The following is a 115343-nucleotide window of genomic DNA, read 5'->3' as shown; positions in this document are numbered from 1 at the left end:
GCGTACCGCCTGCATCAATCGCATTTTCCACCAGCTCCTTCACGACGGAGGCTGGACGTTCCACGACCTCACCGGCTGCAATCTGGTTCGCAATATGTTCATCCAGTACCCGAATTTTAGACATCCTTTTAACCTCCTCCTGACTTCAAAGTGTGATGAAAAACAGGAATAAATGTCACTTATTTTAACTACAGGCCATTGGCCTTGTTTTTAAGATCATTTAATAGCTGCATTGCCTGTAAAGGAGTCATATTCATGACATCAGCATTTTTCACCTTGCGCAAAATTTGGCGCACAATCGGATTAGCCTCTACTGTCTCTGCATGGGGCTTGGAGGCGGCAAGCTCCTGCTCTCCGAAAATGGACAGCTGTACCACTTCGGTTGCTCCTTGCTCCAACCTGCTGGAATCCTCCACAGTCTGTAGAGTATCTTCTTTTACCAGGGTGGCTTGCTGTGATAAAGACTGAGTTGATGATGCAGTTTCTCCGCTTTCTCGCAATGCCTGGCCTGAATTATATTCGGTCAAAGAAGAAATACCTTCCGTCCCTGAAACTGTACGAAGATCAGTCCCTTCCTTCCCTCCTACTACTATCTCGGTACCTGCCGTTACTTGAGCTGCTGCCTGTTCAAAACCATTCAGCAGTCCATTCGCTCGCTCAATAATGTTATTGGGCAAGCCTGCAAGCCGAGCACAATAAATGCCATAGCTACTGCTAGCCGCTCCCGGTATGAGCTTGCGTAGGAAATTCACCTTGTCGCCGCTTTCCTGCACGGCCATAGAGTAATTTCGCAGCGAAGACAGGCCTTGCTCCAAATGCGCCAGCTCATGGAAATGCGTGGATACCAGCGCCTTACAGCCGATCGTGTCATGGACAAATTCGATGACTGCCTGTGCAATTGCCATCCCTTCACTAGTGGACGTACCTCGTCCCAGTTCATCAATAATGATCAAGCTTCGCGGAGTTGCCTTGTCCGTCATTACTTGGATATCTGCCATTTCGACCATAAACGTACTCTGCCCGCCGATGAGATCATCCGCCGCGCCGATCCGTGTAAAAATGCGATCCAGCATCGGCACCTTGGCACGTGCAGCTGGGACAAAGCAGCCAATTTGAGCCATAATTGCAATAAGCGCAACCTGACGCATATACGTACTTTTCCCAGCCATGTTCGGCCCGGTGATAAGTAGAATATGCGCATCGCCTTCCTCCAACACCGTGCTGTTGGCAATAAAACCGCCATCTTTCATTACGGCTTCCACCACGGGATGGCGCCCCTGCTCCACTACGAAATCATATCCTGTAGTCAGCTCAGGTTTCACGAATCCCCGTTCCGCACTAACCGATGCCAGCGACTGATACACGTCAATTTCAGCCACTTGCTCTGCCAGCTTTTGCAAACGGGGAATTTCAGCGTTTAGTTTACTGCGAAGCTCGGTAAAAAGCGTGTACTCCAGATCAACCATTTTATCCTCGGCTTCCAGAATTAGAGATTCCTTTTCCTTCAACTCCGGTGTGATATACCGTTCCGCATTCGCCAACGTCTGTTTGCGTTCATATCGACCTTCTGGTAATGAAGCCAAATTGGATTTGGTCACCTCGATATAATAACCAAATACTTTGTTGTATCCAATTTTAAGTGACCGAATGCCGGTTGCTGCACGTTCCTTGGCCTCTAGCTCAGCGATCCAACGTTTACCGTTCACACTCGCCTCACGCAGTTCGTCCAGACGCTGATGGTAGCCTTCCTTAATAAGACCTCCATCCCTTACGGAAATTGGCGGTTCATCCGCCACCGCTTCCTCAATCAACGCACACAGGTCTGTACAGCTATCCAGCGTTTGTGCAATCCGTCTCAGCGTCTTCGAAGGAGATTCAGCGCACAGCTCGCGTAAAGAAGGAATTTGGGCCAGCGACAGCTTGAGGGCGATCAGATCACGTGCATTAGCACTACCAAAGGCGATCCGCCCAACTAGACGCTCCAGATCGTAAATCTCTTTAAGCTGAGCACGTACATCCTCTCGGAAAATAAACTGGTGGTATAGCTTGTCCACCGCCTCCAAGCGTTCCTCAATAAGACTGCTGCTCAACAGTGGCTTGTCAATCCAACGACGCAACAGACGCGCTCCCATGGAAGTCTCTGTGCGGTCCAACAGCCACAGCAGCGAGCCTTTCTTGGAGCGTTCCCGTACCGTCTCCACCAATTCCAGATTCCTGCGGGTAAATGGATCCAGAATCATAAAATGGTTTGGCTCATATACCGAGATTTGGGTCAATTGGCCTAACGATCTTTTTTGTGTTTCATTCAAATAGGAAATCAAGCGCGATACGCACCGTCTGCGTTCCTCCGTAAGCCTTGCCCACGTGGCTTCACCAAATTGATCACGAACCAGATCATCCTTGGATTTGTCCCAGGCCGTATACACAACACGCCGTCCAACGGGGGACATACGGGATGTCACAAAATCGAGCAGATGACCATCTCCCAACATTTCGGAAGGCTCATAAATGTTAATTTCATCTAGTAGCCATTCTTTCGAATCAGGCACAGAGGTCACATACAATTCACCTGTTGACAAGTCACACGCCGCAAGCGCCAGCATCCCGTCCGTCTCTGTGACACATACCATGTAGTTGTTGGATTTGTCACCCAGCACCTTGCCTTCCATTACCGTTCCCGGGGTCACAACGCGGACAATATCCCGCCGCACCATCCCCTTCGTAGCTGAGGCTTCCTCCATTTGCTCACAGATGGCCACCTTATAACCCTTCTCAATGAGACGCTGTATGTAATTTTCAGCTGAATGATAAGGCACGCCGCACATCGGAATTTTTTCCGTGGCGCCACCCTCACGACCCGTAAGTGTAATTTCCAGCTCCTTGGATGCAAGAATTGCATCATCGAAAAACATCTCGTAAAAATCTCCCAGACGGAAAAACAAAAATGCATCTTTAGCCTGCTCTTTTATGGATAAATACTGCTCAATCATCGGTGTATATTTGGACATACCGTTCACTAACCCCCACACTTTGCTCCGTTTAAACTTATAATTATCTCTCATTATATCAAAAATGACAGTCGATAACATGAAACCGTTCCTGGTGTCGACACTTGATTTTACGTAAGCTTCCAATATGGGCGCAAATCCCGTGATTCATCCCACTGTTTCCCCTTGCGGAGGCTGTCCAGCAATGGCGCTACATAAGCTTCATATTGCGAGTATACTTCCAGTGAAACCATATCCAAAATAAGAGGTTCCATATACTCCTTAAGCACAGATTGATTTCCTTCATAAAAGGCTCTGTGAGCCTCCTCCTGACCCAGCGGCCTACGTTGCAAACGCGGATATTGAGAAGCAATGAGAAACGCCATTCCAATCACACCTTTCGCCAGCTGTGGCGAGATAAGAAAACTGGGCAGTGTACGATATTCAAAGCCTCCATACGACTGATGGCGAAAATCACCCAAATTGCCATAATACGGTCTGCGCCGGGCCGCACGCTTGTCTTCCAGTAGCGCCAAAGGCAGTGCCAAATAGTTATCCAGTGCCCGGAGCAAGGCACCGTTTAGCGAAACCCCGCTAAAATGCAGATGTCCGCCCAGCGGAAAACCCGGTTGCGGCATCCCCCCCGCCTGCCAGATGAGTGTGCGGTCAGCAATGCGCCGGGCTGCGGTTGCAAAAGCTTGACGCAGATGCTTCAGCAGACGGGCCGGATCTCCACTTGGCGCAGGACGAAGCTCAGCGACTGGATACAGTGTTCGTCCTCGACGAGTAACGGCATCGCAGCCGGCTATGCCGAGACGACCCAAATATCTTGAGGCCGGAACGACCCGTCCCTCTGGCATACGAACCAGCACAAATTCAGGGTCCATTCCGATGAGTAGTCGATCTCTCCCTCGTTCCGCTGAAAGATTCTCACCCTCAATATCCCCTTCGCGCGCAGCAATTTCATATAGCGTGGCCAAACGTCTATCATTCAGCCATGGCTGTGCCGAGACTTCGCGCACCTGACAGCTGCGCTCCCCCAGCGGCGTCAGTACCACCTCACCACTGTCCAAACCCAGTGTGTACAACGCACGTACAGCCAGCCGCTCCATCCGGACATAGAGCAGTGAACGTTGATCCAGCTCAGATAGATCGTGTGCGCGGACTTTGGAAGGTCCCTCGATGGCACGTCTACGAATTTCCAGCACTCGCAGTTGATGGATTTGCACCGCGTAGCCTATCGCAAAATCTGCAAGGCTGCTATCCATCCACTGCACCGCTATGCCTGAACGCTCCAGTCTACGCTTTTTTTCATCATTTGGCATCTGTCTGAAGCGTATGAGCGTCTGTCCCGGCTGCTGCATCGTATTCCCCCCTACGGACTACGTACGGATTTCACCCCAATTTCAACCCAAACAATAAAAAAGGAGGGCCTTTGCCCCCTGCGCAGAATCAGCCGGCGCAAAGAGTAAAGCGGCCCTCTTTTTGGTTACTTCTGTCAGAGCTCGTCGTCAATGAGGTCGGGGTCGAGCTCCTCATAGTCCCCCTCTTCCGCTCCAAAATCAAAGTCTTTTTCAAAATCATCGCTGCTACCATTCGGGAATACTTCTACAACAATCTTCGTTTCCGCCACCAGCTCCACCGCAAATTCCCGCTCGACCCGGATCATTACGCTGCCACCTCCAGAAGACACACTGGCCTCGACACAACTTGGCTCCTGTGTAGCTTCGGCGGATACTTCCACTGTAGACGCCCGGTGCTTCGGATCAAGATACGAGAGCGGCACATTTTCTACGTACGACACCGTTTCCTTGGCCACATCGGTCTGCGAGTTTTTATCGTATGAGTACCAAATATTGATATCATACGTCCCGACGACCTCAATGCCGTCCCCCGCCGCCACAGCTTCATACTGGTGGTTAATAATCCATGCCCCTAAAATGCTCGTTGGATTATTCGGCGGAGTTACGGTATGGGTTACGGTAGAGAATCTGCGACCTTTACCACAGATCGCTTTGGTAATAATCTCTCTACGATTTTTATGACTTAATGCCATTCTTGAACCTCCTCCATACAATCAATCATTCCATACATATGTATGCAGGTTGTGGGCGAATGTTGAGTGAATAGGCGAAAAGGAAAAAATATTATTTGTATAAGCATATGCCGCGATGGCTTGAACTCATGCACGCCAATGTGTTACATGCTGCTCAACGATCTGTAAAAATTCACTAAGAGCCGGAGATTTCCACTTTTTCGTGTGGTAAGCGACCTGAGTAGCCACCTGCTGTTCACTGTCATCCCAGGCTAAACGCGCCATTTTACCTTCTCGCAGCTCATTTTGTACCGTTACCAGCGGAAGCAGCGCTATACCCAATCCAGCCATGACACACTGCTTGATGGCTTCAATACTCCAAAATTCCAGGCTAGGGTCTGAAAAAATACCGTGTTTATTCAAATACTGCTCAAAAAGGATGCGGTACGTACATCCTGCCTCCGTATGCAAAATAGTTTCATCCTTCAAGTCGGCAGGCTCTACCCGGGTATAGGTAACCAGCGAATGCTTAAGTGGGGCAACCAAGGCCATCGGCTCATGAATAAGCGTGGTGACATTCAGTTCTCTATCCTCCGTCTCAGGCTGAAGCAAAAAAGCCAAATCAAGCTCACCGGAACGGATCAAATCGCGTAATTCCCAGCATTCGCCGGGTTTAAGGACAATTTTAACCTTCGGATACCGTTCTCTGTACTCACGGATCAGACTTGGTAGACGAAAAGCGGCCAGAGACTCTGGTGCTCCTATTTTCAGCGTGCCCGCCAATTCTGTTTCTGAACGAAGCGCATCCTTAGCCATAGCATGCATTTTGGAAATTTCCTGCGCATAGGGCAGCAGACGTCGTCCGGCATCCGTCAGCATGATTTTTTTGCCAATGCGATCAAAAAGCGGCGTACCCAACTCTGTCTCTAGCGCTTGAATTTGAGCAGTGATACTCGACTGTGCATAATCCAGTATACGCGCTGCTCGCGTAAAACTGCCTGCCTCAACTACATTTAAAAAGGTAAACAAATGCCGCGATTCCATAATCCGCTCCTTCAATCGGTTTTTCCGATGCAAGCAATCGTTATATTCCGTTTTTCCGATAGATTGATTATCTGATAAGCTGGAGAAAATAACAAGAGAAAGAAGGCTTTTCTGCATGACAAATGAAAGTAAACTTCAATCCACCATTGGTCTTCCACAGGCCATTGCTCTCTATATCGGAGCTGTACTGGGTTCGGGGATATTGATTGTGCCTGGTCTTGCTGCCCAAATGGCGGGGCCGGCATCGCTGCTGGCATGGGGTTTTATGACCCTGCTCATCCTGCCAATGGCACTTTCCATGGGTCTTCTATCCGCCAAATTCCCGAATGCGGGAGGGGTATCGCATTTTGTCACGTTGGCCTTTTCCCCACGTGCCGGTGCTTATATCGGGTGGTTTTTTCTCATGTCGGTTCCGATTGGGGCACCTGTTGCCGCACTCACCGGAGCCGGCTATATGACCGCAGCCATGGGCTGGGGAGAGGAAAGCCGCATAATGTTAGCCGCTGCTATGCTGGCGGTGGGCCTGATCATCAACTGGATCGGCATGAAGGTCGCGGGACGTATTCAGATCGCAGTCGTCATAGCTATCGTTGCCGTCCTTATATTCGCCATTGCCGCAGCACTTCCTCAGATGAAAACAGTCCACTTCACCCCGTTTGTTCCACATGGCTGGCTCTCCATCGGTCAAGCGGCTGCGATTCTGTTTTGGTGCTTTATCGGCTGGGAGGCCGTGTCCCATATGTCAGAGGAATTCACCAATCCCCAGCGGGCGGCCGTTAGAGGTGTGACCATTGCAGCCGTCATTGTCGGTTTGCTTTATTTCTTTACTGCGCTGGCTACTGTGGGCACACAAAGTTACCTTGCGGGGGATTCGGATGCTTCACTCGTATGGGTGATTAGTCGAGCTATCGGGCCGTGGGGCGCGATAATTGCTGGCTTGACGGGTATCTTTATTTGTACCGCTACTATTATTGCTTATGTTGGTGCCGCTTCACGTGTCGCTTATGCTTTATCCCGGCAAGGACAGGCCTTTCGCTGGATGGGCAGGTTATCGCAACGTTTCCATACCCCTATCGGAGGCATTGCTTTTCTTAGCGTGTGCTTTGTGATCATTATGGTGTTGTACGGTAGTGGCGCTGTTTCACTCACTAACCTGATTCAATTCCCGAACGCCACCTTTATTCTGACCTATCTCGGCGGTTGTGCAGCAGGAATTAAGCTTCTGCGTGGTAGTCGCTGGGGCGTAGCCATTAGCTGGATATCGTTCATCTCTACGGCGATCGTTTTCCCCTTTGTCGGATGGGCTATGCTGTACCCTTGCCTGATCACCGCTGTCTTATGGATCACAGACCGAATTCGGCACAAACGGACTTTGAATCTTCCGACTTCTACCATTACTGAACAAGAAAAGGCTACTGTCCGTCATGGATAGTAGCCGCTCAAGGCCTTTACTCTAATTTTTCACTGGAGTAGGGGCCTTGTCCTTTTTCGCAATTTTCAAATACTGATGAAGCTCATGTGTAAGCTGCAATAATGCCGAACGAATCTCAAATTCCTCCCGGGTTGCGGGAAGCTCCATTGCTTTAAATTCTTCACGAACCTGCTCCAGCAGCTTCTCGGTCTGTCCTGTATAATGTCCAGCCAAAACGTCATTGCTAAGCTGGTCGAATAGCTCGGCCAGAAGCTTGGCCTGCGGCATATGCTGATACATTTGTGCGATCAACTGCATCATGTTTTGGATCGAATCCAGCTGTTCTTTTCGCATATAAAAATACACATTCCAGCCCTCTTGGGGACGAAGCATCTGATTTTCCAAGGAACGCCCCGCCTCAGTAACCCCTTTGGCTATCACGCTGTTCGCTTCAATAACTTCCTTGCCATCCCATATGTATGCTGGACTACGCAGCGTATTGGCCATATTTCTGAATATAACAGAAAATGTCCGATCCACCTCCTGCCGAATTTGTTGCATTGTATTATCAGAACCCGGCATATAGGCTAAATTGACAATCATCGCGGAACCCAGTCCAATCACTAGCAGAGCTAGCTGGGTCATCAGTACCTCCATATCAATCACGCCGCCGCTGAATACGCGAAAAACTACAACCGAACCGGTGACGATCCCTTCTTTAAATCCCACCCGTACAATGACTGGAAACGCCGTTAAAATATATAATGCCAGTACCCAATCATGGAATCCGAATACCACAAACAAAACACAAGCAAAAAGAAGCCCCACGACGGATGCAAAAAATCTCGCCGAAATGGTACGGAGACTTCTCTTGCGTGTGACATCTACCCCCAAAATGGCTAAAAGCCCTGCTGAGGTGGCTCCATGAATGCCAAAACCCTCCGCAATAAGTACGGCCATTAATGCGGCAATAGCCGTTTTAATCGTACGAAAGCCCATGAAAAAATTCTGTCCTCTCTAGATGAAATCTGTTTCAGCATTTTGCATAATTCGAAATTTATGCATAATGCTCATTTTCATAAATTTTAAGTATTTTCATTTTTCATGGTACTTTATTTTCACGTTTTACACAAATGTTCAGAAATTTTATTATTAGCGATGAGGACGACCAGAAAGCAGACGATGCTCCACATACACGACCGCCTGATACATCAGTGTAGCTACGACAGCAATGATCAACAGACTGGACATAACCAGCGTGAAATTGAACACCTGAAAACCATAGATAATCAAATAGCCTAAGCCGTTTTTAGCCACCAGAAATTCACCAACAATCACACCAACCCATGCCATACCGACATTCACTTTCAGCGTAGAGACGATTGCAGGAAAGGATGCAGGTAAAATCACCTTTTGAAACGTATCACGGCGTGATCCGCCAAACGTGCGAACCACTTTGATCAGATTCGAATCGACTTCCTGAAAGCTGTTGTATACGACTAGTGTCGTAATGATGACCGTAATGGAGAGGGTTGTCATTAGGATAGCAGTAAATCCCGCCCCAAACATGACGATAAAAATTGGGCCTAGCGCCACCTTAGGCATACTGTTGAACACGACCATATAGGGATCAAGCACCCTCGACAAAAACGGTGACCACCAAATAAGTACAGCCAGCAACGTACCTAACAGTGTACCGAGTAAAAACCCCGCCATCGTCTCTCCCACGGTGACACCTACATGTCCCCATAATTCACCACTGACCGCATCCTTACCGATCTGGGTAAAAATTTTGCTCGGATAGCTGAACAGTAGTACATCAATCCACTTCAAACGGCCTGCAATTTCCCATAGCACAAACAAAAGCAGTAAAATAGCTGTCTGCACACCTGTCACTAACCATCGTTGCAAACGCCTGCTGCGTAAATACGCCTGATGTAGTCCTTGAATCCAACGTTGCTCAAGCTGATCCGCTTCGTCCTTCATACGTTAACTCACTCCTTTGCTCCCGAAGCCTCCAGTTCACCCCATATTTCATGAAAAAGCTCATTAAAACCCGGCTGCTCGCGTGCATAAAAAGGCTGAGCTTCTCGGATGCAATCCGGAATCTCGAAGGTACGTCGGATATGACCCGGATTTCGACCCATCACTATAATCCGGTCACTGACCGCAATGGCCTCGGCCAAATCATGTGTGACTAAAATAGCCGTCTTCCTCCGCTCGCGCAAGGTTTCCGCAATCAGATCTTCCAGCTGTAGCTTGGTTTGATAATCCAGCGCGGAGAACGGTTCATCCAGCAGCAGCAGTCCCGGATTGGTCGCCAGCGTCCGTACCAGCGCCACGCGCTGGCGCATTCCCCCAGACAACTGGGATGGATGCAGATGCTCCTTCCCTTCCAGACCCATGCCTTCCAGTAACAGCCGTGTCCGCTCACGCGCAGCTTCATCTACTCTGTTGCCTAGTTCCAGACCCAACAATGCGTTATCCATTATCGTCCGCCACGGGAACAGATAATCCTGCTGCAACATGTAACCGACCTCTGGACTCGGACCACTTACCAGCTGACCTTGCAACATAACTTGGCCTGCCGCTGGACGCAGTAGCCCCGCGATCATGGACAGGATCGTCGTTTTGCCGCAGCCGCTTGGACCAACCAAGCTGACAAACTCCCCTGTCTCTACGGAAAAATCAATATTCTCAACCGCCAGCGAAGCTTCACGATCCGTTACATAGACATGCGTCACTTGCTCCAGTCTCACCATCGGGATGGTCGCGTCCAAAGTTAGGCCACTCCGTTCCTCCATCATGACGAACCTCCGGCACCGACGCCTGCATGCGTAGATTCAGTTGTGCTCTTTTTCACAGGCGGTTCAGTATTCCCGGTAGAGCTTGACGAGATCGCTTGTTGTGCAAAGCTTGGGTTCACTAGCTTATCTAGTGCAACCGGACTTTTAAGCTCCCCTGCCGAGGTCATGACATCCTGTAAGTTCTTCCATTCCTTTTCCTCAATCATCGGGTTCAAAGCATAGGTACTCTGTTCCTTATATCGCTTGATACTACTCGTTAAAACAGCTAAATCTGTATCTTTAAAATAGGGCGTGATTGCTTCGGCAATCTGTTCAGGTGAATGCGTAGCAATCCACTGTTGTGCCCGATATACAGCATTTGTGAATTTCTGTGCAGCCTCGCTATTTGTGTTCAGGTAGCTTTGCTTAGCCATATATACTGTATACGGCAACTCGCCGCTCTCCACACCGATAGAGGCAACAACCCGCCCACGACCTTCCTTTTCAAAAATAGATGCCTGCGGTTCAAACAGCTGCACATAATCCCCTGTACCGGAGCCGAAAGCAGAGGCAACATTAGCAAAATCAATATTTTGAATCAGCTTCAGATCCTTTTGAGGATCAATGCCGTGTTTGCGAAGCGTAAATTCAAGTGACATTTGCGGCATTCCGCCCTTGCGTTGGCCTAAAAAATTTTGCCCTTTCAGCTTTTCCCATTCAAAGCTATCCTGCGTTTGACGGGCAAACAAAAAGGTTCCATCCGTCTGTGTCAGTTGGGCAAAATTAATGATAGGGTCCTCTGCTCCTTGCTGATACACATAAATAGATGTTTCCGCGCCGATGAGCGCGATATCCGCCTGATTGGACAACAACGCCGTCATTGCCTTGTCACCCCCGGGAATCGTTGCCAGCTGGACATCCAGTCCCTCCTGAGCAAACATACCCTGGCTCAAGGCTACATACTGCGGCGCATAAAAGACCGTACGGGCTACCTCGCCTAATCTGATCTCAATCGTCTGCTCCCCTCCTTTGGGGGTGCACCCACTGAGCAACAGTAATCCGAGTAGTGCCGCAGCCACCACAGCTTTGAAACGAGCGCCGTTTTTCATCCTTAGTCCCTCCCCACCTTTTTACATCGGTTGACTTCATATATTGTTATGCCGTTGTCGATATATTGGTTAATTGCAAAAAAAAACCCACGTTCGCCCGGGAACGCGGGGTAGATGCTATATGATTTACAGCTTGTATATGGAGGTATATTTCTCTTCCAGATAGTCGGCGAGATAATCCGGGTTCAGATCCTCACCTGTAATGGCTACAATCAACTCGGACGGCGTCCGACTCTTGCCGTAACGGTAAATACGTTCGGTCAGCCATTGCTTGATCGGCTCAAGCTCTCCAGCAGCAATTAATTCATCTAGATTTGGCAACTCTTTGCGTAATGTCGCCAAAATTTGCGCTGCATACATATTGCCAAGCGAGTAGGAAGCAAAATAACCAAAATCACCGCCGGACCAGTGAACGTCTTGAAGTACGCCCAGTCCGTCATTCGGTGGAACAAGTCCCAAGTATTCCTTATATTTCGCATTCCACACCTCGGGGAGACGCTTCACATCCAGCTTTTCATTAAACAGCATTTTTTCAATTTCATAACGGATAATGATATGTAAATTATATGTTAGCTCATCCGCTTCAATACGAATCAGTGAATTTTCCACACGGTTGACTGCCCGGTAGAATTGCTCTGCCGTAACCTTTGCCAAACGATCAGGAAAATGCTTTTGCAAATCATCGTAATACCGATCCCAGAAAGCACGACTGCGTCCGATTTTATTCTCCCACAAGCGGGACTGGGATTCATGAATCCCCATAGAGGTTCCTCCAGACAGTAGTGATCCTGCCAGCTCTGGAGCAATATTTTGTTCGTACAGCGCATGACCTCCTTCATGCAACGAACTGAAAATAGCACTGGCTACATCATCTTGCAGATAATGAGTTGTTATACGCACATCACCTGGATTTAATCCTGTTGCGAAAGGATGTACACTCTCATCCAAACGACCTGCGTCAAAGTCATACCCCATCTGTCCTAAAATGAATAGGCTGAACTTCTCCTGCTGCTTCACATCAAACACACCATCTAAAAAGCTCTTATCCGGCTGGTTCGATGAAGCCTGAATTTTAGACAATAGGGGTACAAGGCGCTTCTTGAGACGATCAAACACAGCATCCAGCTTTTCAACCGTCATCCCCGGCTCATATTGATCCAAAAGCGTGTCATACTCTGTATCCTTAACCCCCCAGTAGCCGATAAATTCACGCTTCATGTCTACGATTTTAGACAAGTACGGTTCAAATCCGGCAAAATCGCTATGTTCCTTTGCGTCCTCCCACTTGCTCTCTGCCTGCGCTGCAAGAATGCTATAATCCCGGTATCGGTCTGCCGGAACCGAACGATTCAGTTCATAATTTTTACGGCATTCCTCCACCAATCTGCGATCATTGTCCTCCAGTTGCTTCAGCTTGTCTTCTACGGCAAAAAATTGCAGCAATTGTCCCATTTCATCCGAGATCATCAGCTTGAACATTTCAGTGGACAGCATACCCAACGTCTCCGACCGAATATCAACGCCCTTGCGCGGAGCGCCAGTCCGTAAATCCCAGTGCAGCAGACCTACTGCTTCGCCATAACTACTAATTTTGTGTGCAAGCTCCTTTAAAGCCGTCAATTGATCCAACGTCTGTTGCGTCATATTTGAGGTCACCTCTTTAACTTAAAATGGTTAAAACTTTACAATACCTATACTTGATGATACTTATATTAAAAAGTATAATCAACACACAACATGTACGACCAGCTCCTAAGACCTAAAACAAACGTTGGACTGTACATATCAAACTTTTTTAGAATCTGGAGGGAACAATCGTGGATCACATCAAAGAAATTTTAGAGTACAATCGTGTTTTCGTAGAAAACAAAGAATACGAGGCCTATAGAACGGGCAAGTTCCCCAATAAAAAAATGGTCATTATCACCTGTATGGATACACGGCTAACGGAATTACTCCCAAAAGCTATGAACCTGCGCAACGGTGATGTGAAAATCATCAAAAATGCGGGTGCGATTATTTCACAGCCCTTTGGAAGCGTAATGCGCAGTGTGCTAGTCGCCCTGTATGAGCTGGGAGCAGACGAAGTCGTCGTCGTAGGCCATTATGAATGCGGCATGGCTGCATTAAATGCAGACCACATGGTCAATGAAATGCTCGATCGCGGAATTTCTCAGGAAGTGCTGAACACATTAGAAAATTCAGGCATTAAGCTAAATAAATGGTTAAAAGGTTTTGATAACATTGAAGAAGGGGTAAGAACTACCGTGAAGCTTATTAAGAATCACCCGCTTCTCCCCCCTAATGCCCCCGTTCACGGCATGGTTATTCATCCAGATACAGGAGCGTTAACGCTTGTCGTTGACGGGAATGAACAGTAAACAGGATACGCTTCGGCAGAAAGTTACCAGGGTAGTTTAAGCTCGTACATACGAGCCTAAACTACCCTTTTTTATGAAAAAAAGCGCATATACGTGGAGAATGACAAGAGCCAATTTTGGCTAACCTGTGAACGACCTGTCTGAAAGTTGTCAAACCATACAGTTTCAGTGTACACTTTTCATGAAGCAGCAGAATACCTGCCGCAGTGCTGTTACAACCGTTACTATGATGGATGAAGGAGATAAGATCTATGAATTTACTATCGTATGGTCTGTTGGGGCTTCTCGCAAGAGAGGAATCCTCCGGCTATGATCTGATGTTGCGTATTCAGCCTTTTTGGCAGGCTAAGCACAGTCAGATCTATCCGCTACTGGCCCGTATGGAGAGCAAGGAACTGCTAGCCTCTCGTTGGATTCAGCAGTCCGACAAGCCTGATAAGAAAATGTATACCATTACCGACAAGGGAATCCATATGCTTCAGCAATGGTCCCAGGAAGCGTTAGCTGCTCCGGTTACACGGGATGAATTAAGTCTTCGACTGTTCTGCCTTTGGTTGACGGACAAAAGTAGTGCCAATCGTATGCTGGAGGAACGCAAACGTCATTTTATTCAGAAAATCCAGCATCTTGAGGATATACTGAACGACATTCCCGCAGAGAATTTACATTTTGGCAGTAAGAACTTTGGTGACTATATTTTAGTACAAAAAGGACTTTTGAATGCTAAAGCAGGTCTGGAATGGTGCCAAATGGTTCTGCGTATGCTGCTTGCCGGTGATGTCAGTACGGATACTAATCCGTTTTTACTTAAGCCGCAAAGCTGAATGCTTTTACCAATCCATGCATAGGATTTATGGGACGTTATTATTTAATTTTTAAAAATTAAAATTCTTTGAAACCCTTTTCCATGCCATTCGTATTACTGGTTAGCGGTTGTTTGACCTATAAAAAAAATTTACTAAGGGGGATATATTTACATGAAAAAAACATTTACTTTGAAAAATATGATGATGCTAATGATGGCTTTTACCCTACTCATTGCTATGATCGCACCATCTACAGCTGATGCAAGGCGAGGCGGCGGGTTTAAATCCGGGCCTAAATCATACCAATCTACACCAAGCAAGGCAAATGACAGCAGTGGCGTCAATAAGTCAGATAGCGGAACCAAGTCAGGAGCAACTGCTGGGAATACAAACAGAACTGGTGGATTCCTTGGCGGTGGCGGCGGATTCCTGAAAGGTATGATGCTGGGCGGTTTGGCAGGTATGCTCTTCGGCGGATTGTTCGGCAACATGGGCGCATTGGGTAGCTTGCTTGGTCTGGCCGTTAACGTTCTCGCCATTTACGTCCTGATCATGGCCGGAGTAGGTATCTACCGTGCTATTAAAAATCGTCGGAGACCAGATGATTCCCGCGGAGGACGTTACTAAGCTATGATTTTGAGTATGGATGAGATTGTCAACGCTATTTGCTTGCATATGGCTGAACGCAAAGGTGTCCAGCCCACTGATGTAACAGTAGAATTAAGCTGGGAAGAGGATACAGGTTATTCCGCAGAAGTCCATGTACAGGGCCGCAGTCAATATCTGGTGGAAGCCAATATGATTGAAGCAATTCTGAGATACCTGTATTCCGAATACAATATTCGTGCCTATCGCGAACAAATCAGATTGGATCTAGATGAAGAAATTACTGCTATTGTCCAAACTTGATTATTTCGCATAAGAAGAACCGACCTTCGCTTGATGGCAAGGGTCGGTTTTTTTTGCTCGTTTTCCAATAGATTATTAGGGTTGCTATAGCATTACATTTAGACGCGGACGTACCTTGTTATATGGATTCATTTGCTCTATGAATAGCCTGTCTGCTAAATGATGGAGCCGGAGATAGCTGTAGCTGCGGCACCCTTTCGAGTAAGCCACTACCGTACATTTCCCGAAACGGCTGCTCCTCCATATGAATATAGCCGATATAGCAGCCGCATTCTTTCATCCGGCACGGACGTTTGCCACTCAGACCCTCAAGACCATCCCTGTATAAGTGTCCTAGCACCCGTCGATCCTGATAGCAGTGTTTTACTCTTCCGTCACCCTGGACATAAAATACATCTTCACCAGCGCGACATGCCCGCCCCTGACTGCTATAATCCTTTAAATTCCATTGAAAATAGGGGTCTATCGTAGTTAATTCAGCAACCTCAGCATCTGTATAATAATGTGGTCGATCCTTGTAGGCGTTGATCCACAAATAAACATCCCTTGGAAGTTGCGATCGCAAGGAACGAATAGCCGGAAATGCCTGTCTTAACCCGACGGTACCGACACTATAGGAAATGCCAAGTTCATATAGCTTCATAGCCTGCGATATAAAAACTTGCTCTTTCGTCTCTCCAGGGTGATATGTAGCCCACAGCGCAGCAGTCTCCGGGTTCAGTTCTTGCGTCCAATCCAGCTTAGTCGATAGATTCGTCTGTACCGCCACTTTTTCCACATGCGCCATGTGGGAAAACTCAATCATGGTCTTGCGATACCAGGAATGAATCAAGGCTTCTCCATACGGATTAAAAAAAATAGAGAGACGATGCCCCAGAGCGCCCTGTTCTCGAACCCAATCGGCAAAACGTTCCAACTGGGCCCGATCCTTGTTCAATGTTTCCCGACTATCAACGTTTTTACTGAACGGGCAATAAGGGCAAGCATAGTTGCACGAGGTCAACGAACCACGATAATATAAGGTCGCTCTCATGCGCCTACATATCCTTCCATGCGCTCACGTACTGACGTGGAGATCATCCAGTCCCCAATCGCATCGGAATAGGCCATTCCTTCCTCTGTAAGTCGCAGCCTACCCTCCTCGACGACAGCCATACCGGATTCCAGGAGCAATGACATTCCCGTAAAATCGTCCGACAGGGATACATCGAAGCGCTCTGCATAGGCCGATAGCTCCAAACCTTCCCGATGAAGAAGCGCCTTTAAGATAAAGCGTCGCTTACTCTCATCCACATTTAAAATAAAGCCGTAGTCAGCCAGATCATGACGTTCCGCAGCAACATAATCTGCGATAATACTACGCGTAGCTGCTGCACTAACACTGTACCGGCTGGCATAGTGAACATTACGTGTATAGGATCGCGCACCACACCCCAGACCAGCCATACCTTCCTCCTGACAACTGTAGGGCAAAAGCTCTTTGCTGGATAAACCATCATTTTTTGCAAAACGGCGCATGGAATATTGTACATATCCTGCCTGTTTGAGCCGTTCGCGCGCCACTTCATACAAGCTAAGACGAATATCATGATCCAGCCCGGTATAGCCTGGCTTTAAAATCGTATTTTCTCGAATATATAGCGGATAAAGAAAAATCTCTCCTGGCGAGTAAGACAGTGCTTCCTCTAAAGAATACAGCCAGGTTTCCACCGTTTGACCAGGCAGGCCATAGATCAGATCCACGTTCAGCAATGGAAAGTTGTATTCCACCAGCCGCTCAAGTGCTTCTCTAACAAGTTTGGGCTTCTGAGGTCGGTAAATGGCGGCACTTTCTGATTCCACAAAGCTCTGAATTCCCATGCTGACACGATCTGTCCCGCGGCGCTTGAGCACCTCCAACCTATCCTCAGTCACAGTATCGGGAGAGGTTTCCACCGAAATAGAAGCTCTTTTAGGGTCCAGTCCCATTATATTTTCCGCTATGTCAAACAAACGCTCCACCAAAGGAGCCTCCAGTAGGGTCGGTGTACCGCCGCCGATGGCAAAACGCGAAAAAGGCCGACGGCCCATAATGGGTGCCCATTGCTTGGCTTGTCTTTCTAGCGCATCCACATACTCCTTATGTACATCCAGACGCTTGTCCGGCAAAGTGAAGAGGTTACAAAATCCACAGCGAGCCGCGCAAAACGGAATATGCATATACAAAAAATAGCTTTCTAACTCCTCCTTCTCCCACAGCTCCTGCAATGAGAGCGGTGTATCAAACGAACGATAGGCCGTTTTATGCGGGTAAGAGTACAGATAGGAGCGGTAGGGAGCTTCACGGATCGTGCGTGCCCATTCAGCAGGAGTTTCAGGCCACTGAAACCTAGACGGTGCTAAGTTTGTGTCTATCTCCGGGGCTACCGCACCCGTTGGATGTGAGTGATTCAGATTCATGGCTTTCATTTCTGCTCCTTCCTCGCGCTGGATTGATTTCTTAATATTTTACTAGTGCAATCTATATTTCTATTTGCTTTATAATATAAATTCGCGGTAAGGCACATTCCAGACTACCTCATGCGCCAGACGATGTCCTTCATAGCCGTCTTCCCCATAAGCTGTACCATGATCGGAAAAAACCATGCAAAACGTCTTGCCCCGATTTCGTAAAGCATCAAACAAACGTCCAAGTTCACCATCCACATACCGCAAGGCTGCTCGTTGAGACTCCACTGAATCTTTAGCTGAGCCCTTCACAAAATAATGATTAGGCCCATGGATCGCTGATACATTCAGAAACAAAAACAAGCGCTGTGACGGGTCTGTATTCCCCAACAGTTTCAGAGCATGATTCACCTGATGCTCCGTCGAACGGGGGTTGGTAACGCCAAAGTTCATACGCCAGTAGCTTTCTTGGAAATACCCTGGCAGCACTTTGGCAAGCTTATTTTTCTTCGTGAAAAAAATAACGCCGCCGATACAGATGGTGCGATAACCTTCACCCTCTAGCCCGGACACAATATCCGGGGCATCGAACAGCCAGGTATGTGGATGCGTACGCAGTCCCGTATCCTTTGTGTGAAACAGACGGATATGTGAAGTCTTATCTGTATTCGCTGGAGTCGGCAAAAATCCGCCAAAAAAAGCATGATGTGCAGCATAGGTAAAGCTACCCGGTGTATGACGCTTTTCCCACGACCCGGAGCCGCACAAATTCGGACAGTTCTCTTCCTCCAGCTTTGCTACATCATAACGCAGAGTATCAAGCGTAATCATGACAATATCATGAGAGCCGACAATTTGGTTCATATCAATCATATCTGTCTTTCCTTTCCGTACCCACGCTCCTATTAGCGAGGTGCTGCATTTCCCATTCATACGGATTCCACCCCTGATGCTCAACCCGGTACAGCAAATCACCGAACGGATTAACATCCAATACATAGGGACGACCGCCATGAGCCGGAACCAGCACATCCAGTCCAGCAACCATGGAGGCTGGAAAAACACTCATAGCGGCTTTCGCCGTAAGCTGGATCGATTCCACCGTATTCTGTGGTAATCCGGCTTCCTTCAGCGAGAGCCGCTCATTACGCAAATGCAAATTCGTAATGGGGCTGTGGCTCAAACGTAAAACCGCATGGCAAGCTTCTGATCCGCACACGAGTTGGCGCACATCATAAACACGCCCGTTCAGGGTCGCTTTGGGAATCCAGCGCTCTACATGTACCCCTTCCAGGCATAGCCAGTTAAGGATAGCATGAATGTCCTGCTTGTCCGTATAACGACGCAATCGTCCGGCATTATAATACACGCGCTGTCCGCGTATGATTTCCGTTCCAATCGTGGTCACCGCCAGTTCCGCGTGTGTATGGGGATGTACCTGATAGGCCATGACACCAGAAGCACCAGACCCACAAAATATTTTCACAAATACGCGGTGAAACCCGCTCTCCTTTATTGCCGTGTGCAGATCGACAACATCATGAAATGCACCACCTGAAGATGCAAGCACTGGCGGGACTCTTATATCTGCCTTGCTTAAATCAGCGCTACAACGCCGTTTGTCGAACATCACGGCCACTTCCGCCGGATCGTTCATCCAGTATGACGAGGGCCAGAGCAGAGCCACTTCATCCCGCAGCCAGGCCAGCAGACGGCAATAGCCCCGGAACCATTGTGCCGGGTGCCAAATACGACCGTGCTGCTCCTGGAGACGTCGGGCTTCTGCCGCCGATATACTTGTGCCTTGTGTCCATTCGGGCCATGGCAACAGAGAATCGTCTCCCTCACCATCCGAGGCGCCCAGAGCAATCAACTCACGCTCTACCTCAAAGCTTTCGCCCGGTGCATCCAGACGAAGCATCGGACCACTGTTCATCTGCCCCGCCAGTAACTGATCAATGCTCTCTTGCACAAAGGAACTGCCATTCACGCTATCATGCGTAGCTCGCGCAGCTATTCGCGCCATCAGCTCGCTCAGACCTTGTTTCTGCCGAATAGCTTCCAGCACATTCTTATAGGAAACCTCCAGAGCGGGTAGAAGCATTAATCTGCTTCGCGCCTCCTGCAGCCCGGTAGTTCGACGATTCCCCGGATTACCGAACAAAATAAACGGCTCGCTGACATTACAGTCTGACATTCTAACCATAGAGCCGCCTCACTTTAGATCATATTAATTTTGAAAACAGTCCGTTTTAGAAATCCAGATGTACAAATTACTCAGTCAGTGATGGATAACGCCAATCATCTTCCTCATCCGCTTCTTGTTGATCTTCCACGTTCACAGATAGACCCGAGCTTTTCCAACGTTGCATCATTTCACTAGACATATAATGATAGCTCAAATCCAGATGCTTCAGCCCTTTTATACTTTCACTAGCCAGCAGCGCTTCTGCACCTTTATCAGACAATGTACCTTGTGAGAGATCCAGCACTTCCAGTTGTCCAATCACAAGGGCATTAGCTGCTGCAATTGCAATTTCATCCTGTATTTCACTATCTTTCAGTCCCAAGTATGTAAGTTTGGGGAAAGGATTGCTATTCAAAAACGGCAAAACATCTTTCAGGTTACCATCAAAACCATAGTTATCGACACCCAAATACAGTTCCAGCTTGCGCAGTTCAGGCAGTTCTGCATTGTGTATTTGCTGAAGAACGCTCACTGGCAGGCCGCCACAAATAATAACCAATTCCTGAAGGTTGTTATGACGAAGTGGTTCCAGACTCAGGTCCTGGCTTCCTTTGATATGAAAGGACTCCAACGCTGGAAACGCTTCTAATAACGGGGATAGATTCGTCTGGTTAATCCATGAAACCTCACACTCATCATATTCCATATCACCAATAAACAGCTTGCGTAACTTAGGGAAATGATCTTTAAGCTTCACTAACACTGGGATGAAATCATCTGGTGAGCTCTCATAGGCTCCACCCCAATCTCCAATGATCAGATCCGTAACTTCCGCGCTCTCCGGCTTGGCTGCCAGTTCCTCAAGCAATTTAGCCATCGTTTGGCCATTCTCATAAGCTTCAAAATCCACTACCAATTTTACTTCCATCTTACAATTCCTCCGATCATTTATCTGAGAATGTAATAAAGCTTGAAAACTATCTATTTCCAATTTAGTCTATCCTATTCTACCAATGTTCGTCAAAAATAGTCCTAAATCGACATCAGTCCTATGTAAAATGTGCTCAATGAAATCAAAACAAGACAGCCCACTAAGCAGGCTGTCTTGCGCATATGTCTATAATAAACTTCTACTATTATATAGTAGTAATTCTAGAACCAAATTATTGGCTAATTGTAATCGGTGAGTTATCGGACAGCAATGCCAGATTATTCACGATCACATTCTCCTCATTGCTCAAGCCACTGGTAACGAGTGTTTGTGAACCTGCCGTCTGAACAGTCTTCACTTCCTTACGTTTCGCATGGTCTCCGTTTACAACATATACATATTCTTTACCTTGATCCTTTTGAACTGCCGCAGTAGGAACCACAATGCCTTCTTGTGCATTGGCAGCGACAAAGCTGATATCAGCCAACATGCCGGATTTCAGTTTTGTGTCTGGATTCGCAACTGAGATTTTTACAGGATAGCCTTTTCCACTTGCATCCAACGGGCTTACATTTTTAACTGTACCTGTTGTTACAATGTTGGAAGCTGCAACACGAACCTGTACCTTGTCACCTACTTTTACATTGTTGATCTGTTCCGCTGGAACATAGATTAATGTATTGACCGTACTCAGATTCGCAATGACCAGCGCAGGAGATTGAGCGGATACCATTTCGCCCACTTCTGCATTTTTCGTACCCACAATACCATTAATCGGTGATGTAACAACGGTGTCATCCAATGCATCCTGAGCAATGTTTACATTCAGCTGAGCCTGCTTAAGAGATTGTTGGCTGGACTCGATGACCGCAGTATTTTGAGATACTTTGAGTTGGTTTTGTGCATTGCTGTATCCACTATTAGCATTACTGTAGCTATTTTTTGCTGAATCATAGCTGTTGCGAGCTGTAGTCAAGGCCTTCTGCGCAGCTACCAACTGATCTTGTGCATTAGCCTGCGCATTTTGTGCATTATTGTAAGCCGCTTCCGCATTCACAACTGCTGTTTTGGCTTGTTCTAATTGTGCTTGAGTGCTCGCACCTGCATCAAATAGACTTTGTGTACGTGTTACATTCTTCTGTGCATCTGCCAAAGCTTGCTGCGTTTGTTTCACCGTATTGGCTGCCGAGGAGACACCATGTGTTGCTTGTTCTACGGCTGTAGTAGCTTGATTAATAGCCCCCTGTGCCTGATTGATTGCACTTTGGGATTGAATCACGCCGCTCTTGGACTGCACTAAGCCCGAGTTTGCTTGAACCATCGTAGATTCGTGGGATGCTTGAGCGGTGCTTACTCCGGCTGCTGCCGCAGCTGCTGCGGCGCGAGCTTTCGCAACATTATTCCGCATGTCTTTATCATCAAGCTTGAACAGTACTTGACCCTTTTTAACCTCGGAGCCAATATCCACAGGCAGCTCAACCACTTTACCGCCCACTTTAGGCACAATGTTCACCGTCTCCGAAGGTGTTACCGTTCCTGTATAAATATTTCCCTGTCCGATGATGCCTTGCTGTGCTTGGCTGATTTTAACCGGAACGACCATGTCCTGAGCCGCCCCGCTATTACTGGAGCAGCCTGCCAGCACTGCGCCGCCGAGCACTAAAGCCGCTAATGTACTTTCTACTCTCAATATTTTCATGATAATTCCCTTTCTTTCTGTCCGTGGAAATAATGTAAGTCATCCAGTCGATATTTTGTACTTCTCTTATTAAGCTTCCGGCTGTGTCTTTGCTTTCTTCCTCTGAATAAACAAAAAGATGAGTGGAATTGTGCAAAACAGCGGTATGGATGAAATGAGGAACGTATCCCCAATTCCTCTTGATGTAGCATCCAGTGTGATTAAACTACTTATGGATGACATCCATGAGCTGCCCAATGTCGCTTGTAGCGTATGAGCCGAGTCTGGTGTAATGGACTCCGAAATTTGCTGGGCATGAGCAGCCGAACGGCTTTGCATAATGGCGGTTAGCACCGCAATCGCCATAGATGCAGCCACAGTACGTACCAGATTGGACGCTGTAGACGCATTGGCTACCTTGCTCGGATGAACGGCATTCATGCCGACCGTGGATAATGGCATCATGCAAATACCAATTCCCAGACCCCGTAATGCCATTACGGTTTCCAACCAGGCATGCGAAGTATCTGGCGTAAGCTGGTGAAGATGATAGGTCATAAAGCTGGTTAGCGTCAGGCCCACAAGTCCCAAAGGCACAATGCCGAACTTATCGAACAGCTTCCCGGCAATAGGCATCATAGCCGCCATGGCAATGGCCTGTGGAATGAGGATAATACCGGTATCAATCGGTGACACACGCTGGATATTTTGCAAAAACAACGGTGTTAGGAACGTTCCTCCGTACATCCCCATCATGACCAGACTAGAGGCAATTACACTAATCGTATACTTTGAATTCTTGAATAATGAGATTTCAATTACAGCATTATCCTTGCCGCTTTCTACATAGATCAGAAAAACAAGTGCCCAGAAAGCAATAAACAGCAGGGATACAATTCCAAAAGAAGTCCAGCCATCACGCTGGCCGTTTGTCAATGCGTACAAGAGTGTTCCGGCACAAGTTGCCGCCAGCAAAAAGCCCGGTAGATCAAACGGCTTCGGCTCTACTTTAGGCGGTTCTTTGATTAGAAGAATAACCATTAAAATTGCAAATAAAGCAACTGGCACACTGACAATAAACAAGAATCGCCAGTTAAACCACTCAATTAAATATCCGCTGAGCGTAGGCCCTACAGCCGGCGCTGCCATTGCGGCGATCCCCCATATACCAAGGGACATACCGATTTGTTCACGCGGCATAATTTTGTAAATAATCGTCATACTCAGCGGCATAATAACACCACCACCCAGACCAGCCAGCACCCGTGCTGCGATCAGGGAAGAATCACTCCATGCAAAAATACATATTCCCGTTCCCAGCGAAAATACGCTGAGCGCAAGAATCAAAAACTTTTTGTATCCGAGGCGCTGCTCCATATATCCGGTAATCGGTACGATTACACCAGATGCAAGCGTGTAACCTGTAATAACCCACTGAATACGTGTCGTCGTAGATCCTAAATCTGTCGTCAATCTAGGAATGGCGACATTGATCAGACTGTTGTTCAGAATGGCGACAAAGGCGCCTAAAACGATAGCGAAAAAGGCAAGCCAGCGTTCTTTGGAAGAATCTGTCGAAGGAGCAGCAGCAATATCATTGGCAGCCACATGGACCCCTCCTTTTTAAGGTGTATGAATTTTTACTTCCACGTTCGTTCCAGGAATAAGCTTCAGATCCTTCGGCTTGTTCACAGCAATCTCTACAGGCACACGCTGAGTCACCTTGTTAAAGTTACCACTTGTGTTCACTGCAGGAACGAGTGAGAACACGGCGTTGGAGGCTTCGCCCACTTTACGAACTTTACCCTGAATCACCTGGTCACCTGCTGCATCAAGCGTAATATCAACAAGCTGTCCTGGTTTAATACGGTTAATATCAGTTTCTTCAATATTCGTAGATACGTACAAGCTGTTCATATCCACCATAGTTGCAACAGCACTACCCGGCGATCCGATTTCATGCTCTTTCGAATAAATCTTAATGACGGTTCCGTTGATCGGCGCGCGCAGTACGGACTTGCTGATCATGCTCGCATCCAGCCCCGATACATCCTGCTCGGCAATCGGTTCATTACGCTGAACAACATCTCCTTCTTCCACATCAATGTGGCTAATTTCTCCAGAGATTTGCGGCATTACCTTATATTGATCAGCTTGAATGCGCGCATCGTCACTTTTAACAAAGTGTGTTGCTTGATACCAATAATAGTAGCCAATAGCTCCACCGCTCAGAATGAGCAGTACAATGAGGATTGGCAATACAGTTTTCTTACTCACTTCTTCCACCCCTGTTGTCCAAAAAATTTTTATTATTCAACGCTAATATTTTAAAATTGAAATATTAGGCCATTAAACCAAATAGAGAACGTAAATAAACACATGGCAACATTCCATGCAAAAGACAGGACTATCTTATGTACATAGGACAATCTGATCCATGGTCCACAAACCGCCTTTTATATTTAAATATTTTCATATAACTATTGTACATTGAAATATTATAGATATATTTATCTATTCAGGCAACATAAATTTTCAGTTTTTTCATAATTTTTTTTCATAAAAAAGAACCTTGTTTCCAAGGTTCTTTCACGAAAAGGGATAGTTTACAATTAAAGGGTTACACAGTAACGTTAAGAGAAAGGCGTAGGTACAGCTGACCGTTGTTTGCAGTTTTTCGCCTCCTGCCCTTCCTTCGTGTTCTTATTCATTCTGTTTCCCTGAGAAACTTGCTCCCCTATGCACCCCCCGCAACGGCAGCGTTCTGCCGTCCCATGTACATCCTCTTTGGAATCCCGTAATAGCCGTACGTAATCCAGAGATTGCTGTAAAGAAGCAGGTCCCGGAATGAAGCGAACCTTTTTGCCTTCCAGCAGACAGTATACCTCAATAAGCTGAGGAAGAGCTCCAAATGCATAATAACAAAATACATTTGTCATATGTTGGAATGTACTGACAACGTTAGGATTATAGTCAACGATGTACTTTTGAATGAGCAGGGAATCTGCTTCTGCTGATAGTTGCCAAGCAGCCTGAACAATAAGCGAAATATTGACCTCTAACTCAGGCACAGACGTACAAAATTGTTCATACAGCATCACAGGCACCATCAAGTCATTATTTAAGCCACAAATTTTTGACAACTCACCTGACACTTTATTTTTGACATCCCAATAATGGAACAAAGATTCAAAGTTGTCTGACTGCTTGGGCCACCATTTCTCCAGCACATACTGGACAGGGACTTCCCGCCGTACCTTTACTTCCATTCCAAAGTATTCGTTGAGCGCATGCCCTACTGCATATTGAACCCGTTGCCGCCAATTCCAGCCCTCACGCCCTCTTTTCCTCTGTGATTGACGGATTGGCTGTGGAGTTCTCCACATCTCCTCTAGCTGATAGTCGTGCAGAAGAGGAAAGCCGCTTAAGCTATCGCTATTGCGCATACCTATCCCTCACTCTCTTCTCAGGACACTTCAATACCAGCCTGTGCAAATTGTCTTCCGTAAGCTCGGCAATTCTCCTTGTCATCATCCAATGGATTGAATTCAATCTTCAGACTCTCTTGAATGACCGATGCGCCGCGTTCTTTGACTTTTTCCTCTACCAAGTCCACTGCGCCACAGAATTGCGTATAAGATGTATCTCCACTGCCAAATACTGCGGTCTTTTTACCAGACAAATCAAGTTCGTCTAGTTCCTCGTAAAAATCCAAAAATTCATCAGGAAGCTCACCATCTCCCCATGTATATACACCCAGTAGGAACCCGTCATATGCAAGCAGTTCTTGCGCGCTGCAATCATACGAAGCCTTCAACTCCGCCTCATGCCCTGCCTGACGAACACCCTCGGCGATCAATTCCGCAATTTCCTCTGTATTACCGGTCAAACTGGCATAAGCAATCATGATTTTACCCAAGTTCATCCCTCACCTTTATTTGAAATATGGGATGCTTTCACTCCCTGTTACTCAAATAATATTTGATAATGATTCTCATTGTCAAATATTAATTTCAAAAACTAGCTTTAATCTTGGGGAGATATACGCAAAACAGCCGCATTACATGCGACTGTTGGCTGATAAACTCTATGGATAAGCACATTAAATTAGAGCCTTGTTTAATTAAGGAGAATTTAAGCTGTGTTGATAAAAAATATTATGTACGTACAATTCAATCCATTTTTCATTATTATAATAAAAAAACGGATTGTTGTACGTACAAGTGGGATTGATTTCATTTTAATATGGAAGCGCTATAATTACAAGTACATCCGAGAAAAAATATTTTAGACCATTTGACTACTTACTTATTTATGTAATCATTCGATTGTTGCTGAGGTTTGTTGTACAATAGACTCCATATGGGGATTTCTGTGCAGCTTGCTGCCTGAATCCTGAATTGACTGCTGAAGGATGGATTGTACATGTATGTAGCACAAGAGTGGAAAGACTATGAAGTAATGGATACAGGCAGTGGTGAAAAACTGGAACGTTGGGGTGATATTGTCTTGCGTCGTCCCGATCCGCAAATCATATGGCCTTTGGCCCAGGAAACAGCCGAATGGCGTAATGTTCATGGGCATTATCACCGTAGTTCCTCCGGTGGCGGCAACTGGGATATGAAAAAACCTATCCCCGAGCGCTGGACAATTAGCTATGGACCGCTTAAATTCCACATTAAACCGACCAGCTTCAAGCATACCGGTCTTTTTCCGGAGCAAGCAGCGAACTGGAGCTGGATGATGGATAAAATCAAAGGCGCAGGCAGACCGATTTCCGTACTGAACCTGTTTGCATACACGGGAGGAGCCACTACTGCTGCTGCGTATGCTGGAGCCAGTGTAGTTCACGTGGATGCCGCCAAAGGCATGGTACAGTGGGCAAAGGAAAACGTTCAATTGTCTGGTCTGGCTGACCGTCCGGTACGCTTCATTACGGATGACGTATTCAAGTTCGTGCAACGGGAACAACGTCGGGGCAACCGTTATGATGCCATTATCATGGACCCCCCTTCTTACGGACGCGGACCGAACGGAGAAACTTGGAAGCTTGAAGAAAGCTTATACCCGTTTCTCGAATCCTGCATGAGCATCATTTCGGATCAACCGCTGTTCATGCTGATTAACTCCTATACTACAGGTATTTCGCCTACTGTATTGCGCAACATGCTGAGCATGACCATGCAACAAAAGTACGGCGGACAAATTAGCGCTGGTGAAATCGGATTGCCGATCACACGCTCGGGATTGAATTTGCCTTGTGGTATTCTCGGACGCTGGGAGGCTTAAATTCCTCTTATGACTCAAAATGAACTTACCCGGCATGAGCATGCACAGCCGAACATTCCTGTCCTATATGAGGACAATCATGTTTTGGCAGTTGTAAAGCCTGTCAATGTTCCAACACAAGAGGATGCCAGTGGTGATCCTGATCTGTTGTCTTTACTCAAGGAAGATCTAAAAATCAGACACAATAAGCCTGGTAACGTTTTTTTGGGCTTAGTTCACAGACTGGATCGGCCTGTAGGTGGGGCCATGATTTTTGCTAAGACGTCCAAAGCTGCTTCTCGCCTGTCAGAGTCGGTACGAAGTCGTCATTTTCACAAACTGTATACCGCAGTTCTGAATGGCGTTCCGACGGATCCACAGGGCCGTCTAACCCATTACTTGCTAAAGGATAGCCGAACCAACACGGTCCAAACGGTTCGGCCTGGCACAGCTGGTGCGAAAGAAGCCATTTTGGAATACTACGTGATCGGACAAGCAGATGGACTCAGTCTCGTACAGATTAAGTTGCACACCGGACGCTCACACCAAATTCGTGTGCAAATGCAGGCGATCGGCTGTCCCCTCTACGGTGACCAAAAATATGGCGGTCATCTGAGCCGACCCGGTCAACAGCTGGCGCTCTGGTCCTTACTCGCTGGAGCACCGCATCCGGTTAGCAAGGACGATATGATATTTCACTCGTTACCTCCTGTCCAATTTCCATGGAATGAATGGCCAAGGTCGCTTTATGAGAATATGATTACGTCTGAAATTTGAATCGGAAAGCCCTGCTCTATCTGAATATCGATCTTCGACCCCATTTGCACAAAGAACCTGCAACGCATGTGAACAAACATGCATTCCAGGTTCTTTTTTTGCAGAAAATTAAATTAATGCGTCATCTCATCCTTTTATGATGAGGAAGCCACGGACTGCCCTTTCTTGCTGTTTACCAGTTGTTGACGGGGTTGGGCGTTTTGTGCATTCGTATTTTTGATGAAAAATGCTAAAATCAGAGCGGCCACACTCAACGCTGTTGCAATAATAAAAGCCGAATTAATCCCATAAATCGTGGCTTGATTACCTGCAGCCAGCATCCCCGCTTTATCCGTCACGCTTAGTCCCTCAGACGTAACAATCGATGTCAAGCGGTTGCTGCTTTGTGTGGACATCACTGTCACCAGAATTGCTGTCCCAATCGAGCCGGAAATCATACGCAGCGTGTTACTCATTGCCGTACCATGTGCATTCAATCGTTGCGGAAGCTGATTCAACCCGGCCGTTTGGATCGGCATCATCAGCAACGACATCCCGAACATCCGCACCGTATAATTAATTAACAGTGTCATATAGGTGGTTGTTTCGGTCAACCTTGTAAATTCCCAAGTCGTTATAGCCATGATCAGCAAGCCAATTACAGACAACCAGCGAGCTCCGATTCGGTCAAAAATAGCTCCCGTTACAGGAGACATGAGCCCCATCAGAATCGCTCCCGGTAACATCAGCATACCGGACTGGAGCGGTGTAAAACCCCGAATATTTTGCAAATAAATCGGAAGTAATATCATACCGGCGTACAAAGCCATCGTCACAATCACATTAATGATTGTCGTCAAGCTGTACACATCGTATTTAAAGATACGGAACTCCAGCATAGGCTCATCTGCCTTCAGTTGGCGAACAATAAACAAAATAAGCGCAATTGTCCCAACGATAAGCGTAGACAGGACTGGAATACTTCCCCAACCTGATGTTCCTGCATCACTAAAGCCGTATAACAGTCCACCGAAACCGAGCGTAGACAAAATGATGCCGGGAATGTCCAGCTTTGGCTTGGACTGCTCCGTTACATTTTTCAGAAAAATAAATCCGATCACAATTGAAATTACTGATATCGGCAGGATGATCCAGAACAATACCCGCCAGTCATAATGCTGTACTATATAACCGGATAAGGTTGGCCCAATGGCTGGAGCAAAACCCATTGCAATCCCCAGGGTCCCCATCGCCCGGCCACGACGCTCTATTGGGTAGATGTTCAAGATAACGACCATCATTAAGGGCATCATGATACCTGCCCCCGCGGCCTGAATAAGCCGACCGATCAGCAATATGCTGAAGCTTGGCGCTATAGCACATAACAGCGTCCCGATTGAAAAAATAGTCATCGCGCTAATAAACAATTTACGAGTGGAGAAACGAGCAATCAAGAACGCGGTCACCGGGATCAATACCCCATTCACGAGCATAAAGCCCGTGCTGAGCCACTGAGCTATATTGGCATCTATATTCAGATCACTCATCATTTTCGGTAAAGCCACACTGATCAACGTCTGATTTAATATCGCTACAATCGCGCCAATCAACAGAGCGGCCACAATGGGTGCTCTGCGTACATTACCTGGTAGTGTCATTTGAGGACTGCTCAAGTTGATTCATTCCCTTCGGTGTTAATTTCATGATCATTTGTTTATGGATATCCAGGACCATCTCTAGCTGCTCCTTCGGGATGTCCAGAATGGGCAAGACGCGCTCCATCCACATGGTGTCTACTTTTTGCATGATATCTTTTCCTTCCGGCGTAAGCGTCAACACTAAGGATCTACGGTCATGCTCATGCCGTCCGCGAGCAATATATCCCGCCTTGGTCAAGCGGTCAACCACCCCACTCATAGAGCTGCTTCCCACATGCGCTATGTCTGCCAACTCGGATAACCCGATGTTGGGGCGTTTATTCAGAATTGCCAAAGCCATATGCTGAATGGCCGTCAGATCCAAATGCTGCTCCTCATTCCAGAAGGCATAAAATATCGTTTTGTTAACCTCCCTTACCGATTGAATAATCCGGTACACCTCAAGTCTGTCTTCCTCTCTGTCACTCACTGAAACCATCCTTCTTTCTAATACCCAATTCACAATCCATATACATAAACAAGCAACTATTTGTATACGAATTGTTATTTATTTATAACTATTATTTTATCATCTCTTATGTAAATGTCAACATTCACCCAAATATCACCTATACTTCAACACAAAAAAGCGCGGTATGAATACCACGATAGGTATTTACATCCGCGCACTCCTATTTGCCTTAAATTGATAATCTGCTGCGTACAGCTACTTTTCATGTAGCCACCATTCTAGTTATTCTGCTCGCTCTATTGGTTCCTTTACTCCCTCAGTCTCACTTGCCGATACTGAAGTCTTCGCCTTCGTTGTAATTTTCCCCAACAAATAAACCAGCAAATTTTGATTGTGCTGAGAAATTCGGTTTAGTGCAGAACCCAGAAAATCATCCCGTATTCGTAATCCACGCTCTACTTCTTCTCTCCCTTGATCCGAAATGACAATCCATACAATTCTACGGTCTTTTACGTCTCTGAAACGGGTGACCAATCGATTCCGTTCCATCCGATCCAGCAGCATCGTAACCGCGGCTGGTGTGGTGGCGAGATATGGGATTAGTTGAGACGGTTTCATACGGCCGTATTCGTTCAAAACCTCCAGCACCGTAAGTTGAGCTTCGGTTAGTGATGGAGCCAGTTGCTGCTCCATATGAACCTTATAATCCTTAGCCATTCTGGACCAGATTTTCGCAAATTCGGTCGTTTGCATTTTGCCTCACTCCTTTAGATAACAGGGTCAGTAAAAGCATCAAAGTTACCGTATGGGCCACCGTCCGGATTGTATTTCATCACATTAAATTTTCGCCATTCAGCCCCGGTTTCCTGCCGTTTTTGGAGCATCAAATGAAAAGGGGAAGGAAGTCTCACCTCGGTTTTGAAGGCTGGTCAGGGTTCGACAGCATGACGGCAAAAAGGTCCTCATTCGTGCCGGAATGGCACGAGAGGACCTCTCTTTTTCGAGCTAATAAGCGCTTGACTTTCCTATTATTCTATGGACTGAGAAGCTTGCGGCTCACTACGCAACAGCACATTCACAATTTCGTCCTTCTTCTCCACTGGAGCCAGCAGCTTGCCTGTATCCTTTCGGTCGGTCAAAGGAGCCTTTTCCGAAAGGAAGGACATCGTTTGTCCTTCTGCTGTGATTGCAAATAATTGAACAGCTTCACGGCAATAGAAGGCAGCCACGATTCGAGTTCCATTCGAACGTACTCGTTTGCCTTCCTTGAACTCAAAGGTAGTGATACCTTTGCCGCCTCTTCCCTGTGTAGGATAGTCCAACAGAAGCGTACGCTTACCATAACCAGACTCGGTCAGCACCAACACTTCTCCTTCATCCTCTTCTACCCATAACGCCGCGATAATTTCATCGCCTTCCGCTAGCTGTATACCTTTGACACCAGCCGATACGCGACCCATCGCATTAACCTCTTGCTCCTTGAAGCGTATACTCATACCCGCGCGGGTAATCAGCATAATATCCCGGGCACCCTCGCTCAACGTTACCGATAACACCTCATCGTCCCCTGCTACTTTGCAGGCGGCTACGGCACTAGAACGTTTTGTAGCATATTCTTTTAATTCTGTACGCTTTACTTGGCCCTTCTTTGTTACAAATACTAGACTTTTGCCGATTTCCTCGATGTTTTTGAGCGGAATAACACTTACGATACGATCTTCCTTCGATAACGGAATGACGTTGACAATTGGTGTGCCCGGCTCTTTCCACTTATACTCTGGCACCTGATGTACAGGCAGTAAAAAATATTGTCCGCGCTGGGTGAAGACGAGCAATACATCCAGCGTATTCACATCAAGCAATTGGGTAACGTAATCCCCTTCTTTAACACCGGAACTTGAACGTTCCCCGCCTGAACGAGTGAATGACAACATACTTGTACGTTTCACATAGCCATCTTTTGAGAGTGTCAGCAACACATCCTCTGCTCCCACCATGACTTCCAGGTTCACCTTAATCTCTTCTACCTCGCCCTGGATATCTGAACGACGGTCAATGCCGTACTTTTCGCGAATTTCCAACAGTTCCTTGCGAATTAGGCTGATCAGCTTGCGATCACTTTCCAGAATAGAACGATATTGCGCGATTTTTTTCTGGATGTCACCCAGTTCTTTTTCAAGCGTGGTGATTTCCAGATTGGTGAGACGGTACAACTGCAAGGTCAAAATAGAATCTGCCTGCCGTTCGCTAAAACCAAACATCCATTGCAAATTATTTTGTGCGTCCTGGCGATTTTTGGAAGCTTTTATAGCTGCGATGACCTCATCCAGAATGTTCAGCGCCTTGACCAAACCTTCCAGCACATGGGCACGATCCTCTGCCTTTTCCAGTTCATACTGGATACGGTGAGTGACAACTTCGCGTTGATGGGCGATATACGCTTCCAAAATGGACTTCAGCCCAAGCTGATGTGGCGCCTTGTTCACAATGGCTACCATGTTGAAGTTATATGCCACCTGTAGGTCGGTTTTTTTCAGCAAATAAGCTAAAATCCCTTCCGCATCGGCTTCCTTCTTCAGTTCCACAACGATGCGCAAACCATTTCGTCCACTTTCGTCACGAACCTCGGCAATCCCTTCCACCTTTTTCTCCAGACGGATATTTTCCATGGCGGTTACGAGCCTTGATTTGACGATCTGATACGGAATCTCGGTAATGACCAGCTGCTGCTTACCTCCGCGCAAAGACTGAATTTCCGTTTTGGAACGAATATAAATGCGTCCTTTTCCCGTGCGATAAGCGTCCTTGATGCCTTCGCCACCCATAATGAGTCCACCCGTCGGGAAATCAGGACCTTTAATAAAGGTCATAATCTCTTCCAGCTCAATCTCGGGCTTTTCCATCACCGCAATGCTGGCATCAATAACTTCGCGTAAACTATGTGTAGGAATCTCTGTTGCAAATCCCGCAGAGATCCCACTGGAACCGTTCACCAACAAATTTGGATAACGAGACGGCAACACAACGGGCTCTTTGGCCGAGTTATCAAAATTGTCCTTGAACAAAACCGTACGCTTTTCAATATCGCGCAGCATTTCCATTGCAATCGGAGACAAACGAGCCTCCGTATAACGCATTGCTGCCGCCGGATCATCATCCTGGGAGCCCCAGTTACCGTGACCATCCACCAGCACGTGACTCATTTTCCAAGGCTGCGCCATCCGTACCATGCCGTCGTAAATCGACGAGTCACCGTGGGGGTGGTAATTACCCATAACGTCCCCAACGGTTTTGGCCGATTTACGATATGCTTTATCCGGCGTATTGCCCGAATCGTACATTGCATACAGAATACGACGTTGTACGGGTTTTAATCCATCTCGTACATCGGGTATCGCCCGATCCTGAATAATATATTTGGAATATCGGCCAAAGCGGTCACCGACCACTTCCTCCAGAAAAGCTGGCAAAAACTGCTCCGATAAGCTCATGTATACACCTCTTTTGATAGCACTACTCTACGTATTCCGTGAAATCTACGTTTTCCACGATCCAGCGCTTGCGCGGATCCACCTTATCACCCATCAAAGTGGACACCCTGCGTTCAGCCTTGGCTGCATCCTCTATCTGAACGCGTAACAAGGTGCGTGAATCGGGATTCATCGTTGTTTCCCATAACTGATCAGGGTTCATTTCCCCAAGTCCTTTATAGCGCTGAAGCTCAAAATTTCGTCCAAATTCTTTTAAATAATTATCAAGCTGCTCGTCAGTCCAAGCATAACGCACCGTTTCGAGCTTACCCGACTTTCGAGTTATTTTATACAATGGCGGTTGAGCAATAAATATGCGTCCTGCATCAATAAGCTCTTTCATGTACCGATAAAAGAACGTCAACAACAGCACTTGAATGTGCGCACCATCTGTATCTGCATCGGTCATAATGATGATTTTGGAATAATTGCTGTCTTCCAGCGAAAACTCTGTTCCTACTCCCGCACCAATAGCTGCTGTAATAGCACGGTACTCATCATTCTTCATAATATCCGCCAGTTTGGATTTTTCTGGATTCATCGGCTTGCCCTTCAGCGGCAATATGGCCTGAATTTTGGAATCCCGTCCCTGCTTGGCTGATCCTCCAGCTGAATCGCCTTCCACAATAAACAACTCATTACGTGTAAAATCCTTGGACTGCGCAGGCGACAGTTTACCATTCAAATTGGAACTTTCACTGCGCTTTTTGCCGGAACGCATCTCATCCCGAGCTTTACGTGCAGCTTCACGCGCTCTGGATGCTTGAACTGCCTTCTTGATCAAAGTTTGTGCTATCTGCGGATTTTCTTCCAAAAAACGCTGCATCTGCTCAGATACGATGGCATCCACTGTACTCCGTGCCGAAGCGCTACCCAGCTGATCCTTTGTCTGGCCGACAAATTCAACTTCAGCCATCTTGACACTGATTACAGCCATCATGCCCTCACGTAGATCGTTGCCCTCCAAGTTTTTATCCTTTTCTTTCAACATCACCGTTTTGCGGGCATAGTCGTTCATGACACGAGTATAAGCGGTTTTGAATCCCGTTTCATGCGTACCCCCGCCACGTGTCGGAATGGAGTTAACGAACGAAGCAATCGTCTCTGTATAACCCGCATTGTACTGGATGGCAATCTCTACTTCAATGTCTTCTTTCTCGGCATTAAAGTGAATAACGTCATGCAGCACATCCTTGCCCTCATTCAAAAAAGCAACAAACTGACTTGCGCCACCCTCATAAAAATACTCATCTGACTTTCCGCTGCGTTCGTCTTTAAGTTGAATACGAAGGCCCGAATTTAGAAAAGCAATTTCCTGAAGGCGCTCAGCCAACGTATCGTAGTTAAAATGAATGCCTGCCTGAAAAACACGAATATCCGGTTTAAATGTAATTTTCGAGCCCGTCTTGTTAGTATTGCCCAGCACTTCAAGGCCTGTGGTCGGTTCTCCGACATGCTCCACGCCCTTCTTGTCCTGCCAATATTCAAACCGCTGACGGTGAATCTTGCCGTCCCGGTAAATTTCTACTTCAAGCCATTCCGAAAGAGCGTTCGTTACAGACGCACCTACACCGTGCAGACCCCCGGACTTTTTATATCCCGAACCGCCAAACTTACCTCCGGCGTGCAAAATGGTGAATACAACCTGAGGCGTAGGAATTCCCGTTTTGTGCATTCCTGTAGGAATACCGCGCCCGTTGTCTGATACTGTAACGGAACCGTCCTTATGCATTGTAATATCAATGCGAGAGCAAAACTTGGCGAGATGTTCATCCACCGCGTTGTCTACAATTTCCCATACCAAATGATGCAGTCCCGAAGAACTGGTGCTCCCGATGTACATGCCCGGCCGTTTGCGAACTGCCACAAGCCCTTCGAGCACTTGAATGTCGTCCGCGCCATATTCTGAAGCTCCGCTTTGTGTGCCGGATACTCCCGCAGACAAGTCGATTTTGTCGACCATTCATGCTCCCCCTTTGTCTAATCGTAACCGTGTTTTGCCTTATTCTTGATGATTTTCACCAAAAATGCAAACAGATGTTTTCTTTTACCTTGTCCATTTTAATTCAATATATCCCGTTTCGTAAAGACGGCGAATGAAACAATCAATGCCGCAGCCCCCCAAATGCACAGTACAGCTAAAGAAAAGGGTAAGGTCATTCCCTCAATCGGGGCGGGGCTTCCAGATAAATAATCGGTTAATTCGAGGTTAACCATAAATAAATATTTAGCACTCTGCCAAGATGAAGCCATGTTTGTCAAAATAGTGCCCGAAATAAGCGCAGCCATCATGACCACGATACTTGCCGCCGTACTTCGTACCAGGACAGATACCATAAAGGCTAACGAAGCTACCACAAGACTGACAAACCAGATCAATCCGGCTTGCAGCATCAGATAATGCCATTGTGGAATCGCATGTACAGCAGACAAATCCACCGTCGATCCAACAATTTGAAATCCGGTAAATACCGGAACATTAAAACCGCGAAAACCAAAAAACAAGCCTGATATGAGATAGCTAATTATAAATACAGCCAAAATGATGAGCGAGACGAACATATACAATGTCAACAGCTTGCTCAGCAGTATTTTCCACCGCCTGACTGGGCGAGTCAGCAACATTTTTATCGTGCCTGTCGTCCGTTCTCCAGAAACCAAGTCGGAGGCAATGGCCATAATCAACAGCGGAACGAACAGATTTATGGAATTATCCATAAACTCTCTGGTAAAGGTGACGCCACTCGGCTCATTAGGATTCACGTCATTTTCCAGATAATATTGCATTTGCTGCACAAAAACCCGACGATAGGTCTTCCATTCCTCGGGAACCCGGTCACTGCCCAGCGAGTTCTGGTTATCGGTAATGGCCTGACGTAGTTCGAGCCGCCAATCATTGCCGAATTTTTCGCGATTGTTTTCTGCCACTTTCATCTGAGCGTACGTAAAAATCGGCACAAGCACAAGTAAAACAAGTAAAATGACATAAAATCGTTTCTTCTTGATAATTTTGAGCGTTTCATTTTGTACGAGCGGTAAAATGTTATTCAAGTATCTCACCTTCCGTCATTTTCAGGAATAGCTGCTCCAGTGTAGGATTGATTTTGGTTACACCTTTAACGGAAATACCGGAAGCCGTCATTTGTGTCACCAGCTCCGCAATATGCTCTTCATCCATTTCTGTAAAAATTGCATCGGCTCCGCTGCCTGCAACAATGCTGTCATCAATTAATTCATCGGCATTCGTAATCATTTGCACATGCGGAGAATTTTGCAATATGGCAAGACCCTGATCACGAGGCTCCAGTTGCCACACGGCCATGTGCGAATGCGTCTCAACCAGTTCCCGTACACCACCTACAGCTAGCACCTTTCCCCGACTTATAATTGCCACCCGATCACATAGCAGCTGGATTTCGCTGAGCAAATGGCTGGAAACAAATACAGCCATGCCTTCTGCCGCTAGCAAACGGATAAAAGCTCTCATTTCCTTGATCCCCTTGGGGTCTAACCCGTTCGTCGGTTCATCCAAAATGAGTAATTTCGGTCTACCTAGCAAGGCTTGGGCTATACCAAGGCGCTGGCGCATTCCGAGAGAATACGTACTTACTTTATCATGGATACGGCGATCGAGCCGAACCAGCTCAACGACTTCGCGGATACGCTGCTCGTCTACACCAGGCTGCATACGGGCAAAATGCTCTAAATTCTCCCACCCTGTCAGGTAGCTGTACACCTCTGGATTTTCCACAATAGAACCAATATGCCGTAAAGCCTGCTCAGGGTCACGATTTACATTATGACCACAGACGGTAATCGTCCCTTCCGTAGGCTTAATTAAATCGACCAGCATACGAATAGTCGTCGTTTTTCCAGCCCCATTAGGACCAAGAAATCCGAAAATTTCACCCGCACGAACGTCGAATGTGACATCATGAATGATCATTTTGCGTTTGATACGTTTCTTAACGTGCTGAACAGAGAGAACTGTTTCGGTATTGCTTCTGTCTCTGCCTCCGCTGCCAACCTGATTGGCGGAATGGAAACTGGACAATGCATCCCTTGATGTCGAATTTTCGGTACTTCCAGCCCCGGTCTTGTCAGCAGATTGGATGCTCATTGCTTGTTTCCTCCCTTTTTCACTTCAGCGGGTTGGCTACTTGTAGACTGTTGTTCATTATCCACTTTATCGGCATCCTTCGTGTTTGCAACTGCAAACCCTTGCGCGATACGTTCAGCGATTGCCTGATAGCCCTGTCCGTTTGGATGAAAATGATCGGATGATAAATAGACGGGCAAATTTTGCTGGAATAAATCGAAAGTTGGAACCAGAGTCATATTGCTGTTTTGGTTGGTAATTGCCATGGCAGCCAGATTCCATTCTGTTACTACAAGATTACCTGGAATTTTCATTTCCGGCAGATCACTGAATGGATTATATAATCCGACATAGATAATTTTAGCATTCGGATTGATTTTCCCTACCTTTGTCAGTACTTTTTGCAGACGTTTGGCGGCATCAGGCACAGCTTTACGCAAACCACTAAGTGTAGGCGGCTCTTTGCCAGTTTGGGCAGCCTGAGCTCCCTGAAATAAATCATTTCCGCCAATCGAGACAATAATGACGTTAGCCTTTTTCAACACATAAGAAACACCAGGCTCATCCAGCTTGGTCAATAGTCCTTGAGTCGTCAGTCCATTAATCCCCAGATTATTTATGAGCTGAGCCTTATGGCCTTCCTGATTATTTAACAAGCTCACCGACCGACGCACAAAACCACTTCCGGAGTCATCCCCCGTGCCTTTGGCTAGCGAATCTCCAATGGCAGCTACCCGAAACTCTCCCGTCTGAGTAGTAGCGGATGGCGCAGTTTGTGTCTGCGATGAACCGGAATGTACAGGTTGAGTGCTAACCATTGGCTCTGGAGCCGTGATACTTTGTACTGCTGTAATAAATCCGTACAATAATAGCAATGTGGCGGCAATGGAAACGGAACCGACAGACCGCCAAATCCATTTTGATGAATTCACTCGTGTTCCCTCCTGATAGCTTAGTGAAATAAACATAAAGCTTCTCATATCATTTTGCAAATAAACCGTTCGGAATAAAAGCGCAATAAATGCTTAGAGTCACATATAATTTCCCATGAACATGCAAAAAAAGGATGGCAAATGACCATCCTTATATTATACTTTCTTGTGCGAACAGTTGATCTTCTCATCTCTAATCAGACGAATCAAACTATTTGCTATCAGGGATAAAACTTTTGATCCATTGTCCAAAACTGCCCGGATTTCGACTTTGAATCAGTACCGTTCCTTCACCGCGAAAGCGGCATACAAGTGCTTCTCCACTCGTTACGCTGGACAACCAGCCTTTAGATGCTTTTTCAATTTTATAATCCATATAATCCGGCCATGCCACCAGATGAGCATTATCAATAATACGCTCTTCTCCTGGCGCAATATAAATGGGATGAATGGCTCCATAAGAGGACAGGAATACCGTACCTCGACCACTGATTTCTACGATAAAAAAACCTTCACCGGAGAATAAACCTTTCATCAGGTTTTGCATTTTGGTGCTAACCTCAATGCCTTCCGTACAAGCCAGAAAACCGTCCTTTTGGACGAACAGCCTATACGTGCCATCCAGTTCCACCGCTTGTACATCACCTATACTAGCAGGGGCTAACAACACCTCAGCCGGTCCCCGGGCTGCCCTCAGTTCTTGAAAAAAGAATTTTTCTCCGCTCAGCATTCTGCCTAAGCCACGTAACAGTCCACCGTCTACCGTCCCCTTTATATCTACACTGGAAGACATGGAAACCATCGCTCCCATTTCTGCTTTAATCATTTCCCCGGGGTTCAACTGCATCTTGAGCATAGCAAAGGCACCTTTATGCACGATTTCGTAGCTCATTTGTTCACCTGGCTTTCCATAAGTAGTCTGCTATCCATTCAACTTGCTGCTATCATACTATAAATACGTCCCTTATGTCTTTTCTGGTATAAAGCAATGGTTATGCCACTGGAGGATGAAGAGACACCAAAAGACCCGCTGAACGTGTCAGCGGGTCTTTAGATTAACGTCACGTCACTATCTTTTCGTAGCAGCGACATAACGTTGGGAACGTATTTACTATCAACTTAGTTACGTGTGAACTCTTGTACCCAATACCCATTGTAGTAAGCCACACCGATTTGTGTAAACTCTGCCTTCAAAATATTCTCACGATGTCCCTGACTGTTCATCCAGGCTTTCATCACTTCTTGTGGTGTTTGTTGTCCCATAGCAATATTTTCACCCGCATACGTATAAGTTACACCGAATTTTTTCATCATATCAAATGGTGAACCATAGGTCGGTGATGTATGGGAAAAGTAATTGTTCGTACTCATATCCTTCGCCTTGACTAAGGCTACTTCTGTAAGCTTCGCATTCGATGCGAGGGGCTTGAGACCTTTTTGGCTGCGCTCGTTATTTACAAGCTTTACAACCTCAGCTGCAAATTGGGACTTGCTGAGTTGTGCATCCGTACCTGCAGACTGACCCGCGCCTGAGTTTGTGTTTTGTTTTTGAGTCTGTTGCTTGGTAGCAGACTGCGAAGCCTTTTGGCCACCCTGTTTGGTTGTTGTTTGTTTGCCGGATGAAGGATTTGCTGTTTTGTTTTTAGCCTTGTCCTTTTCAGAAACATCCTTAATTACGGTCTTTGTTATCGTAGTCGTCCCGTTGGACATATTGACGGTATATCCGTTATTTTGAAACCATTGTTGCAGTTGGGCAGTCAAATCGTCAGCTGGTGAAGCTGATGCCGGAACGATGAATCCTGCGGATAAAATGGCGCTAAGACTTCCCATCACCAGTGTTTTTTTCAACATATTCTTCATTTCGTCATCTCCTTGTTGTATAAATGCCTTGGTGTGAACGCGTCTGGTTACAACTTTGTAATCTTTACTCTAGCAGTATATCATGTTTTATAGCAGGATCAATGGTATAAAAGTTGGAAAAAAAATAGCCCCGCTCGGAATTGACCCATGCGGAACTAAGTTAAAGTAGTGAGGCTTCAAGTATTAGATTGTCTTGTTATAGGCTGATTATCTAAGCTTTTTGCTGAAACGGTAGCCTTGCTTTTCAAAGCCGATTCGGTTGTAGAAAGCTCGGGCCTCTACTTGTTTGATGCGGTTATTCGCTCCGGTAATGAATAAATGATAGCATCCTTGCGCACGTCCCCACTCCTCACCACAAGCCACCAGGCGCTTGCCAATGCCCTCGCCGCGATACTCCCCGCTCACGACCAGCATGGTGATTTGTACGGCAGGATCAGGATAAGCCAAGCTTTGAGCCGTATGCATGCCGATTACTCCGACAACACGACCATCCATTTCTGCAACCATCATACTCGCTTGACTGTCCTCCTGTGCTGTTCCCATAACTTCTTTCATTACACCACAAGTCATCGGGTATCCGACTTCTCTTAGTAGTCCAGTTACGGCTTCGCAATCGCCAAGCTCTACGGAACGAATTGTCAGTACTGGAATCATCACATTGTTAGACATGATTTACCTCCACTTTCAGCATATTAGCAGCTTCTTTGGCCGTCTTCCGTGCTGTTTCCACATCTTCTGCAGCGCTAAGCGCTACAGCCATCCGGCGTCCCGGCTTGGTTTCAGGCTTCCCGAACACTCGCACCTGTGTCCGGGGTAGCAATAATGCATCATGCAGACCGCTTATTACGAAATCCCGCGTAGTCACTTCTGCCTTCAAAGTAGCTGAAGCTCCTGGTGTAAGCAGCGTGACGGATGGCACCGGGAATCCGAGAATGGCCCGCACGTGAAGCGCAAATTCCGACAAATCCTGCGTAATCATGGTCACCATTCCTGTATCATGCGGACGAGGGGATACTTCACTGAATATGACGCCATCAGCTGTTAAAAATAGCTCTACGCCAAACAATCCGTAACCACCCAGTTCATCCGTTATCCTACGGGCAATCTCTTCCGCTTCCGAAAGCTGCTTGTCCGTCATACCATGAGGCTGCCAGGATTCGACATAATCCCCATCTTTCTGAATGTGGCCAATCGGTGGGCAAAAAGTCGTACCCAAAACCGATCTGACGGTCAATAAGGTAATTTCGCTCTCAAACGGGACAAAAGCTTCAACAATGACACGTGTTGTTTTGGCACGCGCGCCTTCCAGCGCCGTATTCCAGCAGGATTCTGCATCTTCGATTGCCCTGCATACAGACTGCCCTTTACCCGACGAACTCATCAAGGGCTTGACCACGCATGGCGTGCCCAGCTCATGAACCGCCGACCGCAACTGCTCAAAGTTATCTGCAAAACGATAGGCAGCAGTCGGAAGCTGTAATTTCTCGGCAGCCAGCCTGCGGATACCTTCCCGGTCCATCGTAAGACGGGCGGCACGGGCCGTTGGTAATACGTGAAATCCTTCTTGCTCTAATTCTTCCAAAGCACCCGTAGCAATAGCTTCGATTTCAGGTACAATTATGTCGGGCTTTTCCTTACGAATTAGTGCCTTCAACGCCTCAGCATCCTGCATATCCAGACAGTGAGAGCGATGGGCCACCTGCATTGCTGGAGCCAGTTCATAGCGATCTACAGCAATACATTCCACGCCAAGCCGCTGAGCTTCAATAATGACTTCTTTTCCCAATTCGCCGCTACCCAGCAGCAGCATCTTCTTAGCCTTGGCAGAAAAAGGAGCACCCCACATCTTGAACTCTTCCCCCTCTGACGAAATTGCTCTGATCTCTTTTCATCTTTATTTTCAGGGTTTAGCTCCAAGAATGCAATAGTGCTCGGCATTAAAATTTACAAAAAACGCGATTTTTTGATCTTTTTTTTACAAAAATCTGAACTGTGCTTCCACCAGCCCCCGATATATTCCATGTTTTTTCATCAATTGTTCATGATTACCACTTTCTTGGATTTCCCCATGATCCAGTACAACGATATGATCAGCATTACGGATGGTGGACAAACGGTGAGCGACCATAAAAGAAGTTCTACCTTCTAGTAAAACCCGAAGAGCCTCCTGAATTTTCAACTCCGTTTCTGTATCAATACTAGCTGTGGCCTCATCTAGGATAAGAATTCGCGGATTAGCCAGCAAGGCACGAGCAAAGGATAAGAGCTGTCGCTGGCCCATGGACAGCATTCCCCCCCGTTCCTCTACCTCTGTTTCATAGCCAGCTGGCAAGTGAACAATGAATTCATGAGCATTGACCGCCTTCGCAGCCGCTTCAATTTCCTCATCCGTTGCATCCAAACGGCCAAATCGAATATTATCACGGATCGTCCCCGAAAAAATAAATGTATCCTGAAGTACGATGCTAATCTGGCTTCGCAAGCTCTCCACCGTGACATCACGCACATCATGACCGTCAATCGTAAGCCGCCCTGACGTAATGTCATAAAAACGGCTTAGCAGATTAATAATTGTACTTTTACCTGATCCGGTATGACCCACAAGCGCTATAGATTGACCCGCCTCGACAGAAAGATTAATACCTTTAAGCGCCTGACGTCCCTTTTCATACTCAAAAATGACCTTTTCAAATTGGATGTCTCCCCGAATGGGCGGCAAGGCTATTGCTCCCGGTTTGTTTGCAATATTCGGCTGTTCATCCATAAACTCAAAAATTCGTTCTGACGAAGCCATCGCAACCAGTAACTGATTATACATTTGGCCCAGCCGATTAATCGGCTCCCAAAAGTTCCCAACATAGTTGGCAAACGCAACCAGTAGTCCCACCGTAAGTTGGTCTGTCTGAATTAAATGCGCTCCAAACCAGAATAGCACAAGCGTACCAAATCCTCCGGTAATATCAATAAGTGGGCCAAAAACCTGATTCATTGCAGAAGCCTTATCCCACGATTTTTTGCTAGAGCTGTTCATGTCGTCGAAATAAGCCATGTTTTCCTGCTCCTGCGTATATGCTTGTGTCACACGAATCCCCTGAATAGACTCATTCAAATGTGAGTTGATACGCGAGTTCTTCATACGCACTTCTTGCCAAGCGCGGCGGATGCGTACGCGCAGCTTGGTCGAGATCAAAAACATGATCGGAACAGTGACAATTACCGCTAAACCGAGCTTCCAGTTAATAAGCAGCAAAATGACAATAATTCCGATAAGCTGTACGCAGTCAATCAGGACATTCACTGCACCGTTCGTAAATAGATCCTGTAGCGAGTTAATGTCATTCGTCACGCGCACTAATACAGAACCTGCCGGTCTCTTATCAAAAAAGTTAAAAGATAGCTTTTGAATATGCTTGAACAAATCTTCACGCAAATCGTAAATAACCCGTTGACCAATAATATTGGTGAATTTAATGCGGTACGTGCTGGCTGCCCATTGAATTAAATATAACAAGAGCACGGCACCCGTGATGAGCAACAGCAACTTTACGCTGGGCAGTGCAGGCCATGCTGGAGCAATTGCTTTATCAATGGCCAGACTGATCAAATAAGGAACGGTCAGCTTGGTAATGGTGCCGAGAATCATCATGACGAGAAGGATCGGCAAAATCTGACGGGCATAAGGCTTCATGTATGCCAACAAACGTTTGAATTCTGACCAGTTAAACGGTTTGTCAATGACATCATCATCTTGATAGACAAAGCGCTCATTCGTTGGTTTTTTTAACGGTTTGACTTTTTCTGCGGGTATATTCATGGTCTCACCTGCCCTTCGGATACACCGTCTGGAGCCTGAGCTATGTAATCGGCGTATTGAATATGATACACATCCTGATATGGACCTGGAGTAGCAATGAGCTGTTCATGTGTTCCACGCTGAACGATTCGTCCTTCCTCAAGCACCACAATTTCATTGGCATGACGAAGCGAAGAGATTCGATGAGCGATTATGAATGTTGTTCGACCACGCATAACCTCTTGAAAACCGGTCTGTATTTCATGCTCTGTTTCCATATCGACCGCACTGGTAGCATCATCCAGAACCAGAATCTTCGGATTTTTGAGTAGTGCGCGCGCGATGGCGATCCGTTGTTTCTGTCCTCCGGACAGTCCCAATCCACGTTCTCCGACGACAGTGTCATAACCCAGCGGTAGTTCAGTTATGAATTCATGCGCCTGAGCCAGTTTGGAAACGCGTATGATGTCATCCATACTGACATGGCTTAAACCATATGAAATATTGTTGCGAATAGAGGACGAAAACAAAAACGTCTCCTGAAACACGGAAGAAATTTGAGCACGCAAATCGCGAATCTTTAAGTGACGTATATCCTTGCCATCCAACTTGATACTTCCTGCATTCACATTATAAGCGCGCATGAGTAATTGAATAATGGTAGACTTCCCTGACCCCGTCCCTCCTAAAATTCCAATGACTGATCCTGGCGGTGCGTCTAAATTGATGTCAACAACAGCAGGAAGCTTATTTCCGTAAGCAAAGGTAACATGTTCAAACGTAACATGTCCTTCCACCTGATCGGCATCGAGTGTAAGTGCTCCGGCTTCATCGGTTACATCTATGGACTGATTTAGCAGTTCCAAGACCCTTTCACCAGAAGCTTTGGACTGCGTATAGTTATTGATATGAAAGCCAATGCTCCAGATGGGGCCGATAATATACCAAATTAAGCTAAAGAAAGCGACGAGCTGCCCCAAGGTCATTGACTTCTGAATAACCAGATACCCCCCCATGCCCAACAGAAGGACCACACTGACAGAAGCAATCAGTTCCATAGCGGGGAAAAACCGACTCCATAAGGAAGCAGCCTGAATTTGATTACTCTTGTATTGTTCATTACGTACTGAAAATTTCTCAACTTCATAGGATTCGCGGGCAAAAGATTTGACGGTTCGCACACCTGTTATATTTTCTTGGACCGCCGTCGTCAAAGCGCTAAGGGCAATCCGCATTTCCTGAAAGGTGGGATGAATCCGGGATTCAAACTTGAATGTGACGAAGAGCAGCAATGGCATGCTGATCATCGTAATGAGGGTGAGCTGCCAGTTAATATACAGCATCATCATAGAGCCGAATATGACCATCAGTAGCACATTGAGGAGTTGGGCAAAACCAAACCCAATAAAGTTACGAATTGCCTCCAAATCACCAGTCAGTCGGGACATGAGATCACCCGTTTTGGCAGTGTCATAATATCTGAAGGACAGAAATTGCAGCTTTTCGTAACAAGCATTGCGGAGTCGGTACGCCAGATAGTTACCTAGCCGTCCACCAAAAAAACCATGTAAAAATTGCATGAACCCTTTGATGATGACTACTCCCAGCACAGTCAGAGCCAGCGCCGGGACTTTCCCGAAGTCACCGGGAATGATAGCGTTATCAATGAGCCTTTGGAGCAGGTTCGGATACACCAGTCCCAGAGCCGTAGCTATCGCAAGGCATAAAATAGAAAGAAACAGATAGTGTCTCCTCTCGCGAAAAAAAACTTGCAGTTGCCTGAGCACTTCCATGTTAATGTCCCTCCATTAGTTGCACGACGTTGTTATATGGCTTAGTGAAGTTTACCATTCGCGTTCCAAGGCGGCAAAGAGGATAACGAGCCGTATTCAGGCAGGTTATCAATTGGTGGGTGATTAGACAAATTAAATCGCTTTCTTATTATTGAATATGGCTATTTACTCAGTATTGCTTTCTTTTTGGAGCATGCATAAAACACCGGGTTGTCCCACAACCCGGTGTCCTGAACTTAAATAAATGGTGTACTTATTTATCTTTACTCCAAAGCCGCAATCTTGCCAGCAAGCTCTTCCCAAACCTGTGGCTGCTCACCGCCCATAAGCGCATGCTCCATGCCACGAGTCGTCTCCAGCATTTGCTCTCGAAGCTGAGCTTTCTGCCACATTTGCTCCTCCTGCATCAGCGTAACGTAAAAAGAAGACATTCGTTCTCGTTGCAGATCCACAGCTTCCCCGATTCGCTCGCGTAATATCGGCTCCAGTTTGGTTTGTAGATTCGCTCGACCAGTTCCTTCAAAGAATAGCTTTGGATTTTTAAAGCTATTCCAATAATCCTTCCAATGAATGGACTCCTGCAGGGAAATTTCATTCAGCTCGGGAACAGCCCATTTTCTGGATTCAGGAATTGTGCAATCTAGTCCTGGCAACTGATGGTTCATGTGTTCTACGCATTGTTGTATAGCCTTGTGCACCAAAATTTGTCCCGTTTTTTCTAGCCGAAGTGTGGTTGCCAGTAATTCCTGAGACAGCTCCAGTTCGATTAAACGCATCAGTTCACGACCACAAGATGCAAAAGCCGAACGAAGATCACCTACTCCTTCACGCAGAACAGATGGATGAAACGCCTCTGCCATAAATTCTCCAGTCCGATAGGACAGCCTTTGACGTACATGATACAGCAGTTCATCGGTTTCGCCCGATAACACAGATGCACCGTTGCTGTCAGTCAGGTCTAGGAGCGTATGCTCCAATTCCCCGCGGATGCGAGTTAATCGCTCGAATCGGATCTCACGTTCTTCCACGCTATACCGGGCATCGGCTGCATGTTGCTCTATGCGGTTCCGCAGCCGGCTCAGTTCCTGCATAGCAGAAGCAATGGACAGACCTGCCAGCTCTTCGGCTGCAAATGCCGAGAAATCATCTTCAAATGCATCAAAACGTGAAGCTGAACGCAATGAAGCCTCTCCCTGTTCGGCAGCTTCCAACGCCAGTATACTGGAAAGCGGATAAATGCGTGGCTTTCGGATTCCATTCGCCTGTAGTTGTTCCTGTACATGCCGGGTAACAGAATGAAGTTCTTCTTCAGAAGAAGCTAGATCTGATGCATTCACAATAAAAAACGTCTGATCGAGCGCCAAGGTCTCTTTAACTCGACCTAGTTGGTTCAGGAACTGTCGGTCGCCTTGCGTAAACGCATGGTTATAATAGGTGACAAATACAAGAGCGTCCGCATGCTTCATATAGTTGAAGGTCACGCCTGTGTGCCGTGCATTCACAGAATCCGCTCCAGGCGTATCCACTAGCACGATGCCCTGACGGGTCAGAGCGCAATCATAATAAAGGTCGATATGCTCCACAAAGCATGATTTGTGCTCAGACGCAACAAAATCCCGATATTGCTCTAAATCCACCTGAAGCTGTTGTCCCAGCAAGCTTTCAGCTTCTTCCCATCCCGCTGCGGCAGCCTTCAAAAAACTATAATGAGGCCTACCCGCAGGATGGATGCCTTCCGGAGATAAAGCATGAACGGCTTCTTGCCAGCCTGCTCCCGCTGGTTCCCCCAATCCTAATAGCCGAAATGAGTATTTAAGATCTTCCCGCAACGCGTCCACTGATTTCATATGGACGTCAGCCGTGGCATGGCGCTCAGCACTTGCAGGCGCCATTATGCGGTTAATCGCCGCTGTCGTCGGATGCGGCGATACGGGCAACACAGCTTCACCCAGCAAAGCGTTGGCGAAACTAGATTTCCCAGCGCTGAACGCTCCGAACAGCGCCAGCGTAAACTGCCCACCCTCCAGCGCAGCGGCGCGGGCATGTAAATCCCGTACCGCTGTTTGCATGGCAGGGTATGGGCTTACCAGGGCAGCGGCGGCCTTCAATCGGGCCGCTACTGCATCCAGCCGCGTGCGGCGGCCTCCGGCGGCAGGCTGTGCTGCCGCCGTTCCTGCTAGCGGCTGCGCCGATGCGTTCCGCGAGCCAGCGATACCAGGACGCGCAACGCCCGTTGGCGTCGCAGCTGGCGAGGCAGCAGCGGAGGTATCGGACGCAGGTGCAGGCGCGTCCGCACGGGGCAACCCGCTTGGCGCGGAAGCCTGCGGCAGCAAGCTGCGCAGCAGGCTGGCGTGCGAAGCCGAGGCTTGCACGCGGGTGCTGTAGCGGCTCGCCGCCTCCGCCTGCGCCAGCAGCGCAGTGCGCGCATCCGCGAGAGCCGCGCGGCGGGCTTCGGCTCGCACTGCAAGCTGGGCCAGCAGGCGGTCTACTAGCGTAAGCGCCTTGCGGCGGCAATCGGCGGTCACAGCAGCACGTAGATCCTTGCAATAGTTCAACGTATACTCCGGCGACAACGCATTTTCCTTCACCGTCTGCTCTACCAGTTGCCGATCCGTTACAGGGCGGATGTCATCCAGCTCCTGCTCCATCGCAGCGGACCACAAACCCTGACCGTCACCCCAAGACCTCAGTAACTCCCGCACATGAGGAAGCAATTGTCCCTCCACCTGATCAGTCAGCATTCCTGTCAGCCGTTCCAAACGGCTTTCCTTTTCTCGCTCAGTCTTTCCTCCTGCAAACCATAGTCCTGTTTTGAAGCCCGGCTTGCGGCTCTCTAAGTATTCGCTTGCCGCTTCACGTAGCTCCGCTGGCGTCAAATGTGCGTGTTCCAGTAGATGATCCAGCTCTTGACGCAGTCGTTTACGCTCCTGCTCCGGAAGCATCTTCCAGTGTTCATCTTCTTGCTGCAAGGTTTTCTGCTCTATATCCAGGCGCAAAATGGCTTCTTCTCCACCTGCTTCTTTTAGCAGTGTGTTCAGTTCCTCTTCTTCAGCTGCCTGCACAGTCTCCACATGTTGCTCTACCAAATGGTGCATAGAGGACACTAAACTGTATGCTAAAAGCTCTGTTTTTCGCTCCAGCAATTTCGGGATCAGGTGCGTCAACTGTTTCCACTGGTTCCATGGATGATTCTGCTCCTTCAAGGAAGTAAAGAGGATATCCGTATAATGAACCTGCCAGGCATGAAAGCTAGTCTCCACCTCATTACGATAACGTGTAAATGAAAGCTCTCGCTCCCGGTGTTTATCGATTTGATTGATGATCAAATATAACGGCTTGCCCCAATCCGACAAACTTTTGGCAAAGGACAAATTATTTTCAGATTGGACATGGTTGTAATCCATCACATAAAAAACAATATCTACCCAATGTAAAGCAGAATGTGTCGCCAGCGCATGTCCGTGGTCTGTGGAATCTACGCCTGGTGTATCCAGCAACACTCCTCCGCTAGATAATATGGGAACATCCTCCCACACTTGAACCGATTCATAGGCTCCACCATTTTTACAATACTCAGCAAGCTCGGACAGGGAGGCCTCCACGATTTCCGGCTCTGGATTTTCCGCTGATTTGGCTGGATGAATGAGCGCTCTCGGACGCCCATAACGGATGGACACTACATTAGCGCTCGTAGGCACCGGTCCAGATGGCAGCACGGTTTTACCACATAGGCTGTTAATCAAGCTCGATTTACCCGCTGAAAAATGTCCACAAAAGGCAATGGTCAGCTCCTGCACATATGCTTTTTCCAGCAGATCACCTATCGCCTTCGCTCCCGCTTCGTCCCCGGCTTTACGCAATGTATTCTGTATCTGTTCTATCGTATCCAACCACTTTCCCGCATCTCCTGTAATCGTTTGCATCATAAGCTACGGTTCCACTCCTTATCACTTGTCTGCACCAAATAGCTATATTGTAGCATTCCTAAGCCGTTGTGAGAATCATCACATCAAAAAAACTAAACAGCGCTCCCCGCCAGTACCTGGCTTTAGGGAACGCTGTTTTTGTACATGATAATAATAAGTTCATTTTATTCTGTCCAAAACGGATCATTAGGAATAAGTATTTTGGCAACCGAATGCATTTCATCAAAGCCCCCTTAAAGGACAACGACGAAGTAAGATATGTATACAACGGGTGAGCCTACTCATCACGTACATTAACCTTTTGGAACCTGGGGAACGCATACCATTATTCAGGGTGCAAAATGTATGCACACTTCATTGGAATAGGCTCTAGCCATATCAGATGGTCTGCAAGGTTCATGTATAATGCGCCTTCGGGCTGGTTAAACCAGCCGAGCCGCCTACACCGGAACATGCAACGCATGTCGTCCGCTAATTGAACTTAATTGGCTGCAGTCTCAAGCACTGGCAGCAAAATTTCAAATACTTGACCATGCTGTAAAATCGTAATCCCACGGGATTTGTCCTTCATTACGACCACTTCTGGCTTTTGTGACATACGCTCCAGATAATGCTCAGGTACATCACCGGAATGACTAACCGTGATTCCCTCAAGCTCACGCTCTTCGTTTTCAGCAAATTCTGTTGTTACAATTTGCTCAAAAATATCAGAGAACGCTTCAAAATTGTCTGTATATACCGAAATGCACTTCATACTCTTCATCCTTTTCTACACATAAATGGTTAAACCCTTTGTTACCTCTGTGGGTCTTTAAGCTCTACGTTCCTTATCTTTTCTGATAAGAGACGTTTTCATACGTTTCTTGCCTTCCCTGCACACATCAAGCAACGGACATACCTGACATTGAGGATTTTGAGCTTTGCAATGGTAGCGTCCGAAAAAAATAAGCCTGTGGTGGGTCAAAGACCATTCATCCCTAGGTACCCTCTTCATCAGCTTTTTTTCCACCTCAAGCACTGAATCATCCCACCCTGCAAAACCGAGCCGTTTGGAAATACGCTCTACATGCGTATCTACCGCAATAGCTGGTACATTAAAAGCAGTAGATACTACGACGTTAGCCGTCTTGCGGCCGACACCGGGTAGCTTAACCAGTTGATCGTGCTCTGAAGGTATCTCTCCCCCGTACTGGTCTATTAAAATACGACAGAGGTTATGAATATGCTTGGCCTTGTTTCGGTACAAGCCGATTCTGCGAATATCCTGCTCCAGTTCCTCAAGAGGAACAGCCAAATAATCCTCAGGTGACTTGTATTTTTGAAACAGGTCTGCCGTTACTTTATTGACCATCTGATCGGAGCATTGAGCAGACAATAACACGGCGATCGTTAATTCAAAAGCATTGTCATGGTTCAACTCACAATGGGCATCCGGAAACATCGTACCGATGGTGTCCAATATATGACGTGCGGTTGCTGCATTCACGGAAATCCTACCTCCTACCAAAAAAAACGTCTTGATACGGGATAGCCCGCATCAAGACGGTCACTCTAAATAATCATCCGGAAAGAAACGAATACTATTTGTGCATGACTGCCTGCATAGGCGAGAAATACACTCCTATATTATCATTATCTGTCACAGATTGCACGTGAAAAGTGTGTAAATCCCCAAGAAATTTTCATACCGTCTGATCGGTTAGCGACTCATGGGATGATCCAAATCTACATGTCCCATTAAGGACTCCAGAGATTGCCCATCTACGAGCAAATCCAGCGTTTTGACTTCCTTGAATTGGAACATCGTTTTCTTCAAGGCATCGATAGCCAATTCCTCGCCGCCAGCTCCCAATCGAGCCTCGTCCGGCAGGGAAATATCAAAAGTCAATGCACCGTTATCCAATTTGATCTTATGCACGGAAATTTTCTCGGACCACAACGGGATTAGAGCAGAATCCCCACTCTTTTGCAGAGCTTCAAACGCTTTTTGCAATTTTTCCAGCTCGCTTGGATAGGTAATTTCCTTTTTCTGTTCTTTCAAGCCGTTCTCTTGTGTATCCGTATAGTACACCGTAATCTGCTGTGTTTGTCGATCACCTGAATTTTCCGTGTCCGTCTTGGTCTTTGTAGGCTCTGTTGACGGAGATGCAGGTGTTTGACTCGCTCCGTTATTCTCAGCAGACTGAGCCGATGGATCAGGGGTCGTCTGTTCAGGTGTACTATTTTGTGCATTAGAAGTTTGTGTTTCCTGAGATGGAGTCGCAGGAGCCGATGTTTGCTTAGAGGCACACCCTGCACCTGCAATGGCGAACAATGCCAGCAGGCCTGCAATTACGATTTTCTTGTTCATATGTCCCCCTCCTTGCTTGACGTTGACAAGCGATTTGTTGAAGATTTATTTTACGTCGAGATACTCTGTGATTCCATCTGCAATCCCTTGAGCTACCCGATTTTGAAAATCTTCATCAAACAGTGTGGCTTCCTCTTTTGCATTACTCAGATATCCTACTTCAAGCAATACGGCTGGCATAGTCGTTTCCCGAATTACATGGAAATTGCCATAACGAATGCCTCGGTCTGTCAGACCCGTCGCAGGAGCAAAGTACTTATGCATAACGTTAGCGAACGCTTTGCTTGCACTACGCTGGTAATACGTCTCTGTACCGTTGGAAGCTGAGCTACCGCTGCTGTTAGCATGAATGGACACGAACACGTTAGCATTAAGGTTTTCAGCTACTTTTACGCGCTGTTTAAGCTCCAAGAATGTATCATCACTGCGTGTCAGCACAACCTCAAGATTGGGGTTCTGCTTTAATATGCTTTCTACTTTCAGAGCCATAGCCAGGTTGAAGGTCTTTTCATAATTTTTTCTCGACACACCAACTGCACCTGAATCTTTTGCTCCATGACCAGCATCAATAACAACGACTTTTTTACCATTGCTGTTAGTTGGTGATGTCTGCGTGTCATCCGGCTGTGAGCCATCTGGTAACGTTGCGTCTGGCGTGGTATTCACTGAATCCTTGGAAGCCAGATCGACGATAACACGATTCGTTCCATCATTATATGCGGTATAATTCATGGCATGTTTCAAATCAATAACAACGCGCACCGTTGAAGGTTCCTTTTGGAACAAAGCATACCGGATACCGGACACATCCGCTTCATTCTCAATGTCCAGCGAACCATTTAAGTTGCTATCCAGCTTTTGCTGGTCTCCAAAATTGTCAGCAAACGCAGTCGCCGGCAAATCCACCACTACCCGATCAGGGCCTGTCATCGTAAACGCTTTCGGCTTGACGGCACTGGCTGTGGTGATGGTTAAACGGTTTTGGCTGAAACTGACTCCCTGCACCTGTGTAACACCTGAGTTCGCATTATTCGTTGGTGCAGTTACACTTCCAGTACCTGTACTGTTATTTCCAGACTTGGGAGGTGTAAATTCCCCGTTTCCAGACCCGCTACTGCGGGTATATAATTTTACGGACTTGGAGCTGCTGTCCCATTTTACGTCCAGTCCCATTTGCTCGCCGATAAAACGAAGCGGTACAAGGGCATAATTGGAACGCAGCAGAGGCGAAGCATCCAGACTAATGTCGCTTCCATTGACAGTCGCCGTCTTACTTCCGATTATCATTCGGATCGAGGTACTGTCCTTCTCAATCGTTATGGTTCGCGCCTGCTGCTTCCATGTCACGTCATATCCCAAATTTTCAGAAATTACGCGTAGCGGGACCATTGTACTTCCGCCAATTACTTGTGCCTTAGCACCACTAGGGACACTTAACTGTTGATCGTCGAGATAGATTTGTGTTCCACTCGAAGCCGCATGTCCATAACCCGGAACCGCCCACATGAAGACAAATAATAACAATAAAAAACCAAATTTCTTCATTCGTCACCCTTCCATTCATAATTTTTTTGCCACATGCTCCGGTGCGGCGACCTGATATACGCGCTTATGTAATATCAGACAACCTTTTAGACGTTATCTCACACCAAAAGTTGCGAATATATTCCATCATAACAGAAATATACGTGCCAAAGAACTATTTTTGTCGAATTTTGACTAAAAATATAGATCATTCGTTTTCCGTCCAAAGTCACAGCTGAAAAAACTGAAAAAGCTACTTTTCACCCCCATGAATTTTCATTAAAAGGTGGAAAGTAGCTTTTAATGCTAACATCCTTAGTTAAGTGATTCAGTTGCTCCTGTGCCCGTTCCAAGATACTCCTTCAACCCATCGACAATACCTTCGGCAATCTTCTCCTGTGTTTCTTCTGTAAACATGGCTGCTTCATCGGATAGATTACTAAGGTAGCCACATTCCAGCAATACAGCAGGCATTTGTGATTTTCTCGTCACTGCATGGTTTGCCACCCTGATGCCATTATCCTTAAATCCGGTAGCCGCTACAAGATATTTATGCATCATCTTTGCCAGTGCCAAACTGTCCTGGCGTGCATAATAGGTTTCAGACCCATTGGTTTTTCCTTTATCTGAAGCTTGCATACTATTACCATGAATAGATACAAACACGCTTGCCTGCTGAATATTAGCGAGTTGTGGTCGTTCATCCAGCGTGGGATACGTATCTCCATTGCGAGTCAATACGATTTGAATGTCAGGATCATTTTGCAGAAGCTGCTCGACTTTTAACGCTACCGCCAATGTAAACTCCTTTTCATGTCGCCCAGTCACACTACCTGCTCCAGGGTCTTTGCCACCATGTCCTGGATCAATGACGACGATTCGTCGTCCTTCGACATTCGTTGGTGTTACCGCTACTGGATTCACACTATGCTCACGCAATTGAAGGGTGATATTGCCTATGCCATTGGTTGATAGATCGTAATCACGTGCTTGATTTAAAGCAATGACAATGCGTACGCCCCCATTCGGTCCATCTGTGGGAGCAAATCTAATTTCCTGCACATCCTCACTGTTACTATTCGTCAGCGCCCGCGTGCCATCGCTACGAATCGGGAATGGCTGAAGAAAATCAGTCGTCATTGAAGCACCTGGTAAATCTACAACAATACGGTCAGCCTCCGTCATTTTGGATACTTTAGGGGTAATATCTTTGTTCAAAGAAATCTTTAACGTCTCACCCTCAAAAGTAATATTTTGTACAAGCAACGCATTCGCTGTGGTCTGTTCTGTATTCTGCTGCTTGGATGGTGAAGATGTAGCTTCAGTATGCTTGTCTGCTTCAACTGGGGTTATTGTCGTCGCTGTTGCTGAAGACGTTTTATTGGTGCTAGTTGTACTCTGTGTTGACGTTTGCGACGATGGTTGGGATTGAGACTGTTTATTCGCTTGTTGAGTTGCAGCCTTTTGACTGAGATTTACGGATTTACTTTTATTATTCCAATCTACTTTCAGCCCCATTTGCTCCCCAACAAAACGCAATGGAACCATGGTCGAATTGCCCCGAAGTACAGGAGGCGCATCCAGACTTACTGTTTTTCCATTCACATCAGCCGATGTACGGCCTACATACATAGACATATCGGTACTGTTTTTTTGGATTGAGATTTTATAGGCTTGTGGTTCCCACTTGAACTGATACCCCAGCTGCTCCCCAACCACCCGAAGCGGTACCATGATTTTTCCATTGACCATTTCAGGTTTGGCATCCGCAGGCGCTTCCACTCTTTTGCCATCCAAAAACAAATCTGCTCCAGCCGCATTCACATGAGGGGAGGACGGCCACAACCAAATCAAGATAGCCGCTAGTATCACCCAACCATATTTCTTCATCCTCATTCCCCTAACTTATATATGTATTTTTTGGTATTTCTCACAGACACAGTCCTTCAAACCAATTTACATTTACAATACCATGCTGAGTCGAACCGTCAACCCCTTATTTTCCAATTTATTGTTTGAGCATAATAAAAGCCCGCAGGCAAAAGAATTGCCAGTACGGGCTTTCTGTCTAACAAATGAGCAAGCTATATGGCTTCGTATTGATACTGAACTGGGAAATATGATTATGCGCCTTGTTTCGCAGCGCGTCTTTGTTCATACGCCAGAATTTCAGATTCATGCTGGAGTGTCAGGCCAATATCGTCCAAGCCTTGTAGCAGGAACTGACGGCGATGTTCATCCAGATCGAATTCAATTTTCAGACCATAGTCGTCAGTGATTGTTTTTTCATTCAGGTCTACGTTCAATTGGTAGTTATCATGCTGCGCCGTACGCTGAAACAATTCCTCTACTTGCTCTTCAGATAGCTTGATCGGCAATATACCATTTTTAAAACAGTTATTATAGAAGATATCTGCATAAGACGGTGCAATTACGCAACGAAACCCATAGTCCATAATCGCCCACGGCGCATGCTCACGTGAGGAGCCGCAGCCAAAGTTAGCGCGAGAGATCAGCACAGACGCTCCTGCATAACGAGGCTTGTTGGGTTCAAATTCAGGATTGACATTGCCGGCTTCATCAAACCGCCACTCGTAGAACAGAAACTGTCCAAAGCCCGTACGTTCAATTCGTTTCAAAAACTGCTTAGGTATGATAGCATCTGTGTCCACGTTTACCCGATCCACAGGGGCTACAATTCCTTTTAATGTTGTGAAAGCTTCCATCGTAATTCCTCCTCTGTGGTCCTAGCGGACTACTTCTTCCTGCTTGAATTTCCAATCCCGTACATCAACAAAATGTCCATGAATCGCCGCAGCGGCTGCCATTGCTGGAGATACCAGATGAGTCCGTCCTCCGCGTCCCTGACGACCTTCAAAGTTACGATTAGAAGTCGAAGCACAACGCTGTCCCGGTTGCAGTACGTCTGGATTCATCGCAAGACACATACTGCATCCCGCTTCACGCCACTCAAATCCTGCTTCTTTAAAAATGACGTCCAGTCCTTCTTCTTCAGCCTGAATTTTCACACGACCCGAACCTGGTACGACGATGGCCGTTACTTTGTCAGAAACCTTGTAACCTTTGGCAACCTCAGCGGCTGCACGCAAATCTTCAATTCGCCCGTTGGTGCAGGAGCCGATAAACACATAATCAATCGCAATATCCGTGATCGGAGTACCTGGCTTCAAATCCATATATTCAAGCGCTTTTTCAGCCGCTTTACGTTCGTTTTCGGTTGGCAGTTCTGCCGGAATCGGTACGGTTGAGGAAATATCTGTACCCATTCCCGGGCTAGTGCCCCAGGTTACTTGCGGAATCAAAGCATCTACGTCAAACTCCAGCACGACATCAAACTCAGCACCTTCATCTGTGACAAGCTCTTTCCACTCAGCAACCGCTTGCTCAAAAGCAGCTCCTTGTGCTACATGTTGACGTCCACGCAAGTAGTTGAAGGTGGTTTCGTCCGGTGCAATCATTCCTGCTCTGGCTCCGCCTTCAATGGACATGTTACACACAGTCATGCGCTCTTCCATGCTCAATTCGCGGATAGATTCACCTGTGTACTCAATAACATAACCTGTAGCGAAATCTGTACCGTATTTGGCGATGACACCCAAAATCATGTCCTTTGCTGTCACACCAGGTTTGCGGCGGCCTACAAAGCGAACTTCCATCGTTTTGGCTTTGGCTTGCTGGAGACATTGTGTTGCCATTACGTGCTCTACCTCACTGGTTCCGATACCAAAAGCGAGCGCTCCGAACGCCCCATGTGTGGAGGTATGGCTATCACCACAAACAATCGTTTTGCCCGGATGAGTCAGACCAAGTTCAGGTCCCATAACGTGAACGACACCTTGATCAACCGTATCCAAATCATACAGTGTGACACCGAAATCACGGCAATTTTGAGTTAATGTATCGATCTGCTGCTTGGAAATCGGGTCCGTAATATTGTAACGGTCCTTAGTCGGTACGTTATGGTCCATCGTTGCAAACGTAAGCTCTGGACGACGCACCTGACGGCCGCTAAGACGTAATCCTTCAAACGCCTGTGGCGATGTTACCTCATGTACGAGGTGAAGATCAATGTACAAAATACTCGGCTTACCCGCTTCCTGATAGATGACATGGTTATCCCAAATTTTCTCGAACATGGTCTTTTTACTCATCATTATTCACCCCTGTGTTTTTCGAACCTAGTGGAGAGAAGCTAACGGCTCTCTCTTGAATGTCAACAATATACCACGGGATGTTTGATTGGTCTAAGATATGATATCTATAGAAGTGATAGGTTAAGGCTATAAGGCTGGTGAAGGTGAATATAGGCGGTTCATTGCACTGTTTCTCTATCAGCTCTTAATTAGTAAAAACATTCGACTAAAATTCGAAGGTTAAAAAAGGGTTATACAAATGGATGAATACGATGAACTCTGTGGCCCTTTCTAATGTACTGCCAATTATTACATTAAGAATTTGTGTGAATATTCATACTGTGAAAGCTGAATCAGTTATATATTCTCAGATATTGTTGACAAAATAAGGAATAAACTTGTACAATCAGGAAAATATTTTGTTTAGATTCCATTCTTCGTCGGTAACAAGGATATTGGAACTCGTAATAAGAATCATCTTAGCAATTGCTTTAATGGTTCTTTTTTTCCTCTACTTTTGCAAAACTGTTTGTATTTGATTTTGTTAGCTCTTAATAACTATATAAAGTATAAAACGAAATACAGTTATATAATTTGATATAAATCACAGGTAATTAACAAGAAAGCAAGAATTTTATAAATATCCTCCTGATGCGTTTGGTTGCAAAAAAATAGAAAACCGACTACGAGATTCAGCCGAAGAAAACATTCACATCCTAAAAAGGAGTTGGAATGATGAAACAAAATGGAATATCCGTTGAACACTACACTCCAATTTTGATTGTCGGTACGGGGATCTCAGGACTTACTGCTGCTTATTATTTGTCAAAAAACAATATCAAGTACACGATTGTAACAAAAAAGAGTGCACCCAAACAAAGCAACTCCTTTCTTTCAGCAGCAAATACACGTGTTCCCTCAGAGAATGAAATTAATCATATTATTAATCTTACTATTGATAAATGTGGAGCAGATCGATCCGTAATTGAAGCGCTATATAGGAATTCCAACATAATTATAAATTTCTTCGAAGAATTGGGTATTTCTTATGAGAAAACATCCTTTGGTATCATGCCTGAATGTATGATTAAATCACATGGGGGAAAGAAATTAATCAATTGTTTACTACAACATATTGAACAACCGATGTGTAATAAAATTTTGATACATTTGGAAAAGTACGATCACGGAATTATCGCAATATTTTATGACACACAATCAGATCAATTTATCAGAATATATACTAATTATTTGGTATTAGCTACGGGGGGATATGCAGGACAATTCTGTTTTAATGATAATTCGCCCGGTTCAACTGGTGAAACGCTAATCTTAGCTAAGAAAATAGGTGCGAGATTAAAGGGAATGTCTACAGTAATGTGTCATCCTTGGTCTATATATAACGGAAGACAAATTTTATTGGGCGGGGTTGTATCTTTGAGTCAAGGGAAAATAATAGATGAGGAAGGAGTTCAATTATTAGAAGATGAGTATATTTGTGATGCAATTGCTCGGGATGATTACCACGAAATGATTGATGAGATTTTAAAATTCCAACTAGAGTGCATCAAACAAAAAAAGGACATGTACTTGGATATGAGCCATGCTGATGAAAATGTATTAAATGAAAAATTCAAAACATATGGATTTAGTCCTAAAGTAGTTAAAAATAAAAGAATTAAAATTACACCAACGATGCACTATTCTTCAGGAGGAATCGAAATCAATGCTAATGCTGAGGCTATAAACTTGAATCGTGTTTTTGCTACTGGAGAAGCTCAATTTAATGGTGATCTTGGTATAGGAAGAATTCCTGGGCAAGCATTCGCATCAGGGATCGTTTTTGGTAAATTAATTGTTGACAAAATAGTTAATGAAGGTGTTTTCAATACTCAATATCAAACTTCATTTAAAGATCCACCTGAAACGATGCAGCTGTATTCGAAAGAAAATAATGACTTTCCGATTGAAGAGTTTCAGAAAAAGTTGTCAATTCTAATGATGGATTTGATCGCTTCCAATTCATCCGTTGTTTCTCTATCTTTCCATAAAAAAAAAATACAAGAAAGTCAAAATATATTATTAAGTAGAGCAAGAGGATCAGGAAAACGATACGAAGATATTTTAACATTATTTTTCGGATATTTTGTTGCACTGGAAATTATAGAAGATCTTGAAGCAAAGTCAGGCTTGTTGATTAACCAAAAATAGGATAAAAAGAGTCGCCTTTTCAGCTAATGGTAAGCACAAACCAACCATTCCAAAAAGAGGCGACCCTCATGAATCAGTCTACTTTATTTCAGCTGCTCCGACGTGGATCAGGCTTCGTTAAGGGGTATTACCCTACCTTCTCCGGAAAAGCCGCTGAGGTTCCTTTTGTGTGTCTAAAACGTTGTTTCACCAACTTCTTTAAGGTCGGGAATGGGCCAAACGGCGAACCTTATAGGTTCCTCAGGAACTAATGGGGCTATGCTTTAGAAATTAAATCCCTCGGTGGAGCTTAAGAATCTTTATAAATGAATTAATTTCAAGATGATTACCAGCAATATGAACAGTGCCAAGACAGCAGCTATCGATGTCCAAACTCTTCCGGTGATTCCCTCGTAGTCTCTTTTCATTTCCCCCACACGTAACGCCTCCTTTATTTTAGGGTACTCCTACTCCATAGGCTATGCGAGGTCTTGATTAAAGGAAGGGCTTCTTAACAAAAAAAGCTCAGTCGACCCATTAAGGTCAGCTGAGCTTTTTGATTTATTTAGAGTATTCACTTACTTCAAACGTAAGGATACGATCAAACAGCATGTAATCCTTGCGGCTGCTGAATGGGCCTTTATTGTTATCGTGCTTATTGATTGCGTATGAAGCTGATCCAGAACCTGCTTGCTTAGCCTCATACCATGCAATGAAGTCATTGACCTCTTGCATACTCAAATCAAATTCCTTCTCTAAGCCAGTCGTCATGGTGACTACCAGAATTGCACGATCTCCGTTTGGAGTTGGTTCCTCTGTTCCTGGATTAGGAGTGGAGCTTGACACTTTAGACATCATCTCTAATTCGCTAAGAGCTAGATACTGACTTCCATTATTGCTTGTAATATTAATTCTATAATCCTTGTATGAATTAGAATTAGAAAAAGTGAATTTTTTGGGAGTGCTATTTACCCATCCAGTGATATTTGACTGGGTATCTAGCACGTTCCAAGTCATCCCATCATTTGAGCCTTCGAAAGTCCAATTTTTAGGGGCACGGTCAGTTGCCGTTGTCTGTGGATATATAACATATTGCTCAATAACTTCGGGTTTAGGAAAGTCATATCTTAGCCAAGCAGCAGTTGTACTTGATGTCCACGCACTAGCAATAGTAGCAAATTCCTTGTTAAACGCCTCATATGCGTATGAATATTCATTACTTGCGCTTGCTACTCCAGATGGCAAAATGTTAGTTGTCATATGTGGAACTAGATTTTCTGAATACTCTGCTTCGGCTGCAAAAACATTGGATAAGGGAAGAGATAAAAGAACTAAAAATAAAATTGTTATACATGCTTTCTTCATTAAATAATCCTCCAATAGGTTTAATAGAACTAAGAATAATTTAATTGAGGAATTGTGTCTAAACATAAACTTGCTAATCTATAAATATAATCTAAATATTTGCATATTTATTTTTTAATGGGTATAAAAAAAGACCCTATCGGCTGATAACCAGTAGCGTCTCTCATCCTTATTTCACAATAAATCTCACCTTTGTACCATCACTATACTTATTTAACTGATTACTTACCCAAGATCCTGTTCCCCTGTTGTCACTAAGGGTTATGTATCGGATATCAGCACCTGCGCCATCTTCAGCGCACATCGCCATCGGTCACTCGTCGCGGTCAAATCACTTTTTTTGTAGGAACATCTTTTAAAGACTCTTGCGAGTTTCTTCAGCTCCGTCCCGGTCAATAGTACATACAGCAAAATGGCCGGCTGCTATAGCATCTTTGTTGTGTGCTCCCATTTCTGGATAGCGCGAACTCGGAAACTCCAGTGTATACTCAGCTACTGCTTGTTGGCTTGCTACCGATGGTCTATTAATATGTGGAATAATTATAAGTTTGAATTTTGTAACGGGTGCATCCTGCTAATAATTCGCATGTGGAGTCGGTATAACTAATAGAGATTGAATCGAGCCTATACCCATTTAGGAAGTTCAAGTCCTTATAACCTACTTCCATAGCTGCATAGTCTTCTTAATCATTTGCCCAAGTTTTAAATTGCTTGTTTCTTACATAATTAATGACATGCTCTGTGTAAGCTTGTGGAGTTACAACACCTTTTGGATTAGCTACGTCACTACTTGCATTTGCAAATCCTGTTCCTGTGGAAAAAGAACCCACAAAATCAATCCGCCCGAGCCCATCTTTACATCTACTCTAAATTCAAACTGCTCGAGAATAAAGAAATTCCCACAAACCAATTAAGAGACTAATTCCCTTGCTATCTTGAACGACGCATCATCCCCCCCAATAACGTCGTTTAACTAGGACAAGTTAGATGTCTCCAGGCTGTGAACGAGCTACCCCCCATGTTTCCCCATTAACTTTATAATCGCTGCCTCTCCACTGAAGTGTGTAGTATCCAGAACGCAAACCGTTGGTGATACCTTCATCAGTAGATTTCCAAGTAACTGTGGCGTGAGGAGTGATTACTAATGCATCAATATATAGTTTGTTTGAACCGTTGTGAATTAAACTCACCTTTACTGGATGATCAGAGTGATTCTTCATACGAAGTTTAACATGCCCCCATCCTTTAGGGACATTAAAGGATTCTCCTACAGTTACGCTTCCACCCGATCTTTGAGAAATGATCCGTTAATCTTGATGGCATCCGAGGTAATCTTCTCTACTGCGCTACCGTTGTCTACAACTTCCACCATATCATCACCCAACGGCTGCACTAAATATACTCTTACCTGGCTTAATGCAGCTACAAACAATCCTATATCCAACTTTAACACTGTATATGTATAATCAAGATAGTCATTCGGTGAATTCTGTGGTAATTCCTGCACTAAAGAAAGCTCTGCTAACCTTATGGTCGGCAGAGCTTTCTTTTGCTCTAGAATCCCCCAATTTGTACAAGGGTCTGAATAAGCTGCTCATGATTGTGAGCGGGTACAGTTATAAAAAACAAAAAGCTACTCGCAACAATTAACAATGCCATTTTTTTCAACATTACTTAACCACACCTTTTCAATTAGATTGGAGAACTCTGTTTTGATTTCAGGAGTCGCATGGACTTGAAAACGCATAAACAGACCAATACAATTTATAAAGTTTGTTTCATTAGTTATTATATGTGACTTTGCCATTGCATACATCAAGTATTTAAAGCCATCACTGTATTTCACCCGATGTAAATAATAATGAGCCATTTCGTAAGCAAACCATGCGAAATAGTCTGGTATTACTTGTTGGGTATATATATCAGATGATGTTGGGAGTTGAGCAAAAGAATTAATATTCGTTTCAAAACGTGAAAGGACATCATCCACATCTATTTCATATCGGTTAGCCGCTATCATAACGTTCAACAGCTTTGAGAGTTTCTCATTTTCGTTAGCGGTTGATGTTGCCGCTATATATTCAACATAGTCTGGCAGCACGCTAACATCTCCAGACAGGAGTTTATTGACGTACGTGTTACCTTCTGCCCACTGACTGAACAAGTTTACCCAGTGTTGAGTATCTTCATCAGTCTCTTTGACCCAATCTAAATTCGCATAGGCGTATGTATATAGTAGAGCTTGTTGATAATCGCCTTGGGCTTCACAAACACTAGCACACAACAAATCGGCGTAAGCAATGTATCCAAATAACGGATTTCTGGTTTCCTTTTCATGCTCCCTGTTCTTTCGATTCTTCTGCTGATGCTTTATGGAATATTGTACTTCAGCTTTCCCTCTCATTTGCCTTGCCATTTCCTCAACCTTGTCCCACTTACGCAAAGACCTGTACACGTTCGACAAATCCTTTAATGCGTCAAGTTGGTCCATTTCATCCAGACGTTCAATGTAAGGCTCAAACAACGTAGCTGCCTTGAGATTGCGGCTTTGATCGTCACCAACCTGAATCGTGAACATTCGATACTGACAGATCGCCAATCGTTCAGAATGTTGGTACTTCTCCGTTTCAGCTACCCCCTCATAGAACAGCAACGCAGCATCATGTCGTCCCTGTGCTAATAGCACTTCTGCCATATCAAATAGTTTAGGCGAATAGAGTAGGTTGTCCATAATGGTTCCTACCACTCGACGGATCGCATCCAGCTTGTCCAATTCTGCACAACGATACAAAAATGGCTCTATTCGTCTCATATTCGGGGGGGTGTCGATGATGTAGTTTTCTATAAATAGGTCGTAAAAGTAGCCTTCTGGTAAACCCATAGCCTCGGTAATGCGATCTATCTGGTTAACAGACATAGATTTATTGCCTGACACTATGCTACTTACTATCCCCCTATTCATGCCCGCTATATGCCCAAACTCCATCATGCTCAAACCTTCTTGTTTTAGATATTGTTCCAATTCTGCTCTAATCGTGGGTGTAACTTTCATAGATAAACCACCCTTCATACAGAAGTACCAATATTTATATATTATTGCATTCTATTGTTGTCCATAATTTAACAGTTGTCAATAATTTTTATTTATTTGCATCGAATGTCGAAGTATATAAAATAAGCAGTTCCAAAGAGTCACTCTGCATTGAAGTCAAATAACCCTGCCACTGTTACCGGTGAGACTTATGTTAATGGAAATATAATCCTTCAAAAAGCAGACACTTACATTGATCTGACTGTACAAAAGTACGGAGGGTTACTTGCTGAGTGGGACTACAAAAATCCGCTGAATTATCAGAGGCTTTTCATACTTGTATCTTAAATTAATTTGCTGCTATAACGCTACGAGTTTTAAAGGGAAATATTGTTCGGTGAATATAAAGTTGTAGACGGACAATACGTCATTAAGCTAACGGGCAGTTTAACTTTATTGGTGATATTATGCTACTCTATAAATAAGCAAATAATTTAATCAAGAGGTGTAATAATGCGGTTTCATGAATTTTATATCGGACAAGTATTTAAAACCAAGTCTTTAAAATTAACTAAAGAGGATATTACCAGATTTGCAAGGGAGTTTGACCCGCAATATATGCATTTAGATGAAGAGAAAGCATTACAAGGTAGATTTAATGGAATTATCGCTTCAGGAATTCAAACATTAGCTGTTTCTTTTAAGCTTTGGGTTGAAACAGGCAGTTACGGTGATGAGGTTATTGCTGGAACTGCTATGAATAATATTAAATTTATTAAACCAGTATATCCAGGCGACGAATTGTACACCATTGTTGAAGTGATTGGAGTAAAAGAGATGAGGAATGGAACAGGACTCGTTACTGTATTGCTGTCGACTTTCAACAAGAAAGAGAAGCAAGTTTTTGAAGGCGATTTATCCGTTCTGGTTAAACAGTAAAGTTTCATAAAAAATCAATTATTACAGGTTTGAAGAGGTCCATGCATTTTAGCACGGACCTCTTCTCTTTATTCTAACGTGGCTTGACTTGCGGCTTCATGTTCAGCCACACGTTGCAGTAATTCCTACTAAGTCTTCATTTGGCGACCTTGACATTGCCCTTCTACAAACTGATTATCGCATAGATTCTACATCTTGAACCCGTACCTTACCACCATTTTGGATAACATATCTATGCCTTCTGGAGTTCGACTAGCATTTCCGTCCCATGTAATAATAAATTGATATTGCAAATCATATAAATGAATAATTTACTATAAATCTCTGAGATTCGCACTGAGCTATTTCAGTAAAGAGGGCTTTGAGAATGCCATTTACTAATCTCAGCCCATAGTATGTCATTCAACTGCTTTTGTATTGGAGCTGTACAAACAACACGACGGAATGAGAAGCATCATACAAACCATAGAGGTATAGCTACTTCAAAAGCGGTCTAATCTATGTAAATTTTTGGTTCAGTGTAATGAATTTCACATCTTTCCGGGTCAACCTGTTCTACCATAGAAGGGTGATACGCCGTGCTGGGCAGACCACTTGGGTCGGGACGGTTACGTTTTGTTCTAAAACCAGCTGCACAGGCTGTCTGGCATGCGCGGCAAGTACGCCTTTATTTTGATTCGAAGCGGAGTGTCCAGATGTTGAATACCGAATTGGAATACCGTGAGCGCATCAGGAAGTTGGCCGTATGTATTGTCAAGCACTACCGTGGAAAAGGACCGGACAACGTCAAGGTTTCACTGGATTCGCCGCTCCGGATTACGGTAGAAATTCGAGGTACATTGTCTAATTTGTCCGAAATTCTCGTTCATGAAGGGGCCGAGGACAAGGTCAGGGAATATTGGAATGTCCTTCGTCCCTATCTGGAAAAGGAGTTTATGAACGAAGCCGAAAAAACACTCGGCAGTCCCTTCACTTATACTTGGGAGGTCTGCCCCTCCGTCCATGGAGACGGACACATTATCATTACTCTAGAACTACAACACATACACCGGTTGGATTAGCGGGAAGGAGCTTGCCTCCTCGCTCGCGGATAAGCCAGTACAGGATGCAGCGTAAAGCGGCATTTTTGTATTGGCTTTTTTTATGTTACGAGTTTCATCTATTTCATATAAAAGAGGTGCTGCACTTATGGCAGACAAGGTATTGACCGTATGTCCCTACTGCGGGAGCGGTTGTCAGCTTCATTTGCTGGTGGAAAAAGGACAGGTAATTGGCGCAGAGCCGGCTGGTGGTCGTACGAATGAAGGAACGTTGTGTCTGAAAGGACACTATGGATGGGATTTTTTGAATGACCCACAAATTCTGACTGCACGCTTGCGCAAGCCCATGATTCGCAAAAATGGAGTTATGGAGGAAGTGGAGTGGAAGGAAGCCATTCAATATACTGCCGAACGGCTGTCAGCAATTAAGGAAAAATACGGACCCGACTCCATTATGGGAACGGGCTCCGCACGCGGTCCGGGAAATGAAGCCAATTATGTCATGCAAAAGTTCATGCGGGCGGTCATTGGCACGAACAATATCGACCATTGCGCTCGTGTATGCCACGGCCCTTCTGTGGCAGGTTTGACTTACTCGCTCGGTGATGGAGCTATGTCCAACTCTATTCCTGAAATTGAACACTCTGATCTCATTTTCGTGTTTGGATATAATGCACCCGAAACACATCCGATCGTCGCAAGACGCATTGTAGCTGCCAAGCAAAGAGGCGCCAAGATTATTGTATGCGATCCGCGCATGACCGAAACAGCTCGTATTTCGAATATGTGGCTACCCCTAAAGGGCGGTTCAAACATGGCTTTGGTGAACGCTTTTGGTCATGTACTTGTGCATGAAGGACTGTACGACAAACGATATGTGGAAGCAAACACAGAAGGCTTTGCCGAATACGTAGACAGCATTAAAAAATATACTCCCGAATATGCGGAAGGCATTACGGGGGTCAAGGCGGCCGATATCCGGGCGGCTATGAGGGAATATGCAAAGGCACCTACCGCTACAATTTTGTACGGAATGGGCGTATGTCAATTTTCACAGGCCGTTGATGTGGTAAAGGGGCTCGCTTCCCTTGCACTGTTGACGGGAAATCTGGGCAAGCCGAATGTGGGTATCGGACCAGTGCGGGGACAAAACAATGTGCAGGGTTCCTGCGATATGGGCGCTTTGCCGAATGTGTATCCTGGCTATCAGGATGTAACAGACAACACAGTCCGCAAAAAGTTTGAAAAAGCATGGGGTGTTGAGCTGCCGCGTAAAAAAGGCTATCCACTTACAGAGGTACCGCACCTCATCCTGAAGGAGAACAAGCTGAAAGCTTATTACATTTTCGGAGAGGACCCTGTACAAAGTGATCCGAACGCTGCCGAGTTGCGTGAAGCCCTAGACCAGTTGGAATTTGTCGTGGTTCAGGATATTTTCATGAACAAAACAGCGCTACACGCCGATGTCATCCTCCCTTCTACTGCTTGGGGCGAGCATGACGGTGTATATTCTTCGGCAGATCGGGGCTTTCAGCGCATCCGTAAAGCCGTTGAGCCACAGGGTGATGTTAAGCCAGACTGGGCCATTATTAGCGAGGTTGCTACCGCCATGGGCTACCCTATGTCCTATGCAAACACAGAGGAAATTTGGGATGAAATGCGCAGCCTCAGCCCATTATTCTCGGGTGCCAGCTACCAAAAAATGGAGCAGCAAGGCGGCGTTCAATGGCCTTGCCCTACCGAGGATCATCCAGGTACACCGTATTTGTATAAGGGAAATCAATTCTCGACACCTAGTGGCAAAGGCAGATTATTCGCCTGCGAATGGCGTCCGCCACAAGAACAACCGGATGCAAAATACCCGCTTGTCTTGTCCACAGTCCGTGAGGTAGGTCACTATTCCGTGCGTACCATGACTGGCAATTGCCGCGCGCTGCGCCAGTTGTCTGATGAGCCTGGCTTTATTCAGATTAGCCCAGAAGACGGAGCAGATCTGAATATTCTGGATGGCGAAATTGTTGCCATATCCTCCCGTCGGGGACGCATCATGGCACGGGCACAAATCAGTGACCGTGTGCAACAAGGTGCGACTTACATGACCTATCACTGGTGGGTTGGAGCATGTAACGAGCTGACCGCTGATTTTCTCGATCCGGTATCCAAAACCCCGGAATTAAAATACTGTGCCATCCGTCTGGAACGGATCGCCGACCAAGTGCAGGCCGAACGTGATGTACACGAATCGTACCAACGGATTCGCAGACAGATGAACGTCCAGGAAGCTGTTTTGGCTGATAAGGTGACGAGATGAGCGGCACAGGGAATATGATGCACCGTCCGACAGATAACCGGTCAGCTTCGACGAGTAGAATGGGAGCAGCCAGTAGAACAAGCGCTGTTGCTTCTTCTTTTGTAGTCGCAGACGCCGGGCAGTGCATCGGCTGCAAAGCCTGTGAACTGGCGTGCTTCGCCGTTCACAGTCAGGCTAACGGTATAGGAGCTTCGGTCGGAACCGTCAGCGTACCTGTTGTACCCAAGGTGTATGTTGTACGTACAGGGGATATGTATGTGCCGGTGCAATGCCGGCATTGCGAAAATGCACCCTGCGCACATGCCTGTCCGGTACAGGCCATTCGTCAGGAGGACGGCGTCGTCATGATAGATGAGGAACGATGTATCGGCTGTACCTCCTGTGTTTTGGCCTGCCCTTTCGGGGCGATTGAGGTGTCTCCGGTCTACCGGGCCGGACACGTTGTAACGCAGTCCGGCCTGACTCACCGTGCAAATCGAGTCGCCCTTCCCCGCACCGCGGCAAGCAAATGCGATCTGTGCGCGGAAACAGAGAACGGACAGCCTGCATGTGTAGAGGCCTGCTCGAATCATGTCCTACGGCTGGCCAAAGGTATATCCGACTCACCTCCAGAGCCTCGGCGGGAAGTCTTTTTCCCACGCCTATAAGGTCAAAATCAGCCGCAGAAAGGTAGAAAAACATGTCAACCACAATAGACAAGATCTCTTCACCTCCTTGTATGAAGACGACTGATTGCACAGACCCTGTCATTCATATTGACCCTACGCTCTGCACGGGATGCAGACGTTGTGCTGGGGTTTGTCCAGTAGATGCCATAGAGGGACTGCCCGGAGAACCGCAAACCGTTAATGCAGACCGATGTGTTATTTGCGGTCAATGTGTACAAATATGCAGCGTATACGCATCTGACTGGGCAGGTTCATCTCCACAGGAAGGCGCCGCTAGACGGCTGGAACGTATCCAAGAACGCGATATGCCTGCCGACATCAGAGAGCCGCTATTCGCTGCCTATTATAGCTACAACTTGAATAAGGTAGCCGATATGATGACCAAACCTGGACAGTTTCGGATCGTCCAATGTGCTCCTGCCATTCGTGTTTCACTCGCGGAGGAATTCGGAATGCCGTTCGGCACCTTGACGCCTGGGAAAATGGCTGCTGCTTTGCGCCGCCTTGGCTTCGATCGAGTATACGACACCAACTTTGGAGCTGACGTGACCATCATGGAGGAAGGCACTGAATTGATTCGTCGCGTGACCGAAGGCGGTCCCTTACCTATGTTCACATCCTGCTGTCCAGCATGGGTCCGATTTGCAGAAATAGAATATCCCGATCTGCTAGACCATCTATCCAGCTGCAAATCTCCGATGCAAATGTTAGGAGCGCTAATCAAATCTTATGGCGCACAACTAGACGAGGTGGAACCTGCGAATATATACAGCGTTGCCATCATGCCATGTACCTGTAAACAATTTGAGTGCGATCGTCCCGAAATGGAATCTGACGGTTACCGTGATGTGGATGAGGTACTGACCACGCGTGAACTTGCATACTGGATCAAGCAGCGTGGAATTGATTTTGCGAACCTGCCTGATGAAGAATTCGATTCACCGTTAGGACAATATTCAGGTGCAGGCTCCATTTTTGGAGTCACCGGAGGAGTCATGGAAGCTGCCATCCGTACAGGTTACGAGCTGCTGACAAATGAAAAACTACCGAAGCTCCAACTCGATTTTGTTCGTGGTGAGGAAGGCATTCGAGTAGCTGAGGTTCAGGTAGGCAAGCTCCAGCTCAAGGTAGCGGTCGTCGCCGGGCTACAACATGCCTATCAGCTATTGGATCGTGTCCAGGCGGGCGAATGTGATTATCATTTTATTGAGGTGATGGGCTGCCCTGCTGGATGTATCAGCGGAGGGGGACAACCCAAGCTCATGTTAGAAAAGCATCGAATTGAAGCTTATCGGGCACGTAAATCCTCCATCTATGGACATGATGCTGCACACCAGGTACGAAAATCGCATGAGAACCCTCACATCATCAAACTTTATGATGAATTTCTAGGTGAGCCGCTGGGTCATGTATCGCATCATCTGCTGCACACGACCTTCCAACAACGGGGGCCCGGCAAGCAAAGCCGCAGTAGCACTATTTCCACCAAAGGGGATACGGGTTACTCCATTCATTAATACGTTAAGTTATTTTTATGCTGTATACATTATATTTGTCGTTAGTTAGAGAGGAGTCGAATTGTATGAACCGTTTTGTTTTAGCTGATCCCGATCAGTGTATCGGCTGTCGTACCTGTGAAATCGCATGTGTCATCGCACATTCAGCGGAGAACCCTTTTATCTCGCCGGATGATGAGTTTCATTTTCACCCTCGTCTGAAGGTTATCAAATCATTTGGAGTCACTGCACCCGTTCAGTGTCGTCACTGTGAGGATGCCCCATGCGCCAACGCTTGTCCGAACGGCTCCATTACGAATGCAGATGGCTGCATTCTCATTAATAGTGAAAGCTGCATTGGCTGTAAAACCTGCATGATCGCGTGCCCTTACGGCGCGATTACCATGGTACCCGAGTATCGAAACGGGCAGCCTGTAGTGCAGGACGGATTGTATACCAATATGTCAGGACGTTTGCAACCCAAAGAACGCATGATTGCTAGCAAATGTGATTTATGCGAAGGTGTCGACGGCGGCCCAGCCTGCATTGGTAAATGTCCAACACAAGCCCTCAAGCTGGTCGAGCCAGATCTGGTTCATGCCCGGGTAGAGGAAAAACGCGCTGCAAGTGCACGTCAGCTACTGCATATGACACGCATTCCGGCAACGGGTCTATGACCGAAGGTTTCCCTCTGCCTACAAATACGCGAACCGAGCGGGATGCGCTAGGAGAGATGGAAATTCCCGCAGATGCCTTTTACGGCATTCACACCGCACGCGCGATGAACAATTTTGCGGTCAGTGGCAGGCCTGTGAACAAAAACCTGATTCACGCTCTTGTGTTGGTAAAAAAAGTAGCCGCTCAAGTAAATGGTGAGCAGAAACGGCTTCCTGCCCAACGGGCCTCTGCCATTGTAAATGCCTGCGACGAAATACTCGCCGGGAGGCATCAACATATGTTTACCGTGGATGCCATGCAAGGCGGCGCAGGCACCAGTACCCATATGAATGTAAATGAGGTCATTGCTAATTTGGCCATCGTACAGCTGGGAGGCAGACCAGGGCAGTATGAGATTTTACATCCGCTGGATGATGTGAACTGCTGCCAGTCGACGAATGATGTCTATCCGACAGCGCTACGAATTGCAGCGATACGGCTGCTTCGGCCTTTATGTGACACGATGTCTTCGTTACAGGATGCTTTACAGCACAAAGAAACAGAATATGCCGACTTGCTCAAGCTAGGACGCACTCAGCTAATGGATGCTCTGCCCATGATGGCCGGGCAGGGCTTTGGTGCCTACGCAAAGGCTATAGCGCGCGACCGCTGGCGTCTCTATAAAGCTGAAGAGCGGCTGCGGGAAATCCCTATTGGGGGCACGGCGATTGGCACAGGTATGAACGCACCCCACGCATACAGCTATCGGATGGTCGAAAAGCTGGCGGATGAGACTGGCTTTGGACTGAGTCGCAGTGACCACCCAATGGACCCGATTCAAAATATGGATGTCTTTGTGGAGGTGTCCGGTCTACTCAAATCAGCCGCCGTGAATCTGTACAAAATATCTGGCGATTTTCGCCTACTGGCCTCTGGTCCTTTCGGTGGTTTTGGCGAATACACGCTGCCTCCAGTTCAGGCGGGATCCTCTATTATGCCTGGCAAGGTCAATCCGGTAATAGCTGAAATGGCAGGACTCACAGCCATGCGTGTGATAGCCGAAGATGCGGCTATCACTATGGCCGCTGCCTCCGGTCAGTTGGAGCTAAACGCATTCCTGCCGCTGATTGCCGAATCGCTGCTGGAATCGCTACATATTCTGAACAGCGCGGTTCGACTATTCGAAGAGCGATGTGTGCGCGGCCTGATCGTGCGTGAGGAACGCTGTACTACAAATCTGCGTAACTCAGCCGTGATGGCTTCTGCGCTGGTCGCGGAGCTTGGCTATGATGAAGCTGCCTCTATTGCATCTGCAGCCATTGCGCAAGGTCGCGCGCCAGAGGATATTGTAGAAGATCGCGGCCTACTGACCCGTTCGCGGATTGACCAATTATGCCATCCCTATACAGTAACCAAGCCCGGAATTCCGGGACAGGAAGAAGGAACTCACCATGGGAATGAATGATACCCCTCGTAGCAATCGACCACATATCGTCCTGCTCGGTCGCCGCAACGCAGGCAAATCCAGCATTCTGAACACCCTGACTGGTCAGCCCGTCGCTGTGGTATCTCCTGTAGGAGGAACGACCACGGACCCCGTTTTCAAACCAATGGAGCTGCTCCCAGCGGGTCCCATTGTTCTGGTGGATACCGCCGGACTGGACGATGAGGGTGAGATCGGGGAGCTGCGCCGCAACAAAACGCTCGAAATACTTAATAGTACAGACTTAGCCCTGCTCGTTATCGACGCCACCGTTGGTGTCGGACCATTCGAGCATGAGCTACTCGAAAAGCTCCGCACCAAAAAGATTCCTGTTATTGGGGTATTGAATAAAATAGATACCCTTACTGAATCAGATAAAACGGCTACAAAGCTGGCAACTGAACTGGATCTCACCCTGATTCCTTTCAGTGCATCTTTGCTTTGGGGAGACACGGAACTGAAAAAGGCTATTACTAATACGCTCCCTCAAAACGAGGATCGTTTCCGTATCGTCGGTGACCTGTTGTCACCCGGCGATGTTGTTGTGCTGGTCGTTCCCATCGACAAAGCTGCACCAAAAGGCCGATTGATCCTGCCACAGCAGCAAACAATCCGCGATACACTAGAGAGTGATGCCATCGCTGTAGTGACCAAAGAACATGAACTACGATTGACGCTGGAGAGATTGGGACGCAAGCCTCGCTTGGTCATTACCGATTCACAGGTTTTTATGAAAGTAGCGGCCGACACGCCCAAGGATGTGCCTCTTACCTCTTTTTCCATCCTGTTTGCCCGTCATAAAGGCGATCTGGACGAACTGGTACGAGGTGCAAGAGCCATTGATCGCCTCAAGGATGGAGACCGTGTACTCATTGCCGAAGCCTGCACTCACCAATGCCAATCTGACGATATTGGTCGAGTGAAAATTCCCCGCTGGCTCCGCCAAACGATAGGCAAACGTCTCATCATCGAGCATGCATCCGGCTCCAGCTTCCCTGATGATCTGAGCGAATACGCACTGGTTATTCATTGCGGTGCATGCATGCTCAATCGGCGTACGATGCTTCATCGAATGTCGGAAACAAAAGCTGCCGGGGTGCCGATTGTGAACTATGGTATTTTCATCGCTTATGTACAGGGGGTCTTTCCCCGTGCTATTGAATGCTTCCCATCTGCTATGCTGGCATGGGAGCAAGCTGTAGAAGCCGGCAGTTATTCCTAAAAGACCTCATCTCATCATTAATATTTTTTTCCAGACACACAAAAGCAGTCGCGCTGATTCCAACGCGACTGCTTTTCATTTTCAAGTTCTATTATAAATCATGAGAATTTTCATAGCGTGAAATGATATTACGAATAATATAAATTGTTAAAAATACAAATCACGTTCGCCTGCTTCCAGTCGTTCCAGTCTGTCAAGCGTCAAACGGCGCGTCGATTCACGTGGTATACGCTCCAGATTCTCTCGCAGAGCGGCAGCTCCCAGTTCACGCGCCTCCTCATCCCCATAATCCAGCAGATATTCTTGGAAGGTCAGCAGCGAATTTGGCTGGCAAACATTATGAATTTGTCCTGATTTGGCAAGCTCCATGAAACGATCTCCTGTTCGCCCCTCACGGTAGCAAGCTGTGCAGTAGCTCGGCATATATCCGCCACGGCACAAACTTTTAATAATTTCCGATGGTGAGCGATGATCCCCCACCTCAAATTGAGGCTTATCATCAGTTTCCTGTTTTGCATATGCCCCTACACCTGTAGCTGAACCTGCACTAATCTGCGACACGCCTAGACCAATGACGCGGTCTCTATATTCCGGCTCCTCGCGAGTGGACAGGATCATACCAGCATAAGGGACAGCCAGTCGAAGAACGGATACAATTTTCATAAAATCCTCATCGTTGACCAGGTACGGATATCGCTCCAGATCTACATTTTCAGCCGGACGCAATCGTGGAACTGAAACCGTATGAGGGCCACAGCCAAAGGCTTCTTCCAAGTGTTCGGCATGTTTCAGCATCGCTACGGTCTCATAGCGGAAATCATACAAGCCGTACAACACACCGATCCCCACATCATCTATACCCGCACGCATGGCTCTGTCCATTGCGGTGGTGTGCCAATCAAAGTCCCGCTTTGGTCCCTGTAGGTGGAATTTACGATAGCTTTCCCGATGATACGTTTCCTGAAATAAAATATACGTACCAATGCCTACCTCTGCCAGCTTCCGATAGTCCTCCTCGGTTGTGGATGCAATATTCACATTGATCCGCCGTATGCTGCCGTTATCTACCTTGACCTCATAGATCTGACGCAGACAATCGACGATATAGTCAATGGGACAATGGACTGGGTCTTCCCCCGCTTCCAGCACGAGCCGCTTGTGTCCCAGTTCTTGAAGCACTCTAACCTCCTCCACCAATTCCTCCGGTGTCAGACGGCTACGAGTAAAGCTGTCATTGGTATGTTTATAACCACAATATTCACAGTTATTCACGCAGTGGTTGCTTACATATAAAGGGGCGAACAGCACAATCCGGTTGCCATAAATTTGTTCTTTGACTGCTCTCGAAGATTTGAACATCTCTTCCAATAATTCAGGATCATCCACATGCAAAAGAGCCGCCGCTTCACTCGCACTCAGTCCCCGGCAGGCTCTCCCCTTTTCTAAAATTTCTAAAATACGGTGTCGATCTGTTGCCTCTTGTTTCCCCTGCTCCACTGCCGCCATAATCTCTGCTTCATTAATAAAATCCGCCGACACTTTCTCTCGTACTCCACTCACGTATACCCATCTCCTTATTTATGGTTACTGCAATGTTTCCGATATGGCCTCACAAAGTTTCCTGTCTCATAAGCTGTCGTTGCACCCTCAAACTATCGCCGCGCCCCATATCGACTTCAAATCCCGCTCCGCGAATCCGCAGTTCCAGGCAATGTCGACATTGGGCAGACTCATCGCCCAAACATATTTTATTCTCATAAATCGCGTACTTAGGTCTCACCGCCAGTGGCGACAAATTGGGCATCACCACATTCGCTCCCGCCTGAAGCGCCTTCTCCCTGCCTTGGGGATGAATCGTTCCCATTGCCGTAGACGCCGGAATAAGTGCATCTGGAACGACCAATCGGGATAACGAAATAATATCGAGTGCCTTTTCCATACTCCCCTGACTGGCATCCCGAAGCGGCGTGTTGCTATGCGGTAAAAAGGGACCAATCCCGATCATATCTGGTGACAGGCTGTGTAGATAGACCAAATCGTCTGCTAATTCACTATTCGTTTGTCCTGGTAACCCCACCATACATCCGGCCCCGATCTGAAAACCGATTCGTTGCAAAGCCAGCAGACGGCTGCGCCTGCTTTCCATCGTCATCGTCGGATGCAGTTTGGCGTACAAATGGGGAGAAGCTGTCTCATGCCGCAGCAAAAAACGGTCGGCGCCAGCCTCGTATAATTGCTCATAAGTTTCATCATCCCGTTCACCGATGGACAGTGTAACCGCCACATCCGCAAAACGGCTTTTAATTTCCCGAATCAATTTCGTCAGCCGGGCTGCTGTAAACCAGTAATCTTCCCCACTTTGCAGCACAAAAGTCCGATAACCGAGTTCATACCCCTCCGCACAACAGGCCAGAATTTCTTCTGGCTGCAAACGGTAACGATCTGCCTGTTTATTCGAAGCGCGCAGCCCACAGTACATGCAGTCCTGACGACATATACTGGAAAATTCAATTAATCCCCGTAAAAAAACACCTTTTCCATAGCGCTCCAATTTGGTGCGAGCTGCCAGGTGTCTCAGTTGAGCCCGCAGCGTCGGCTCATCATCCAGACGTGTCAGCAGCTCCATCATTTCCGTATGCGTCCATTCCTTGCCGTCAGCTAGACGCAGTAATAATTCGTCCGTGACTCATCCCTTCTTCCCTCGTCCATCCGGACTTCACATCATCAGCGGCTTGTACCGTACATGTATTATTCTAGCAATATCGGAGAGGTTGTAACGTGATTAGTTTCACAAAAAATCCCATCTTATAAAAACCGCCTCCAACTTCTGCCCCAAAAAATACACATTTATATCAACACACAAAAAAGCTGTCTCTTCCTCTAAAGGAAGAAACAGCCCTTGTCGATGGTTCTGCCTACTACTGAATCAAATCAATCGCCTGCTGGGGTACAAAATAATCAACGCCGTTAAATACAACTACACCGTTGAGCTTGGTATTTTTGCCATTCAGCGTAGCTATATTTTTGTATACTGGAAGCTCCAGCTTGTTACTGCCTTTGGTCACTGTAATGACTTTCGTATCCGCAGTAAACTTGGCTTCTTTAGCTTCAAAAGCGGCTTTTGCAGGAACAAACAGCTGCTTGCTGACCGTATCCAAATCCAGTCCAAGCACACGTGTCATATATTTATTGACATCTGTATTGTCGATTACACCGGTTGGACGGTCTCCGTTCGGCGCATACGTGTACAACACGACATCGCCTCCTGTATGTCCGCCTGTAGTCCAGCCAATATTCGCACGTTTGCTAATGATCGGTCCGACAGCATAGTTCATGCTGCCTTCTTTGGCATCTTTAATGGTTTTTACTTCTTCGTCTGTCAAATCGGTGATGCCAAAATATGTGGAAAGCACTTCTTTAATATTGCTGCGATCTGCATTCAGCTTGGCTTCCAAGCCTTCACCCGTCAGCTTCGCTTTTTTCAGCGGGTCTATAAAAGAAGCTAAAGGTGTTTTATCATAATTGCTAGTTGTATCGCTGCTACCAATCGTCAATCCACCATTTCCGTGGTCTGTCACTGCTACGACGACTGTATTTTGGTTTTGTTTGGCGTAATCCACAGCAACTTTCACTGCATCGTCAAATGAAAGCACGTCACTGATAATTCCAGTTGGATCATTTGCATGGGCGGCCCAATCCACTTTACTGCCTTCTACCATTAAGAAGAAGCCTTTATCGTTTTTGGACAACACATCAATTGCTTTCGATGTCATTTCCGCCAGACTAGGTTCCTTGGATGCATCGCGATCCAGGTTATACGCAAGGGCTTCGGGAGAAAAGCTGCCCCAGAGCTTGCTGGAGGTCGATTTTTTCAACCCTTCAGGTGTCGTGACAAAGTCATAACCCTGGTCTTTAATTTGGGCTACCAAATCTTGGCCATCTTTACGCCCTGCTGCCTCCAAAAACTTGCCGCCTCCACCTAACACTACGTCAACCCCGTTGTAGGCTTGCTGCATGCTGAGTGCATCATAATTTTTACGATCAGGATAATGTGCGGTAAAATCAGCTGGTGTCGCATGCATAATCTCGGAAGTCGCAATAATTCCGGTCGATTTTCCTGCCAGCTTGGAAGCCTCAAGAATGGAAGCTACAGGCTTTTTGGCGTCACCCGCTGCAATGGGTTGTTGTCCAGGCATTGTCGCTTCATCAGGAAGGACACCTACATACCCAGTATGTGATTTATGTCCTGTGGCAAAAGCAGTACCCGCTGGAGCAGAATCGGCAATTGGAGCATCCGCAGAATGCGTACGCACCATGCCGCTTGCCATGCTGTCTAACGTTAAGGAGGAGCCTTTGTACCATCTAGCCAGTGCAGTGGCGTCATTAGCCATACCGTCTGGAATCAAAATAATTACGTTTTTAATCGACGTGTCCTTTTCGACTGCCATCGCCGTCCCACCGCTTACTGCTAGCATCATAGTCGCTACGAGTGCAGCCACCGATTTTTTCGTATGTATCCCCCAACATTTTAGCATTCATTTTCCTCCCAGACACTTTTTTGTACAACCAGAACTAAGATTAATCACGTTTTATCAGGAGAATGTTAAATGAATTGCTTATCTGTATTAAAAGACTCTATTTGTATAAAAACGCTTCATCTATATAAAACTTGTGACACATGGGATTCGTTAAGATTGGGAATTTCATTTTATTATTGTATAATCAGTCTATGATGTAATAGGTAAAGCTTATAAGACAAGGGGCGCAAAATTCGATGGAATTCAGACAGCTTCAGTACACCCTGCAAATTGCAGCGGAAAAAAACTTCTCACGCGCAGCAGAAAAACTGCATATTGCTCAGCCCTCTTTGAGCCAACAATTATCCAAACTGGAAAAAGAACTTGGGGTACTTTTATTTCAACGCAACACCAGCACGGTGGAATTAACACATGCAGGAGCAAGCTTTGTAGAAAAGGCAAAAAAAATAGTCGATGCAGTCGAGCAGCTCCGGCAGGAAATGGACGACATTTCTCAACTGCGAAAAGGGAAGGTTGTGGTTGGCAGTATGCCTATCACAGGTTCTCATTTGCTGCCGCATGTGCTGCCTGTATTCAAGAAGGCTCATCCGGACATTGAAATCGTGTTAGTCGAGGATTCATCCATGAATCTGGAGAAAAAAACTGCCAGTGGGGATACAGATCTCAGCCTGCTATCTCTTCCATTAGTTGAACCTACACTTTCCTATGTGCCCATCGGTGAAGAGTGGATTGATCTTGCCGTTCCTCCGGGTCACCCCCTAGCCCTGCGTAAAAACGGAGGCCATCCGCAGCCTGTGCATATGGAAGAACTGAAAGATGAGCCTTTTGTCGTGCTGAAAAAAGGGCAAGGTTTTCGCAAGCTAACGATGGATCTGTGTCATCAAGCGGGCTTTGAACCCAATGTGGTGTTTGAGAGCACTAATATGGAGACGCTCCAATCGCTCGTAGCGACAGGTATGGGAGTGACACTCGTCCCCCGTTTTATCGCCCGGGCCGCCAGCAGCGAGTTCGTTCCAGCATTATTGCCACTCGCCGAACCTACCCCTAGCCGTACCCTGGCCATTGCTTACCGAAACGGACGTTATTTGTCTAAAGCTGCCGAAGCCTTTATTGATACCTTCCGAGAAACGGTCGAGCAACTTTCTCAAAAGTAGCTTCCAATGTGAAAAGGACCGTCTTCCTCCCTAGCCAAAGCCAGAGAAGAAGGCGGTCCCGGGGCTTCACCCCTATACTTTCAATACTTCATTTACTTTACGGGTTCGATTACACTGTTGGATGTTGCTTCCATCTGTCTTCAACGAACCACATTTCATGTTCATTTGAATTTCATGTCAGCCTCGCCTGATTACTTTACGCTTGCTCGGAAACTCCACTTTATCCATCTCGCATCACTTCTTTCCTTAAGGTCTCTAGCCTTGGTCTCCCAAGAGTGTCCTACCTCAGTTCCAATGTGCTGTGTGATCCCAAAGTGCCTGTCCTCGCCTTTTTGTGATCAGGGTCTCCCTAAATCTGGTGGACTTTTATCCTGATCATAGCCCATTTCATAATTGTTTCCGACAACCTGTCTATTTAAGCCTCTCGGCCGTGACAGGCCATCCCTATTCGCCAGTTCGGATCTACTTTGGTTATCCATCGTTATCAACCTCCTGGTGTCGGGATACTATTATAATACACCTATGGGCTGTATCTGAAACAGGTATCGGAAAACTTTTTTATTATCGAGAAAAACCAAATGCTTGCTGTACCTCGGCTTCACTCACTTGTGTTTTAAAGACTAATTTTGAAGGATCTTGAGGTGAATAAATGACCTCTATAATACTTCCCTGCTGCAGTTTGGATAGTTGGGAAGAAAAAACATCCTTTTGCGTGGTTACATTAAATGTATCGCCTTGTTTTTCGTTACACTCAGCTTTAACTGAAGCTTAATTTTGTCTGATGTAAATATTCATAGGCCGTTGGGTCATTTAATTGCTGGTAATATACGGCCTTCATCAAATAAGTCGTCATTTCCACCACAAGCGAATCGTTGCGATCCTCCAGCTGATCCACATAGCTTTCCGTGGCAGGATTAGCCAGCTTGGACAGCTCTGTGAGAATCTTATCCGCTGTAGCCAGCGTCTCCTCATCCTCTGCCGCTGCACGCAAGAGATAGGATGGGTTTACACCTAAACGCCCAGCAATTTGCTCGGCCAGATCCTCTGCCAACGGGTATCGGTCAGCCAGTATATTCGCAAAATGTGCGGGTGTCACCAGCCCGTCTACCAGCTCTTTACGGGACAAGTTTTTCTTTTTACACAAAAAATCAATGCGTTCCTTAAGCATGGAGTATTCCTTTCTGTACTGATTATCGGTCATACAGTGAGGGACGCCGATCTTCAAACACCGGAATACGACCACGCACGTCCTGCACCAAGACAGACTCAATTGTTCCTGTGAGAATCTCCTCCTGCTCTCCACCCTCGGCAATGATTTCTCCCCATGGATCAATTATGAGCGAATGCCCGAAGAAATCAGTTTCTCCGCTACGACCTACCCGGTTACAAGCAATGACATACATCTGATTTTCTATAGCACGTGCGGTCAGCAAGGTACGCCAGTGATGAAGCCGGGGATGAGGCCATTCCGCGGGTACGATCAGCAAATTTGCGCCCGACAAGGCCAAACTTCGGGCTAGTTCAGGAAAACGGATATCATAGCAGATTGACGCACCTGCCTGAATACCGCCATCCAGTGCGAATAAAACTTTTTCTTCGCCAGGCTGCAAATATTTTTCTTCATCCATAAGTCGGAATAGATGAATTTTGGAATACGAAGCAACCTCTCTGCCTGTTCGGTCAAAAACGAGCATCGTATTATACACATGACCGTCGCTTTTTTTCTCTGCGATCGACCCAGCTACTACGTTCACTTGATGGGTGGCTGCGAACGCTGCTATCCATGCCCGAGTCTCCGTCCCTTCCTTGTCCGCCAGCTCATGAATGCGATCCAAAGCATAGCCCGTATTCCACATTTCCGGCAGGACAATCAGATCCGGCTTCAGTTCGGTTTTCATCGCTTGTTCCATTAAAGCTCGGATATGACTGCGGTTTTCCGGGGGATTTCCTATCTCTATATGAGCTTGTATGAGTGCAACACTGAACGGCTGAGCTTCCTGATACGTCAAAATCCTTCATCCTCCTTGTGAGCCGGAGCTTCCCGCGACCCATTATCCGGTATTTTCCCCCATCATAGCCCGATCAGTCTGGATTACGCAACTATGCAAGCTTAATTCCCCCTATACAACTCGGTAAAATCGTGATAGATTATTTCTTAAACTATTCCAAAAGGTCGTGTGTATTGATGACTCATTTTTCTATTCCCTCCGCTGACGTCATGAAACAGTTACCTACTCAATTTTTTGCCACACTTGTACAAAATGTAAACCGTGAAATTGCGGCGGGACATGATGTCATTAATCTCGGACAAGGGAACCCGGACACCCCCACTCCTTCTCATATTGTAAAAGCTTTGCAGGAATCAGCGGATAACCCGCTGTATCATAAATATTCGCCATTTCGCGGTTACAGCTTTCTCAAGGAAGCCGTTGCCCAGCGCTATCAGGAGGATTACGGTGTGACGCTCAACCCTGAAACCGAGGTCGCCATCCTGTTTGGCGGAAAAACGGGTTTGGTCCAGCTGCCGCAAGTCTTACTCAATCCCGGCGATGTGTGCCTCGTCCCTGATCCCGGCTACCCGGACTACTGGTCTGGCGTAGCCTTGGCTAAAGCGGAAATGTCTTTTCTCCCATTAAAGGAAGAGAACCGTTTTCTGCCCGATTATGAAGCCATTTCCGAGGAACGCCGCCGCCGCGCCAAGTTAATGTTCCTTAACTATCCGAATAATCCAACCTCGGCAACGGCTCCACTTTCTTTTTACGAGGATACGGTTGAATTCACGCAACGTAACGGTATTGTGGTTGCCAGTGATTTCGCCTATGGCGCTATTGGATTTGATGGCGAACGTCCGGTGAGCTTCCTCCAGGCAGAGGGTGCTAAAGACGTGGGAATTGAGTTCTATACCTTGTCCAAAACGTACAATATGGCGGGCTGGCGTGTTGGTTTCGCGCTCGGTAATGCCGAAATCATCTCGATGATTAATCTGCTACAGGATCATATTTATGTAAGCTTGTTTGGCGGCATTCAGGCAGCAGCGGCGACAGCCCTGACGGCCTCGCAGAACTGCGTAGGCGAGCTGGTAGCCCGCTATGAATCACGCCGTAACGCTTTTTATGATGCACTTGGGCAAATAGGCTGGAAGGCGACGCGCCCAAGCGGCTCCTTTTTCAGTTGGCTGCCTGTGCCGCAGGGCTATACTTCGGCTTCTTTTGCCGATCTGCTGTTGCGGGAAGCCAAGGTGGCTGTCGCTCCAGGGATCGGCTTCGGAAGCGGCGGCGAAGGATATGTGCGAGCGGGGCTGCTGAGCTCAGAAGCTCGACTGACCGAGGCGGCTGATCGAATTGGCAAGCTAAACCTGTTTGGTTAAGCCGTATTTTCCAGCTACAACTTCTTTGCCAAACCTGGTCTTTTCGTGGTATTCTGTATCCAATATCATTTAGCGCGTTGAAGGGACTATTAAGAGAGACTCGGTCCTGTTCAGAGAGTAAATTCCGATAGGCTGCAAGAATTTACCTGGACTCTCTCCCAACTCCTATCCCCGAGCGCCCTGCGCAATCAGGCGGTCCCTGCCGTTAACAGGTTTCAAGTGGGATGATCATGAATCATCAATGAAGGTGGTACCGCGGAAGCACAAACTTTCGTCCTTTGCATACAAAGGATGGAAGTTTTTTTGCATTAAAAAGAGTAAAATTAAGGAAGTGGACGTCTTGTCAACACGAATCGTCATTAAAATCGGAAGCAGCTCTCTGACTGGAGTGGAAGGTGGCTTGAATCGGGAAGCCATTGCTTATTTTGCCCGGGAAATCAGCTTGCTTCGTGCAAAAGGTCATGAAGTGCTGCTGGTTACATCAGGCGCAGTAGCCGCCGGATTCAGGGAGATTGGGTACCCGTTTCGCCCTAAGCTACTGCATGAAAAGCAGGCGGCAGCAGCTGTTGGCCAAGCTCTTCTCATGCAGGCCTATGAGCAGGCTTTTAAAGATTTTGACCTAGTGATCGCGCAGGTTCTGCTAACCCGTAGTGACTTTTTGAGCCGCAAACGGATGAATAATGCCGGAATGACCGTAGAAGAATTGCTGCGTCAGCAGGTTATCCCGATCTTTAACGAAAATGATACTGTATCGATTGACGAATTGAAATTCGGCGATAACGATATGCTGTCTGCGCTGGTTGCCAATCTGGTCAAAGCTCAGCATCTGATTATCATTACGGACACCGATGGCGTATATACGGCAGATCCGCGCAAACATCCGAATGCCGTACGTTTTGAACGTATCGAAGAAATTACAGAGGAGATTTATGCATTAGCTGGAGGTTCTGGATCGTCTGTAGGTACTGGCGGCATGCGATCCAAGATCGAAGCTGCCAAAGTCGCTACACGCGGCGGTGTACCTGTATATGTGGGACGCGTAAGCGCGAATGGTGATCTAGACGCAGCCGTCGAAGGACACGGACCGGGAACTTATTTTGACACCCACCTCTCTTCACTTCCGATGAAAAAACAGTGGCTTGGATTTATGTCCACCCCTCTGGGCGCGGTGCATGTAGATGAAGGGGCTGAGGAAGCGTTGGTTCACGGAGGACACAGTCTACTTCCGGTTGGCGTACGACGTGTCGAGGGCAGCTTTCATGCCGGAGATGTCGTTGAGGTGCTCGGACCGGAAAATAAAGTGTTAGGACGCGGCATCGTCAATTATGACGATGAACAGCTCCGAAATGTACAAGGATTACCCAGCGGCGAGGTTGTGGGCAAAATTGGTCCCATTCACCGGCTTGAGGTGATCCACAGGGATGAATGGATTACATTATGTATGTAGGGAGGCCGTAACATGAGTGATTTAACGACTAACACAGCTGCAACCGAGGAGAATCAGTTTAGCGAAGTACGAACCAAAGCGAATCTTGCTAAAAAAAGTGCCGGGGTCATGAACCGCCTGACTACAGCACAGAAAAACGAAGCATTGCTTGCTATGGCTGAAGCTCTAGTAAATCATACTGAAGAGCTGATTGCAGCAAACCATAATGACCTGAAACGTGGACGGGAACAGGGAACATCGGAATCACTGCTCGACCGCCTCAAGCTGACCGAGGACCGAATCGGAGCTATTGCCGAAGGATTACGCCAAATTGTGGCACTGCCTGACCCGGTCGGCGACACCCTTGAGCAAATTGAACGTCCAAACGGCCTGCGAATTGAGAAGATACGTGTACCGCTGGGTGTCATCGGCATCATATATGAAGCGCGTCCAAATGTAACCGTGGATGCCGCGGGCCTGTGCTTGAAAACAGGCAATCCGGTTGTGCTACGCGGTGGTTCGGCCGCCCTCTTCTCCAACCGCAAGATTATCGAAGTACTCCAGCAGGCACTAGACGCAACAGCTGTGCCACGCGAGGCGCTTCAACTTATTGAAGATTCAGACCGTGCCTCGGTCAACGAAATGCTTACCTTGAACGGCTTGCTGGATGTAATTATTCCACGCGGCGGGCGTTCACTCATTCAAAATGTCGTTCAGAACGCTACCGTACCTGTCATCGAAACCGGAGCTGGTGTATGCCATACCTTTTTGGACGCTACAGCGGATACCGCAATGGCCGAAGCGATTACACTGAATGCCAAGGTGCAAAGACCGTCCGTGTGTAACTCGATGGAAACATTGCTCGTACACTCGGATTATGCAAAAGCACATTTAACAGGATTGGCAGAACGCTTTCGTGATGCGGGGGTTGAGCTACGCGGCTGTGCACGCACACGAGAATTGGCTCCTTGGGCTGTTCCTGCTACAGAAGAGGATTATGGCACCGAGTATAATGATTACATTATGAACGTAAAGGTCGTGGACAATCTGGACGAAGTACTGGAGCATATTGCCCGTTACGGTACGATGCATTCAGAGTGTATTGTCACCGAGGATAAAGCCAATGTCGAGCGTTTTCTGCAAGAAGTGGACGCGGCAGCCGTGTACCACAATGCATCCACTCGCTTCACGGATGGCTTCGAATTTGGGTTTGGTGCAGAGATCGGAATTAGCACACAAAAATTACATGCCCGGGGTCCAATGGGATTGCCTGCCTTGACTTCAACCAAATATCGCGTGTACGGTACTGGACAAATCAGGGAATAATAACTTAAATCAATCTGTATCCTTGGAGGTTATGAATCTATGTGTGAATCACAGACAAAGGTTTTAATTAATGAGCAAATTACATTTTTCGGGGCAGGATCAATGGCAGAGGCTATTATTCGCGGAATGACGGCTCGTTCTGTTGTCAAACCTAGTGGTATTACCGTTATCAACCGCAGTAATCAGGCTCGCCTTGAGGAACTTCAAAAGCAATATGGAGTCTTGTTCCAAACCGAGGATGCCGCCAAAACCGAGCTTCTGCGTCGTTCTCCGGTCATAGTGCTTGCCATGAAGCCCAAGGATGCTGCACAAGCACTTGGACAGCTCGGCCCACTTCTGTCTGATGAGCAGCTGATCATTTCGGTAATCGCCGGATTGTCTATTCGTACGATGCAAACGTTGCTGGGTCGCAAGCAGCCGATCGCACGGACGATGCCCAATACATCCAGCTCAATTGGGCTGGGAGCCACAGGTATTAGCTTTTCCAAGGAGATCAGCGAAATCCAGCGTAAAAACGTGCTTACAATGTTCGAATCTGTAGGTACGGTAACGGTTATAGAAGAAGAGAAAATGGATGTTTTGACCGGAATATCTGGAAGCGGCCCTGCGTATGTCTACTACCTGATGGAAGCCATGATTGCCGGAGGAATCCGTGGTGGCTTGACCCCTGAGCAAGCGCACGAACTAACGGTGCAAACCGCGCTTGGAGCGGCACGTATGGTGCAGCAAACCGGAGAGGAGCCTTCTGCCCTTCGCCACAAAATTATGTCTCCTAATGGCTCTACGGTAGCTGCATTGGAAATGCTGGACAAAGGTGACTTCTACGAAACGGTGATTGCGGCGGTGCAGCGGTGCGCTGAACGATCCCGCGAGATGGGAGCTGTACTCAAGGAGGGAATTGAATGAGCTATTGCTTGGCGACCTACCGGGTATACGATGACAAAGCCGATTTTAACCAAAAGGCCCAATCTATTGCCATCGGCATGACGGTGGGCAGCTGGACTGAGCTCCCGCAAGCCAAACGGGACGCGATGCAAAAGCATCTTGGCTCGGTTCATTCTGTGGATATTCACGATGGAGGTCCCGGTGAACGGTACGCGGACCTGACCATCGCTTACCCGGATGTCAACTTCAGCCGAGACATTCCCGCTCTGCTGGTCACGGTCTTCGGCAAAATTTCGATGGATGGCCGAATTAAGCTAACGAAGCTGGGTTTCTCGGAAGCATTCCGCTCTGCTTTTCCAGGACCGAAATTCGGTATCAGCGGCTTGCGCGAGCAGCTTGGCGTTTATGATCGCCCCCTGCTCATGAGCATTTTCAAATCTGTAATTGGCCTCAATTTGGACGAACTTCGTGAACAGTTTACCCGGCAGGCTCTCGGTGGTGTTGATCTGATCAAGGACGACGAGATCTTATTTGAAAACGCGCTGACGCCGATTGAAAAACGTGTCGAAGCCTGCATCAAAGCCGCCGAAGCGGCTGAGCGTGAAACCGGTAAAAAGCTGCTGTATGCCGCTAATTTAACGGGGCCGACCTCGCAGCTTAAGACGCAAGCTCTCACGGCCATTGATGCGGGTGCCAACGCGTTACTGTTTAACGTGTTGGCCTACGGTTACGATGTGCTGCATGAACTTAGCAGCGATCCCGCCGTCTCGGTGCCGATTGCAGCCCATCCTTCGTTAGCGGGTGCTGCTTATCCATCGCCGCATTATGGTATTTCGGCCTCCGTCCTACTCGGTCAGCTTATGCGGCTGGCTGGCGCTGACCTCGTGCTCTTCCCTTCTCCCTACGGCTCAGTGACGATGCCGCGTGACGAAAACATGGCGATCCGCGATGAGCTGATCAACCCTGATCTACCGCTGAAGGCCAGCATGCCTGTCCCTTCCGCAGGGATTCACCCGGGCCTCGTGCCGCTCATTGTACGTGACTTTGGTACCGACGTCGTGGTCAACGCTGGGGGTGGCATTCACGGACATCCGCTGGGTACAGAAGCTGGTGGGCGCGCCTTTGTGCAGGCGATTGAAGCGGTTCAGCAGAATGCCCCGCTGGCAGAATACGCCCGTATTCACCCCGAGCTGCAATCTGCGCTCGACACATGGGGAGGCGAACGATGAGCATAGCAAAAAAGCCCGTCATTTTTTGCGATTTTGACGGGACAATTACGAACAGCGACAATATTGTCGCCATCATGAGGCATTTTCAGCCTACAGGCTGTGAGCCCATCATGCATCAAATCGTAAATGGGCATACATCCATTCGTGAAGGCGTAGGTGCGATGTTCGCCCTGATGCCTTCGGAGCAAAAGGACGAAATTATCTCATATGTACTTGGACAAGCTGGTATACGCGAGGGCTTTGCACGCTTTTTGGACTATGTACGAGAGCAGCAGATTCAATTTTTCGTCACCAGTGGCGGCATTGATTTTTTTATTGATCCATTGCTAAAACCCTTTGACATTCCACACGACCACGTCTATTGCAACGGAGCGGATTTTTCCGGGGAGCGCATCCAGATTACGTGGCCGCATCCATGTGAGGAACCGTGTACAAATGATTGTGGCATGTGTAAAACGACTGTGATTCGTCAATATCCTTCCGAACAATACGAACGGATTTTGATCGGCGACAGCCTGACCGATTTTGAAGGAGCCAAAATTGCCGATCTTGTGTACTCCCGTTCGCATCTGACTTTAAAGTGTCAAGAGCTTGGCGTACCACATGTATCCTTTGAAACATTTGATGACATTATCGAGGATTTAAAGCAAAAACAGGAGCAAGGGGTGCTGTAAATGAGTTTTAACATGGCAGACATTTCTTTGGAAGAAAAACGCCGCGCACTGGAAGAACTCGCTGATGTCAAAGAACTATTCGCATCTCGCAACTGGTTCCCAGGCACGAGCGGCAATTTGTCGATCCGAATCGGTGACTTTCATCCCGAACAATTTTATTTTGCAGTCACCGCCAGCGGTAAGGATAAAACCAAGCGTACTCCAGAAGATTTTCTGTTCGTAGACCAGTACGGAAAAGCGGCAGAAGCGACAAACCTCAAGCCAAGCGCAGAGACGCTTATCCATTGCGAAATTTACCGCCTGACAGGCTGCGGAGCCGTTTTTCATGTGCATACCGTGTTTAATAATCTGATTTCCGAATATTACGGTGAGCAAGGCGCTGTACCTATCCAAGGTATTGAGCTGATCAAGGCTTTTAACATTTGGGACGAAAATGCTGCGATTGATATTCCTGTGCTGCCTAATTACACAGATATTGCCTCGATTGCCAAGCTGGTGCCCGGTGTGCTAAATGATCAGGTGCCTGGAATTTTATTGCGTAACCACGGCATTTATGCGTGGGGCCGTGATGTATTTGAGGCTAAAAAGCATTTGGAGGCGTTTGAATTTTTGTTTGAAACGACCTATCGCTCCCTGCTACTGAAAACTTTGAAGTAAATAAACTCATAAATATCAAAGATGCTTATCATTATTTGTAAAAGTGGCCATTGAATATCGAGAACGGAGCCTAAGCAATAGCACAGGAACGTTCTCTTTTTTTATCAAAAAAGTTTCCTATCCTAGTGGTGACATAAAATCTTAGCTGAGGTGATAAAGTGAGTAAAGAATTACAAGAGATTATATTGAATTTAGAAAAGCAGTTAATGCATTATCGAAAAGAAGATTTTGAAAAGCTATTAGCTAATGATTATATTGAATATGGTTCTTCAGGTAAAAAATACAACAAATCATTGCAATTAATTTTTTTAAATAATAGAGCTCCTTTGAACTACATACCATTTATGATCACCAACTTTAAAATAAAGTTGTTATCGTCAGAATTTGTACATACAACATACTGTACTGAATCGATTGACGATGGAAATAGGTCATTAAGAAGTTCAATTTGGAAACTAAACGATGGTCAATGGCAAATGTTTTTTCATCAGGGAACTCCAACAAAATAAGAATTCATTTTAAATACTTGGCTCTCGAAACACCACAATAATATCAATATTCAGATTAAACATAGCCTTCTTAAAGGAAATGTGATGAATAAGAATCCTTCTGATGTAATCTTAGGCATGCTGTAAAAAAAACGTCCCCTATTGGGGACGCTCCAGCGTGAATTGCTCTCCTAGCTTCGCATAGTTGTTCCCAGCCAACCGACTTACTGGACGCAACTCCTTAGCAATCACATACGTATTTTGGTATGCTTCCTCGGACAAATGATACTGCACTACGCGTCCGATTAACAGATCACAGGCAGGTGAGTCCTCCTTGCCTCCCAACGGTATAACTTGTTCCAGAATACATTCCATGCGTATTTTCGCTTCTGCCACACCGGGAACTTCGATTTTTGTACTTTTGACCGGGGTAAGTCCTGCCAGTGCAACCTCACTCTCCTGCGGCAACAGACGGGAAGCCGTCACATTCACTGCTCCCACATTGTCCTCGTCTGTGATATGTACGACAAATGCCTTGTGCTCCATCGCATTACGTGCTGTATCTTTGGATACTCCATCGACACGTTGTACGGATACAGACAGCAGTGGCGGTTCAGAGGCTACGATGGAAAAATAACTGAACGGCGCACCATTCAGCACCCCTTCGCTGCTCAAAGTCGTTACAAAGGCTACCGGCCTTGGGATGATACTTCCGGTCAACAGCTTATAATTTTCACGCCCTGTAAGCGTATCAGGATTCAATGAAATCATTTTTCTCCCTCATTTCCGATCACAATCGCTATTCGACTGCACATCATCAAGTTTCGCCTGATAAGCAAATACACCATTAGCTAGCAACATGGATGACATCTCAGGCTTCCCTTTCAGTATCGCGTGAATGATACGAAATGTAAAGTTGGGGCCGGAAGATCTCCCTATTTTTCAATGATATTTCCTCGGCTATCGCGCACAGTAACCGTAATTCCCTCAGGTACAGCAATCGTAACATCAAGCTGCTGCTGAGTCTGCATAAAACGTGTCGGAATTTGACCCAGTAATACATACAATGTATCGCCGATTTGCTTGGTCTGGTATAAATCTTGTCCTTTTATTTCATCCTCTTTACCTGTGTATACATAACTTCCGAACACATGCACCTCCGGTGAGGTGGTTGCGTCAATTTTGACCGCATAAGGATCTTCTCCCTGTACAATCACCTTGGTCACTTCGGCAGGCAGTTTTTCATGCCAGTCTGGGAGAACCCTTGTTTCCTGAACCGAACTCATTATTTCTCTGACTTGCGGAGTGATCCCCAATGAACTGACCAAGGCAAATCCGATACAGCAAAAAACCAATACCGCCGTAATAAACATACTGAATAAATCATAACGAATGCGCTCACGCGTCCCTTTCCAAGCAGTATACATTAAAATTTCCAATCCCAGCAAAACAAAAACGACAGGCCACCAGGTTAACGCCTGGTCCAGAATGCCCGCTCCCCAAAACTTGGAGGCAAACGTTACGCCCCCCAGCAGGACAAGGAAAAGTCCCATTGACAGCCTTCCAACTTTCCACACCCCTGCCGGAGTGTTTGACGCTTTAGAGGAGCTATTTTTGTTAGATGATGTACCCAATATACCTGTGGCACCTCCTCCATCGCTATGAGGATGATGGACTCCCTTTAAGGGAGCCTCACTCTTTGAAAATTCAGTATCCATTCTATTGCTTCTCCTTTACTCGTTTAGATTTGGAATTCCCAATCATCATCCAAATACCACCGCCGATCAACAATAAGGACACGATAATCGTCCGTAGATACATGTCAACCAAATTATAAATCTCTCCGTTTGGAAATAGACGATCCAGAGTAGGAACTAGTACGTTGATTAAGATGTAATAGGCGCCCAGCAATAGTAATCCCAAGCCTACCCAGCGGTGATATTGTGCAAACATACCGATCACAGGTTTGTCGATCAGCGGCTCCCGTCCATAACGGCTTACTTGCTGCAATGCATCAAAAAAACTGTAAAACCAAACCACCGGAAGCAAGAATAAAAAGAGTGAAAGATGCAGCACATCCAGTACATAGATGCCTCCTAAAAACAAAAGCATGAGTTGGAGTCCACGCTTTTGCAAACCTATATACATATGTCCGGCACCGGGAAATACGGATAAAATGGTAGCCAGCATTTTACTTCGACGTCCCTCGATTCTTCCATGCTCCAGTTCCTCAAACAAAGTCCGGTCCTGAAGAATTTCTCCAGCTTGTTTGCGATGTACATGCTGCACCGCATCAAACATGCAATACAGCCAAATAATCGGCAACACGCCCGCAAAGGCCAAAAATCCGGATTCGTTAGTAATGCTAGTAATAAAGATAAGAATCGCACCAAAGCCAAAGAAGGACAGTAAAAAAGACAAACCACGCTGCATTAGCCCCAAATGAAGGTGTCCCAATCCAGGAATGAACGACAGCAAAATCGTAAAAAAGCGTTCATTCTCCGATCCTCTTTGAAAAGCAGGTGATCCTGCCAGACCATAGTGTCCTTGTTGATAATGGTTATTATAGCCCGGGCCATATCCCATTCCTGCTCCCGGTACATCCGTATCTGTGTGTGTTGCCCCCTCCGGTACCTCCCCTGTTAAACCAGCCTGTCCATAAGGTCCATTTTGCGAGTAAAAATCATATGGATTGAGCCCTGCATGAGGGGGGTATGGAGCAGCGACTGCACGAGGATCATAACGCAACAAGCTAATCATGATATGTAGCATGCTGAGTCCCCAAAAAAGGGCGGCAACAAACATACCGAATAATAAAGGCGATTCGTCTCTTACTACGAATGCAAGAAATAATCCTCCTGCCAGACATCCGAAAAACAAAATGGTGTATACAAACACATTGGCTTTTCGTGTCCAATAATAGTGTCCCACACCGGGAATAATGTTCAATAGAAATGCCAAGAGCTTGCTTCTTTCCGTATAAGGCATCGCTACACTTCCTTTCTATTTATGGGATTTTGATAAAGTTCCCAATTGAAGGTTGTTATTTTTGAGTTTTTCATCTCAGCCTTTATCCGATGATTTAGGGCTTTAATTTATCGAGCCAGGTTGTTGTAGCTCGCATGACCTCTTCACTGTAAGAAACGCGTTCTTTTGGAGGAATCGGCTTTCCGTCTGTTTGCGGCATCATTTTGTCAAAGGCTCCACTGGACAACAAGATCAACGTTAGGCTTGCGGCGACAACATAATGAAACACAGGTTTTTCAAACCAGCGGCGTTTTTTGAACATAACTTGACTCGGTTCAGCTTCTATCTCGGGAAGAACGGCCATTACCTGATCTGTGAAGCGCTCCGTATCCATCCAGGCAGAATAATCTTTTAAAGTTGACTCCAGTTGCTCCAGTGCAACAAGATATAACATCAGCGCCTGTTCGTCTTCCAGCAGTAGCTTTTCCAGCCGGGCAGATTCTTCTATCGTGCAAGTTCCTGCAATGTAAGCATGCCAGTCATTCGATTTCCCTTCAATCCACGGTTTATCTTGTTGGTCAGTCATTGCCATTCCTCCTCCTTCCAGTGATTTCGAATCCATAGCCGCGCCCGATAGAGTCTCGACTCTACTGTTTTTAAAGCTACCTGTGTCTCTTCTGCAATTTGATCGTAAGTTTTGCCCTGCATATAATAGGCTTGAATAATATCCCGATGTTGCTGGGGCAACTGGGCAATTTTTTGCGATAGTTCTACAGTTTGCTCCTCGCGGATGAGACGGGCCAGCACATCCTCATCCCGGGAAGGGAGCTGTACAAGGGATTGTGCCACGTCTATAAGCTCTGCGGGTCGTCTGTCCTGTTTGCGCTTAATATCCAGCGCTTTGTGGAGCGCAATTCGGCTCAGCCACGTTTTAAATCCTTCGTTCCGGTACTGGGGGAGAGACTTGTACACCTGAACGAACGCCTCCTGCGCGGCATCTTCGGCTTCCTTGCTGTCATGCAGTACCGAATAGGCGATATGAAATACATGCTTGCTGTACAGCTCTACGATCTCACGGAACGCCTGCCGGTCACCGGACCGTATTCGTTCAATGATTCTCTCTATATCAATGACGCTCTCCCCCTTCCCAATACTATAGACGCCAGGAAATTTCCTTCCCCTGCATATTTCGAAAAAAATATTTAAAAAAGGACACACCCTCCTGACGGAATGGTATGTCCTCTATCATTAAAGCCTATTTAGACCGATATATCAATTGCGTCCACCACCACGGAATCGCTGGGCGTATTCTTTGGCATCCTGTGCATTACGAACACGGTTTCGGCTCCACTCCAGCAAAATACGGTCTATATACCGGAAATGTACTTTCCCTGCAAATACCGCTTCCTTCAAAGCCAGCAAAATCAGCTCCTCGGGATACCGATCCTGATCCACCCAGCTGGTGATCGTCTCGTATTCCATCGGTGACAATGGGCGCCCGAATTCTTTCTCAAAAATCGTGAACAAATTTCGTTCTTCTGTAAGCGGGGATTCTGATATTCCATTCAGTAAATCCGGCTTTCCGGCAAACAAAATGTCATCTTCATCGTGCTGCTCATTACGCTCAGCGATCATACATTCTGCCAACTTACGGTACAGCCCCGTCAAATTGTAACGTTCGAATTGTACGGATGAGGTGCGGTCTTCCACGGAATCGATTCTCAAAAATCCTTCTTTCATGAGCTTACTGAAATAGAGTGCGATTTCGTTCGCAGTGCATCCAATACGTGACTGCAATTGTTCCCATGTCGGAAATTCATTACGTTCCGCTTGTTTAAAGGCAAGCAACTGCATCAGTAGCAGCATTTCACCATCCGTCAGCCGAAGTGTCCGATAATGCTTGAGCAGGGCGTAGGGAATCTGGACCATTCCGGCTTCCATAGCAAAGGCTACTCCCTCCGCCCATTCTGCCGCTGATGTCTTGTCGAATGATCCGGTCATCGGTTACGGATACAAACGATACAGCATACGTGGGAACGGGATCGTTTCACGTACATGATCGAGTCCACAAATCCATGCTACTGTACGCTCCAGGCCCAGTCCAAAGCCGGAATGCGGAACGGTACCATAGGTGCGCAGATCCATATACCATTGGTAGGCTTCACGAGCCAAGTTATGCTCGTTAAAACGTTCTTCCATCAATGCTGGATCATCAATCCGTTGGGAACCCCCGATAATTTCGCCGTAGCCTTCAGGAGCGATCATATCGGCACACAAAACAACCTCTGGACGGGTCGGGTCGGGTTTCATATAGAATGCCTTAATGTGAGTCGGCCAATGTGTAATGAACACAGGCTTGTTATATCTTTCAGCAATCGCCGTTTCATGAGGAGCACCAAAGTCTTCTCCCCATGGGATATCGAAACCTTCACCTTGAAGGAAGGCAATCACCTCATCATACGTAATACGTGGGAATTCGCCTTGAATTTGCTCCAGCTTCGAAACATCGCGTCCGATTGTTTCAAGCTCCTTCGCACAATTTTTCAGAACAGATTGCACGATATGACTTACAAACTGCTCCTGAACGCGCAAGGATTCTTCATGATCCACAAAAGCCATCTCAGGCTCGATCATCCAGAACTCAATCAGGTGACGACGTGTTTTAGACTTTTCCGCACGGAAAGTTGGACCAAAGGAATATACTTTGCCCAGCGCCATTGCCGCGGCTTCCATATACAACTGCCCGCTTTGTGTCAAATACGCATCTTCATCAAAATATTTAATGTGGAACAATTCTGTTGTGCCTTCTGCAGAGGAAGGAGTCAAAATGGGTGGGTCCACCTTCGTAAAGCCGTTGCCGTTAAAGAATTCCTGTACCGCACGGATAATTTCAGCCCGTACGATCAGAACAGCACGTTGCTTGGCGGAACGCAGCCACAAGTGACGATGATCCATCAGGAAATCTACACCATGCTCTTTGGGTGTAATCGGGTAGTTTTCGGTCAAATGAATAATTTCAATGCCTGTAACCGTTAATTCAAAGCCCGATTGGCTACGCGGTTCTTCACGCACCACTCCAGTAACGTAAAGGGAGCTCTCTTGAGTCAAGGATTTGGCGTCATTCCAAATATCCTCCGACACTTCGCTTTTCACGATAACCCCTTGAATATACCCGCTACCATCGCGCAGTTGCAGGAACTGAATTTTACCACTAGATCGTTTATTGTTTACCCAAGCGCCGATTGTAACCTTTTCCCCTACATGGCGGCCCACTTGGGCAATCGTACTTTTATTCGTCATGACCGTCTCTCTCCTCTTAACCGAAAATCAAACAGCCCTTCCCCCTGGGTCAGGCTGTTTGCTCTCGCTGTTTGGTGCATGCGGAACTCAAACGTAAGTCCGCATGCATAAAGTTTATACTTTCGAACCGAACTACTGAACCAGACGGAACGTGTCACGGGCAATAACCAGTTCTTCGTTCGTTGGAATGATCAGTACTTCAACCTTTGAATTTGCAGTTGTAATCCGGCGAGGCTCGCCAGAACGAATAGCATTCAACGATTCATCCAGCTCGATACCGAGGAATGTCAATTGCTCCAACACTCTCTTACGCAGAACGATGGAGTTCTCGCCTACACCTGCTGTAAATGCAATTACGTCTACCCCGTTCATTGCGGCAGCATACGATCCAATGTATTTGCGCAGACGGTATTCATACATTTCGAATGCCAATGTAGAATTAGCTTCGCCTTTTTCCATACCTTCTGTGATTTCACGCATGTCACTGCTGATACCGGAAATAGCTAAAAGTCCACTATGCTTGTTCAGCATGGAATTGACTTCATTGACAGTCAATTCTTCTTTGTTCATGACATAAGGTACGATTGCTGGGTCCAAATCACCACTACGAGTACCCATCATAAGACCTTCCAGTGGAGTCATACCCATGGAAGTATCAACAGACAAACCGCCTTGAACTGCTGTTACACTACCACCATTACCGATATGACAAGTGATAATCTTCAGGTCTTCCAAAGGACGACCAAGGAATTTGGCGGCTTCCTTACTTACAAAATCATGGGAAGTGCCATGGGCACCGTAACGACGAACCTTATACTTATTGTACAACACTCTTGGAATGGCGTACATATAAGCTTTTTCAGGCATGGTTTGATGGAACGAGGTATCAAATACCACAACCTGCGGTACATCTGGCATATTCAATTCAGCCGCTTTAATCCCCATCATGGAAGCAGGGTTATGCAGTGGTGCCAGGTCAAACAAGCGGCGGATTTCACTCTTCGCTTCAGGCGTTACAACTGCAGACTGTTTGAAGATTTCGCCTCCATGAACCACACGGTGGCCCACAGCCTGAATTTCACTAGTACTGGAGATTACACCATGTTCAGCATCTGTGAGTGCGTTTAGCACTTTACGGATGGCTGTAGTATGTTCCAAAATTTCGCTAACTTCGGTGTATTCTTCTTTATTGGTTGGCTTATGCGTAAGAATGGAGGAATCCATACCGATGCGCTCTACCAATCCTTTTGCCAGAACGGACTCGTCCGTCATATCATACAATTGGTATTTCAGGGAAGAACTCCCTGCATTGATTACGAGAATTTTCATATCCGGTCACCATCCTTGTCGTACTTAAAGAAGCCTTCGCCCGATTTCACGCCCAGATTACCTGCACGCACCATTTTCTTCAGTACGATGGACGGACGATATTTCAATTCGCCGAATTCACGGAACATACGCTCCAGAGCAGCCAAAACGGAATCTAGACCAAAGCGGTCAGCCATTTCCAAAGGACCGCTTTGGAAGCTATAGCCGATTCGCATAGCGTCATCGATATCTTCAGCGGAAGCCACGCCCTCTTGAAGTACATGGGCCGCTTCGTTAATCAGCAGACAGATAATCCGGCTTGTTACGAATCCAGGAGATTCATAAATCATGACTCCTTTTTTCTCCACTATTTCTTCCACGAACATTTTAGTGTGTTCAAATGTATCGTCCGAAGTTTTCAAACCACGAATAATTTCTACAAGATCAATACGGGATACTGGATAAATAAAGTGCATACCAATAACACGCTCAGGATACTTGGTCGAGCTAGCAAGCTCGGTCAGGCTCAGCGTGGATGTATTACTTGCAAGAATAATATTGCTTGGACACACATAGTCTAGCTCTTGGAACACTGCTTTCTTCTCGTCCAGATTCTCTGTAATAGTCTCAATGACCATATCGCAGCTGCCGAGCTCCGCCAAATGGATTACTTTTTGAATACGGGATAAGATCAATTTTTTCTCAGCTTGAGTAATTGCCCACTTTTCCAGTTGTTTGTCCAGACTCGTTTCAATCATATTGTAGGCGTAGTCTAGTTTCTCTGGTGTCTGCTCTACCAGCAGCACATCGATTCCTTTGGACGCGAGCATTTCAGAAATCCCCTGTCCCATGGTGCCGCCGCCGATGACGCCGATTTTTTTAAATTGCATGATTCTTTACTCCACCCTTTCCTGGTCACTCTCATATATTGTATCCTTCTTTGTCGAAAAATACATGTTTATGTCCCAATAGATAATAATATCTTAGCACGGACTAAAAGTAAAAAAAAATAACCAGCATAAAAAATTATGCTGGTAATAAAGCATTTTCACTAAATTGACATCTAAATTGATCTCCAGACAGAGTTTCTTCCTTCATCAGGATGTCAAGTGAGTTGTCGAACACAGGACGATGCTTTTCCAGCAACTCCAAAGTTCGGGTATGCAGGTCAGCCATAATCTCGCCATTTTCCCGCATAAGTTCTTCTTTGGTTACCATTTCCATGTTAATAATGCCAAGTGAAGTCAAACCGGAAGTCATCATCGTATGGACGATATTCAGCGCCTGCTCAAAATCATTACTTGAGCCGGTACTGCGACCGCCATAGTACATTTCTTCCGCCGTAGCCCCTGCGAGTGAGATCATGATCTGCTCCTCCAGGAACTGCTTGGTGTATAAATAATGCTCTTGCTGTGGATTGTGGCGCACATAGCCAAGCGCTTTCCCACGTGGGCTAAGTGCTACCTGGCTTACGCTACCGGGACGAACAATTTCGGCCATAATAGCATGTCCCAGTTCATGAATCGCTACACGTTTTTTCTCTTCCAACGTCGATTCTCGATCTGTCTTTTCACCCATCATTACTTTGTCAATTGCCATCGACAGATGCTTCTGCGCAATCATTTTCTGATCCTGTCTCATCGCATAGATTGCCGCTTCATTCATCACGCTCTCCAGCTGTGCGCCGGAAAACCCGTAAGATTCCTCAGCAATTTTGTCCAGATTCGCATCTTCCTGAATCGGTTTGTTTTTGGCATGAATTTTAAGAATATGAAGACGGCCCTTCTTGTCAGGCAAATCCACTTGAATATGACGGTCAAAACGTCCTGGACGCGTTAAGGCGCTGTCCAACATTTCTTTACGGTTTGTTGCTGCAATGATCAAAATCCGCGGTGTATCTGCCGAATAAATGCCATCCATTTCTGTCAGCAACTGATTCAAAGTCTGATCATATTCTCGTTGCTGTCCACCCTCACGTTTACCACCAATTACGTCGATCTCGTCAATAAAAATAATCGCATTTTCCTTCTTTTCCTTGGCTGCACGAGTACGTGCCTCCCGAAACAACTCACGGACACGACCCGCGCCAACACCAACGTACATTTCAACAAATTCACTACCTGAGGCTGCAACAAATACAGAATTAGTATAGTGTGCGGCTGCTTTCGCCATCAGTGTTTTCCCTGTTCCCGGAGGGCCTGTGAGTAGAACGCCTTTTAATGGACGGATACCAAACTTGGAAATTTCATCATGTCGATTCAAAAAGTCCAGGGCCTCACGCAACTCCTGTTTAGCGCTTTCCTGCCCACCGATTTCCTCAAAAGTCAGTTTGTCCGGACCATTTTTTTTGCGTTTACGTTCTTGCCCAGCACCTACGGCCAAGCCACCACGTGCATGCATGAGCATTAACAAGCCGCTGAGCATCACGCCAGCAACTAGAAGAGGGATAATATTCACCCCAATAAAAACGAGAAATATAATAGTCACCGGCACTATGCCGATTAATGTTTCCTTGATCCATCTAGGCATTAGGCCATACCCCCATTTGCTGAGATTGACGTGGCAATACGATAAATTTGGTCGCTTTCCCTTCGCTGAGTCGGATATAGACATTGTTCGAATCCATGTCGGTATCAGCTTTGATACCCGTCTTTTTCTTTTTCATCTGCTCAACTGTAGATGAAATTTGAGTATACTTTTTATTTTCCATCGCTTCGGCTACAGGAAACATAGCCTCAGACCACCATTGATTCAGTGCTGAATTGGAACGATCTTCAATATCCAGCTTAATGGTACGGCTGCCAATGATGGTTTGTCCTTTTTGCTTAACCACATCGACTAATCCGGCCACATCCGCCTGCGGTTTGAGATCTAGTTTCAATACAACCTGATCCTGTTTAATATCTATTTGAGCGCTTGTCACGCCTGGATATTGAGAAACCAGTTTTTCCAGAGGGCTTTGCATTGTAACCTGACGGTAAATGAACCATCCCCCAAATAGCAGCAAAGCTGCCAAAACTGCCGCCACAACGATAGGAACTGCACGCAATTTCAAACAACATCCTCCTCTCAAAATGTAAAACCCAGAAGAAACGGGACGAATGTCAACAAACAACCAAATTGCATGATCTTACACCGATCAGCAATTCTTTTTTCTATCATTTTTGTCTATCACTTATAAAATATAGTATATCATAACGTATATCTAATATCGAAGGCAATGTGTGGAGGAGTTGTGATGAGGCAAAATCTTTGGTTAAGGTGGAGGCGAGACGCTGAGCGTAGGATTTGATCTTACGATCGCTGTTGCCATCCGATTTTTCTCGATTATATTCTTAAATCCGGCGGCAATGGCGAACGCTCCTCTTCTCCAAATTCAAATCCTCCACTCCGTGCTGCCCGCCATAAAGATGAATTTGCCCTAGGAGAGAAGATGGATAGGTAAAGATGCTTCACTGGTTTTCAGCCCACTTTACGGCATAGCAAGACTAAAAGACGTAAATACGAATTTCATCGCATTTACGTCTTTTTCTTAAGCTTTCAATTATTTACTAGTCATTCATTCCACATCTGCTAATCCTCAACCAGCTAGTTATTGGGCAAAGTATATTTTACACCCGTCGCTACCCCATCTGAGAAACGATAAAAGCTGTAGTAATGATGACTTCCATCATCGTAAAACAACTGCCACACATATTCGCCATTGAACACACTCGGCTGAAGCCTTACAATTTTTACACCTGGAAGCTGCTGCTGAATTATTGCCGTCATTTTTTGCTCATCGACTCCATTCTTCAGCAGTTCGGTGTGAACACCGCTATTATCTGCGGCAGGTACGTTAGGTTGTCCTTCCACTTTTTGAAAAGGAACCCACACCATTATATTTTCATTCTGTGCATTTTTCCCTTGAACCACCCAATATACCTGATCCCACACAGACTTCCATGTTTGAGTCGTGCTAACCAGACCACCTGATTGCTTGGCCTTAATGATAGCGGCATTTTTCTCAGCCACCTGGTCTTGAGTAACATAGGAATAATACCAGAAAATGCTGACCAGGATCAGTATTACGGCCAAAATGGCGACCGCTATCCACTTTTTCTTATTTTTCAAACCCGTGCTTCCTCTCTAAGGGGATGTGACACCTGAATTAGCGCGACAGCAGCCCTTCAAAGGCGGCTTGTGCCTCATGTTTGATGCGTTCCTCGTCCATAGTCAGGCATTCGCCGTTTTTCACAACCTGACGACCGTCTACCCATACGTGAACCACGTCTTTGGCGCTTGCTGAGTATACCGCATGGGAAATAAGATCTGTACGTGGCAAGAAATGTGCCTGATTCAGATCCAGCGCGATAAAGTCAGCCTTGTTGCCTGCTGCCAACGCTCCTACTTCTTTTAAACCAATTGACTTTGCACCGTATTCTGTTGCCAGACGCAGCGCTTCACTCGCAGGAACTGCCGTAGGGTCACCAGATACACCCTTGTGAATAAGTGCTGCCAGACGCATTTCCTCGAACATATCCAGGTTATTATTACTGGCAGGACCATCCGTTCCGAGAGAAACGGTAACCCCTGCACGCAGCAATTCAGGCACTCTTGCCACACCACTTGCCAGCTTCAAGTTGCTACCTGGGTTGTGCGAAACCGCTACACCACGTTCAGCCAGTAAAGCTATTTCTTCGTCATTCAAATGAACGCCATGGGCAACAAGCGAAGGACGGGAGAAAAAGCCAAGCTTATCCAAGTGTGCAACTGGACGCAAACCGTAGTCACGTACGTTTTGCTCCACTTCGGCGATCGTCTCAGACATGTGCGTATGCAGCGGCAAATCCAGATCATGCGCAGCTTGTACGAATTTTTCAATAAACGCAGGTGGACAGGTGTATGGCGCATGCGGTGACATCATCGTTGTAATACGCCCGTCTGCTTTACCATGCCAGTTACGCGCAAAAGTCACGGCCTCAGCCAGCTTGATTCGCTGTTCTTCCTCCGAACATAGTCCAATTGCTCCACGCATCAGACTTGCACGAATACCTGACTCTTCAGCCACACGAGCCACCTCATCCATATGATCGTACATGTCCAGGAAGGTCGTTGTTCCACCTTTCAGCATTTCCAGCACAGACAACGACGTACCCCAGTACACGTCCGTAGATGTAAACTTGGCTTCCATAGGCCACATTTTTTCCTGAAGCCATACTTGAAGTGCCAAGTCATCTCCATGCCCACGCAGCAGAGACATCGCCGCATGACCATGAGTATTAATCAGACCAGGTAAAAACAAAAGCCCCTTACCATCGATCGCTTCCGTCTCTTCCTCACCCGAAGGCAAAGTCTCGCCAATGTAAGTAATGCGGCTATCTTCCACAATCATAAAACCATGGATTACCCCAGCTTCTGGTCCATTTACGGCAAAAGAGCCGTTTTTAATCATCCATTTATTCACTGTCATATTGTGTTTCTTCCTTTCCGTCCTCCAAATAATAAGCGAGGCTAAGCAAATCAGTTGTAAAGTCTGTGGCATGAATCCGAATGTTGGCCGGTGCCTTGAGAGTAGTCGGTGCAAAGTTCAGGATCGCTCCAATTCCGCTCTCAATAAGCCTGTCAGCCACGTGCTGTGCTTCAAAATCAGGTACGGTAATAATCCCGATTCGAATGTTTTTTTCTCTCACAGTCGCTTCCAGTTCATCCATCGGTTGCACGACCAATGTATTGATCTTGGTCCCTACCTTATCCGGAAACGCATCAAATACCGCTACAATCTTCATATTGTCTTTTAAATAAGCGTTATAATTCGAAAGGGCTTGCCCCAGATTACCCGCTCCGACCAATACTACATTAATTTGCTGATCGATTTTCAGGATATGGCGTATTTTCTCAATTAGATAAGAAACATCATAACCGATACCCTTCCGACCAAAATCTCCAAAATAGGCGAGATCTTTACGGATTTGGGCCGGGTTCAAATCTAGCCTCTGTCCCAACTCTTGAGAAGAGACCGTAGCCACCTCCCGTTTGTGAAGTGCATTCAGATAACGTAAATATACGGGTAACCTCCGTACGACAGCCTCTGAAATTTTATCTGATTTCATACTTGCTCCCCCTAATTGTAACGAACATACTTAGTGTCCGTCCGTTATGCCTCGGTCTCCGGGGCGGATTGGAGCCATTCGGCGATGCGGGGCACCATTTGCTCCGATGGCATATGCTCCATTTTTGGTCCCGGTAACGAGTACAAAAAGTGCTTTCCGTAATAGGATTCGATCACACGCGTATCGTAAACGATAACGACCCCGTGGTCGCTCGCTGTACGAACCAACCGACCAAATCCCTGTTTGAAGCGAATGACCGCTTGTGGTACAGACAGCTTCATAAATGGATTCTTCTTCTGCTGCTGGAGCAGCTCGCTTTTTGCCTCCAGCAACGGGTGATTCGGCGGTTGAAATGGCAAGCGAACAATGGCCAGACAAGTCAGAGCCTTCCCCGGAATATCGACGCCTTCCCAGAAGCTGCTGGTTCCCAGCAATACAGAAGCTTTGGCTTCCTGAAAACGGCGGGTTAGCTTGCTGCGACTCCCACTGTCCACACCTTGTCCCAGCACAGTAATTTCGCTGGATGCTAAGGCCTCTTTGAGCGGCTCATACACTTGCCGGAGCATCCGATAGGAAGTAAACAGAACGAGCATTCTCCCCCGCGTCGCCTGAGCAGTCGCTCCTAGAGAGCTAACGAGCATATCTACAAAGTGTGCATCTCCTACACTGCCCTTCACGCTTGGGAAATCCCGTGGAATGACCAGCAGCACCTGATCCCTGTAATTAAAGGGTGACGGGAGCTGCGAAGTCATCAGCCGCTCTTGATCTGCGGCTTCCTGCAAGCCGAGCTGATCGATCATGTACTGAAACGACTTATCTACCGATAAGGTAGCAGACGTCAGAATAATGCTTCTTTTTTTGTCAAAAAACATTTCTTTCAACTGGCGGCTCACATCGACGGGCACCGCATAAAATTGTAATGATTTACTGCGGAATTGCCCACTCGCTTCGAGCCAGTATACGGTTGTTTCATCATCGAGTCGCATAAAAAAGCGCAAATTTTCTCGAATCCCCGCCAGATCCTTGAGCAGACCCGTGATATCTGTAATAAGGCTATCCGCCGCATAATCGTCATGTTCTTCCTTGACGTCCAGCATCAGCTTGTCACCCTTGCGCAAAATTTCACTCATCGTTACATATAGCTGATTTTCCAAAGCCCCCGCCTGATCCCACTTTGCAGGCTTGGCTGAAGGTTTGAGACGGGAAGAAAACTGTCCTGTTTCACCTGGTGTCGCATCGCTTCGTTCTGGCAACATGCCAAACAGCTTGTCGCTTAGCAGGTCCCAAGTTTCCTTAACCTCTAACACGAGCGGATACATCTGATCGATGGTTGAGGCCCAATCCGTCGACTTCTCGTGCCCCGATTTCGCCAACTGTTGACGAAGTGAAGGCAGTTGTCCATTCTTGCTGTCTTTGAACAGTCGCGTCAGTGTATGCACGAGTGTGAAATATTTCATATGCATACCTAGGTGCTTACCAGCTACTTCCTCCAGGTGATGGGCTTCATCAATCACCAGATGTTCATAGCTCGGCAACAATTGGTGACTAGCTTTGACGTCTGTAAACAACTTAGAGTGATTCGTAATAACAACATCCGCTATCCCTGCTTCATGGCGTGCACGATGATAATAGCATTTGCGGAACCATGGGCAAGAACGACCAAGACAGGACTCTGAATCACTCGCCACCGTTTCCCAGAAATCTCCACCACGGTTGCTCAGATTCAGTTCTTCATCATCACCGGTTTCTGTTAGCGTCAACCAGACGATCATCTGAGCAGCTGTAATTAAATCTTCCTTCGGTGTCGCGAAGTCTCTTCTGTTTATTTTATGTTCAAACTTACGCAGACACAAATAATGTCCCCGACCCTTGAAAATAGCAGCCCGGAACGGAAACGGAATCACCTTGGTCAGCATAGGAATGTCACGCTCGCGTAATTGCTCCTGCAGGTTGATCGTATGTGTACTTACCATAACTCGCTGTCCTTTTTTCACACTGTGATACAGCGATGGGAGCAAATAGCCGAGGGACTTCCCTGTTCCTGTACCTGCTTCGATCAGCAGATGCTTGTCTTCACTCAGTGCCTGATTTACACCCTCAATCATCTGTATCTGCGCCTCGCGCTCCTCATATTGGCTCAAGGATGAACGCAAATTGTCCCGCACATCATCCATGTACTCCTCAAAGGAAACACCTGACAGTGGATTCGGGTCATCTTCTCTACGCGGAGCAGCTAGCTCCGTCCAATCTTCCACTTTTAGCGCAAGCTGACGAAAAAACTGATGCCCCTCCAGATCCTGAATAGGATCAAGCTCTTTCTCTTCACGCACCCCATCAAGAAACCATCCAAGGTCACTGTCTTCCTCTGCAAACAAATCGCTAAGCCGCTGTATGGTTATCAAAGGTAATGCTTGAAGCTCACCCAGACACTTTAAAAACACCTCAGCCGTAGCCAACGCGTCGCTGTCTGCTTGGTGAGGGCGATCATGCGCCAGCCCAAACTCAGAAGACACAAAACCCAACTGATACGAAGATAGCGATGGAAACATAATTTTCAGAAAATCCATTGTATCCAAGATTCTTCCGCTAAACGGCAAATATCCGCACCGATCCAGAGCGTTTTGCAAAAAATTAAAATCAAACGCCACATTATGACCGACCAGTACAACATCGTCCAGCATAGGCACGAGCTCCATCATCATTTCTTCAAGTGCAGGAGCATCCTTGACGTCATCGTCTGTAATTCCGGTCAACCCGGTGATAAAAGGGGGAATAGATCTGCCAGGGTTTACATAAGAGCTGTAAACACGGGAAATGCTGTTATCATGATCTATAATTGCAAGTCCGACTTGAATGATGTCATCCGCGGACTGGGTGCCTGTCGTTTCAAAATCCAATACCGCAAATTTCATTCGGGCTAATCCTTTCTTATGACACTTACAAAAATAATAACTCTGTATATTAGCATAGCAGAAGATCGCCTGTTTGGAAATTAAGACAGCCAAAAAAGACGATGCACACGCCGCCTGAGAGGTGGGCATGCATCGTCTTGCTCGGTGTCTGACAACTACATCCAGGTCATCATGGAGCTGTCGTATCGAAGCTTTTCGGTACCGGACAGACAGGCTTCCATATTGTGCAGCGGCTCGGGTAACGCAGGATCGAACTGATGTGCGAGAGCAAAACATTTTTGCGCCTCCTCTACGTCAGCCTGCTTTGCCAACAGACAGCCTAGCGCATTATAGATGACCGCCTTCAGTCCTGCCTGCTCAGTCAGGTCCAGCACCTTCTGAAAATGGCATACAGCCTCTGCTGGATCATCTAGTTGAAAATAGGCCATTCCCATATACATGCGACTCTGCCAGCTGTTCGGAAAATGCTGTAGTACCTGCTCAAATTGTTGGATCGCCTCAGGGTACATGAGTAATCGATAATACCCTTGCCCCCGATTAAAAGCTGGCAGCTCTTTTTCAGGCAGCTCCGTGTCAGACATATCGGTCTCCGCGGAAAACCCGGCCGCACGCAGGCAAACCATTTTTTCCTCAAAGGCCAGCCACTCATCCATAATTCCGTCACTCATTCTCCGCAGCAGACTCCAGTGCTGTAGCAGCTCCTGCCTGCGGGAGCCCTGGGCTGATGGGTAATGCTTCACGATATCATCTAACATGCTGTTCATTTCTGCGAATACATGCTGGAACATGTGCATCCCGCCCTTATGAAAGATGGATTAATACACTCACATTTTTCGCTTAAAAGACGGGTTTCATCCGCACTCCCATTCATTACATGATCGTCGCGTGTACTTCTTTGTTCATCGTTTGGGCTGGTTTATTATGTTCATCAACAAATACCACTGTTGGTTTGTATGTTTTGGCCTCTTCATTCGACATGGAAGCATAGGAAATAATAATGACTGTATCACCAGGCTGCACCAAACGGGCTGCCGCACCATTGAGACAGATTACGCCGCTCCCACGCGGTCCGGGGATAACATAGGTTTCCAGTCGAGCTCCATTGTTATTGTTTACAATTTGAACCTTTTCATTCTCCAACAAATCCGATGTCTCCATGAGATCTTCATCTATAGTGATACTCCCCACATAGTTCAGGTTAGCTTCCGTAACCGTAGCGCGGTGAATTTTGGATTTCATCATGGTTCTAAACATGGGAAAGCACCTCCGCCTTCTGTATTCTTATATTGTCAATCAGTCTGGTATTGCCAAATTTCACAGCCAGCGCTACGATGACGTCTTCCTGAACATCACATAGCCGCTGCTCGGGAAGAAGGGGCTCCAGACCGGGAAAAGTTAATATTTCAATGTAATCAATGTCTGCTAAAGGAGAGGAAGTAATGGTGGACTCCACCATTTGATGTAGCTCACGAATCGTAATTGTGTTTGTTACTATATCTTCGCTCACTTCTTGCACCTTACGCAGTGACTGAGACAGCACCAACGCCTGCTCGCGCTGTTCTGCACTTAAATACACATTACGGGAGCTGAGGGCCAAACCATCCGCCTCTCTGACGATGGGACAAGGTACGATAGTCACGTTCATATTGAGATCAGTCACCATCTGCTGGAGCACAGCAACCTGCTGCGCATCCTTCATTCCAAAGAAAGCCAAATCAGGACCTATCATGTTAAAAAGTTTGGCTACCACCGTAGTCACACCATCAAAATGGCCGGGACGGGAAGCACCGCACAAACGATCTGTCAAAGCGGATACACGAATTTTGGTTTGGGTTGGTTGTGGATACATTTCTGCTACAGTTGGTAAAAAAACAATATCCACGCCTTCACGCCGCGCTACCTCCAAATCACGAGCTTCATCGCGAGGATAGCTGTCTAGATCTTCATTCGGTCCAAATTGAATCGGATTTACGAAAATGCTAAGCACCACCGTATCCGCCATTTCACGCGCCTTGTGCATCAAGCTCGCATGCCCTTCATGCAGGTATCCCATTGTTGGTACAAAGCCGACTTTATGTTGCTGTAAAGAGGTACAACCGTGTACCTTTTTTGTCCCGCTTGTCCCAAGCTGCCGACGTTCAGCAATAATCTTGCGCAGCTGAGCCACTTCTCTTACAATGATCATGATCGTGATTCCACCTTTTCCTTAGCTTGTTCCTGTGTCTGTCCTTTTGCCTTACCATACAGGGATTCCACAACGCGGTCATCCGTGCTGAACACATGCTCCGCGGCCGGAAATGCCCGCCCTTTCACATCACTCACATACTGCTCAATGCTGCTGCGAATCAAGCCGCCTACATCGGCATAGGTTTTAACAAAGCGTTTGCTGAAATAAGGCGATGCGTACTGAATCAGATCGTGATAAACGAGTACCTGACCGTCACATCCACGTCCAGCACCAATTCCAATGGTTGGAATGGAAAGCTCTTTAGAAATCGCTGTTGCCACTTCCTCAGTTACCAGTTCCAATACAATGCCAAAAGCACCCGCCTGCTCCAGCGCCTTGGCGTCCGCCATTAACCGGCGTGCGTCCGCTTCGTCCTTGCCTTGAATGCGATAGCCGCCAATTTGATTAACCGATTGCGGAGTAAGCCCGATATGTCCCAATACAGGCACACCTGCCTGAACAGTTGCTTTTACAACATCAGCAATTTCAGCTCCGCCCTCCAATTTAACAGCATGCACATGTCCTTCCTGCATCAGACGGCGGATGCCCTGAAGACTTTCTGATACGCTGCTGTGATATGTCATAAAAGGCATGTCCGCTACGATAAATGTATGTTCCGCGCCTCTTGCGACTGCCCGGGAATGGTACACGATATCATCCAAGGTTACAGGGATGGTTGAATCGTAACCAAGAACTACGTTACCCAGCGAGTCACCCACGAGAATCATGTCAATTCCCGCCTCCTCGGCTATTTTAGCCGATGGATAATCATAGGCGGTCAGCATACTAAGCGGAATGCCCTCTTGCTTCATTTTTTTCATTTTCACAATATTCAGTGCTTGTTTTCCTGCCATTGTAAATGGCTCCCTTCCATCTTTTTTTGGCACAAAAAATAACCTTTTATGAACGCCTGTACATCTGCGTCATCAAAAGGTCCGAACAGCCAAAAAAGACACTCATTTTGAGATCGTCCCTTCTGTCTCGGTCCTGTTCGGCTCAGAGCAGAATCCAACGTAACCTTCAAATGAAGTTATGATGGTCTTACAAACTTGCTAAAGTAGAGCATGTGCCCCTGGAGTGCAGCTCGGACCGTCCGATGCCGCCTCCTGCACAGTATAACAAAAAACATCAGTTTTTTCACGTGAAGTTTTGCACAGGGAATAGAACGATTTTGGTCGTTTTCATAGCTAGGGTGCTTCTACAATTGTATATCCCCTGAAATGACCTGAATTCGCTCTCCCTGATCCGTTTCTACTACGAGTGCCCCGGAAGGGTCCAAGCCAACAGCTGTACCTTCTACAGTTATCCCTTGCCCGGTATGTGCCCGTATGCTACGGTTCATAGTCACGGACAAAGCCTCCCACAGCATGGCTATAGGCTGAAACCCCTGCTCGGCATACAACTTGCTTAGCTGTTCCATCTCTTCTAGCACTGAGGCGATCAGCACAGTACGGTCAATTTCACGCCCTGCTTCTATTTTCAAGGACGTTCCCACCTGCGATAACTCTTCCGGGTAATCTTCTTTATTTAAATTCACATCAATGCCAATCCCTGCAATACAGTATCGAACCCGTTGATCCTCTGTTGCAGATTCCAGCAGAATACCGGATACTTTGCGACCATGAATCAGCACGTCGTTTGGCCATTTGATACCAGCCTCCACACCTGTCAGCCGACGAATGGCCCTGCACACTGCTACACCTGTAAGTAGTGTTAGCTGGGGGGTAAAAGCCAAGGGCTGGGTAGGACGCAACACAATGCTCATCCAGACTCCTTTGCCACGAGGGGAATACCACTTCCGTCCCAAACGCCCCCGACCTGCCGTTTGTTCCTCCGCAAGCACTACTGTCCCCTCTGGCGCGCCCTCTTCTGCCAAACGCATGGCATCTTGCTGAGTGGAAACCGTCGAATCCAGTACAACAATACGCTGGCCAAACGATTGAGTATTTAACATATCGGCCAATTTGGAGACTTGCAGCCGATCCGGTCGGGATATCAATTGATAGCCCCGACGCGAGGAGGCATCAATGTTGTAGCCCAACTCACGCAGTTTGTTGATCTGCTTCCATACTGCTGTTCGGCTAACCGAGAGGCGTCGGCTGATTTCCTCCCCTGATACGTAATCGGATGTACCTTCCTCCAGTATGCCTAACAATCTTTCATGATTATTCACTACTCATCACCCGTTTCGCTTCCTGAAGCAATGTTTCTGTTTCATTCGGAATATCTCCGCAGGCAACAGCTTGTAAAAGCTGTTCCATCATCTGACCCAGCCAAGGGCCGCCTGGTCGATTCATCGCCTGAACCAGTTCATTTCCTGTAATATTTAAATCTTTGATACGAACGACTACAGCCTGCTTTGTCCACGAGCTTGCCAGTTCGGCTGTTTTCGCCACATGCTTTTCTACCCACGGCGGTAATCCGCGGAATGAAGCAGGCAGTGTCTTGTAAAGATCAAGCCAGTCTGAAGCTGTATCTTTTCCCAGTCTAATTAGCAGACGAATCCAGCTACGACGCAGCGCCTCATCGTTGACAATGCCAGACTCCCCCGGATCGGAATCGCCAGCTATGGCACCAGCACTGTAGATTAATTCGGTCTCCCATTCCAGCAGATGAACCAGCCGAAGTCGTACCGCGTTGGAAAAGGTCCAAGCTCTTAGTAGCTCGTCCGCTGCCTCTGAGGTAAGTCTACAAGACATTAAGAGCAGGCCCCACCGCAGTTCTTCTTGCAGTTGAACGATCCCCTTGAGCGCCCATGCTTCACATTGTTCCCAAGGAACCGGAACCTTCGTACAACCGAGCAATCCGCTACGGCTCAGCATCTCCAACCCACGTAAAGGGTCAGGGCCCGCTAGCATCTTTTCCAGCTCGACCCGCACACGTTCCATGGCTATGTAACGAAGTCCCTCTTTGCGCCGAATCATGCCTTTCCAGGTGTTGTAAGCAACACGGAACCGAAACACAGAGGCAAAACGGATGCATCGCAGCATTCGTAACCCGTCCTCTTCAAAACGTTCCTCGGCTCGGCCTACACAACGAACGAGAGCGGCTCGTAAATCGGCTTCTCCTCCAAATGGGTCCACCCGCTCTCCGTGTTCTGCCATCGCAATCGCATTCATAGTAAAATCCCGTCGCATCAGATCCTCACGGATATCCTTTACGAAGGCAACTTCCGTTGGACGGCGGTGATCGGCATAACCACTTTCCGTACGAAAAGTGGTTACCTCGAACGCATGGCCACCCTGCATGACCGTAACCGTCCCATGCTGAATTCCTGTCGGAATGACGTGAGGGAATAGCGCTATGACCTGTTCAGGCTCAGCCGAAGTAGTCAAATCCATATCATGAATGGCTCTTCCTAATAGCTCATCCCGCACACAGCCACCGACCCAGTAGGCTTCGTGGCCTGCTGCGGTTAGTGCATGTATGACCTCTCTGCCATGAAATGCCATCTCTTGGTCAGCATATTGCCAAGTATTTGTATTCATAGGGTTTCCCCCTTTGCAAGTATTCAATATAAAAAACGGACGCGAGTCCGCCCTCTTAAACGCTGATCGGTTTAAGATCCGGCACCTCGCGTCCCAACACACGGTAATATATCTCTTCATATTGACGGGTAATCAGCTCATCACAAAAAACGGTACGGGCGCGGGTCAGACACGCTTCACGGAAACGTTCCGCCATCGCTTCATCGGACAACAGCTCTACTGCATAATCAGCCATTGCCTCAGTATTACCGATTTCAGCAAGATACCCCGTACTTCCATGCACAACGAGTTCAGGTACTCCCCCTGCCTGAGAACCGATTGTCGGCACTCCACAGGCCATTGCTTCCAGTGCAACCAGACCAAAACTTTCTTTTTCCGAGGGAAGCAGCAGCACATCCGCCATAGAAATCACTTCTGCGATCTGATCCTGCTTACCTAAAAAGAAGACCTTATCTTGCAGACCTAAATTCTCGATTTTGCAACGGATTTTTGGAAGATCCGGTCCTTCTCCCACCAACAGCAGCTTCGCAGGTACTTTACGTTGCACTTTTTCAAATATATCCAGCACATCTCCCACCCTTTTGACAGGACGGAAATTGGAAATATGCATCATTATTTTTTCATGCGGTTGGGCAAAATCTCTTCTAAGCGCCGCGGCATCTCGTGGATAATATACCCGTTTATCTACAAAATTGTAGGTTAAATCAATAGGTCGTGTAATTTCCAACGCATCTATCGTCTCCCGAATCAAATCCTTGGAAACCGCTGTCACAGCGTCACTTTTGTTAATAGCCAGCCGAATCAGGTCCTTCAACGACTCATCCTGTGCCAACACTGTAATGTCCGTACCGTGCAAGGTGGTTACCACCTTCAGATGATCACCCACCATTTCCTTCGCCAAGTAAGCGCATACTGCATGGGGTACCGCATAATGAACATGGAGTACGTCCAAATTCTTCATTTGTGCGACTTGGGCCATTTTGGTCGCCAGTGACAAATCATAGGGTGGATATCTAAACACGTAATAATCGTTAACTTCAACCTCATGATAAAAAATATTTTTCTGAAACGCCCCGCCTAATCTGAACGGAATGCTATTGGCAATGAAATGGACCTCATGCCCTTTTTCTGCCAGCAACTTACCCAACTCAGTAGCCACTACGCCGGAGCCACCCAACGACGGATAACAGGTAATTCCAATTTTCAATTTGTCATTCAAGCTAAGCTGCCTCCTTCCGCTCATCAGTGATAACTTTCCTGCCGATTTATTTTAACATTCTGCAAAATGCTCAAGTATAGAATTCTTATGTGAATAGCTTAACCAGATATGGCGTTTTGGACGCAAAGCCTTCTGCATACGAAATCAGTTTGCGTTGACCCAACAACGAGTCGCGAGCTTTTACGCGTTCCACATATCCCTGATTTAAGGGTGTGGATACTGTATCCTTTCCAGGTGCTGCCTGAAATTGCGAAGCATAACTCAACAAAGACCGTTCTTTGGCTTCATAATGCTCGGTGATATCCACAATCAAATCCGTTCTGCCAATATCATTAATAAAATAAAAATATAATTGCTCTACCTGTACCGCAGGATTTTCTGGCATAAAACGTCGCAACTTGGCGTTAAATACCGCTTCCTCCACTAACTTACTGCACATGACATGGTCTGGATGCCGATCCTCCCAATAAGGAGCAAATACGACTTTCGGTGCATGGCGCCGTATTTCTGCTGTAACTGCAGCTACATGTTCTGGAGTTACATATAATCCACGATCCGGCAGACCTAGATTCGTCCGCACGGCAAGTCCGAGTACTTTTGCAGCGTGTTCTGCCTCTGCCATACGAGTATCCACATCACCATTAGATGACATTTCAGCCCACGTCAAATCGCAAACGCCCACCTTTAAACCAGCGGCTGTATGCTTGGCAATCGTGCCTCCCATTCCTATTTCTGCATCGTCGGCATGGGCTCCGAAGATTAAGATGTCCAGTGTCATTTTATATCACCTTGCTGGTCAATCCCCGGTTTATATTTATGTACCAGCTCACGCCAAGCAAAATCGCCACGGTCTAGCGCCTTAACCAGTATTTCAGCAGTTGCAACGTTGGTTGCCAGA

101 protein-coding genes and 2 pseudogenes (2 of these 103 only partly in view) are annotated in these 115343 nt (G+C 46.7%); 25 read left to right on the top strand and 78 right to left on the bottom strand.

Annotated elements, in window-relative coordinates:
- The 5 genes from mutL to ACUYLD_RS08035 all read right to left on the bottom strand — a co-directional run.
- Positions 1-124 carry the 5' portion of a DNA mismatch repair endonuclease MutL gene (gene mutL, locus ACUYLD_RS08055; RefSeq protein ID WP_446674741.1) on the bottom strand. The gene continues 2051 nt to the left of window position 1, outside the view, so the window shows 124 of its 2175 coding nt (coding positions 1-124); it begins with the start codon at positions 122-124; the stop codon falls past the left edge of the window.
- A gap of 64 nt (positions 125-188) precedes the next feature.
- Positions 189-3008 carry a DNA mismatch repair protein MutS gene (mutS, locus tag ACUYLD_RS08050; RefSeq protein ID WP_446674740.1) on the bottom strand — a complete coding sequence of 940 codons (2820 nt, stop codon included), beginning with the start codon at positions 3006-3008 and terminating at the stop codon, positions 189-191.
- Positions 3009-3118: 110 nt separating this feature from the next.
- On the bottom strand, positions 3119-4351 hold the full coding sequence (locus ACUYLD_RS08045; RefSeq protein WP_322171527.1) for a putative amidoligase domain-containing protein: 1233 nt from the start codon (positions 4349-4351) through the stop codon (positions 3119-3121).
- A gap of 134 nt (positions 4352-4485) precedes the next feature.
- A complete protein-coding gene (locus tag ACUYLD_RS08040; RefSeq protein WP_061831597.1) occupies positions 4486-5043 on the bottom strand; it encodes an outer spore coat protein CotE in 558 nt (185 codons plus the stop codon).
- 126 nt (positions 5044-5169) lie between these two features.
- Positions 5170-6066, bottom strand: a complete 897-nt coding sequence (locus tag ACUYLD_RS08035) for a LysR family transcriptional regulator (protein WP_028540705.1) — start codon at positions 6064-6066, stop codon at positions 5170-5172.
- Between the two features lie 115 nt (positions 6067-6181).
- Here ACUYLD_RS08035 and ACUYLD_RS08030 point away from each other — a divergent pair, with 115 nt between their 5' ends.
- Positions 6182-7498, top strand: coding sequence for an amino acid permease (locus ACUYLD_RS08030; protein WP_446674739.1), 1317 nt, complete (start codon positions 6182-6184; stop codon positions 7496-7498).
- 21 nt (positions 7499-7519) lie between these two features.
- Here ACUYLD_RS08030 and ACUYLD_RS08025 read toward each other — a convergent pair whose 3' ends face one another.
- From ACUYLD_RS08025 to ACUYLD_RS08005, 5 genes are all read right to left on the bottom strand, one after another.
- Positions 7520-8476, bottom strand: a complete 957-nt coding sequence (locus tag ACUYLD_RS08025) for an aromatic acid exporter family protein (RefSeq protein ID WP_446674738.1) — start codon at positions 8474-8476, stop codon at positions 7520-7522.
- Positions 8477-8629: 153 nt separating this feature from the next.
- Positions 8630-9463 carry an ABC transporter permease gene (locus ACUYLD_RS08020; RefSeq protein ID WP_440722653.1) on the bottom strand — a complete coding sequence of 278 codons (834 nt, stop codon included), beginning with the start codon at positions 9461-9463 and terminating at the stop codon, positions 8630-8632.
- Between the two features lie 8 nt (positions 9464-9471).
- Complete coding sequence (locus ACUYLD_RS08015; protein ID WP_446674737.1) at positions 9472-10284, bottom strand: ABC transporter ATP-binding protein; 813 nt, start codon at positions 10282-10284, stop codon at positions 9472-9474.
- Positions 10281-11372, bottom strand: a complete 1092-nt coding sequence (locus ACUYLD_RS08010; RefSeq protein WP_446674736.1) for an ABC transporter substrate-binding protein — start codon at positions 11370-11372, stop codon at positions 10281-10283. The genes ACUYLD_RS08015 and ACUYLD_RS08010 overlap by 4 nt, the downstream gene beginning before the upstream one ends.
- Positions 11373-11498: 126 nt before the next feature.
- On the bottom strand, positions 11499-13016 hold the full coding sequence (locus tag ACUYLD_RS08005; protein WP_440722650.1) for a carboxypeptidase M32: 1518 nt from the start codon (positions 13014-13016) through the stop codon (positions 11499-11501).
- A gap of 173 nt (positions 13017-13189) precedes the next feature.
- On the opposite strand from ACUYLD_RS08005, the gene ACUYLD_RS08000 reads away from it, so the two are divergent.
- The 4 genes from ACUYLD_RS08000 to ACUYLD_RS07985 all read left to right on the top strand — a co-directional run bounded on the left by ACUYLD_RS08000 (position 13190) and on the right by ACUYLD_RS07985 (position 15468).
- Positions 13190-13753: a beta-class carbonic anhydrase gene (locus ACUYLD_RS08000; RefSeq protein ID WP_061831592.1), complete on the top strand. Its 564-nt coding sequence runs from the start codon at positions 13190-13192 to the stop codon at positions 13751-13753.
- A gap of 251 nt (positions 13754-14004) precedes the next feature.
- Positions 14005-14577, top strand: a complete 573-nt coding sequence (locus tag ACUYLD_RS07995; RefSeq protein ID WP_061831591.1) for a PadR family transcriptional regulator — start codon at positions 14005-14007, stop codon at positions 14575-14577.
- A gap of 153 nt (positions 14578-14730) precedes the next feature.
- Positions 14731-15186, top strand: a complete 456-nt coding sequence (locus ACUYLD_RS07990; RefSeq protein ID WP_061831590.1) for a hypothetical protein — start codon at positions 14731-14733, stop codon at positions 15184-15186.
- Between the two features lie 3 nt (positions 15187-15189).
- Positions 15190-15468 (top strand): YxcD family protein, encoded by a 279-nt coding sequence (locus tag ACUYLD_RS07985; RefSeq protein WP_013310599.1) that lies wholly within the window; start codon positions 15190-15192, stop codon positions 15466-15468.
- Between the two features lie 118 nt (positions 15469-15586).
- Here the strand turns inward: ACUYLD_RS07985 and ACUYLD_RS07980 are convergent, their stop codons facing one another.
- From ACUYLD_RS07980 to ACUYLD_RS07935, 10 genes are all read right to left on the bottom strand, one after another.
- Complete coding sequence (locus ACUYLD_RS07980; protein WP_250261165.1) at positions 15587-16501, bottom strand: STM4011 family radical SAM protein; 915 nt, start codon at positions 16499-16501, stop codon at positions 15587-15589.
- A complete protein-coding gene (locus ACUYLD_RS07975) occupies positions 16498-17916 on the bottom strand; it encodes an STM4012 family radical SAM protein (RefSeq protein ID WP_322159877.1) in 1419 nt (472 codons plus the stop codon). Before ACUYLD_RS07975 ends, ACUYLD_RS07980 begins: the two co-directional genes overlap by 4 nt.
- A gap of 69 nt (positions 17917-17985) precedes the next feature.
- Complete coding sequence (locus ACUYLD_RS07970) at positions 17986-18768, bottom strand: STM4013/SEN3800 family hydrolase (RefSeq protein WP_061831587.1); 783 nt, start codon at positions 18766-18768, stop codon at positions 17986-17988.
- Positions 18761-20101, bottom strand: a complete 1341-nt coding sequence (locus ACUYLD_RS07965) for an STM4014 family protein (protein WP_446674735.1) — start codon at positions 20099-20101, stop codon at positions 18761-18763. Before ACUYLD_RS07965 ends, ACUYLD_RS07970 begins: the two co-directional genes overlap by 8 nt.
- Before the next feature lie 67 nt (positions 20102-20168).
- Positions 20169-21011, bottom strand: a complete 843-nt coding sequence (locus ACUYLD_RS07960; RefSeq protein WP_250261162.1) for an STM4015 family protein — start codon at positions 21009-21011, stop codon at positions 20169-20171.
- Positions 21012-21246: 235 nt separating this feature from the next.
- The gene (locus ACUYLD_RS07955; protein WP_069289769.1) at positions 21247-22713 is read right to left on the bottom strand and encodes an efflux RND transporter periplasmic adaptor subunit; all 1467 of its coding nucleotides are present in this window, start codon (positions 22711-22713) and stop codon (positions 21247-21249) included.
- A gap of 69 nt (positions 22714-22782) precedes the next feature.
- Positions 22783-24300 carry a DHA2 family efflux MFS transporter permease subunit gene (locus ACUYLD_RS07950; protein WP_061831583.1) on the bottom strand — a complete coding sequence of 506 codons (1518 nt, stop codon included), beginning with the start codon at positions 24298-24300 and terminating at the stop codon, positions 22783-22785.
- A 15-nt stretch (positions 24301-24315) separates the two neighbouring features.
- Positions 24316-24969: an HlyD family secretion protein gene (locus ACUYLD_RS07945; protein WP_061831582.1), complete on the bottom strand. Its 654-nt coding sequence runs from the start codon at positions 24967-24969 to the stop codon at positions 24316-24318.
- Positions 24970-25325: 356 nt separating this feature from the next.
- Positions 25326-26138, bottom strand: a complete 813-nt coding sequence (locus ACUYLD_RS07940) for a hypothetical protein (RefSeq protein WP_446674734.1) — start codon at positions 26136-26138, stop codon at positions 25326-25328.
- A gap of 20 nt (positions 26139-26158) precedes the next feature.
- Positions 26159-26617, bottom strand: coding sequence for a flavodoxin (locus ACUYLD_RS07935; protein WP_069289771.1), 459 nt, complete (start codon positions 26615-26617; stop codon positions 26159-26161).
- Between the two features lie 500 nt (positions 26618-27117).
- Here ACUYLD_RS07935 and ACUYLD_RS07930 point away from each other — a divergent pair, with 500 nt between their 5' ends.
- Complete coding sequence (locus ACUYLD_RS07930; RefSeq protein WP_446674733.1) at positions 27118-27981, top strand: class I SAM-dependent methyltransferase; 864 nt, start codon at positions 27118-27120, stop codon at positions 27979-27981.
- Between the two features lie 9 nt (positions 27982-27990).
- Positions 27991-28737: an RluA family pseudouridine synthase gene (locus tag ACUYLD_RS07925; RefSeq protein WP_446674732.1), complete on the top strand. Its 747-nt coding sequence runs from the start codon at positions 27991-27993 to the stop codon at positions 28735-28737.
- A gap of 134 nt (positions 28738-28871) precedes the next feature.
- Here ACUYLD_RS07925 and ACUYLD_RS07920 read toward each other — a convergent pair whose 3' ends face one another.
- The 22 genes from ACUYLD_RS07920 to leuC all read right to left on the bottom strand — a co-directional run bounded on the left by ACUYLD_RS07920 (position 28872) and on the right by leuC (position 58804).
- Positions 28872-30374, bottom strand: coding sequence for a DHA2 family efflux MFS transporter permease subunit (locus tag ACUYLD_RS07920; RefSeq protein ID WP_322171557.1), 1503 nt, complete (start codon positions 30372-30374; stop codon positions 28872-28874).
- Positions 30358-30843, bottom strand: a complete 486-nt coding sequence (locus ACUYLD_RS07915; protein WP_061831577.1) for a MarR family winged helix-turn-helix transcriptional regulator — start codon at positions 30841-30843, stop codon at positions 30358-30360. The genes ACUYLD_RS07920 and ACUYLD_RS07915 overlap by 17 nt, the downstream gene beginning before the upstream one ends.
- Positions 30844-31107: 264 nt before the next feature.
- Positions 31108-31578 (bottom strand): MarR family winged helix-turn-helix transcriptional regulator, encoded by a 471-nt coding sequence (locus ACUYLD_RS07910; RefSeq protein ID WP_061831576.1) that lies wholly within the window; start codon positions 31576-31578, stop codon positions 31108-31110.
- 275 nt (positions 31579-31853) lie between these two features.
- A complete protein-coding gene (gene gyrA / locus ACUYLD_RS07905) occupies positions 31854-34316 on the bottom strand; it encodes a DNA gyrase subunit A (protein ID WP_446674731.1) in 2463 nt (820 codons plus the stop codon).
- Between the two features lie 22 nt (positions 34317-34338).
- Positions 34339-36318 (bottom strand): DNA topoisomerase IV subunit B, encoded by a 1980-nt coding sequence (gene parE / locus ACUYLD_RS07900; RefSeq protein WP_028540692.1) that lies wholly within the window; start codon positions 36316-36318, stop codon positions 34339-34341.
- A gap of 98 nt (positions 36319-36416) precedes the next feature.
- The gene (locus ACUYLD_RS07895; RefSeq protein ID WP_235309635.1) at positions 36417-37406 is read right to left on the bottom strand and encodes an ABC transporter permease; all 990 of its coding nucleotides are present in this window, start codon (positions 37404-37406) and stop codon (positions 36417-36419) included.
- Positions 37399-38475 carry an ABC transporter ATP-binding protein gene (locus ACUYLD_RS07890; protein WP_061831573.1) on the bottom strand — a complete coding sequence of 359 codons (1077 nt, stop codon included), beginning with the start codon at positions 38473-38475 and terminating at the stop codon, positions 37399-37401. Before ACUYLD_RS07890 ends, ACUYLD_RS07895 begins: the two co-directional genes overlap by 8 nt.
- Positions 38472-39422, bottom strand: coding sequence for a GDSL-type esterase/lipase family protein (locus ACUYLD_RS07885; RefSeq protein WP_446674730.1), 951 nt, complete (start codon positions 39420-39422; stop codon positions 38472-38474). The genes ACUYLD_RS07890 and ACUYLD_RS07885 overlap by 4 nt, the downstream gene beginning before the upstream one ends.
- A 175-nt stretch (positions 39423-39597) precedes the next feature.
- A complete protein-coding gene (locus ACUYLD_RS07880) occupies positions 39598-40278 on the bottom strand; it encodes a TIGR00266 family protein (protein ID WP_446674729.1) in 681 nt (226 codons plus the stop codon).
- Between the two features lie 227 nt (positions 40279-40505).
- Positions 40506-41246, bottom strand: a complete 741-nt coding sequence (locus tag ACUYLD_RS07875) for a CAP domain-containing protein (RefSeq protein WP_254328446.1) — start codon at positions 41244-41246, stop codon at positions 40506-40508.
- Between the two features lie 207 nt (positions 41247-41453).
- On the bottom strand, positions 41454-41915 hold the full coding sequence (locus ACUYLD_RS07870) for a GNAT family N-acetyltransferase (protein ID WP_250261153.1): 462 nt from the start codon (positions 41913-41915) through the stop codon (positions 41454-41456).
- Complete coding sequence (purT, locus tag ACUYLD_RS07865) at positions 41908-43092, bottom strand: formate-dependent phosphoribosylglycinamide formyltransferase (RefSeq protein ID WP_446674728.1); 1185 nt, start codon at positions 43090-43092, stop codon at positions 41908-41910. Before purT ends, ACUYLD_RS07870 begins: the two co-directional genes overlap by 8 nt.
- Before the next feature lie 129 nt (positions 43093-43221).
- On the bottom strand, positions 43222-45060 hold the full coding sequence (locus ACUYLD_RS07860; RefSeq protein WP_446674727.1) for an ABC transporter ATP-binding protein: 1839 nt from the start codon (positions 45058-45060) through the stop codon (positions 43222-43224).
- Complete coding sequence (locus ACUYLD_RS07855; protein WP_446674726.1) at positions 45057-46832, bottom strand: ABC transporter ATP-binding protein; 1776 nt, start codon at positions 46830-46832, stop codon at positions 45057-45059. The genes ACUYLD_RS07860 and ACUYLD_RS07855 overlap by 4 nt, the downstream gene beginning before the upstream one ends.
- Positions 46833-47095: 263 nt before the next feature.
- The gene (locus tag ACUYLD_RS07850) at positions 47096-50758 is read right to left on the bottom strand and encodes a dynamin family protein (protein WP_446674725.1); all 3663 of its coding nucleotides are present in this window, start codon (positions 50756-50758) and stop codon (positions 47096-47098) included.
- Positions 50759-51239: 481 nt separating this feature from the next.
- Entirely contained in the window at positions 51240-51512 is a 273-nt protein-coding gene (locus tag ACUYLD_RS07845; RefSeq protein ID WP_013310628.1) for a hypothetical protein, read from the bottom strand.
- Positions 51513-51569: 57 nt separating this feature from the next.
- Entirely contained in the window at positions 51570-52244 is a 675-nt protein-coding gene (nth, locus tag ACUYLD_RS07840) for an endonuclease III (protein WP_023989081.1), read from the bottom strand.
- Positions 52245-52457: 213 nt separating this feature from the next.
- Positions 52458-53108, bottom strand: a complete 651-nt coding sequence (locus ACUYLD_RS07835) for a GerMN domain-containing protein (protein WP_069289781.1) — start codon at positions 53106-53108, stop codon at positions 52458-52460.
- Between the two features lie 45 nt (positions 53109-53153).
- On the bottom strand, positions 53154-54653 hold the full coding sequence (locus tag ACUYLD_RS07830) for an N-acetylmuramoyl-L-alanine amidase (protein WP_446674724.1): 1500 nt from the start codon (positions 54651-54653) through the stop codon (positions 53154-53156).
- 294 nt (positions 54654-54947) lie between these two features.
- A complete protein-coding gene (locus tag ACUYLD_RS07825) occupies positions 54948-56522 on the bottom strand; it encodes an N-acetylmuramoyl-L-alanine amidase (protein WP_446674723.1) in 1575 nt (524 codons plus the stop codon).
- 233 nt (positions 56523-56755) lie between these two features.
- The gene (leuD, locus tag ACUYLD_RS07820; protein ID WP_165177130.1) at positions 56756-57358 is read right to left on the bottom strand and encodes a 3-isopropylmalate dehydratase small subunit; all 603 of its coding nucleotides are present in this window, start codon (positions 57356-57358) and stop codon (positions 56756-56758) included.
- Between the two features lie 21 nt (positions 57359-57379).
- Complete coding sequence (gene leuC, locus ACUYLD_RS07815; RefSeq protein WP_069289784.1) at positions 57380-58804, bottom strand: 3-isopropylmalate dehydratase large subunit; 1425 nt, start codon at positions 58802-58804, stop codon at positions 57380-57382.
- Positions 58805-59518: 714 nt separating this feature from the next.
- Here leuC and ACUYLD_RS07810 point away from each other — a divergent pair.
- Positions 59519-60997 (top strand): FAD-binding protein, encoded by a 1479-nt coding sequence (locus ACUYLD_RS07810; RefSeq protein WP_446674722.1) that lies wholly within the window; start codon positions 59519-59521, stop codon positions 60995-60997.
- A gap of 299 nt (positions 60998-61296) precedes the next feature.
- Here the strand turns inward: ACUYLD_RS07810 and ACUYLD_RS07805 are convergent, their stop codons facing one another.
- From ACUYLD_RS07805 to ACUYLD_RS07780, 6 genes and pseudogenes are all read right to left on the bottom strand, one after another.
- A complete protein-coding gene (locus ACUYLD_RS07805) occupies positions 61297-61404 on the bottom strand; it encodes a sporulation protein YjcZ (protein WP_196233322.1) in 108 nt (35 codons plus the stop codon).
- A 133-nt stretch (positions 61405-61537) separates the two neighbouring features.
- Positions 61538-62341: a discoidin domain-containing protein gene (locus ACUYLD_RS07800; RefSeq protein ID WP_446674721.1), complete on the bottom strand. Its 804-nt coding sequence runs from the start codon at positions 62339-62341 to the stop codon at positions 61538-61540.
- A 169-nt stretch (positions 62342-62510) separates the two neighbouring features.
- A pseudogene (locus ACUYLD_RS07795) lies at positions 62511-62882 on the bottom strand (NucA/NucB deoxyribonuclease domain-containing protein).
- Positions 62883-63024: 142 nt separating this feature from the next.
- Positions 63025-63171, bottom strand: coding sequence for a hypothetical protein (locus tag ACUYLD_RS07790; RefSeq protein ID WP_254349751.1), 147 nt, complete (start codon positions 63169-63171; stop codon positions 63025-63027).
- A 443-nt stretch (positions 63172-63614) separates the two neighbouring features.
- Positions 63615-63848, bottom strand: a complete 234-nt coding sequence (locus tag ACUYLD_RS07785) for a hypothetical protein (protein ID WP_446674720.1) — start codon at positions 63846-63848, stop codon at positions 63615-63617.
- Positions 63849-63974: 126 nt separating this feature from the next.
- Positions 63975-65393: a transcriptional regulator gene (locus ACUYLD_RS07780; RefSeq protein ID WP_446674719.1), complete on the bottom strand. Its 1419-nt coding sequence runs from the start codon at positions 65391-65393 to the stop codon at positions 63975-63977.
- Between the two features lie 492 nt (positions 65394-65885).
- On the opposite strand from ACUYLD_RS07780, the gene ACUYLD_RS07775 reads away from it, so the two are divergent.
- From ACUYLD_RS07775 to hydF, 8 genes are all read left to right on the top strand, one after another.
- Entirely contained in the window at positions 65886-66311 is a 426-nt protein-coding gene (locus ACUYLD_RS07775; protein ID WP_061831770.1) for a MaoC family dehydratase, read from the top strand.
- A 578-nt stretch (positions 66312-66889) separates the two neighbouring features.
- Positions 66890-67372 carry a DUF2294 domain-containing protein gene (locus ACUYLD_RS07770; RefSeq protein ID WP_250261135.1) on the top strand — a complete coding sequence of 161 codons (483 nt, stop codon included), beginning with the start codon at positions 66890-66892 and terminating at the stop codon, positions 67370-67372.
- A gap of 127 nt (positions 67373-67499) precedes the next feature.
- Positions 67500-69662, top strand: a complete 2163-nt coding sequence (fdhF, locus tag ACUYLD_RS07765) for a formate dehydrogenase subunit alpha (protein ID WP_235309618.1) — start codon at positions 67500-67502, stop codon at positions 69660-69662.
- Positions 69659-70309: a 4Fe-4S dicluster domain-containing protein gene (locus ACUYLD_RS07760; RefSeq protein WP_446674718.1), complete on the top strand. Its 651-nt coding sequence runs from the start codon at positions 69659-69661 to the stop codon at positions 70307-70309. Before fdhF ends, ACUYLD_RS07760 begins: the two co-directional genes overlap by 4 nt.
- A gap of 32 nt (positions 70310-70341) precedes the next feature.
- Positions 70342-71847 carry a [FeFe] hydrogenase, group A gene (locus ACUYLD_RS07755; RefSeq protein ID WP_250261134.1) on the top strand — a complete coding sequence of 502 codons (1506 nt, stop codon included), beginning with the start codon at positions 70342-70344 and terminating at the stop codon, positions 71845-71847.
- Positions 71848-71912: 65 nt separating this feature from the next.
- Positions 71913-72503 carry a 4Fe-4S dicluster domain-containing protein gene (locus ACUYLD_RS07750; protein WP_013310648.1) on the top strand — a complete coding sequence of 197 codons (591 nt, stop codon included), beginning with the start codon at positions 71913-71915 and terminating at the stop codon, positions 72501-72503.
- Positions 72500-73948, top strand: a complete 1449-nt coding sequence (locus ACUYLD_RS07745; RefSeq protein ID WP_446674717.1) for an aspartate ammonia-lyase — start codon at positions 72500-72502, stop codon at positions 73946-73948. The genes ACUYLD_RS07750 and ACUYLD_RS07745 overlap by 4 nt, the downstream gene beginning before the upstream one ends.
- Positions 73935-75188, top strand: coding sequence for a [FeFe] hydrogenase H-cluster maturation GTPase HydF (hydF, locus tag ACUYLD_RS07740; RefSeq protein ID WP_250268689.1), 1254 nt, complete (start codon positions 73935-73937; stop codon positions 75186-75188). Before ACUYLD_RS07745 ends, hydF begins: the two co-directional genes overlap by 14 nt.
- Before the next feature lie 147 nt (positions 75189-75335).
- Here hydF and hydG read toward each other — a convergent pair whose 3' ends face one another.
- The 3 genes from hydG to ACUYLD_RS07725 form a co-directional block, all read right to left on the bottom strand.
- Entirely contained in the window at positions 75336-76748 is a 1413-nt protein-coding gene (hydG, locus tag ACUYLD_RS07735) for a [FeFe] hydrogenase H-cluster radical SAM maturase HydG (protein ID WP_013310651.1), read from the bottom strand.
- Positions 76749-76797: 49 nt separating this feature from the next.
- Positions 76798-77856: a [FeFe] hydrogenase H-cluster radical SAM maturase HydE gene (hydE, locus tag ACUYLD_RS07730; RefSeq protein ID WP_223822128.1), complete on the bottom strand. Its 1059-nt coding sequence runs from the start codon at positions 77854-77856 to the stop codon at positions 76798-76800.
- Between the two features lie 250 nt (positions 77857-78106).
- Positions 78107-79723, bottom strand: a complete 1617-nt coding sequence (locus tag ACUYLD_RS07725; RefSeq protein WP_322159832.1) for an alkaline phosphatase — start codon at positions 79721-79723, stop codon at positions 78107-78109.
- 239 nt (positions 79724-79962) lie between these two features.
- On the opposite strand from ACUYLD_RS07725, the gene ACUYLD_RS07720 reads away from it, so the two are divergent.
- Positions 79963-80880 (top strand): LysR family transcriptional regulator, encoded by a 918-nt coding sequence (locus tag ACUYLD_RS07720; protein WP_165177151.1) that lies wholly within the window; start codon positions 79963-79965, stop codon positions 80878-80880.
- 338 nt (positions 80881-81218) lie between these two features.
- Here the strand turns inward: ACUYLD_RS07720 and ACUYLD_RS07715 are convergent, their stop codons facing one another.
- The 3 genes and pseudogenes from ACUYLD_RS07715 to ACUYLD_RS07705 all read right to left on the bottom strand — a co-directional run bounded on the left by ACUYLD_RS07715 (position 81219) and on the right by ACUYLD_RS07705 (position 82889).
- Positions 81219-81359 (bottom strand): hypothetical protein, encoded by a 141-nt coding sequence (locus ACUYLD_RS07715; protein WP_023989112.1) that lies wholly within the window; start codon positions 81357-81359, stop codon positions 81219-81221.
- A 284-nt stretch (positions 81360-81643) separates the two neighbouring features.
- A pseudogene (locus ACUYLD_RS07710) lies at positions 81644-82048 on the bottom strand (XRE family transcriptional regulator); the annotation flags it as partial.
- Between the two features lie 22 nt (positions 82049-82070).
- Positions 82071-82889, bottom strand: a complete 819-nt coding sequence (locus tag ACUYLD_RS07705; protein WP_446674716.1) for a carbon-nitrogen family hydrolase — start codon at positions 82887-82889, stop codon at positions 82071-82073.
- 176 nt (positions 82890-83065) lie between these two features.
- On the opposite strand from ACUYLD_RS07705, the gene ACUYLD_RS07700 reads away from it, so the two are divergent.
- From ACUYLD_RS07700 to ACUYLD_RS07665, 8 genes are all read left to right on the top strand, one after another.
- Entirely contained in the window at positions 83066-84247 is a 1182-nt protein-coding gene (locus tag ACUYLD_RS07700; protein WP_446674715.1) for an aminotransferase class I/II-fold pyridoxal phosphate-dependent enzyme, read from the top strand.
- A 241-nt stretch (positions 84248-84488) separates the two neighbouring features.
- Positions 84489-85694: a glutamate 5-kinase gene (gene proB, locus ACUYLD_RS07695; RefSeq protein ID WP_069289799.1), complete on the top strand. Its 1206-nt coding sequence runs from the start codon at positions 84489-84491 to the stop codon at positions 85692-85694.
- A gap of 12 nt (positions 85695-85706) precedes the next feature.
- A complete protein-coding gene (locus tag ACUYLD_RS07690; protein ID WP_446674714.1) occupies positions 85707-86999 on the top strand; it encodes a glutamate-5-semialdehyde dehydrogenase in 1293 nt (430 codons plus the stop codon).
- Between the two features lie 39 nt (positions 87000-87038).
- Positions 87039-87905, top strand: coding sequence for a pyrroline-5-carboxylate reductase (gene proC, locus ACUYLD_RS07685; RefSeq protein WP_165177165.1), 867 nt, complete (start codon positions 87039-87041; stop codon positions 87903-87905).
- Positions 87902-89113 (top strand): 2,3-diketo-5-methylthiopentyl-1-phosphate enolase, encoded by a 1212-nt coding sequence (locus tag ACUYLD_RS07680; protein ID WP_446674713.1) that lies wholly within the window; start codon positions 87902-87904, stop codon positions 89111-89113. Before proC ends, ACUYLD_RS07680 begins: the two co-directional genes overlap by 4 nt.
- Positions 89110-89787 (top strand): 2-hydroxy-3-keto-5-methylthiopentenyl-1-phosphate phosphatase, encoded by a 678-nt coding sequence (locus ACUYLD_RS07675; protein ID WP_446674712.1) that lies wholly within the window; start codon positions 89110-89112, stop codon positions 89785-89787. Before ACUYLD_RS07680 ends, ACUYLD_RS07675 begins: the two co-directional genes overlap by 4 nt.
- Positions 89788-90444 (top strand): methylthioribulose 1-phosphate dehydratase, encoded by a 657-nt coding sequence (locus ACUYLD_RS07670; protein ID WP_446674711.1) that lies wholly within the window; start codon positions 89788-89790, stop codon positions 90442-90444.
- Positions 90445-90602: 158 nt separating this feature from the next.
- Positions 90603-90953, top strand: a complete 351-nt coding sequence (locus ACUYLD_RS07665; RefSeq protein ID WP_446674710.1) for a nuclear transport factor 2 family protein — start codon at positions 90603-90605, stop codon at positions 90951-90953.
- Between the two features lie 138 nt (positions 90954-91091).
- On the opposite strand, the gene ACUYLD_RS07660 is transcribed toward ACUYLD_RS07665, so the two are convergent.
- From ACUYLD_RS07660 to mgsA, 24 genes are all read right to left on the bottom strand, one after another.
- A complete protein-coding gene (locus ACUYLD_RS07660; RefSeq protein WP_061829175.1) occupies positions 91092-91703 on the bottom strand; it encodes a flavin reductase family protein in 612 nt (203 codons plus the stop codon).
- 164 nt (positions 91704-91867) lie between these two features.
- On the bottom strand, positions 91868-92650 hold the full coding sequence (locus ACUYLD_RS07655; protein WP_069289805.1) for a hypothetical protein: 783 nt from the start codon (positions 92648-92650) through the stop codon (positions 91868-91870).
- Between the two features lies 1 nt (position 92651).
- The gene (locus ACUYLD_RS07650; protein WP_322159815.1) at positions 92652-93920 is read right to left on the bottom strand and encodes a multi-tm2 domain protein; all 1269 of its coding nucleotides are present in this window, start codon (positions 93918-93920) and stop codon (positions 92652-92654) included.
- Between the two features lie 94 nt (positions 93921-94014).
- Positions 94015-94485 (bottom strand): hypothetical protein, encoded by a 471-nt coding sequence (locus ACUYLD_RS07645; RefSeq protein ID WP_061829178.1) that lies wholly within the window; start codon positions 94483-94485, stop codon positions 94015-94017.
- A complete protein-coding gene (locus ACUYLD_RS07640) occupies positions 94482-95117 on the bottom strand; it encodes an RNA polymerase sigma factor (RefSeq protein WP_069289807.1) in 636 nt (211 codons plus the stop codon). The genes ACUYLD_RS07645 and ACUYLD_RS07640 overlap by 4 nt, the downstream gene beginning before the upstream one ends.
- 54 nt (positions 95118-95171) lie before the next feature.
- The gene (locus ACUYLD_RS07635) at positions 95172-95900 is read right to left on the bottom strand and encodes a DnaD domain protein (protein ID WP_446674709.1); all 729 of its coding nucleotides are present in this window, start codon (positions 95898-95900) and stop codon (positions 95172-95174) included.
- 3 nt (positions 95901-95903) lie between these two features.
- A complete protein-coding gene (gene asnS / locus ACUYLD_RS07630) occupies positions 95904-97199 on the bottom strand; it encodes an asparagine--tRNA ligase (RefSeq protein WP_446674708.1) in 1296 nt (431 codons plus the stop codon).
- Positions 97200-97331: 132 nt separating this feature from the next.
- Complete coding sequence (locus tag ACUYLD_RS07625) at positions 97332-98528, bottom strand: acetate/propionate family kinase (protein ID WP_013310675.1); 1197 nt, start codon at positions 98526-98528, stop codon at positions 97332-97334.
- Positions 98525-99397 carry a 3-hydroxyacyl-CoA dehydrogenase family protein gene (locus ACUYLD_RS07620; RefSeq protein ID WP_069289809.1) on the bottom strand — a complete coding sequence of 291 codons (873 nt, stop codon included), beginning with the start codon at positions 99395-99397 and terminating at the stop codon, positions 98525-98527. The genes ACUYLD_RS07625 and ACUYLD_RS07620 overlap by 4 nt, the downstream gene beginning before the upstream one ends.
- 136 nt (positions 99398-99533) lie before the next feature.
- Positions 99534-101036 (bottom strand): AAA family ATPase, encoded by a 1503-nt coding sequence (locus ACUYLD_RS07615; protein WP_069289810.1) that lies wholly within the window; start codon positions 101034-101036, stop codon positions 99534-99536.
- Positions 101029-101562 (bottom strand): hypothetical protein, encoded by a 534-nt coding sequence (locus tag ACUYLD_RS07610; protein ID WP_061829183.1) that lies wholly within the window; start codon positions 101560-101562, stop codon positions 101029-101031. The genes ACUYLD_RS07615 and ACUYLD_RS07610 overlap by 8 nt, the downstream gene beginning before the upstream one ends.
- A 533-nt stretch (positions 101563-102095) precedes the next feature.
- Entirely contained in the window at positions 102096-102620 is a 525-nt protein-coding gene (locus ACUYLD_RS07605) for a cell wall elongation regulator TseB-like domain-containing protein (protein ID WP_165177181.1), read from the bottom strand.
- Between the two features lie 37 nt (positions 102621-102657).
- Complete coding sequence (locus tag ACUYLD_RS07600) at positions 102658-103959, bottom strand: amidohydrolase (protein ID WP_069289812.1); 1302 nt, start codon at positions 103957-103959, stop codon at positions 102658-102660.
- On the bottom strand, positions 103946-104599 hold the full coding sequence (locus ACUYLD_RS07595) for a redox-sensing transcriptional repressor Rex (protein WP_023989135.1): 654 nt from the start codon (positions 104597-104599) through the stop codon (positions 103946-103948). Before ACUYLD_RS07595 ends, ACUYLD_RS07600 begins: the two co-directional genes overlap by 14 nt.
- 44 nt (positions 104600-104643) lie before the next feature.
- A complete protein-coding gene (gene dinG, locus ACUYLD_RS07590) occupies positions 104644-107511 on the bottom strand; it encodes an ATP-dependent DNA helicase DinG (RefSeq protein ID WP_446674707.1) in 2868 nt (955 codons plus the stop codon).
- Positions 107512-107666: 155 nt separating this feature from the next.
- Positions 107667-108299 (bottom strand): tetratricopeptide repeat protein, encoded by a 633-nt coding sequence (locus ACUYLD_RS07585; protein WP_061829188.1) that lies wholly within the window; start codon positions 108297-108299, stop codon positions 107667-107669.
- A gap of 82 nt (positions 108300-108381) precedes the next feature.
- On the bottom strand, positions 108382-108765 hold the full coding sequence (panD, locus tag ACUYLD_RS07580) for an aspartate 1-decarboxylase (protein WP_013371641.1): 384 nt from the start codon (positions 108763-108765) through the stop codon (positions 108382-108384).
- Positions 108758-109696 carry a pantoate--beta-alanine ligase gene (panC, locus tag ACUYLD_RS07575; protein ID WP_446674706.1) on the bottom strand — a complete coding sequence of 313 codons (939 nt, stop codon included), beginning with the start codon at positions 109694-109696 and terminating at the stop codon, positions 108758-108760. The genes panD and panC overlap by 8 nt, the downstream gene beginning before the upstream one ends.
- The gene (gene panB / locus ACUYLD_RS07570) at positions 109693-110592 is read right to left on the bottom strand and encodes a 3-methyl-2-oxobutanoate hydroxymethyltransferase (protein ID WP_322171488.1); all 900 of its coding nucleotides are present in this window, start codon (positions 110590-110592) and stop codon (positions 109693-109695) included. Before panB ends, panC begins: the two co-directional genes overlap by 4 nt.
- Before the next feature lie 344 nt (positions 110593-110936).
- Entirely contained in the window at positions 110937-111911 is a 975-nt protein-coding gene (locus tag ACUYLD_RS07565; RefSeq protein WP_446674705.1) for a biotin--[acetyl-CoA-carboxylase] ligase, read from the bottom strand.
- Positions 111904-113226, bottom strand: a complete 1323-nt coding sequence (locus ACUYLD_RS07560; protein WP_342418445.1) for a CCA tRNA nucleotidyltransferase — start codon at positions 113224-113226, stop codon at positions 111904-111906. Before ACUYLD_RS07560 ends, ACUYLD_RS07565 begins: the two co-directional genes overlap by 8 nt.
- Positions 113227-113281: 55 nt before the next feature.
- Positions 113282-114445, bottom strand: a complete 1164-nt coding sequence (gene bshA, locus ACUYLD_RS07555; protein WP_061829193.1) for an N-acetyl-alpha-D-glucosaminyl L-malate synthase BshA — start codon at positions 114443-114445, stop codon at positions 113282-113284.
- 85 nt (positions 114446-114530) lie between these two features.
- On the bottom strand, positions 114531-115223 hold the full coding sequence (bshB1, locus tag ACUYLD_RS07550) for a bacillithiol biosynthesis deacetylase BshB1 (protein WP_446674704.1): 693 nt from the start codon (positions 115221-115223) through the stop codon (positions 114531-114533).
- Positions 115220-115343, bottom strand: partial view of a methylglyoxal synthase gene (gene mgsA / locus ACUYLD_RS07545; protein WP_013310694.1) — the final stretch only. The gene runs 314 nt beyond the window's last position; 124 of the gene's 438 nt are visible here — the last part of the coding sequence; its start codon lies off the right edge, out of view — the gene reads right to left on this strand; the stop codon is at positions 115220-115222. Before mgsA ends, bshB1 begins: the two co-directional genes overlap by 4 nt.

It is taken from the genome of Paenibacillus sp. SER-28, assembly GCF_052906305.1.
This window is presented reverse-complemented; position numbering and strand designations above follow the sequence as displayed.

Coding starts and splice junctions, on each gene's coding strand:
- mutS (WP_446674740.1), bottom strand. CDS start 3,008: ATGTCCAAATATACACCGATGATTGAGCAGTATTTATCCATAAAAGAG.
- ACUYLD_RS08045 (WP_322171527.1), bottom strand. CDS start 4,351: ATGCAGCAGCCGGGACAGACGCTCATACGCTTCAGACAGATGCCAAAT.
- ACUYLD_RS08040 (WP_061831597.1), bottom strand. CDS start 5,043: ATGGCATTAAGTCATAAAAATCGTAGAGAGATTATTACCAAAGCGATC.
- ACUYLD_RS08035 (WP_028540705.1), bottom strand. CDS start 6,066: ATGGAATCGCGGCATTTGTTTACCTTTTTAAATGTAGTTGAGGCAGGC.
- ACUYLD_RS08030 (WP_446674739.1), top strand. CDS start 6,182: ATGACAAATGAAAGTAAACTTCAATCCACCATTGGTCTTCCACAGGCC.
- ACUYLD_RS08025 (WP_446674738.1), bottom strand. CDS start 8,476: ATGGGCTTTCGTACGATTAAAACGGCTATTGCCGCATTAATGGCCGTA.
- ACUYLD_RS08020 (WP_440722653.1), bottom strand. CDS start 9,463: ATGAAGGACGAAGCGGATCAGCTTGAGCAACGTTGGATTCAAGGACTA.
- ACUYLD_RS08015 (WP_446674737.1), bottom strand. CDS start 10,284: ATGATGGAGGAACGGAGTGGCCTAACTTTGGACGCGACCATCCCGATG.
- ACUYLD_RS08010 (WP_446674736.1), bottom strand. CDS start 11,372: ATGAAAAACGGCGCTCGTTTCAAAGCTGTGGTGGCTGCGGCACTACTC.
- ACUYLD_RS08005 (WP_440722650.1), bottom strand. CDS start 13,016: ATGACGCAACAGACGTTGGATCAATTGACGGCTTTAAAGGAGCTTGCA.
- ACUYLD_RS07995 (WP_061831591.1), top strand. CDS start 14,005: ATGAATTTACTATCGTATGGTCTGTTGGGGCTTCTCGCAAGAGAGGAA.
- ACUYLD_RS07990 (WP_061831590.1), top strand. CDS start 14,731: ATGAAAAAAACATTTACTTTGAAAAATATGATGATGCTAATGATGGCT.
- ACUYLD_RS07985 (WP_013310599.1), top strand. CDS start 15,190: ATGATTTTGAGTATGGATGAGATTGTCAACGCTATTTGCTTGCATATG.
- ACUYLD_RS07980 (WP_250261165.1), bottom strand. CDS start 16,501: ATGAGAGCGACCTTATATTATCGTGGTTCGTTGACCTCGTGCAACTAT.
- ACUYLD_RS07975 (WP_322159877.1), bottom strand. CDS start 17,916: ATGAAAGCCATGAATCTGAATCACTCACATCCAACGGGTGCGGTAGCC.
- ACUYLD_RS07970 (WP_061831587.1), bottom strand. CDS start 18,768: ATGATTGATATGAACCAAATTGTCGGCTCTCATGATATTGTCATGATT.
- ACUYLD_RS07965 (WP_446674735.1), bottom strand. CDS start 20,101: ATGGTTAGAATGTCAGACTGTAATGTCAGCGAGCCGTTTATTTTGTTC.
- ACUYLD_RS07960 (WP_250261162.1), bottom strand. CDS start 21,011: ATGGAAGTAAAATTGGTAGTGGATTTTGAAGCTTATGAGAATGGCCAA.
- ACUYLD_RS07955 (WP_069289769.1), bottom strand. CDS start 22,713: ATGAAAATATTGAGAGTAGAAAGTACATTAGCGGCTTTAGTGCTCGGC.
- ACUYLD_RS07940 (WP_446674734.1), bottom strand. CDS start 26,138: ATGCGCAATAGCGATAGCTTAAGCGGCTTTCCTCTTCTGCACGACTAT.
- ACUYLD_RS07935 (WP_069289771.1), bottom strand. CDS start 26,617: ATGAACTTGGGTAAAATCATGATTGCTTATGCCAGTTTGACCGGTAAT.
- ACUYLD_RS07930 (WP_446674733.1), top strand. CDS start 27,118: ATGTATGTAGCACAAGAGTGGAAAGACTATGAAGTAATGGATACAGGC.
- ACUYLD_RS07925 (WP_446674732.1), top strand. CDS start 27,991: ATGACTCAAAATGAACTTACCCGGCATGAGCATGCACAGCCGAACATT.
- ACUYLD_RS07920 (WP_322171557.1), bottom strand. CDS start 30,374: ATGACACTACCAGGTAATGTACGCAGAGCACCCATTGTGGCCGCTCTG.
- ACUYLD_RS07910 (WP_061831576.1), bottom strand. CDS start 31,578: ATGCAAACGACCGAATTTGCGAAAATCTGGTCCAGAATGGCTAAGGAT.
- gyrA (WP_446674731.1), bottom strand. CDS start 34,316: ATGAGCTTATCGGAGCAGTTTTTGCCAGCTTTTCTGGAGGAAGTGGTC.
- parE (WP_028540692.1), bottom strand. CDS start 36,318: ATGGTCGACAAAATCGACTTGTCTGCGGGAGTATCCGGCACACAAAGC.
- ACUYLD_RS07890 (WP_061831573.1), bottom strand. CDS start 38,475: ATGAGCATCCAATCTGCTGACAAGACCGGGGCTGGAAGTACCGAAAAT.
- ACUYLD_RS07885 (WP_446674730.1), bottom strand. CDS start 39,422: ATGTTTATTTCACTAAGCTATCAGGAGGGAACACGAGTGAATTCATCA.
- ACUYLD_RS07880 (WP_446674729.1), bottom strand. CDS start 40,278: ATGAGCTACGAAATCGTGCATAAAGGTGCCTTTGCTATGCTCAAGATG.
- ACUYLD_RS07875 (WP_254328446.1), bottom strand. CDS start 41,246: ATGAAGAATATGTTGAAAAAAACACTGGTGATGGGAAGTCTTAGCGCC.
- ACUYLD_RS07870 (WP_250261153.1), bottom strand. CDS start 41,915: ATGTCTAACAATGTGATGATTCCAGTACTGACAATTCGTTCCGTAGAG.
- purT (WP_446674728.1), bottom strand. CDS start 43,092: ATGTGGGGTGCTCCTTTTTCTGCCAAGGCTAAGAAGATGCTGCTGCTG.
- ACUYLD_RS07860 (WP_446674727.1), bottom strand. CDS start 45,060: ATGAATATACCCGCAGAAAAAGTCAAACCGTTAAAAAAACCAACGAAT.
- ACUYLD_RS07855 (WP_446674726.1), bottom strand. CDS start 46,832: ATGGAAGTGCTCAGGCAACTGCAAGTTTTTTTTCGCGAGAGGAGACAC.
- ACUYLD_RS07850 (WP_446674725.1), bottom strand. CDS start 50,758: ATGATGCAAACGATTACAGGAGATGCGGGAAAGTGGTTGGATACGATA.
- ACUYLD_RS07845 (WP_013310628.1), bottom strand. CDS start 51,512: ATGAAGTGCATTTCGGTATATACAGACAATTTTGAAGCGTTCTCTGAT.
- ACUYLD_RS07835 (WP_069289781.1), bottom strand. CDS start 53,108: ATGAACAAGAAAATCGTAATTGCAGGCCTGCTGGCATTGTTCGCCATT.
- ACUYLD_RS07830 (WP_446674724.1), bottom strand. CDS start 54,653: ATGAAGAAATTTGGTTTTTTATTGTTATTATTTGTCTTCATGTGGGCG.
- ACUYLD_RS07825 (WP_446674723.1), bottom strand. CDS start 56,522: ATGAAGAAATATGGTTGGGTGATACTAGCGGCTATCTTGATTTGGTTG.
- leuD (WP_165177130.1), bottom strand. CDS start 57,358: ATGGAAGCTTTCACAACATTAAAAGGAATTGTAGCCCCTGTGGATCGG.
- leuC (WP_069289784.1), bottom strand. CDS start 58,804: ATGAGTAAAAAGACCATGTTCGAGAAAATTTGGGATAACCATGTCATC.
- ACUYLD_RS07810 (WP_446674722.1), top strand. CDS start 59,519: ATGATGAAACAAAATGGAATATCCGTTGAACACTACACTCCAATTTTG.
- ACUYLD_RS07805 (WP_196233322.1), bottom strand. CDS start 61,404: ATGAAAAGAGACTACGAGGGAATCACCGGAAGAGTTTGGACATCGATA.
- ACUYLD_RS07800 (WP_446674721.1), bottom strand. CDS start 62,341: ATGAAGAAAGCATGTATAACAATTTTATTTTTAGTTCTTTTATCTCTT.
- ACUYLD_RS07780 (WP_446674719.1), bottom strand. CDS start 65,393: ATGAAAGTTACACCCACGATTAGAGCAGAATTGGAACAATATCTAAAA.
- ACUYLD_RS07775 (WP_061831770.1), top strand. CDS start 65,886: ATGCGGTTTCATGAATTTTATATCGGACAAGTATTTAAAACCAAGTCT.
- fdhF (WP_235309618.1), top strand. CDS start 67,500: ATGGCAGACAAGGTATTGACCGTATGTCCCTACTGCGGGAGCGGTTGT.
- ACUYLD_RS07760 (WP_446674718.1), top strand. CDS start 69,659: ATGAGCGGCACAGGGAATATGATGCACCGTCCGACAGATAACCGGTCA.
- ACUYLD_RS07755 (WP_250261134.1), top strand. CDS start 70,342: ATGTCAACCACAATAGACAAGATCTCTTCACCTCCTTGTATGAAGACG.
- ACUYLD_RS07750 (WP_013310648.1), top strand. CDS start 71,913: ATGAACCGTTTTGTTTTAGCTGATCCCGATCAGTGTATCGGCTGTCGT.
- ACUYLD_RS07745 (WP_446674717.1), top strand. CDS start 72,500: ATGACCGAAGGTTTCCCTCTGCCTACAAATACGCGAACCGAGCGGGAT.
- hydF (WP_250268689.1), top strand. CDS start 73,935: ATGGGAATGAATGATACCCCTCGTAGCAATCGACCACATATCGTCCTG.
- ACUYLD_RS07725 (WP_322159832.1), bottom strand. CDS start 79,723: ATGCTAAAATGTTGGGGGATACATACGAAAAAATCGGTGGCTGCACTC.
- ACUYLD_RS07720 (WP_165177151.1), top strand. CDS start 79,963: ATGGAATTCAGACAGCTTCAGTACACCCTGCAAATTGCAGCGGAAAAA.
- ACUYLD_RS07715 (WP_023989112.1), bottom strand. CDS start 81,359: ATGGATAACCAAAGTAGATCCGAACTGGCGAATAGGGATGGCCTGTCA.
- ACUYLD_RS07700 (WP_446674715.1), top strand. CDS start 83,066: ATGACTCATTTTTCTATTCCCTCCGCTGACGTCATGAAACAGTTACCT.
- proB (WP_069289799.1), top strand. CDS start 84,489: ATGAAGGTGGTACCGCGGAAGCACAAACTTTCGTCCTTTGCATACAAA.
- ACUYLD_RS07690 (WP_446674714.1), top strand. CDS start 85,707: ATGAGTGATTTAACGACTAACACAGCTGCAACCGAGGAGAATCAGTTT.
- proC (WP_165177165.1), top strand. CDS start 87,039: ATGTGTGAATCACAGACAAAGGTTTTAATTAATGAGCAAATTACATTT.
- ACUYLD_RS07680 (WP_446674713.1), top strand. CDS start 87,902: ATGAGCTATTGCTTGGCGACCTACCGGGTATACGATGACAAAGCCGAT.
- ACUYLD_RS07675 (WP_446674712.1), top strand. CDS start 89,110: ATGAGCATAGCAAAAAAGCCCGTCATTTTTTGCGATTTTGACGGGACA.
- ACUYLD_RS07670 (WP_446674711.1), top strand. CDS start 89,788: ATGAGTTTTAACATGGCAGACATTTCTTTGGAAGAAAAACGCCGCGCA.
- ACUYLD_RS07660 (WP_061829175.1), bottom strand. CDS start 91,703: ATGATTTCATTGAATCCTGATACGCTTACAGGGCGTGAAAATTATAAG.
- ACUYLD_RS07655 (WP_069289805.1), bottom strand. CDS start 92,650: ATGGATACTGAATTTTCAAAGAGTGAGGCTCCCTTAAAGGGAGTCCAT.
- ACUYLD_RS07650 (WP_322159815.1), bottom strand. CDS start 93,920: ATGCCTTATACGGAAAGAAGCAAGCTCTTGGCATTTCTATTGAACATT.
- ACUYLD_RS07645 (WP_061829178.1), bottom strand. CDS start 94,485: ATGACTGACCAACAAGATAAACCGTGGATTGAAGGGAAATCGAATGAC.
- ACUYLD_RS07635 (WP_446674709.1), bottom strand. CDS start 95,900: ATGACCGGATCATTCGACAAGACATCAGCGGCAGAATGGGCGGAGGGA.
- asnS (WP_446674708.1), bottom strand. CDS start 97,199: ATGACGAATAAAAGTACGATTGCCCAAGTGGGCCGCCATGTAGGGGAA.
- ACUYLD_RS07625 (WP_013310675.1), bottom strand. CDS start 98,528: ATGAAAATTCTCGTAATCAATGCAGGGAGTTCTTCCCTGAAATACCAA.
- ACUYLD_RS07620 (WP_069289809.1), bottom strand. CDS start 99,397: ATGCAATTTAAAAAAATCGGCGTCATCGGCGGCGGCACCATGGGACAG.
- ACUYLD_RS07615 (WP_069289810.1), bottom strand. CDS start 101,036: ATGCCTAGATGGATCAAGGAAACATTAATCGGCATAGTGCCGGTGACT.
- ACUYLD_RS07600 (WP_069289812.1), bottom strand. CDS start 103,959: ATGACAGTGAATAAATGGATGATTAAAAACGGCTCTTTTGCCGTAAAT.
- ACUYLD_RS07595 (WP_023989135.1), bottom strand. CDS start 104,599: ATGAAATCAGATAAAATTTCAGAGGCTGTCGTACGGAGGTTACCCGTA.
- dinG (WP_446674707.1), bottom strand. CDS start 107,511: ATGAAATTTGCGGTATTGGATTTTGAAACGACAGGCACCCAGTCCGCG.
- ACUYLD_RS07585 (WP_061829188.1), bottom strand. CDS start 108,299: ATGTTCCAGCATGTATTCGCAGAAATGAACAGCATGTTAGATGATATC.
- panD (WP_013371641.1), bottom strand. CDS start 108,765: ATGTTTAGAACCATGATGAAATCCAAAATTCACCGCGCTACGGTTACG.
- panC (WP_446674706.1), bottom strand. CDS start 109,696: ATGATCATTGTAAGAGAAGTGGCTCAGCTGCGCAAGATTATTGCTGAA.
- panB (WP_322171488.1), bottom strand. CDS start 110,592: ATGGCAGGAAAACAAGCACTGAATATTGTGAAAATGAAAAAAATGAAG.
- ACUYLD_RS07560 (WP_342418445.1), bottom strand. CDS start 113,226: ATGAATACAAATACTTGGCAATATGCTGACCAAGAGATGGCATTTCAT.
- bshB1 (WP_446674704.1), bottom strand. CDS start 115,223: ATGACACTGGACATCTTAATCTTCGGAGCCCATGCCGACGATGCAGAA.